Consider the following 115,343-nt stretch of genomic DNA (forward strand, 5'->3'; position numbering starts at 1 on the left):
CCCTCCATGGAGGAGATCTTCCAGGCCTGCGCCCAGGAGGATCTGAAGGTCACCATGGCCAAGACCTCTTTCTTCCTCTCCCACGAGAACCTGGTCAGCACCGATCTGCCCGGCATGGCGCGCTGGCGGGAGGGTCTGTTCGTCTGGATGAACCGCAACTCCCTCAAGGCGACCGACTTCTTTCATATTCCCGCCAACCGGGTGGTGGAGCTCGGGGTATTGCTGGAGCTGTAACCCGCAGCCATCACTCATTACCAGAAGCCGGCGTTGCAACCAGTGAGGTGGTAAAGGGGCCCAGTATCGATACTTATCTTCCTGTTTTTCATCCTGTTACGATTAAAACACGATTGATAATAGTTATTGTTTGACGGGCTATTCGTCGGGCAAGCTTGCGGCATCGGCGCCGGTTCGGGCGCCCTCACACCAGCCGTTTGAGTATTAATATGAAGACCAGGAAGGGAGCCCAGTGATGGACGCCTGCAGCCCGAGACCAACACTGCCCGCCAACGATCCCGACGCCGCCCGTCTCGTTTGCCTTGCCATCGCGATCGCCCTGCATCTTGCCGCCTTCTGGTGGCTCTATGCGCACCAGCCTGCGCCCATCACCCCGCCCTTGCCGCTGACCCTGTCGGCCCGCTGGGTCGGCGAAGCTGCAACCAATGAAGCGCCTGCCAAGGCGGCCCCCGCCCCTGCTACCACAGCGCAGCAAATACAAAAAGTGCAGCGAGAGCAGCAAGTACAAAAAGTGCAGCAAAAGGCCAGGCCGTTGCCACTACCCAAAAAACCGCCGCTCAAGCAAGTCAAAAAGAGCGTCAAGCCGGTGGTCAAATCGCTTAAACACAGTCCCCCGCCGGTGCAGCCCGCCAAGGTCATGCCGGTGAGCAGTCCGCAACCACCGGTCACCTCGCCCGCCCCTGCGACGGCGGCAACGGCCGCACAGGCGAGCGGCGAAAGTGCCAGTCAGCATCCTGCCCGCAAGGCTGGCGGCGGCGCCGGCAACAGCGCCCCCATAGCCCGTGATGCACGGCTCAACAACCCCGAGCCCCAATACCCCTATGAGTCGAGACGACGGGGAGAAGAGGGGCGGGTCATCCTCAATGTGCGGGTGACGGCCGAGGGCACCGCCGCCTCGGTGGAGGTGGCCAAGAGCAGCGGCTATCGGCGGCTGGACATGACGGCCCGCAAGACCGTCAGCCGCTGGAAATTCATTCCTGCCAGACAGAACAACGTGGCCGTCGAGGCCTCGGCAAGAGTCACCATCATTTTCAAATTAAGGGCTTGAACATGGATCCTGAAATCGCAAGCAACGGCATGGGCATCGCCCACCTGCTCAGCCAGAACAGCGGCGTAGGGCTGATCCCCTTCATCCTGCTGGTACTGATGTCCCTTGGCACCTGTTATTACGCCCTGCTCAAGGGCTATCTCGCACAGCGGGAACAACGCCTCAATGCCCGCTTCGTCGCCGATTTCTGGCAGCACGACAGCGTGCAGGAGATGGAGCGCCAGCTGGCACACCTGCCGCCGCAGGAGGCCTATGGCCGGCTGACCGGCGCCGCGTTGGCGGCCGTGGCCCAGCTGAAGCGGGCCGAGGAGCGTGCAGTCAGCTGCAAGCTGGGCTCGCCGGATGAATATCTGCTGCGCGCCATGCGCCGGGCCATCACCCAGGAGCGGGTGCTGCTGGAGCAGGGGCTGGCCTTCCTCGCCTCGGTGGGCTCGGCGGCCCCCTTCATCGGGCTGTTCGGCACCGTCTGGGGCATCTACCACGCCCTGCTGGCCATCGGCGCCGCCGGTCAGAGCAGTCTGGACAAGGTTGCCGGCCCCGTGGGCGAGGCGCTGATCATGACCGGCTTCGGCCTCGCGGTCGCCCTGCCGGCCGTGCTCATCTACAACTTCTTCGTGCGGCGCAATCGCCTCAGGCTCGCGGCGCTGGAGGAGTTTGGCCACGATCTGTTCACCCTGCTGGTGACCGGCTTCGAGCAGGTCGCCACCACCAAGGTCACTCCGCTGATGGAGCGGAAAACCAGAGAGGGGCGCGGCTGATGGCATTTGGCAAACTGTCGGACGAGGGGGCCGATCAACCCCTCTCCGAGATCAACATGATCCCGATGATCGACGTCATGCTGGTGCTGCTCATCGTCTTCATGATCACCGCCCCTCTGCTCACCAACGCGGTCAAGCTGGAGCTGCCAGAGGCCAGCAGCCAGCTCAACCAGCCAGACAAGCAGGACATCAACCTCGCCATCGATGAGGCCGGCAAGCTCTACTGGAACGATCAGGAGGTCGACGAGGCCGCCCTGCTCGCCAAGATGGAGAGCGCCGGCCAGGCCGAGGGGGAGCTGCCCGAGATCCAGCTGCGCATCGATCGCAAGGTGGAGTACGGCATCATCGCCAGGGTGATGGCCCAGGCCTCCCGGCACGGTCTGCACAAGATTGCCTTCGTGAGCCAGCCGGAGCCGTAACGCTCCCTTCGCCCACACACTGGTATGGCAGGGCATGGATGCCCTGCTACCATCCTGGCAGTTGCCAGCACAGGCACCTTGTCGGCATCATGCGGACGCAGCGCCAATATTGGCGACCATCACCGCAAGGACGACTCAATGAAACCTGCCGATTATGGGCGCCTGCTTCTGCTGGCCGCCATCTGGGGCGCCAGCTTCCTGTTCATGCGCATCGCCGCCCCGGCGTTTGGCGCCGTCAACACCACCTTCCTGCGGGTACTGTTCGCCCTTATCGGGCTTGCCGTCATGCTCCTGCTGCTGCGCGCCCCCATGGGGTTTCAGGGCAAGCTCAAGTCCGCCATGCTGCTTGGCGTCATCAACTCCGCCATCCCGTTTCTGATGTACGCCATCGCCGCCCTCTGGCTGCCGGCCGGCTACTCGGCCATCCTCAACGCCACCACGCCGCTGATGGGGGCCCTCATCGGCTTTTCCTGCTTCAACGAGCGCCTTGATAGGCGCAAATGGCTGGGGGTGGTATTGGGGGTGATCGGGATCAGCCTCATCACGACTACTGGCGAGGTGAGTGCCGATGGGCATCTGCTGCCCGGGGTGCTGGCCTGCCTGTTTGCCACCGCCTGCTACGGCCTTGCCGGCTTTCTCACCCGCAGCTGGATCACCCATCGCGGCGGGCTCGATGCCAAGCTGGTGGCCTTTGGCAGCCAGCTGGGTGCCAGCCTCTTCCTGCTGCCCTTTTTCGCTTACCAGCTGGCGGCCGGCCCCGTGGTCGACTGGGCCGTGCCCACCGCCTGGGCCAGCGTGCTGGCGGTCGGCGTGGTCTGCACCGCCCTCGCCTACCTGCTCTATTTTCGACTGATCGCCGATATCGGCCCGCTGCGCAGTCTCACCGTCACCTTCCTGATTCCCCCTTTTGGCATCTTGTGGGGCGCGCTGGTGCTGGGCGAGACCTTGAGCCAGGGCTTCGTGCTGGGGGGCCTGGTCGTCTGCCTCTCGGTCTGGCTGGTGACCAGCCAGGCCAGCACCCCGGCCGCTCGGGCCTGGGCGCAACCTCAGGATCCGGACGCACGCTGAACGGGCCAGCGCCGCTCGGCGTTCGCCCCGAACTGCGTTAAGATGGCGCCATTGTTTTATGCCCCCGCCCCCAAGGCGGGGCACACAGCGCAGGACCAGCCTTGAACTACCGCAACGAACCGAGTCAAAGCAGACAACAGCAGGTCTTTACCGTCACCCGCCTCAACAGCGCCGTGCGCATGATCCTGGAGCAGGATCTGGGGCTGGTGTGGTTGACCGGCGAGCTCTCCAACCTGGCGATGCCAAGCTCCGGCCACTGGTACTTCTCCCTCAAGGACATGTCGGCCCAGGTGCGCTGCGCCATGTTCAAGGGCAACAACCGGCGGGTGGCCTTTCGCCCACAGGATGGCATGCAGGTGCTGGTGCAGGCGCGGGTCTCGCTTTATGAGCCGCGCGGCGACTACCAGCTGATCATCGAATCGATGCAGCCGGCGGGCGATGGCGTGCTGGCGCTGCGCTTTGAGGAGCTCAAGCGCCGCCTCGGCGCCGAGGGACTGTTCGACGAGGGGCGCAAGCGACCGCTGCCGCGCGAACCGCGCGCGGTGGGCCTCATCACCTCCGCCACCGGTGCTGCCCTCCATGACATGCTGACGGTGCTCAAACGCCGCGCGCCGGATCTGCCGGTGTTTATCTACCCGACCCAGGTGCAGGGCAGCGCCGCCATCGGCCAGATCGTCTCTGCCATTGCCCTGGCCAACCGCCGCGCCGAGGTGGATGTGCTGATCGTAGGGCGTGGCGGCGGGTCGCTCGAAGATCTCTGGTGCTTCAACGAAGAGGCGGTGGCGCGCGCCATCGCCCACTCCGCCATCCCGGTGGTGAGCGCGGTAGGCCACGAGGTGGACGTCACCATCAGCGACTTTGCCGCCGACTTGCGCGCCCCGACCCCGTCGGCGGCGGCCGAGCTGGTGGCGCCGGATCAGAGCGCCCGTGCCCAGCGCCTCGCCCATCTCAAGCAGCAACTGCTGCAGGCCATGAACCGCCAGCAGACCGCTGCCCGCCACGATTTCATCCTGCTGCAAAAGCGGCTCGACCATCAGGATCCGAAGCGGCGGCTGGAGCAGCAATCCCAGCGCCTCGACGAGCTCTCCGCCCGCTTGCAGCAGCTGATGAACCACAAACTGCATCAGGGGGAGCGGCGCCTCGCCAACCTGGAGCTGCGCCTGCAGGGCAAGAGCCCGGAGCGCTTGCTGGCCGCCGGCAAGCGCCGCCACCAGCTGGCCGAGGAGCGCCTTCATGCCCTCATCGCCAAGCGCCGGGATCTGGCCGACCACCGCCTCGCCATGCTCAGCGCCCGCCTCGACGGGGTGAGCCCGCTCGCCACCCTGGGCCGTGGCTACTCCATCACCCGCACCCAAAGCGGTGAGGTGATCAGCCGCGCCGCCCAGGTCGATGCCGGCCAGACGCTGGTCACCCAGCTTGCAGAGGGACAGCTGCGGGTGCGGGTGGAAGAGGTCCACCAGCCATAACGCACAAGGGGGCACATCAGGTGCCCCCTTGTTTATCATCCTCTCTTTGTCAGGCCCGCTCGGCCAGCACACTCACACCAGCGAGTGGCGCACCGCCTGCGCCGGATCGGCTGGCGCCGTACCCGACCCCGCCAGCGGGTTGAGCTGCAAGTATTCAAACAGCCCGGCCTGCAGATTGACGTTCCAGAAGCGCCCCGCCAAGGTGAGCTCAAGCCGTGCCTCGCTCAGCGTCGCCAGCCCATGCAGCTGCCAGGCCTCGAACAAGGGTTGCAGATGTGCCCGCAGCGGCGTCGGCAAGCGGGCCAGCGCTAGCCAGCCGCTGTCGAGCGCACCGCGCAGCAGACCATCGAGGCGGCCATTGGGATTGCGCCCCATCACCATGCCGGGGGCCCGCAGATCCGCCGCCAGCGCCTCATGCCAGAGCGCCAGATCCCGGCCATACATGAGGCCGTGCCCATGCACGTTGCCGCCAGCCCCGGCCCCGAAGGGGAGGATCTCGGCGCCGCGCTTAGCCATCTGGTTGTAGCGGCTCTGCTCGGCCTCACCGCGCCGCCAGTGGCTGCAGGAGAGCCGCTGCCAGCCCCCCTGTTCCAGCATCTGGGCGCCATAGGCATACATGGTAGCCCGCTGCTGGCCGTCGGCGGCCCAACCGAGCTTGCCCTTCGCCTCGGCACGGGCCAGATGGGTGCCGGCCATGGCGATGAGCTGATAGAGATCCACCCCGTGCACCCCGCTCGCCATCACATCCGCGATGTCCTGACGCCACACGGCATCATCCTGGCCAGGCAGGCCGAAGATGAGATCGGCCACGATCACCGCGTCGTCGTGACGGGTCAGCGCCTCCAGCCGGGTCAGCAGGGTCTCCCGGTCGTCGAAGCGGGCCGCCGCCTGGCGCACCTCGGTATCAAAGCTCTGCACCCCGAACGAGAAGCGGTTGAAGCCGCCCGCCAGCGCACTGTGCCACTTGGCATCGTCAAAACCGTTGAGGCGCCCCTCCAGGGTCACCTCCACATCCGCAGTCAAAGGAAAGCGACGGATGGCGGTGGCCAGCATCGCCAGCTCCTCGGCGCTCATGTCCGTCGGCGTGCCGCCCCCCACATAGACGGCCGAGAAGGGGCGGCTCTGGGTGAAGGGTGTCTCGGCGGCCCGGGCAAGCGCGCCGCAGAGCGCGTTGACATAGCGGGTGATGCGGGCCGGGTTGGCACCATTTTCAAAGAAATTGCAGAAGCTGCAGCGCTTGCGGCAAAACGGGATGTGGATATAGAGCGCCCGCTCGTCCGCCTCGCTCTCGCGGCGCCACCAGGCTTGCCAGTCGGCATGGTCGAGGGTGAGCGGACGCATGCCGCCGCGACTGGCGTGGGCCGAGGTCTTGGCGCCAAAGGCGAACTTGAGGGGATCCGGGGTGGCAAGACCGGTCATGGTCGGGGTCAGCAGTGGTGTCATCGCAGGCAGGCTATCGAGTGAAATAATGCAAATGATAACCACTATCAATAAATGCCAAATTTGTGCTGGATCAACTCAACGACGAACAGCCCTCGTTTGCTACGCACCATTAACCTCTATCATGGATCCAGTTAACAGTTAATTTACTCAAGATGAGGTAGGGTGAGCCGATAGAGAACCATCTCCCCCGTTCTGATGAGCAAACGGGGGAGAGTCATCAACCATTGACGATCGCTCACCTGCGCATGGACCTGCCAACGATGCAAAATCTGTCTCTGAACTGGAAAATCTTTCTCCCCCTCGCCCTGGTCATCGGCTGCACCTTCGCCCTCAGCTTCGAGCTTTCCGCCTGGCTGCAACGGGATCTCGCCATCCGGCTGGCGGGTGAAAAGGTGGAGAGCGCCGCCAACACCTACATGGATCAGCTCAACGTGTTGATGATGACGGGGGCCATCGCCAATCGCCAGATCGTGCAGACCAAACTCAAGAGCGAGGCCGGCATCGTCGAGGCCCGCCTGATCCGCGCCCCGGCGGTCACCAGCCTGTTCGGCCCAGGCCACCCGGATCAGCAGATTGAAGACAAGCTGGACGAGCGCGCCATCAACCAAGGCGAGACCATTCTCGAGCAGCAGGGCAACCAGCTCACCCTGATCAAGCCCTTCAAGGCCTACAAGGAGTATCGCGGTACCCAGTGCACCACCTGCCACCAGGTGGCGGAAGGCACCGTCATGGGGGCGGTGCGCATCAGTTACGATCTCAGCCACACCTTTGGCGAGATCCATCGCAACAACCTGATCCTGAGCGGCAGCCTGGTGGCAGTGTTTGGGCTGGGCTTCGGCCTGCTGGGCTGGGTGCTGCAGCGCTACATCAAGCGGCCGGTACGCCACCTGCAGCTGGCCATGACCCGCATGGCCAAGGAGCGGGACCTCTCCCTCCCCCTGGAAAACCCCAACCGGGATGAGCTGGGCGAGATGACCCGCGCCGTCAGCGCCATGGTGCAGGGGTTTCGCCACAGTCTGCAGGAGGTGGAGAGCGCCACCCACCAGCTCTATCAGGAGTCCAACCAGATCCGCCAGGTGGCGACCCAGACCGAAGGCTCGGCCCGTCAGCAGGAGAGCATGACGGTACAGGTGGCCGCCGCCGTCAGCGAGCTGGCCGCCAGCTCCCACGAGGTGCGCGAACACGCCCGCAAGAGCGCCGAGCTCTCTGCCCTCACCAATCAGGATGCGGCCAACACCAGTCGCCTCGCCCAGCACTCCATCAACGACATGGGCGAGATGTCGGCGGAGATAGAGCGGGTCGACAAGGTGATCCAGCAGCTCGACAACCGCTGTCTGGCGGTCGACGGGGTGCTGGAGGTGATCAAGGGGATCGCGGATCAGACCAACCTGCTCGCCCTCAACGCCGCCATCGAGGCGGCCCGGGCCGGCGAGCAGGGCCGCGGCTTTGCGGTGGTGGCCGACGAGGTGCGCGCCCTCTCCAACCGCAGCCGCGCCGCCAGCGAGGAGATCTCCCAGATGATCGCCGCCCTGCAGAACGAGGCCCAGAGCGCGGTGTCGGTGATCGGGGATGCCAAGGCCAAGGCGGACGAGAGCATCCACAAGACGGAGGCGACCCTGGCCGCCATGCAGAACATCATCGGCCGCATCAGCAGCATCAACGATCTCAACGCCCAGATGGCGCAGTCCGCCGAGGAGCAGGACAGGGTCTGCAGCGAGGTGGACGGCTCGGTGAGCGACATTCGCAACACCTCCAACGACACCCTGGGCCAGGCCCACGCCGCCAATCTCGCCAGCGTCCAGCTGGTGGAGCAGTGCCGCAAGCTCGAGCAGCTGCTCAAGACCTACCGCTGGTGATCATGCCTGCCGCCCGCGGCGGCCAATAAAAAAGCGCGATTCAGGGTCGCGCTTTTGTTTTGCGTGTTGTTTCAGGCACGCCTGGCCGACATTAACCTGCGTTGCGGGTGGCCACCGCATCGGCCAGATTGCGCAGCAGGATCTCGGTGTCGGCCCAGCCGATGCAGGCATCTGTGATGCTCTGACCGAAGGTGAGTTCGCACCCTTCCACCAGATCCTGACGACCCTCCACCAGGTGGCTCTCCACCATGACGCCGAACACCGCCTTGCTGCCGGCACGCAGCTGACCAGCCACGTCCTCGGCCACCAGCATCTGGTTCTTGAACTGCTTGCTGCTGTTGGCGTGGCTGAAGTCGATCATCACCTTCTGCGGCAGACCGGCCTTGTCCAGCCCCTTCACCACCTCGTCCACGTGGGCGGCGCTGTAGTTCGGCTCACGGCCGCCGCGCAGAATGATGTGACAGTCCGGGTTGCCCCGGGTCGCGACGATGGCGGAGTGGCCATACTTGGTGACAGACAGGAAGTGGTGCGGCGCGCTGGCGGCGCCGATGGCATCGATGGCCACCTTGATGGTGCCGTCGGTGCCGTTCTTGAAACCCACCGGGCAGGAGAGACCGGAGGCCAACTCGCGGTGCACCTGGGATTCGGTGGTACGGGCACCGATGGCGCCCCAGCTCATCAGGTCCGCCACGTATTGCGGGGTGATCATGTCGAGGAACTCGGAGGCGGTCGGCAGCCCCATGTCGTTGAGATCCAGCAGCAGCTTGCGACCGATGCGCAGGCCATCGTTGATCTGGCAGCTGTTGTCGAGGTAAGGATCGTTGATCAGCCCCTTCCAGCCCACCGTGGTGCGCGGCTTCTCGAAATAGACCCGCATCACTATCTCCAGCTGGCCCTTGAGTTCGTCACGCAGCACCTTGAGGCGCTTGCCGTACTCCAGCGCGGCGGCGGGGTCGTGAATGGAACAGGGACCGATCACCACCAGCAAGCGCTGATCTTCACCGGCCAGGATCTGATGGATGGCCTGACGGGATTCAAAGACGGTACTTGATGCGGTCTCGGTGGCCGGAAACTTCTCAAGCACCGCAACCGGGGGCAATAACTCTTTGATTTCACTGATACGAACGTCGTCGGTTTGATGCTGCATGACAAGGCTTCCTGCTAGATGACTGCGATAAAGAAACTTCAATCTAGCCCGCACGGGCAGCGGTGTAAATAGAAAATTACATTATCTAGGAAGGAATTTTCCTATCCTGCCTTGCAAGTTTGAATAATGCTGCTAAGCGAGGATGAAAAGAGGGGAACAGCAAGCCGGGGCAGCCCAAAGAAACAGGCCCGCTGCGAGGCGGGCCTGGTTGACTCATGCACGCTGGCTGATACTGGCCAGCTTGTCGAAGTAGTCCGGGAAGGTCTTGGAGGTACAACCCGGATCATTGATGGTGACGGCGGTATCGGACAGCGCCACCAGCGAGAAGCACATGGCGATGCGGTGGTCGTTGTAGGTATCGATGGCCGCATGCTTGAGCTGCGCTGGCGGGGTGACGGTGATGAAGTCACGCCCCTCCTCCACCTCGACGCCCAGCTTGCGCAGCTCGGTCGCCATGGCGTGCAGACGGTCGGTCTCCTTCACCCGCCAGTTGTAGATGTTGCGAATCGAAGTGGGCCCCTCGGCGAACAGCGCGGCCACGGCGATGGTCATGGCCGCATCGGGGATGTGGTTCATGTCCATGTCGATGCCGTGCAGCGGCGCCTGCTCGGCCTCGATGAAGTCATCGCCCCAGGTGATGCGGGCGCCCATCTTCTCCAGCACGTCGGCGAAGTGGATGTCGCCCTGAATGCTGTGCTTGCCGATGCCGGTGACCCGCACCTTGCCCTTGATGGCGCCCGCCGCGAGGAAGTAGGAGGCGCTGGAGGCATCCCCTTCCACCAGGAAGTCGCCCGGGCTGACGTAGCTCTGGTTGCCCTTGATGTAGAACAGCTTGTAGTTGTCGTGCTCGATGACCACCCCGAACTGCTTCATGATGTGCAGGGTGATGTCGATGTAGGGCTTGGAGACCAGCTCCCCCTTGATGTGGATGCGGGTGTCGCCCGCCGCCATCGGCGCCGCCATCAGGAAGGCGGTCAGGAACTGGCTGGAGACGGAACCGTCGACATGGACATCACCGCCCCACAGCCCCTTGGCATCCACCACCAGCGGCGGATAGCCGTCTTTCTTCAGGTACTGGATATGGGCGCCCGCTTCGCGCAGGGCATCCACCAGATGGCCGATGGGGCGCTCTTCCATGCGCGGTTCCCCGCCCAGGGTGTATTCGCCGGAGCCCAGACACAGCGCGGCGCAGAGCGGTCGCATGGCGGTGCCGGCGTTGCCGAGGAACAGATTGACCGGCTCCTTCACTGCAAAGCTGCGACCCAGACCGTGCACTGTGCACTCGGTCTTGTCGGCGGAGAGCTTGTACTTGACCCCGAGCTGGGTCAGCGCCGCCAGCATGTGACGAATGTCATCGCTGTCGAGCAGGTTGGTGAGTCGGGTGGTGCCACGGGCCAGGGCTGCCAGCAGCAGGGCCCGGTTGGACACGCTCTTGGAGCCGGGTAGATTGACCTCACCGGCCACACGAGAAATGGGTTCCAAACGCAACGAATTCATAGACTTCCTGTACGATCTCAAAAAAATGACCTGACCGGACGTTAGCAGCCCGCGCCCTGCTCGGCAAGACTGCACGTGGCACAAAAGCGGGCCGCGGGGACGGCCGGTCCGGCATCAGGGAAAAAACAGACGCCGGGGAGTCCCCGGCGTCGGCAATCGGGGAAAAACGCCTCAGCCGTGGCGCTTGGCAAAACCGTCCATAAAGCTGACCAGCGCCTTCACCCCTTCCAGCGGCATGGCGTTGTAGAGGCTGGCGCGCATGCCGCCGACGATGCGGTGTCCCTTGAGCGCCAGCAGGCCGACGGCTTCCGATTCGGCCAGGAACAACTTGTCCAGCTCGGCATTTTTCAGCTGGAACGGGATGTTCATCCGCGAACGGCAGCTGGCATCCACCTGGTTGCCATAGAAGCTCGACTGATCGAGATAGCCGTAGAGGAAATCGGCCTTCTCCTTGTTGCGTGCTTCCATCGCCTCGAGGCCACCCTGTTCTTTCAGCCACTCGAACACCAGCCCGGCCAGATACCAAGCGTAGGTGGGCGGGGTGTTGAACATGGAGTCGTTCTTGGCGGTGAGCTGGTAGTCAAAAATCGAGGGCACATCGGCGCGGGCCTGGTTCAGCAGATCATCGCGCACGATGGCGATGGCCAGCCCAGAGGGGCCGATATTCTTCTGGGCGCCGGCATAGATGATGCCGAAGCGGCTCACGTCGATGGGGCGGGAGAGGATGGTGGAGGAGAGATCCGCCACCAGCGGCACCTCGCCGGTGGCCGGGATGTCGAACATCTCGATGCCGTCGATGGTTTCGTTCGGGCAGTAGTGCACATAAGCCGCATCGGCGCGAAACGCCGGGGTCGGCAGCAGGTGAGAGATCCCCTGCTCGTTCTTGGCAACACCCTGGAAGGTCTGGATATCGCCATACTTTTTGGCCTCATCCACCGCGCTCTGGGACCAGACCCCGGTCAGCAGGAAGTCGGCCTTTTTGTTGGCGCCCCCCAGCAGGTTCATGGGCACCGCGGAGAACTGGCCACGGCCGCCGCCGTGCATGAACAGCACCTTGTAGTTGTCCGGCACCGCCAACAGCTCGCGCAGATCGGCTTCGGCCTTCTCGGCGACCGCCATGTAGGGCTTGCCGCGGTGGGAGAGCTCCATGACCGAGGCTCCCAGCCCCTGGAAATTACAAAATTCGCGCTGGGCGCGCTCCATGACTTCGACCGGCAACATGGCGGGGCCGGCGCAGAAGTTGTAAATCTGTTTGCTCATGACGCTTTCCGTGAGTGGATGAGTGTGATCGGGGACTTGTCTGGTTTTACACAAGTGCAGCCCCCGGATCAAAGGCTTTTTGGGAGCTGGCTCAACCTTTTGCCGACCCGCTACCAGTGCTCTTGGCAGAAAAAAGCCCTGAACGGGTCAGGGCTTGCAGAGAACATGCGTGGAAATGGGCGTCTGCCGGGGCTCAATGCCCCAGGCCCCCTTTTTTCACCAGGTTACAGCTTGGCGGTGAGCTCCGGCAGCAAGGTGAAGAGATCCCCCACCAGCCCGTAGTCGGCCACCTGGAAGATGGGGGCCTCGCTGTCCTTGTTGATGGCGACGATCACCTTGGATTCCTTCATCCCCGCCAGATGCTGGATGGCGCCGGAAATGCCGACCGCGATGTAGAGCTCGGGGGCCACCACCTTGCCGGTCTGACCCACCTGCAGATCGTTGGCGACAAAGCCCGCATCCACCGCCGCCCGCGACGCGCCCACAGCGCCGCCCAGCTTGTCGGCCAGCGCTTCGACCAGAGCAAACTGCGCCTTGGAGCCCAGCGCCCGCCCGCCGGAGACCACCACCCGCGCCGCCGCGAGCTCGGGTCTGGCGGAGCGCACGGCGCGCCGTTCTATGAGGCGGGTACGGCAAGTCACCTCGCTCACCGGCAACCGCTCTACCTCTGCCTGGCCGCCGCTCGCCGCCTTGCCGAAGGCGGTAGGCCGGATGGTCAGCACCTTGATGGGAGCACTGCTCGCCACCCGGGCCACGGCGTTGCCCGCATAGATGGGACGCAGGAAGGTGTCGCCGCTCTCGATGCCGGTCACCTCGGAGAGCATCTCCACCCCGAGCCTGGCCGCCACCCGCGGCAGCAGATCCTTGCCCTGGGTGCTGGCGGCCATCAGACAGTGCTGATAATCCCGCGCGATATGGGCCAGCAGCGGATCGACCCCGTCGCTCAGCCCCTCCGCCAGCATGGGGTGCTCGGCCAGCAGCACACGATTCACCCCCTGCAGGGCGGCGGCCTGTTCGCCCGCCTCGGTCAGCCCCTGTCCCAGCAACAGCAGATGCACCTCGCCGCCCAGCTGGCCCCCTGCGGTGACCAGACGGGCCACGTTGTCGGCCAACTGGCCCTGATGATGTTCGGCAATGATCAATACGCTCATGACTACCCCTTGCTATCGTCCGTTGATGTCCCAGCCTGTGTACCCATCACGCCCTCGAGCCTGTCGCCGGCGGGCGGGGTTCTGTTGATTGCTGGCAGCATCAGAGTACCTTCGCTTCATGCTTGAGTTTGTCCAGCAGCTCGTCCACCGAGCTCACCATGATGCCGGCGCTGCGGGCAGCGGGGGCCATCACCCCGAGCAGCCGGGTCTGGCCGGCCGGCTCGACACCGAGGTCGGCGAAAGGCGCGCTCTCAAGCGGCTTGCGTTTGGCCTTCATGATGTTGGGGAGCGAGGCAAAACGCGGCTCGTTGAGGCGCAGATCCACGGTCACCACCGCCGGCAGCGCCATGCCGAGGGTCTCGAGGCCACCGTCAATCTCGCGGGTCACCTGCAATTCCCCCTCCACCAGCTTGATGGCGGAGGCGAAGGTGGCGAGCGGCCAGTCATTGAGGGCGGCGAGCATCTGGCCCACCTGGTTGTTGTCGGAATCGATGGACTGCTTGCCGAGCAGCACCAGATCGGGCTTTTCCAGCTCGCATACCTGTTGCAGGGCGCGCGCCACGGTGAGCGGGGTCAGGGTCTCGCCAGTCACATAATGACGGGCCCGATCCGCCCCCAGCGCCAGGGCGTGACGCAGTTGTTCGGCCGCCGCCTCGGGGCCGAAGGTCACCACCACCAGCTCGGATACCACGCCGGCTTCGCGCAGCCTGACCCCCTCCTCCACCGCAATTTCACAAAACGGGTTGATCCCCATCTTGACGTTGGCCAGCTCCACGTCCGAGCCATCGCTCTTGACCCGGACCTTGACGTTGTAATCCAGCACCCGCTTGACCGCGACCAGCAGCTTCATGACGTGCATCCCTCGCTTCTGTTGAGTGAATCCATGAAAACCCTCACATTTTTTGCTTACATTTACTTTACGTTTACGTAAACTACCAGCACTACCCTAGGCCAAGTCGAGCACAGAGGCAAGATGGAACGCGAAGCAATGGAATTTGATGTCGTCATCGTCGGTGGCGGCCCGGCGGGACTCAGTGCCGCCATCGCCCTCAAGCAGCACAATGCCGAGCTGTCGGTCTGCCTGCTGGAGAAGGGAGCGGAAATCGGCGCCCATCTGCTCTCCGGCGCCCTGCTGGATCCCGTCGCCCTCAAGGAGCTGCTGCCAGAGAGCTGGCAACAGGCCCCGCTCGGGGTCGAGGTCAACGACGATCAGGTGCACCTGCTGCAAAGCGACAGCCGCGCCCTGCAACTGCCCAACTGGGCGGTGCCGCCGCGCATGCACAACGAGGGCAGCCGCATCATCAGCCTCGGCAACCTCTGTCGCTGGCTCGGTCAGCAGGCCGAGCAGCTGGGAGTCGAAATATACCCGGGTTTTACCGCAAGCGAACTCATCATGGAAGCGGGACGGGTCAAGGGTGTGATCACCGGCGATCTCGGGCTGGATCGGGCGGGCAATCCGAAAGCGGATCACGTGCCCGGCATGGCGCTGCTCGGTCGCTACACCTTGTTTGCCGAAGGGGCGCGCGGCCATCTTGGCAAGCAGCTGATCGCCGATTTTCATCTGGAAAACGCCGCCCAGCCGCAACACTACGCCATCGGCTTCAAGGAGTTGTGGCAGCTCTCCCCTGGCCAGGGCAAAGCGGGCCAAGTGCTGCACGGCAGCGGCTGGCCACTCTCTGAGGGGAAGGAAGACAAGAGCCAGGGCGGCTTCTATCTCTACCATCTGGAGCAGGATCAGGTGGCGGTCGGGCTGATTGTCGATCTCAACTACCGCAACCCCTGGCTCAGCCCGTTTGACGAGTTTCAGCGCCTCAAGCATCACCCGCTCATCGCCGCGGCATTGCAGGGGGGCGAGCGCATCAGTTACGGCGCCCGCGCCATCGCCAAGGGGGGCTGGCACTCCCTGCCCCGCATGCACTTTCCCGGCGGCCTGCTCATCGGTTGCGATGCCGGCACCCTCGACTTCTCCCGCATCAAGGGGATCCACACCGCCATGAAGTCCGGCATGCTGGCGGCCAAGACAGTCGCCATGAGTCTGCGCGGCGGCGATGAAGGGGGCCGGGACCTGGCCGAATACGGCGATGCGCTGCAACAGAGCTGGCTGGCCCATGAACTCAAAACGGCGCGCAACTTCGGCGCCGCCCTGCACCGCTGGGGCCCCTGGCTCGGTGGCGCCTTCAACTGGCTGGAGCAACGGCTGTTCCCCCGCACCTCGCCGTTCACCCTGCTGGACAAGGAGCCGGACTACCGCCAGCTGCGCATGGCCAGCCGCTGCCAGCCCATCGACTATCCCAAGCCGGATGGCAAGCTCAGCTTCGACAAGCTCTCGTCTGTCTATCTGGCCAATACCAGCCACGACGAGGATCAGCCCTGCCATCTCAAGCTGCAGGATGAGACGATCCCGGTGGCGGTCAACCTGCCCACCTGGGCCGAACCGGCCCAGCGCTACTGCCCGGCCGGGGTGTTCGAGATCCTGGGTTCAGAGAGCCAGCCCCGCCTGCAGATCAACGCGGCCAACTGCATCCACTGCAAGACCTGCGACATCAAGGATCCGAGCCAGAACGTCGTCTGGACGCCGCCGCAAGGTGGTTCCGGCCCCAACTATCCCAATATGTAACCGGCTTACCTGCGCAGACAGCAAGGATGCACAGCCCAGAACATCGCCCCAACGCCGCCGCAGGGCGGTTGCGGCCCCAACTATTGCAATGTATGTGATGAAAGACGCGCGGCCGGGGCTGTCGCAGGGCGCTCGGGAACCCGCCATCTCGGCCAGTGAACCCAGACCCTCCCGCCTATCAGAGTGAATAAAGGAGGCGACGCCGGGATCGCCCGTTTCGAGGTCGGCGCGGCTGCTCCGACCTCGCTGTTTTTTTGAGCGAACAGGCTGAACCTCCGATGAATAGGCCCTGACAAGCGCGGCCCGCCCCTGTATAGTTCGCCGCATTCAGGTTTTCCATCGGCCCGTTCAGCTTGTCCACGGGATCGCTTTCTACGCGCTCTAAGGCCGCATGACCTGTGCAACCATCCCTGATTACCCATGACTTCTTAAGGGGGGACAGATGATCACCGCCTACATTCTCAATAACAAGGTACTGGACATAGTCACGCTCGGGCCTGACGACATAGTGCCTGACAACACCGTCTGGCTGGATGCCTACAAGCCGGACACGGCGGAACGAGAATGGTTGACGGGCCTGTTTCTGGAAGAGGTGCCCGACAAGGAGGAGCTGGATGACATCGAAGCATCCGCCCGCTTCTACTGGGATACCGACGGTCTGCACATTCACTCCCTGTTTCCCCAGCGGATCGGCCGTGACACCAAGGGTGTGCACGTCTCCTTTACCCTGCGCAACAACCTGCTGATCAGCATCCGTGAGGATGACATCGGCCTGGTGCGCCTGCTGCGCCACTACATGCGCCAGGACCGGCTGGAGGTGGAGGACGCCCTCGACATCCTGCTGGAGGTGCAGAACCTGAAAGTCGAATACCTCTCCGATCTCATCGAAGATGGCTACAAGACCCTGGAAAACACTGCCGATCAGATCTTCGAGCCGGATCAGATCAATCCCATGCTCAAGGAGTTGATGGCCCAGGAAGAGGCCAACGGCCAGATCCGTCTCTCCCTGCACGATACCCGTCGCGCCCTGCGCTTCTTGAAGCGCAGTTTGCGCCAGCGCATGACGGGCGAGCAGAACAAGTGGATCGACGAGATGCTGCACGACGTGGAGTCCCTGCTGCCCCACACCCAGTTCCTGTTCGACAAGATCAACTTCCAGCTGGAGGCCTCCATGGGGGTCACCAACCTGGAGCAGAACAAGGTGATCAAGATCTTCTCGGTGGCAGCTGTCATCTTCCTGCCGCCGACCCTTATCGCCAGCATCTACGGCATGAACTTCGGTCGCATGCCGGAGCTCGCCTGGGAGTACGGCTATCCCCTCTCCTTGGTGTTGATGGTGATGTCATCGCTCGGCACCGGTCTCTTCTTCAAGCGAAAAGGCTGGCTGTGACGCCGGCGACCCGGCACAAAAAGAGATAAGCGGATTGGGGGGCCTGGCCCCCCGATTAATTCCTGCCCCTCGCCCGCCTTGCAAAGGGTGCCCCATCGCCCCATATCCCCTTCATCCTTTGCACAGACGAATCCGGGCAACCATGACCCTCTACCCCGAACACAGATATGACGATCACGGCCAGCTGCGTCCCCCGCTCTGGTTCTGGCCCATCGCCCTCTTGCTGACCCGCTCGGTCTGGCTGTTTCTGATGGCCGGCGTCACCCGCGAGAGCGGCAGCGCCATCCTGACCCTCTTCTACCCGGACCGGCTCACCCTCTACATCAGCCTGCTGACCGACGTGCCCGCCATGCTGGCGCTGCTCGCCTGCGGCGGCACCTATCAGCAGACCCAGAGCATCCGGGCCTGGCTCAGGCGCCACAGCCCGCTGCTGCTGCTCTGCTCTGCCGTCAGCGGCCTGCTGATGCAACTGCACAGCCTCAATCTGCAGAAATGGTCGTTCAGCTGGCCCACCGCCCTGGTACTGGTCGCCACCCTCTGGTCACTCTGGTATCTGCTGCGCAGCCGCCAGCTGCGTGAATACGCGGTGGATCAACCCCATTGAGGGGCGAGTCGGCTCACTGGCGGGTGACCCGGATCTGCAGGGTCTGGCGATCGCTCTGAGTACCGCCGCCCCCCTGCAACTGGGTGCCCAGGCTGCTGCCCTGCTGCGCCGAGCTGGTGGAGAGCTCCCCCACCGTCAGCCACTGACCGGGGGCACCGCTCACCTCGGTGGCACTCTGCCCCCGGTTGATGGTGCCCTGCTCCAGCCTGGCCTGCTCGCTGCTGAGCGCTATCTGTACCCTGTCGCCGATCAGGGTGGCGGTGGCGTAGAGGCCGTTCACCAGCGGCATCAGCCCCACCACCTGGCCACCGCGCCACTGATAGAAGGTGACCGGCTGATAGGTGCCCATCTGCAATAGCACGGGCCGACCCGACAGACCGCGTACCTGCCAGCTGTCGTTCTGGCTGCGCTGATACTGCTGGGCATTGCCCTCCAGCAGCCACTGCCGCTTGGCGGCATCCCGGCCCAGCCCCACCCCGACCTGCTGGCTGCTGGAAGCGCCATCCACCCGCCACTCGATGAGCAGGCTCTGGGGCGGCTGGTTGAATTTGGCCAGCGCCGCTTCCGCCTCCTGCAGCTGGGCGGCGCTGCCGCTCAGCACCAGCTGGTTGCCCATGGCGCTCACCCCCAGCTCCGGATAGAGATCCTTGAGGGTCTGCACCGCCGCCTGGGTTTCGAATACCGGGATCACCTTCACCTCGGCCCGCAGCGGCAGGCAACAGAGCCCCCACAGCAGCCAGAGTCCGCACCAATTCCATCTTCTCATCTTCTCCTCCCGTCCCACTCGGCAGCCCTTCACGTCATCGGCCTGCTCATCACCTGGTCATCATGGGCCATCCCGCCCGCTTTTCAATGATTTTGCCCGTGAGCGGTGAACGCCGTGCAGGTCAGGTCCTTCATTTTTCGATGAAAAGAGCGGAGACAGATCAAATAACACAAATAAAAATGATTACCATTTGTTGTCACGAAAAAATCGCTCGGATACAATTCGGTCTCATTTTTTCGAGCTTGCCGTCGATGAAGCCAGTGACCACCACCCCCGCCGCCATCCACCTTGCCCTGCTGGTCAATATGCTCTCCATGGGCAGCATGATGATGGTGATGCCGCTTGGGCCGGATCTGGTCATCAGCCTCGGCATGCAGCCGGAGCAGACCGGCTACTTCAGCGGCGGCGCCACTCTGGGGGCCGCCCTGATGGGCCTCATCGCCGCCCCCTGGCTCGATCGGGTCAATCGCAAGCCCGCCCTGCTGGTGCTGCTCACCCTGCGTTTTCTGCTGCTGATGGCCTGCACCCTGGTGCAAGACAGCCAGCAACTGCTGGTGCTGTTTGTCCTGTCGGGCTGTGTGGCCGGGCCGCTCGCCGCCATCCTGATGGCGGCCGTGCTGGATCTGGTGCCGCCCGCCGAGCGGGGCCGCCGTCTCGCCTACGTGGGCATGGCCTTCTCGCTGGCCGCCATTCTGGTGGTGCCCATCGCCCTGGTGCTGGCCCAGTGGTTTGGCTGGCAGAGCCCCTTCCTGCTGTTTGGTGCGTGCGGCCTGCTGCTGGCGCTGCTGAGCAGCCGCCTGCTGCCCTCCTTGCCGGTCAGCCGTGCCCCTCACGGCAGCGGCCTGCGCCAGCTGCTGGGATCGCCGCTCTGCCAGGGGGCCCTGTTGATCCTCTGCTTGCAGATGTTCGGCCACTTCCTGCTGATCCCGCACTTTGCCAACTACTTCCAGTTCAACCTCGCCTTCCCGCGCGAGCAGATCGCCGCCCTCTACCTGTGCGGCGGCCTCGCCAGCATGGCCACCATGCGGCTATGCGGTGGCTGGATTGATCAGGGCCGGGCCCAGGTCGCCATCCTGATCACCAGCCTGCTGCTGGCGCTGATCACTTTGCTCGGTTTCGCCATGCCGGTCGGCGTGCCCGTCTACCTGCTGTTCACCCTCTTCATGGCGCTGAGCTCGGCCCGATCCAGTTCGACCCTCGCCATCACCGCATCCATCCCGGCCCCTCATCAGCGCGCCGCCTTCATGTCTTTTCAGGGCACGGTCACCAATGTGGCGGCCGGGCTTGGCAGCCTGCTCTCCGCCAGGTTGCTGGTGTCGGATCAGAGCGGCGCCCTGCACGGCTTTGCTGGGCTCGCCTGGATCAATATCGGCTGCGGTCTGCTGGCCTGCGGCGGTGTCTGGCTCCTGCTCAAGGGGCTGGCACAGACAAGGAACAACAATAACCCCGAGTCTGGCCCCGCCAGACAAGGAAGTCAGTGAGCCACCGGCCCCAGAGCCGGACCCCATAACCTCTGTTTTATTCATGGAGTTTTGACTATGCAGTTGCAGCCCGGCGTCTTTCGCCTGAACCCCATCCTGCTCTCCCTCGGCCTTATCGCCCTGCCGGGCCTGGCCCAGGCCGAGGCGCCCAAAGCCAACGAGACCCTGGTGGTCACCGCCACCCAGACCAAGCACACCGAACTCTCCGCGCCGGCCAGCGTCTCCGTGGTGACCCGCGCCGATCTGGACAAGATGAACGCCAACAACATCGGTGAAGCGCTCAAGCACGTGCCGGGCGTCAACGTCATCGGCACCAACCCCACCGGCCGCAACGAGATCAAGATCCGCGGCATGGGCGGCGACTACACCCTGCTGCTGATCAACGGCAAGCGGGTCAACGCTCGCGAGACCCTGGGCAGCTCGTTTGGCAATGACTTCGACTTGAGCTCCATCCCCATGGCTGCCATCGAGCGCATCGAGGTGATCCGCGGTCCCGTCTCCTCCCTCTATGGCGCCGACGCCCTCGGCGGCGTGGTCAACGTGATCCTGCGCCAGGCCAAGGAGCAGACCGAGGCGGCCTTCGGCTACACCCACACCATGCCCACCAAGGGTGATGGCGGTGATGCCAACCGTGGCAACGCCTTCGTCTCCGGCGCCCTGATCGACAACAAGCTGCTCGGCAGCCTGGTGGTGGAAGGCTATCAGCGCGACCGCTGGCACAGCGATCAGTCCAACAACAAGGACGCAGATGCGCTGGAGAAACGGGAAGTGGTCAACATGCTCTCCAGCCTGAAGTGGCTGGTCAGCGACAACCAGGACGTGGAGTTCGATCTGGGCTACAACCAGAACGACATGGACAGCTACTTCAACAACGTGCCGCGCGCCCCCACCGCCCCGGCCACTCCGCACAACGTGCAAAAACTCGATCGCCTGAGCCTGGGGGTCACCCACAACGGCCGTTGGGAGCACTTCGACAGCCGGGCTCGCTACTACTTCGAGCAGACCGATCTGATGGATGACTCCCAGCTCAACGGCGGCGCGGCCGACGTCACCCAGACCAACCACACGGTCGACGGCCAGCTGAGCGGCTACCTCGGGGATCATCTGCTGACTTCCGGCGCGGAGTTCCGCAAGACCGAGCTGGAACACAGCCGCAGCATCACCAACGGCAGCGTGGATGCGAGCCAGAGCGCTCTCTATCTGCAAGACGAGTTCGGCTTTGGCGATCTGGCGCTGACTCTCTCCGGTCGTCTGGATCACCACGAAACCTATGGCAACGAGTTCAGCCCGCGCGCCTATGCGCTTTACAAGCTGAGCGACGAGTGGGTGATCAAGGGCGGCGCCGGCAAGGCGTTCAAGGCCCCGACCCTGGCCCAGTCCAGCGAAGGCTTCGCCACCACCGCCTGCCGCGGCGCCTGCAAGGTCATCGGCAACCCGGATCTGAAACCGGAAACCGCCGTCAGCTACGAGCTGGGCACCGCCTATGAGGCAGAGCGCTTTGGCGCCGGCCTCACCGGCTTCCACAACGACATCGAGGATCTGATCCAGAGCGATCAGTGGGGCCCGGGCTATCGTCCGAGCGTGATGACCTACCTCAACGTCAAGAAGGCCCGGGTCAAGGGGCTGGAGCTGACCGGATGGGTCGATGTGATGGACGACGTCAAGCTGACCGGCAACTGGACCATGCTGGACTCCGAAGACAAGAGCACCGGCGACGATCTGGCCAAGACCCCGGATCACACCGGCAACCTGAGCCTGGATTGGCAAGCCACCGAGATCGTCAGCACCAACCTGGCCTGGCAGTACGTGGGCAGCCAGTTCATCAAGGTGCCGATGCACAACTCCCAGGCGCTCAAGTCCGACAGCTACCAGACCCTGGACGTCAACACCAAGTGGAAGGTAACCCCGGCGCTCGACTTCAAGCTGGGCATCACCAACCTCACCAACACCAAGCGTGACCAGGTCGCCACCGACGCCGACTTCATTCTGGAAGGTCGTACCGTCTACGCCGGCGTGGATTACAAGCTGTAAGCCCCGCAGGGGAGTCCGTCAGGGCTCCCCTCTTTCTGCTGTTATTGCCTCGACATGAAGGAGTAGCCGGGTGCAGAGACACCAAACACACCTGTTCTGGCTGGGAGTGATCCTCCTGTTCCTGCTGATCTGTCTGTCACTGGCCACTGGCGCTGGTGTCTATGGTGGCCGCGAGGTCGCCGGTTTTCTGCTGGGCGATCCCGCCCTCGTGGCCGATGAAAAACTCGCCATGATAGTTCACACCCTGCGTCTGCCCCGCACCCTGTGTGCCTTGGTGGTGGGCGTCTCCCTGGCGCTGGCGGCCTCCATGCTGCAAAGCGCCACCCGCAATCCGCTGGCCGAACCCGGCCTGCTCGGGGTCAACGCCGGCGCCGTGTTCGCCCTGGTGATCGGCCTCACCTATTTTGGCGTCGAATCCGCCTACGGTTATCTGCTCTGGTCCGGCATGGGGGCCCTGCTCGGCAACCTCATCGTGCTCGGTCTCGGCCTGATGGTGGGGCGCTCCAACCCCCTCAAGCTCATTCTGGTGGGGGTCGCTCTCTCCGCCACCTTCGGCGGCCTCTCCAACTTCCTGCTGCTCTCCAACCAGGTGGTGCTGGAGCAGTTCCGCTTCTGGAATCTGGGGTCGCTGGCCGCCTCGGATCTCGATGCGGTGCTCACCGTGATGCCCTTTGCCCTGCTCGGCCTGCTGCTGACCCTGGCACTCTGTCGCCAGCTCACCCTGATGCAGATGGGTGACAGCCAGGCGCTGGCGCTCGGCATCCGGCCGACCCGGGTGCGCATCGGCGTGCTCTTGGCCGCCACCCTGTTTACCGCCTGCGCCATCGCCATCGCCGGCCCCATCGGCTTCGTCGGTTTTCTCGCCGCCTACTGCGCCCGTCTGGTGGAGCCGGTGCGCCTCGCCATCCAGGTGCGCTTCTCCGCCCTGTTCGGGGTGCTCTTTCTGCTCGGCGCCGACATCCTGGCGCGCTGGCTGATCCAGCCGTTCGAGCTGCCCAACGGGGTGATCCTGGCGCTGATCGGTGCCCCTGTGCTCATCCTGGTGGTGCGCAGCGGCGGCTTCCGCGCCCTGCTGGCCGTCAAATAAGGTTGCCTGCCTCATGAACAATTCCATCCATCCCTCCCTCACCACGACGCTTCCCACCGGTACCGTCTGCCTGCGCGTTGGCAGCCGCACCCTGTTGCTGCACCGCCGCGCCTGGCTGATTACCCTAGGGCTCCTGGTGGCCCTGGTGCTGCTCTCCCTGCTGGCGCTGACCCTGGGCTCCGGCAAGCTCACCATGCTGGGGGTGATCCAGACCCTGCTTGGCGAGGGCAACCGGCTGAGCGAGGTGACCGTCTTCAAGATCCGCTTGCCGCGCATCGTCGCCGTGCTGGTGGCGGGAGCGGCCATGGGCCTCTCCGGCTGCCTGGTGCAGACCCTCATTCGCAACCGCCTCGCCACCCCGGACATGATCGGGGTCAACGAGGGGGCCTCCTTGGCCATCATCGCCTTCTCCCTCTACCTGACCCTCGGCAGCTGGCCCTGGTGGGCCGCGCCGCTGGGTGCCCTGTTTGCCGCCGCCGTGCTCTATGCCCTGTGCAACAAGCCGGGGGAGCAGGGCTACCTGTTCGTGGTGATCGGCATCGGCGTCTCCGAGCTGATGAACGCCATCGGCCAGTTCGTGATGTCCACCCAGTCGCTGGTGCACCTCACCAGCCTCTACCTGTGGAACATGGGCAACTTCGTCGGCCAGGGTTACAGCACCGTGCTGCCGGTGGGGATCCTGATCCTGCTGGTCTGCCCCTGGGTAGTTTATCTCTCCCGGGCTCTGGGCGTACTGCGTCTGGGCCCCGTCACCGCCCAGAGTCTGGGGGTGAACGTCAACCGGGTGCAGCTCGGCGTGCTGGCCCAGGCCATCGTGGTGGCGGCGCTCGGCACCGCCATCGGCGGCCCGGTGGTGTTCATCGCCATGGCGGCCCCGGTGCTCGCCTCCTGGCTCAGCCGGGATCGCATCGTGCCGCTGTGGATTGCCGCCCTGTGCGGCGCCCTGCTGCTGCTGGCCAGCGACACCCTGGTGCGGGTGCTGGCCAGCCCCCACGAGGTGGCCACCGGCATCATGACCCGTATTCTCGGCGGCCTGCTGCTGCTGTTCATCCTGCTCAAAGACCGCCAGAAGGCCGACTGACGATGCCATTCATCCATTTTCAAGACAGACCGAGGGCCGCCTGATGACGCTCACCATCAATCACCTGCAATTTGGCTATCAGCACAAGCCCGTCTTCAACGACATCTCCTTCACCATTCCCCAGGGCAAGCTGGTAGGGATCGTCGGCCCCAACGGCGGCGGCAAGTCCACCCTGCTCAAACTGCTGGCAGGCCAGGAGCAGCAGCAAGCCGGCGAGATCCTGCTCAAGGGCAAGCCGCTGGCAAGCTACGGCAAGAAGGCGCTGGCCCGCGAGCTCGCCTACCTGCCCCAGCGCCCGCTGGTGCCCGCCGGCATCCAGGTCGAGCAGCTGGTGCAGTACGGCCGCCACCCTCATCAGGGCTGGTTCAATCAGTGGAGCGAGGAGGATGCCCGCATGGTGCGCTGGGCCTGCGAGCGGATGCAGCTGGGCGACATTCTGCAGCAGAGCGCCAGCTCTCTCTCCGGCGGTCAGGCCCAGCGGGTGTGGCTCGCCATGGTGCTGGCCCAGGATGCGGACATCATACTGCTGGATGAACCCACCAGCGCCCTCGACATCGGCCACCAGACCGAGGTGATGGAGGCCATCCACCAGATCACCGCCGAGGGCAAGACGGTGCTCATCGTCATCCACGATCTCGCCACCGCCGCCCGCTACTGCGACGAGCTGATCGCGCTGGGGGATGGTGGCATCCAGGCCATGGGGCCGGCCCGCGAGGTGGTGACCAAGTCCCTCATCGACCGCCTCTACCAGACCGACGTGGACATACTGCACGCCCCCGGCGACGGCGCCCCCATCATAGTGCCGCGCCGCAGGCCACATGCCTTTGCCATGCGCCAACCGGCCTGAGCCCCATCAAAAAACCGCCCAGAGGCGGTTTTTTTATGCTTGTGTCTCGGCGCACCGCCACTCACAACAGCAGGCTGGTGAGCCCCCCGCCAGGCAGTGTCTGCCAGTAGAGCGTGCAGCGCCAACCGGCGGGCAACTCTGGAGTCAGCCCGCCCACCAGTTCGAGGGTGAGGGTCTGCTCCGTCATGGTCAGCCAGCGGGCATCGAGAAAGTCAAAATAGCGCCCCACCCTGGAGTAGAGTGCCTTGAACAGGCTCTCCTTGGCCGAAAAAATCAAGGTGAGCGCCTCACCCCTGCTCAGGCCGATGGCGCGGGCAGCGGCCGCCAGTCGGGCCCACTCCTCCGGACTTGCAATGCCGGGCCAGAGCTCGCTTGCCTGCCCCTCTGCCAGCCAGCCCTCCAGATCCAGCCCCATCCCCGCCCGGCCGGGGCGCACCGCACACAGGGCCATGCCGCGCCCCTGCAACAAGCTGTGGCTGATGCTGCCCTCAAACCCCGCAGGCCAGCAGGGTTCGCGGGCGTTGCCGATGGCCACGGGGTGCTCCGCGAGGTTGAAGGAGCGCAGGGCTTCGCGGGCCGCGAGACGCCCCGCCAAAAACTCCCCCAGCCGCTTGGGGGCCGCGCGCTGCAAGCTGGCGGGCAGCACCATGCCGGCCGCGTCGTAGCAGGCCGGGGTGAAGGCGGCGGGGTCAAAGCAGACCCGTTGCAGCGCCATGTGCGCCGCGCCGGGCAGCGGCAGGCTGTCGGCCTGCACGATAAAGTGGTCCAGTGAGCAGGCTGGCGCGGTGGCAATGAACATCACGAAGAGCCCTTGGTGGATGAGCCAACATGGTAGCAAATTGCTCCCTCCACACACCACAAACACAAATGACAATTCTTATCATTTGAATTTGTGGTAGCATGAGTTCGCCCGTTTGGGACCCAGTGTTCCACTGATTTCACCAAGAAGGATGTAACGATGAAGATCTCCTCTCCCCTGGCTGCCGTGCTGTTGCTGGCCAGCCTGGTCGGCTTTCAGGCACAGGCCGGCAGCGAGACCCGTCAGGTGACCGATGCCGACGGCAAGACCCAAGTCGTACCGGCCCAGCCCAAGCGGGTGGTGGTACTGAGCGAAATCGATCTGGACAGCGCCCTGACCCTGGGGCTGCAACCGGTCGGCACCGTCAATGGCCGTGGCCAGTCCACCCTGCCCCGCTACCTGCTGCAACAGGCGGGCAAGGAGATCGCCGTGGTCGGCGATCTGGACAACCCCAACCTGGAGAAGCTGATCGATCTGGAACCGGATCTCATCCTCACCGGCCAGACCAAGCCCGAGCTGCTGGCCCTGCTCAAGGAGATCGCCCCCACCGTGGTCACCGGCAACTGGGGTGACTCCTGGAAGGAGATCTTCAATCGCAGCGCCCACGTGCTGAACCGGGACGCCGAAGCCAAGACCTTCCTCGCCCAGTATGACGCCCGCCTGCAGGAAGCCCGCAGCAAGCTTGCCAAACATCAGGGCGAGCGCCTGAGCATAGTGCGCTGGAACCCCAAGGGCCCGAGCTACATGCACAGCGGCACCTTCGCCAGCAGCGTGGTGGAAGAGATGGGGCTGACCCGGCCGACCCACCAGATCGGTGACAAGACCCCCCACTCCCCGGCCCTGAGCCTCGAATCCCTCAACCTGCTGGACGGCGACTGGCTGGTGATCGGCACCCTGAGCGCCAGTGGCGATGCGGTGGATGCCATGAAGCAGGCCGAGCAGACCCCGGCCTTCCAGCAGCTCGGCGCCATCAAGAGCAAGCGCTTCGGCGCCGTGGACGGGTCGCTCTGGACCTCCACCGGCGGCCCCCAGGCGGCCCTCAAGGTGATCGACGATGTCGAGCAGCTGCTGGCCAAACCCGATGCGGCCCCCATCACCCAATAAGCCCGCATGATGAGCACCCACAAAGAAGCCCGCATTTGCGGGCTTCTTTTTTATCCATGGCTTTTAACGTCTACTCAGACAACCATTTATTGCGGCAAAGGCAGCGCCTTTCTGTCCAGTTTGCCGCTGCCGGTCTTGGGCAGGGCATCCAGCAGCATGAGCCGCGCCGGCACCATGTAGTGCGGCAGCGTCGCCTGCAGCCCCTTGCGCAGGGCGAGGCGATTGAGGGTCACCCCGCTTTTCGCCTCCACGTAGCCCACCAGCATGGCCTCGTCCCCCTCGCCCACCAGGCGCACCGCCGCCTCCTGCACCCCGGCCTGGCGGCGCAGCCCCGCCTCCACCTCGCCGAGCTCGATGCGAAAGCCGCGCAGCTTGACCTGATCGTCGCGCCGTCCCAGATAGAGGAAGCTGTCCGCCCCCAGCCGCCGCACCCGATCGCCGGTGCGATAGAGGCGATGGGTGGCAAGGCGCAGGAAGGCGGCGCGGGTCAAGGCCGGCTTGCGCCAGTATCCCTCGCACAGGGCCGGGCTCTCGATGCAGAGCTCGCCGCACTCCCCCTCTGCCACCGGCTGCCCCGCCTCGTCCAGCACCCAGTGCCGATAGCCGGGCAGGCTGTGGCTGATGGTGATCTGGCCATCAGTCGCTGGCCAGCGCACCTCGCTCACCAGGGACCAGACGGTGGCCTCGGTCGGCCCGTAGCAGTTCCACAGTCGCCGGGTGCGGGCACAGAGCTGCTCGGCCAGACCTGTATCCAGCGCCTCGCCACCGCACAGGGCGGTAAGGGTATTGCGCCCCTGCCAGCCCGCCTTGAGCAGCATGCGCCAGCAGGCCGGGGTCGCCTGCAGCCAGTTGATGGAGGGGTCGGCCTCCAGCAGCGCCAGCATCCCCAGCGGATCCTTGTTGTGCTCGCCGCCGGCCACCGTCAGCCGGCCACCACCCCAGAGCGGCCCCAGCATCTCCAGCAGGGAGATGTCGAAGGCCGGGGTGGTGATGAAGAGCCAGTGGCAGCTCGGTGAAAGCCCGAGCCGCTCGCGGATCCCGTCGAGGAAGCAGAGCAGGGCCCGCCGGCTGATGACCACCCCCTTGGGCTCGCCGGTGGAGCCCGAGGTGAACATCATGTAGGCAGCCAGGGCGTCATCCACCTGGGGCCAGGAGACGGCACCTGCCGCTGCGGGCCCGTCGAGGGTGCGCAGCGGACAACCGAAGGCGGGAGCCGGCCTGTCGCCATCGCAGATCACCGCCGACAGGCGCGCCTGACGGGCGATCCCCTGCAGCCGCTCCACCGGAAAGTCCGGCTCAAGGGGCACGAAGGTGAGGCCGAGCCGCAGGCAGGCCAGCAGGCTGGCCACCAGATCGGGGCCGCGGGAGAGATAGAGGCCGACCCGCTCCCCCACCGCCAGCCCCTGCAGGCGGGCGGCAATCTCGCCGACCCTGGCATTGAGCGCGCCGTAGCTGAGCCACAGCTCATCTGATCCCCCCTCACTGATGCCCTCCCCGCCCATACGGATGGCGGGAGCCAGCGGGGTGGCGGCCAGACATGCCGCCAGCCGCGCGCCCAGGTTGGCCGCCCCCTTGGGGGCGCCTCTCAGGGGTGACACGGCCGGGGCCTTATGCTTGATGGTCACCGTCATAGCGCGGCCTCCGTTTGGCGCACCAGCCAGTGCCGATAGAGCCGGCTGGGGGATGGATGGGCCTTGAGGGTCTGCAGGGTGAGCTGCGCCCGCTCCTGGCCAAACGCCTCGTTGAGGGCCGCCAGCAGGGCGAGCTGCTGCACCGAATCCACCCCGAGTTCACACAGGGTCTGCTGCCAGATACCGGGCACGCCGCACTGGCGCTCCCACAGGGCCACCAAAGAAGCGGCCTCCTTCGGGCAGGGATCCGCCATCGAGGCTGCCGGTCGCGCGACTACAGGGGACGGCTCCCCCACATCCGCAGGTCTGGCCGGCTGGCCCAGATCCGCGTGCGCCAGCCAGTCGAGCTCGGCCAGCCAGTCAGCCAGCACCGCCTCGGCCTGGGCCTCGGGGATCTGCTCGCCGTCGAACTCGAGGCGCAGCTGGAGCGTCTCACCCCGGCTGCTGACCACCAAGGAGAGCGGCAGCTCCACCTTCTCCACCACGGCGCCAAAGCGCGGCACCAGCTGGTGGGGTTCGGGGGCGGCAGGGGCCGCCGGCATGGGGTAGTTCTCGAACACGAACAGACTCTGAAACAGACGCGCCCGGCCTTTGGTCAGTGCCGCCAGCGACTGGGTGCCGTGCTCATTGAGTGCCATCAGGTCGGTCTGCAACTGGGCGATATGCTCGGCCAGGGTCAGCTCGGTGTGCCACGCCAGCGCCAGCGGCAGGCTGTTGATGTAGAGCCCGACGCTCGCGGTGATCCCCTCGATGGGATAGTCCCGGCCCGGGGTCACGTTGCCCACCAGGGTGACGGCATCGCCAGAGCGGCGTGCCAGCAGACGGTGCCAGGCATATTGGGCCAACAGGCCCGCGGTCACCCCAAGCTCGCGGGCACGGCTCGCGAGCAAGGTTGCCACCTCGGTCGGCAACGCCGTGGCGCACACCGCCGGTCGCTGCTGGGTATGGCGCCCGCTTGAGCTAGCGTCCAGCGTCACCCCGAACAGGCAGGCGAGATCGTTAGGCGTTGCCAAGAGCTCGCCCCGCCCCTGCCAGTAGGCATCGGCGCTGCGGGTTTGGCTGGCGATATGGCGGCCAAATTCGAGCCAGGCCGTATCCGGCTCGCCCTGCGGCAACAGGCCATTCATCAGCGCCTGATAGCCGCGATGCAAGGAACCCAGCAACACGGGGCCACTCCAGCCATCCAGCACGCCGTGATGGGCGCTGAAGATCACCTTGTGGTGATCGGGGGCCAATTTGAAGCAGGCAAGGCGCAGCAGGGGCGCCTGCTCGAGCGGGATCGGGCGGGCCAGATCCTGCTCGCGATAGGCCTGGACCCGTGCCTCTGCATTTCCCACTTCAGACAAATCCTCATAGTGGAATGGCAACTCGGCATGCTTGAGGATGCGCTGCAGCGCGACCCCATCCGCCAGCACCAGTTCGCTGCGAAGGGCCGGCCAGCGGGCGATCTGCCCCTGCCAGGCCTCACGGTAGACCGCCACGTCCAGCGGCTGGTGATAGTCCATCTCGGTCTGCAGGTGATAGGCGTGATCCCGGGGCAGCAGCGCCCTGTGATGGAACATGCTCTGCTGAAGCGAGGTCATGGGCAGCAGGGTCTCCACCTCGCGCCCGCTCAGCACCCGATCGAGCGCAGCTTGCGAGAGGCCAAGCCCCGGGAAGTCGCTCGGGGTGTGACGCGGAGCCTGCAGGTTGCAGCAGTGCTCCACCAGCGCCGTCAGGTTGTCCGCCAGCCGCGCCATCAGGGCGTCGCTCGCCTGCTGGTTGAGGGCGCCCACCTGGCGCAGGGTGAGGCGACCGTCGTAGACCCCCCCGTGCAGACTCACCAGCTCGCGCGGCAGGTTGTCAGGGGAAGTGGGGGCCCCCGGTGCCAGCGGCAGGGGTTGCCAGGGCTGAGCAGCCTCGCCCTGATGGCTGACCCCCAGGTAGTTGAAGACCACCAGGGCTTCGGGCAGTGCCCAGCCACGGGGGTGGTGCAGCCGCAGGGCGTTGAAGCCCACCCCCTTGTCCGGCACGGCGCGCAGCTGCTCCTTGGTGGCGCACACCAGCGCATCCCACGCCTTGGCATCCGCCAGCGCCAGCGGATAGGTGCTGGTGAACCAGCCGAGGGTACGGCTCACGTCCAGTTCCGCATCGATGGCCTCACGACCGTGTCCTTCCAGCATCACGCAGTGACGGCTACCGTAACCCTGCTCGCTCAGGGTTCGGGTCAGGGCCGCCAGCAACAGGTCGGGCACCCGGGTGAAGTAGGCCTGATTGGCGGTGTCGATGAGACGAGCCGTGGTCTCCTGACTCAGCTGCAGCAGGCTGGCGGCGGCGCGGCCATCGGTGGCGCGCGCCGCCTCCAGCAGCTGACCCTGGCTGCCCTCCCCCTGAGCCAGCCAGAAGCCAAGCTGATCCTCTTCCCGTTTGGCGTAGGCCGCCAGCCCCTCGCCCCACTGGCGATAGCTGCTGCCCTTGGCGGGCAGTGGCTCGCCCCTGCTCACCCGTGCCAGATCTTCGGCCAGGATGCGCCAGGAGACCGCATCGATCACCAGGTGATGGAAGGCGAGGAAGAGCCCTTCCACCGTCTCACGCTCGCCCTCTCGTTCACCTTCCAGAGAGAGATTGTGCAGGCGGGCCCAGGCCAGGGTGTGGCCGCTGGCGGGGTCGAAATCTCCCTGCAGCTCGGTCAGGCGGGCCTGCAGCTCGGCCTCATCGAGATTGGCGGCATCCAGGGTCGGCAGTGGCGGCAATAGCAGTTCGGCCAGATAGCGCTGGCCGGTCGGGGTCACCGCCAGGCGCAGGGCATCGTGATGCTGGCGCAGGGTATCCAGCCAGCCGCGCAGGGCCTCATCGTCCACCCCGGCCGGCAGGCGCAGGATCACCCCCTGGTTCCAGTGACCGGGCTTGGCAAAGCCCTGCTCGAAGAACCAGTGCTGAATGGGGTGGAGCGGGAACTTGCCAGTCAGGCTGCCCTGCTCGCTCCGGTGGCTGACCGCCTGCTGCTGGCCGAGCTGGCGGCAGAGGCGGCGCACCGTCTTGGCTTCGAACACGTCCTTCACGCTGCAGTGCAGTCCCGCATCCCGCAACCGGGTGGTGAGCTGGATGCTGAGGATGGAGTCACCCCCTAAGCGGAAGAAGTCATCCTCCACCCCGAGCGGCTGCTTGAGCACCCCTTGCCAGATGGCGAGCACGGTCTGCTCCAGTTCGTTTTGCGGCTCGCCCTTGCTCTGCTGCCAGACGATGGCGGGCAGGCGGCGCAGGTCCAGCTTGCCGTTGGGGGTGAGCGGCATCTCGGGCAGCCAGCAGAGGCCCGCCGGCACCATGTATTCGGGCAGGCAATCGCCGGCCCGCTGCAGCAGGGCATCGCCGTCGGGCTCCCTTGCCCCGGCCTGCAGACAGGCGTAAGCGAGCAGACGCCCCTCCTGCACCACCACCTTGATCTGACGAATGGCCGGGCACAATTCGGCGAGCCGGGTCTCTATCTCACCCGGCTCGATGCGATAGCCGCGCAGCTTGATCTGCTCGTCTATCCGGCCCAGATACTGGATGTTGCCGTCGCGGCGCAGCAGGGCCCGATCGCCGGTGCGATAGAGGCGATATGTGCGTTCCTCATTCGTTGCATCAAAGGCCAGCTCGATAAAGGCCTCCTGGGTGCGCTCCGGCAGATTGAGGTAGCCGCGAGCCAGCCCCAGCCCCGCCAGGCAGAGCTCGCCGGGGACCCCCACCGGGCAGAGGTTGCCCGCCTCGTCCAGGATCAGCGCCTTCAGGTTGTTGACGGGGCGACCTATGGTGATGGGCGCCCCCGGGGTGAGCCGCGCGCAGAGCGCGGTGACGGTGCATTCGGTTGGGCCGTACATGTTGAACAGCGCCACCCGCTCTCCCCAACGCTCCACCAGGCTGCTCGGGCACGCTTCGCCGCCAAAGCCGATGGCCCGCAGCGATCCGAGATCCGCCACTGGCAATAGATTCGCGAGCAGGGCGGTCGGCAAAATCATATGGCTGGCGCCCTTGCTGATGGCGGCAGCGATCACCCCTTCCCCCGGCTCGCCGAAGTGCAGGGGCGCGCCGCAGTAGAGCGGCAGCAGGGTGGTCATGTTGCCCGCATCAAACGAGAGGGACATGCAGTTGAACATGGCGCCATTCTGATCAAGGGCGATGCGCTCGCCGTGATCCGCCATCAGGTTGACCAGGCTGCCCTGCTCCACCATGACCCCCTTGGGCAGGCCGGTGCTGCCGGAGGTGTAGATGATCTGGGCCAGCATGGCGGCATCGCGGGGCACGGCAGGAGCGCTGCTGGGCATCTTGTCCAGCGCCAGCTGGTGCAGATCGTGATATTCGGCAGTCGTGCCCTTGATGGCCTCGGCAAGCCGGGCATCCGGCTCTCCCCCGAGCACCAGCGCAATACTGGCGTCGCTCAGGATATGGGCCAGCCGCTCGGCGGGATAGGCAGGATCCAGCGGCACATAAGCCGCCCCCGCCTTCCAGCAGGCGAGCAGGGCAACCACGAAGGCGACATCACGCCTGGCCTGGATGCCGATGGCGGCGCCCGGGGTGACCCCCTGAACCTGCAGCCAGTGGGCCAGCCGGTTGGCACGCACCTCCAGCTCGCCATAGCTCAACGATTGCGCGCCGTCGCTCACCGCCAGTGCGTCCGGCAACTGAATAGCCCGCCGCTCGATATGGCAGAGCAGAGTGTCACGGCTCGGGTAGTCCGGCGGCAGATCGGCAAGCTGTGCGGCCAGCGCAGCCTGGTCGGTGCCCGCCTCCAGCGGCAGTTGCCAGATGTCGGTCTCGGGAGCCGCCACCACGGCGCGCATCAGGTGCAGCAGGCGATCGGCAAGAGCCTGAATGGTCTCTCGCTCGAACAGGGCGGTGGCAAACAGCCAGTCCACCCTGACCGAATCCATCAGCTCGGTCACCTTGACCGAGATGTCGGTCTTGGCCGGCAGCACAGGCGAGGTCTCCTCCACCAGCTGGCAGCCGGGGATGAGATCGTTGAAGTCCACCTTGGCCTGATAGACCAGCATGATCTGGAAGATGGGGTTGATGGCGGTGGTGCGATCGGCGCCGATGGCCTCGGCCAGCGCCTCGAAGCGGTAGAGCTGGTGATCAAAGGCCGCCAGATCCTCCTCCCGGCACTGCTGCAGATAGTCGACAAAGCTGGGCTTGCCGCTGAGTTGAGTGCGCAGCACCAGTGTGTTGACGAAAAAGCCCACCAGCGACTCGATCTCGTGGCGCTCGCGATAGGCGAGCGGGGTGCCGATCACCACCTCCTTCTCGCCGCTCTGGCGCACCATCAGCAGGGCAAACAGGGCGTGCAGACCGATGAAGTTGGAGGTGCTGTGGCGCTGACAGAGGCGCTTGAAGCTCTCCCACAGCTCATTGTCGATGGTGGAGAAGACCAGCTCGCCGCCGCTGTCCTGATGGGCCGGGCGCGGCTTGTCGAGCGGCAGGCCGTGCACCTCCGGGCTGCCACCGAGCCGGTCGACCCAGAATGGTTTGAACTCGGCGTGATAATCGAGAAAACGCGGTGAGTTGAACCAGCGGGCATAGTCGATGTAGGTGAGCGGCAGCTCGCTCACCTGCAGGGGTTCGCGGTTCTGATGGGCAAGGAAGGCGCGCTTGAGATCCGCGAACATGTTCTTGACCGACCAGCCGTCGGAGATGATGTGGTGCTGGGTGATCAGCAACACGTGCTCGCGGCTGCCGAGCCGAATAAGATGCACTCGGCTGAGATCCCCCTGGGTCAGGGAGAAGGGGCGGCCGATCTCCTCGCGCACCCGGCGGGCCACATAGGCTTCGCGCTCGGCAGCGGGCTCTGCGCTCACGTCCTCAATCTGCAGCTTGAAGGGCGTGTGGGGCAAGATCTCCTGCGCCCCCCTGCCCGCCTCGTCCTTGATGAAGCGGGTGCGCATGCTGGGGTGGCGGGCAAACAGGTGATCGAAAGCAAACTCCAGCGCCGCCGTGTCCAGCTCTCCCTTGACGCGAAAATAGACCGGCATGTTGTAGAGGTGGGAGGACTCCTCGTACTGCTCGATAAACCAGAGTCCGCTCTGGGAGGACGAGAGCGGCCCGCTCTTCGCGCCCTCGGCGGCGATGGGCGCCTCGAAGGCGGCGCGGGCCACCAGGCAGCGCACCAGCTCATCCTTGTGGGCCTTGATGGTGGCGCCGATGGCCGGCGTCACCGCCTCCTTGCTCGACTGGGAGATAAGCTGGCCCTTGTCGTTCAGCCCAAGCTTCACTCCCTGCCGTTCAAGCTGTTTCAACAGCAAAATCATATTGTTCATCTGTTTCTCAAGCCTCAGGCACTCAGGGTGGCGCCGCCGTCGACGACCAGATCCTGCAGCGTGATGTGGCTGGCCAGATCCGAGGCCAGGAAGAGGACGGTATGGGCGATCTCCGCCGGGGTGGCTACCTTGCGCAGGGGGATGCCGAGCTTGAACTGCTCCGGCAGCCCGGCAATGGTGCGGGCCATGGCCTCCTCGCTTGGCAGCATGCCGCGCAGCATGGGGGTATCCGTTGAGCCCGGCGACACCAGGTTGGCGCGCACGCCGAAGGGGGCCAGCTCCAGTCCCACCGTCTGGGTCAGGCTGGTGACCGCCGCCTTGGAGGCGCAGTAGGCCGCCATCTGCATGCGCGGCACATGGGCGGCGTTGGAGCCGATGGTGACGATGGCACCGTGCTGCTGCCCCTTGAAGTGGGGCACCAGGGCCCGCAGCAGATAGAAGACGCCGCTGGCGTTAACCGTCATGCAGTCGTGCCAGTCGTCATCGCTTAAGGTTTCGGTGGGGCCGAGGCGCAGTACCCCGGCCCCGTTGACCAGCACATCGAGCCCGCCGTCCGCCAGCAGCGCTGCGCAGCAGGCGTTGACCGCCTTCGAGTCGCCAATATCGAGCAGCCGGGTGGCATAGGGGTAGTCGGCTTCGGGAAACGCCAGATCCAGCCCCACCACACAGGCGCGGGCCGCCACGAACTGCGTCGCCACCTCGCGGCCGATGCCGCGCCCGGCCCCAGTCACCCAGACCCGCTTGCCAGTGAAATCAAAGGCCATTGCTTGTTGCTCCTTATCCATCACCACACCATCTCCACGCTCTCTTCATCCTCGGCAAGCAGGCCGTCGAGGAAACGGCAGAAATCATCCAGCCGAGGGTGATCGAACACGTCGGAAACCTTGACCTGCACCCCGAACTCGGCGCCGAGCCGGTTGACGATCTGGATGGTCTGCAGGGACTGGCCCCCCAGTTCGAAGAAGTTGTCCATGGGCGCCATGGTGGCTAGCCCCAGGATCTGCTGCCAGATGGCGCCGACCCGGTTCTCGGTCTCGCTGCCCAGGGTCAGGGCCTCTCCGCCCGCCTGGTAGGCGGCCAGCAGGGCCTTGCGATCCAGCTTGTTGGAGCCGGTGCGGGGCAGCTGGTCATAGTGGCGATAGTCGGTGGGGATCATGGCGGCAGGCAGCACTTTGGCCAACTGCGCCTTGATGACCCGGCTGTCGCGCTCCGCCCCCGCCACAAAGGCCACCAGCCGGCGCACGCTGCCGATGCTCACCCCCTGCACGCAGGCCTCGTCCACCCCCGGCAGGGCCAGCAGCTGGGCCTCCACCTCGCCGGGCTGGATGCGATAGCCGCTTATCTTGAATTCGTTGTCACGCCGGCCGAGGTAGACCAGCCGGCCAGCCACCAGGCGCACCCGATCGCCGGTGCGATAGACGGGCATCTGCTCTGCGCCAACCCGCAGGGTGCCAAAGCTCCCTTGCACGCCCCCCACATAGCCGTTGGCCAGCTGCGGGCCGAGCAGCACCAGCTCTCCTTCCTCGGCAGGTTGCTCCCCCGCCCCCAGGATGAGCGCCTGCATGCCGGGCAGCGGCAGGCCGATGGGCAACTGGGCCTGGCTCGGGTCCTCCTGCTGCAGCTCCTGGGTGGTCACCACCACTGTGGTCTCGGTGGGGCCGTAGGTGTTGAACAGGCGCACATCGGAGCGGCCCTGACGCTGCCACTGGGCCAGCTGCTCGGGATAGACCGCCTCGCCGCCGATGATGACGGTGGTAAGCCCGGCAGGAATGTGGGCCTGACCCGCCGTCAGCGCCACCACCCACTCGTTCCAGAACGCGGTGGGCAGGTCGAGGTGGGTGATCCCCATCTGCTCCACCCCGGCCGCAAAGGCGGGCATGGATTCGAGCAGGGCGTCGGTGCGCAGCACCAGGGTGGCACCGGCGCTCAGGGTGGCGAATACCTCCTCGATGCTGGCGTCGAAGTTGAAGGGGGCGAATTGCAGCATCCGCGCCTCTTCATCCAGGTGATAGCGGCAGCGGGCGGCGGCGGCAAAGTGATCCAGCGCGCCGTGGCTGACCGCCACCCCTTTAGGCAGGCCGGTCGAGCCCGAGGTGAACATCAGGTAGGCGACGGCGCGGCCGGCGGCCGGCTGGTTGAGCCGATCGTCGCTTACCAGATCCCCCGCCAGCAGGGTGCGCCCCTCAAACAGGCTGGCCAGCTTGTGGCGGTACTCGGCCTGGGTGATCTGGGTCTTGACCTCCCCCAGCCGCAGGATATGGCCCTGGCGCTCCAGCGGCTGCTCGGGATCGAGCGGCACGTAGACGGCGCCCGCCAGCAGTACCGCCAGCTGGGCGAAGATGGCCTGGGGGGTGCGGGCCAGCATGACCCCCACCTTGTCGCCGGGGGCAACGCCTTCGGCCTGCAGGGCGGCCGCCATCTGTTCGGCTCTGGCCAGCAGCGCCTCGTAGCTGAAGCGGGCCTCTCCCTGCGCCGTGCGCTGAATCAAGGCAATCTTGTGCGGGGTCTGGGCGGCGAAATGGCAGAGCGCCTCCAGCACAGGCCGAGCCTTGATCACTTCATGGGTGGGGCCGGCGATCAGGGCGCTGGCCCGCTGCTCGGCCAGCCAGTCGGCCTTGAGGGTCCCCAGGGTCTGGGCGGGCTCGGCCAGCCAGCGCCCCAGCAGGGCAAACAGGGTATCGGCGATGGCTGCCAGATCTTCTTGCCGGTAGCAGCCGGGGTTGGCGTCCAGATCCAGTCTGGGCTGGCCATCGGCGCCGACCTGCACCTCGATGGTGAGATCCTCCACCGGGCCGGCGCTGATGTTGAGAATATGGGCAGATAGCGGCCCGAAGCGACGAGCGTGATCGAACGGCATGATGTTGACCAGGGGGCCGAACAGGCGCTTGTCGCCCCCCACCAGGCCAAGGTCGCGGCGCAGCAGCTCGTAGCGGTAGTGCTGGTGCTTGCGCACCCCGCGCTTGGCCTTGGCCACGGCGCCGGCGGCGCCTGCCAGATCCAGTTCTTCACCCAGTGTCAGCGCCAGCGGGGTAATGTTCATCTGCATGCAGGGCACGGTCAACGATGCCGAGCCGATGCGGTTCATCATCATCAGGCCGAGCAGGGTCTTATCCTGGCCGCTCGAAAGCGACAGTTGGGCAGAGAGACCGGCCAGCAGCAGATCGGGCCAGCCCAGCTTGTGCTCGTCGGCAAAGCCGGTCAGAGATTGCCAGAGCGCCGCTGGCAGCGGGCGGCTCTCGCGGATAAATTCGGCGGCAATCGGCGCGCGGGTCTCGCCAAAGGACTTCACCTCGGGCCAGCCTTGCAGCTGCTCCTGCCAGAAGGCGCGGGCGGCGGCGTTCTTGCCGCTTAGCTCGCGGCTCGCCTCTTCCGCCAGCACCTCAGCCAACGAGCCGAAGGGGGATGGGGAGTGCATCTCACCGGCCAGCCCCTCTGCATAGAGCTCGGCGATGCGCTGGAACAGCAGGGTGGTGCCAAAGCCGTCGAGGGCGATGTGGTGCACACAGCTGTAGAGATAATCACGGCCGGGGCCGCGCAGCAGGGCGAAGCGGCAGGGCGCCTCTTGGGTCAACTCGAACGGGCGGCGCAGATCGGCCCAGGCCCAGGCGCGGGCCAGCGTCTCGTCGTCGCGCTCGAGGGAGATTTCTTCATAGGCCAGGGGCAGCTCATGCGAGACGAAGCAGACCGCCTCCTTATCGTCTTCGAAGTGGCCCTTGAGCGCCTCGCACTCTCCCACCGCCTTGGCAAGGGCCGCGACCAGCACTGCCGCCTCCACCTTGCCGTCGAAGGCGATGCACTCGGCGGTGTTGAACATCGCCTTGTCGTCGTTGAGCAGATGTCCGGACCAGAGCCCCTGCTGGGGGATGGTCAAGGGGAAGCGGTTCATGGGGTCACCTCCAGCACCTGGGCTGCCAGCTTGGCCTCGATGAGGCGCCACCAGCCGTTGAGGGTCGGCAGCTTGGCGAGATCCACGAAGCCGAGCTCCACCCCGGCGGCGCGCCACTCGGTGAGCAGGGCCATGATCCGCACCGAATCCAGACCGTAGTCGATGAGGTTCTCGTCGGGGTCAAACTCCCCTTCGTCCTCGTCGATGTGACTCAGCAGCCGTGCCTTGAGCCCCTCATACGTCAGCAAGGGATTGGTGGGTTGGGCGGCAGACGCGGAAGCCGGCGCAAGGGCCAGCACCTCCTCGCAGCGGATCACCTTGCCGCAGCGGGTTGCCACGTAGTCGAGCGCCATCTGGTGGTCGGCCAGGGAGAAGTCCGCCACCCCGTCCGCCAGGAAGAAGGGCTGGATGTCGCGCATGAAGGCGTCACAGGCGGTCATCATGCAGCCGATATGGCCGTAGATGCCGCCGATGATCAGCTGATCCCGCCCCAGCGCTTTGAGCATCTGCTCCAGCTCGGAGCGCTGGAAGGCGCTGTAGCGCCACTTGACCAGCACGGTGTCGTCACGCTCTGGGCAGAGTGCTGCCACCACCTGCTGCTGCTCGGGCCGTTTGTTGAGCCCCGGGCCCCACATGTCGTTGAGCAGGGCGCGATCTTCAGGGGATTGATCCTTGGGCTGGGCGGTGTAGAAGACCGGGATGCCGAGGGCCTTGCACTGCTTGCGCACGGCGGCCAGGTGCTCGGTGAGCGCCGCGATCAGCGGGCTGTTTTCGCCATAGAAGGCGGTGAAGTACTCCTGCATGTCGTGGATCAGCAGGGCGGCGCGCTTGGGATCCAGAGACCAGTCGACCTTGTTGGCCTTCCACTGGCTGGGCATGGCGTAATTGTTCAGGGTTGGGATAGCCATAACGTCATGATTCCTTTTTAGTTTTATGCTGTTGTCAGGGACTGGTTGGCGGCGATGGCGTGCGCAATGCGCGCCCGCAGCCCCTGCTTGTCAATCTTGCCCACCGCCGTCATGGGCAGGGCGTCCAGGGTTTCGAAGCGGTCGGGCAGCTTGAAGTCCGCCACCCCGCGCTCACGCAGAAACTTGCGCAAGGCCAGCGGCTTCAAGGCGGGATCCGTGCTGACGATAAAGGCGCAGCTCTTCTCCCCCATGGCGCTGTCGGGCATGGAGACCAGGGCCGCATGGGTGATGGCCGGGTGGTGCAGCAGCTGGTTTTCCACCTCTTCCGCCGCGATCTTCTCGCCGCCCCGGTTGATCTGATCCTTCTGCCGCCCGACCACGGTGAGGTAACCATCGGTATCCTGTACCACCAGGTCACCGGAGCAGTAGAAGCCCTCGGCATCGAACACCCGGGCGTTGTGGGCCGGACTCTGGTAGTAACCGCGGAAGGTGTAGGGACCGCGGGTGTGCAGGGCGCCAGGCTCGCCGGGGGCAACCGGGTTGCCCGCCTCATCGAGGATGCGCACCTCGTCATCCGGGCTCATGGGGCGGCCCTGGGTATGGATCACCTTCTCGTCGGGGTCGTCCAGCCGGGTGTAGTTGACCAACCCCTCCGCCATGCCAAACACCTGCTGCAGCCGGCAGCCGAGCAGCGGCCCTATCTTGCTGGCCACTGCCTCTCCCAGCTTGGCGCCACCCACTTGCAGCAAGTCGAGGCTCTCGAGCTGGGTGCGTGCAGTGGGGTCCGCTTCCGCGGCCTGCAACCAGAGCGAGACCGCCGGCGGCACCAGCGAGGTGAGGTTGACCCGGTGGCGGGCGATGAGCGGGAAACAGCTGATGGGGCTGGGATCCGGCGCCAGCACCACGGTACCGCCCGCCTCGAACACCCCGAGCGCCCCGGGGGAGCTCAGGGGGAAGTTGTGGGGCGCCGGTAGGGCGCACAGATAGCGGGTATGAGGGCCGAGGCCACAGATCTCATTGCTACGGCGCACGCTGTAGTAATAGTCGTCATGGGTGCGCGGGATAAGCTTGGGAGTGCCGGTGCTGCCACCGGAGAGCTGGAAGAAGGCCACCTCGTTCGCCGGGGTCGGGGCAAAGGAGACGGATGGGGAGATCCCCTCATCCCCCTCGCCAAGCCAGCGGGTCAGCCCCAGCGCCCCTGTGTCGCCATCGAGCAGCGCCAGCTCGGCGCCGATGCTTGTCAGCAGCTCGCTCTCGCGCCCCTTGCTCGCAAACAGCGGATGAGCCAGCGAGCCGATAAAGAGGCGCGGTGTGATCTGCTCGGCATAAGAGAGGAGCTCCAGCCGGTTGTGGCTAAAGAGCGCATTGACCGGCGCAATGCCGGCCTTGAGCAGGGCAAAGAACACCAGATAGAACTCGGCCACGTTGGGGAGCTGCACCAGTGCGGTATCCCCTGCCCCCAGGCCGCGGCGGGCCAGATTTGCGGCCAGCCGGCTCGAGGCGGCGTCCAGCTCGCCATAGTTGAAGCGGCGCTCGCCGCAGAGAATGGCCTCGGCGTCGGGGGCCTGCTCGCACTGACGCACCAGCATGGCTGTCAGCGGCTCACCGCGCCAATAGCCCTTGGCGCGGTAGCGCTGGGCCAATTCGTCGGGCCAGCGGGTATAGGGCAGGAAGCGGTTGGTATCGCTCATTGCGCGACCTCCGGACTCAGGTCCAGGGCTTTCAGATTTGGCTGCCCACTCGGCCAGCCCAGATATTGAAGCTGCGTCATTGCGCCACCTCCAAATCCAGGCCCAGGGCCTTGAGCATGGTCCCCAGCTTGGTGCCGGTCTCGGCCCACTCCATGGCGGGATCCGAGCCCGCGACGATGCCGGCGCCGGCAAACAGCTCCACCTGATGGCCATCGAGCACGCCGCAGCGGATCACCACGGCCCACTCGCCGTTGCCCTGACTGTCGCACCAGCCGACGATGCCGCTGAACAGGGCGCGCCGGAAGGGCTCCTGCTCACGGATAAACTGGCGGGCGAGTTCGGTAGGATAGCCGCACAGGGCCGGGGTGGGATGAAGCTGGCAGGCAAGTGACAGTACCGACGCCTCGCCGCCGAGCAGCCGGCCGGCGATGGGGGTGCCCAGATGCCAGAGGGTATCCGTGCTCATCAGAGAGGGGCTGGACGGGATCGCCAGCTCGCGGCAGTGGGGGGTCAGCACCCGGCGGATCTCGTCGATCACCAACTTGTGTTCATGCTGATCCTTGCGAGAGGCCAGCAGATCCCGGGCCACCATTTCGTCTTGCGCCGGCTCGCTCGCCCGTCTGGCGGAGCCCGCCAGCGGATGGGTGAACACCTCTCCCCCGCTGACCCGCAGCAGCAGCTCCGGGCTGGCACCGAGCAGACGGCGGCCCTGGCCAAGCGGCAGGGAGAAGTGGAAGGCGTGGGGGTTCTGGGCCATCAGACGGGTCATCACCCGCTTCGGATCGGCGGGCTGGTGCAGGGTGAGTGTCAGCTTGCGCGACAACACCACCTTGGATAGCCGGCCTTGTGCAAACGCATCCAGCGCCGCGCTGACCGAGGCCTGGAATTCGCTGGCCGGCGGGGTGCTCTGTACCGAGATGACCCGGTTGGCCTCGGCGGCCTGCTCGGCCGCTGTCACCGATGACGGCTCTGTCGGGGCCAGTTTATCGCCCCGCTTATAGCGGCCGGGCACATAGAGGCAGGAGGCCTCCGCCGGGTCGAACGCAAAGGCACCGATCAGCAGGGGGTTGCTCTGGCCGGCGGCGCTGGCCGCGGCCAGCGCGTCGGCAATCTGTTGTTCCAGCAAAGGCCATTCACAGGCGGGGGTGGTGATAGGCTGGCCCAGGTCAGTGGCACTGATCGTGCCCTGCCCCGAGGTAAACAAGAAATCGGGCGGTGACGCAGCCTGGGCAGGCGCGCTATTTTCCATCACAAGAGTATCCACGTTACACCCTCAAATATGATTCAAAATGATAATGATTATCAATTTGTATTTGTGCGGCGGTAAAATACTCGCTTTGAAATCCCCCGGTCAATGGGATTTTTATGCCGATAAAACTGGAACTTATCTGTGGATATTGCCCGTCTTGGCCCGCCGTGCAGGGCCGACCCCTCTTTCCCGTATGAGCACCGCTGCCAACACCCCATATGAGGCTGCGACAAAAACCGCGGACTCACCGCCCGCGCTGGCAGCGAACGCCATTTACCCCTAAGATGGCGCCATCTTCATGACCATTGTTTCAACCCACGGGATCCTCGATGTTAAAGCACCTGCTTCTGCTCCCCCTCAGCCTGCTGCTGGCGGCCTGTTCACTCACCCAGTACAACGTCAGCGAAGGGGAGATCAACCAATACCTCAAAGAGAGGGTCGCCTTCGAAAAACAGCTGGGGATCCCCGGCATCATGTCGAGCAAGATCCGCCTCGATGAGATGCAGAGCCGCATCGGTCGCCGCCAGGCTGACCGGGTCGAGCTGGATGCCGCCGGCGACCTGCAGGTGATGAGCCCGCTCGGCAGCCAGCAGATGAAGATCCGCTTCTCCCTGAGCGCCCGCCCCGACTACGTGGCCGAGCAGGGGGCCATCTATCTGCGCGATCTCGAGCTGCTCTCGGTCAAGACCGAGCCGGCCGACGTGGGCACCGCCCTCACCCCGCTGCTGCCCACCTTCAACCAGTCCCTCTCCCTGTTCCTCTCCCAGACCCCCGTCTATCGGCTCGACGGCAGCCGCCAGAACGAGGCGCGGATCAAGGAGAAGGTCGAAGCACTCAAGGTAGAGCCGGGTCGACTGGTGATCCCCTTCAAGCTGCTCTGACCCCCAACCGCGCCCCTCTTCTCTTCAACTCCAGGGGCGCGGTTTTTTCTTCTCAAGCTCCCCCCTTTGCCTCATAATGCACACCATTCTCATTTAGATTCATGAGAAGCGTCATAATAAAATCAAACATATGGTGAGAAGGGACATGAGAAAAACCGTACTGGTCCAGGCGATCGCCTGCGCGATCCTGAGCGGCGCCGCACACGCCGCCGTCAAGGTAGAAGACAAGACATTCAACACCGCCGCCAACATGCTGGCCTACACCGAATTCGAGCTCTCCGGCGAGCCGCTGGCCGAGGCCCTCGGTCTGGATCTGGATGTGCTGGACGCCAACCGCGCCGACGAGCCGACTCCGTTCGACTTCGCCGCCGGCATCGAATCCTATGAATACTCCGAAGAGGCGATGTACGCCCTCAACTATCAATCCGGCATGGGCCCGCACCTGGTGAACGGGCCGCAAAACCTGGCTCGTGGCGGCACCATGGCCACCCTCGGCCAGCGAGTGCTGGCCATGGCCGATGCGGTCGGTTTCCCGACCGATGAAGTGCCGCAGGGCATGTATCCCCTCTCCCTGCCCTACGCCTCCGCCAACCCGGAGTTCGCACAAGCCGTCAACGCCACCCCGGTCAACGGCGACCAGATCACCATCAAGACCGCCAAGGGCAACGAGAAGAGCGTCAAGACCCAGGTGCCGGCCTACTTCCGCGACTACGCCACCCTGCGCTGGAGCGGCAGTGACAACCTGCTGGTACCGGCGGCCGTGGGCGGCATCCTGCTCAAGGAAGTGATGTGGTCCCAGGACTTCCTCGGCGGCATGCACGTGGCCGAGACCGATGAAGAGGTGGAAGCCGCGTCCGCCACCATGGATCAGGACGGCAAGCACAAACTGGGCGTCTCTGCCGCCGACGGCTTCAACGGCATGATGCTGACCGAGCAGTCCATCGACAAGCTGGCCATCCTGCAGGGTCAGCTCGGCTTTGACGGCAAGCAGCTGGGCGCCAAAATCACTCCGCAATACGATCCGGCCAAGGGCATCGTCTACTTCCCTCATCAGGTGAAAGTGACCGAGACTGCCAAGAACGAGGTCGGCGCCATCGGCAAGCTGGAGGTGGTTGATGGCTCCGCCCAGCTGCGCGACGCCTGGATGATGCTGTGGCCGCTCTCCGAGTTCTACGCCTTCACCGATCAGCGCAGCGCCAACACCAACCAGAACCCGGCCTTCCACGCCGTGTTCGACGGTGCCCCGTTTGCTGTCGCACCGGCCGCCAACAAGGGCAGCGATGCCGCCAAGCTGGTAGCGGGTGACGATGCCTTCTCCCTGGCGCTGAACCTCTCCGGCATGGTGTTCAAGAACCTCAATGCCCTCCACTTCGAGCCCAAGGCCGGCACCTTGGTGGACAGCTGGCAAGCAGGCAAACAGGGCAAGCACGTCACCACCTTTGACGCCGCCTACAGCCTGGTCGCCCTGCAGATCTTCCAGCGCGCCCAGGATGCGCTGCCAGTCGGTTACGCCGCCGGTGACAATGGCGAGCTGAACCTGAAAACCGCTCAGGGCCAGCAGGCGCTGGTGCTGATCCGTCAGCAGGCCGACTTCATCCTGGCCAATCTCAAGGGCAAAAATGGGCTGGTGCACGATGGGATCACCCTGGGTGGCAAGCTCGATGCCGGCCAGTCCATCGACGCCCAGTTTGCCGCCATCCGCGGCCTGACCGCCGCCTTCCTGGCCACCTCGGATGCCAAGTACCGCACCGCGGCGCGCGAACTGTTCATCGCCGCCGACAAGGCCTACTTCAACCAGAAGGCCGGTACCTGGCTCGCTGGCAAACAGGGTGAATACACCCCCTGGACCCAGGCCGCCATCTCCGGCGCCCTGCGCTCTGCCATGCTGAACCTGCGCAACGAAGGTAGCGAGAAGGCCCCGGCGCTGGAGCTGGCCCAGCTGACCCAGCGCTACGTGAGCTGGTTCCGCGGCACCGTCAACGGCGGCATGCAGATGGCCGAGTGGATCGGCGACTCCGGCGAGAACGTCATCGAAGGGGCCGGTGGTGACACCGACGAAGATGGCGTCCCGCAAGTGACTGCCGCCGGTGGCAAGCACGGCACCGCCATGGTGATGGCCGCCAAGGCGCTGATCACCGAGAAATAATCAGCCACCGGCTGAACAGCAAAAGGGAGCCTTATCGGCTCCCTTTTTAGTTGTGGCGTCTGGCGTTGGCAGCGACATCACCCCAGCTTGGCCAGCATCTCCTTGGTCACCAGCACTATGCCCTGCTCGGAGCGATAGAAGCGGCGGCTATCCTCGTCCGCGTTCTCCCCCACCACCAGGCCATCGGGCAGCTTGCAGCCCTTGTCCACCACCACCCGGCGCAAGCGGCAGCCGGAGCCTATCTCTACCCCGGGGAAGATCACCGCCTGATCCAGGGTGCAGAAGGAGTGCACCCGCACATGGGTGAACAGCACCGAGTTGAGCACGAAGGAGCCGCTGACAATCGACCCCCCCGCAAACATGGAGTTGATGGTCATGCCGTGCTGGCCGTTGCGGTCCTGCACGAACTTGGCTGGCGGCGTCATGGTCTGGCTGGTCCAGATGGGCCAGTTTTCGTCATAGATGTCCAGCTCAGGCACCACGGAGGCGAGATCCATGTTGGCCTCCCAGAACGAATCCAGGGTACCCACGTCCCGCCAGTAGGGTTTCAGCCCCTCCTTGGCTCCCACGCAGGACATGGTGAACGGGTGAGCAAAGGCCTTGCCCTCTCCCACGATGCGCGGGATCACGTCCATGCCGAAGTCATGCTTGGACTCCTGGTTGTGGATGTCCTCCTCCAGCAGCTGATAGAGATACTCCGCCTCGAAGATGTAGATGCCCATGGAGGCCAGGGAGACGTGCTCGTTACCCGGCATGGCGGGCGGATTGGCCGGCTTCTCCACGAAGGCGCGGATCTTGCGCTGCTCGTCGATGTCCATCACCCCGAAGGCGGAAGCCTCCGCCCGCGGCACCTCGATGCAGGCCACCGTCACCTTGGCGCCAAGGCGCACGTGATCGAGCAGCATGGCGGCATAGTCCATCTTGTAGATGTGATCCCCCGCCAGCACCACTATGTATTTGGGGCCGTAGTCACGGATGATGTCGACGTTCTGGTAGATGGCGTCGGCGGTGCCGCGATACCAGTGCACCTCGTCCACCCTCTGCTGGGCGGGCAGCAGGTCGATGAACTCGTTCATCTGATAGCGCAGGAAAGACCAGCCCGATTGCAGGTGACGCAGCAGGCTGTGGGACTTGTACTGGGTCACCACCCCGACCCGGCGAATGCCTGAGTTGATGCAGTTGGAGAGCACGAAATCGATGATGCGGAACTTGCCGCCAAAATGGACGGCAGGCTTGGCGCGGTTGTCGGTCAACTGCTTCAGGCGACTCCCCCGTCCCCCCGCGAGCACCAAGGCCATACTCTGGTTCAATAGTTGCCGTGCTTTGGCAGTATTTACGGGTTCTAACAACATAATTACCTCTGCCTTGTTTTGATCCATTCTCGATTCATCTTCGCCTGTTTCCGGCGTCATGAAAGTGGTTTCACTCACATTTAACTGATTTCAATTGGCCCTTTTCCAGGAGTTGAGCGGGATCGCATGCTTTGCGATGCGAGCTTGGTTAGAATTTCAGCATCAACGACATCATCAAGGATGACACCATGTTGAACAAGCTCGGGAGCAACCAGCTGATGGTGATGGCTCTCATCTGTGCTCCCCTGCTGATACTGCAGGGGCTCTGGCTCGCCTTCGTGAGCACGCCGCTCACCCTGCTGCTCATCCTCGCCACCAGCCTGCTCGGCTTTGGCCTGCTGATCCGGCTGGTGATGAGGCTGCAACAGGCGGATCGGGAGAGGCAGGAGCAGGTGTGGTGCCGGGCGCTGCAACTGCGCGACCCCACCTGCCTGGAAACCCCGACAGCCCAGGCCGCCCTGCAGCAACTGCTCGCCCACTTCAACGAAGCCGAGCTCGATGCCCACCGCCAGATCAGCGAACTGCACAATCAGGCGACCCAGGACGAGCTGACCCAACTGCAAAACCGCCACGCCTTTCGGCGCGACATGACCGAGCTGCTGCAGCGGGATCAGGATACCCAGACCGCCACCCTGGTGCTGGTCCGCGCCACCGAGCTTGGCAAGCTCAACGCCCAGCGCGGCTTTCAGTCGGGGGATGCCTACATCAAGGATATTGCCAATCTCATCAACAAGGTGGTGAGCCGCTTTCCTGGCCATCAGGTCTACCGCATCTCGGGGGCCGACTTCGCCGTGCTGGTTCGGCCGGAGGCCAACATACCGCCTCCCCTGCTCGGGCGGGATCTGAAGATCGCCTTCGACCACTATCAGCAGCAGCACGAGCTGGAGAGCGCCGCCTACTCCGGGCTGACCCGGCTCAGCAGCGGCCAGAAGATAGAGGCCATTCTGGCCCGGGCTGATCTGGCGCTGGCCCGCGCCCAGACCGAGACGGTCAACGGCTGGGCCATCCAGCAGGATGACAACGTGGTGGAACTGCAGGGGCAGCATCACTGGAAGCTGGTGCTGACCGAGCTGCTGGAGCAGGAGCGGATCGACTTTACCTATCAGCCAATCCAGCCCATGCACCGCAGCATGCTGGCCTACAACGAGATCTACACCCGTTTCAGCGGTGCCGATGGTACCGTGCTGCCCACCGACACCCTGTTTGCCATGGCCCAGCGGCTGGACATGGTGATGCGGCTGGAACAGATGCTGGTGATCCACGTCATGCGCCAGTACCGGGCCTTTGGCTCGAATCAGAGTCGCTGGGGCATCAACCTCTCCAGCAATCTGCTGCAAAACAGCGCCTTTCTGATCTGGCTGGACCGACAACTGCTCAACGACCCCAACACCAGCGCCAACCTGGTGTTCGAGCTGGATGAGGAGCACCTGGAGCGCAACCTGACCGGGGCCAAGCGGGTGTTCGAGCTGCTCAGACGCAACGGCAGCCGCTCCGCCATCTGCAACTTCGGCAAGGGGATCGGCTCGTTCAATCTGTTTCGCGAGCTCAAGCCCGACTACATCAAGCTGGATCCTGCCCTCATCACCGGGCTGGAGCAGGATCTCACCAATCAGCAGTTCGTGCGGATGATCGTCGACGTGTCACACCGGATGGGGTGCCAGGTGATTGCAGAAGGGGTCGAGCAACTGGGCCAGAAGCAGCTGCTGCAGGGCATGTATGTGGACGGGTTGCAGGGCTATCTCATCGCCAGGCCCCAGCCGCTTCGGCCGGACATCAGCCAGCTCGGGCTCTTTACTGAGGATGCTTCAACTTCAACAGAGTCAGAATGATGTCGTTGAGCTGGCGATAGCGCTCCAGCTCCTTCTGATCGTAGCGGGTCGCCAGGGCGGTGGGATTGTGGCGATTCTTGAGGTAACGGTTGATCTGCAGCCGGTTGAAGCCCGCCACCTGATAGACCTGCCCCAGCAGGGCATTGAGCTCCTCATGTTCAAGACCGGCCTTGGCAAGGTAATCCTCCTGGGCCGGGCTCTCCAGCTGGCAGCTCTGCTTGGCGATGCGGCCGGTCTCCTGCAGATAGCTGAGCCACTGCTCCAGATAGAGCGGCTTGCAGCCCGCCAGCAGATTGAAGAAGCCCACCGCATCGCAGCGGCAGTCGGTCAGCAGCAGTACCGCCAGTCGATCGTCATCACAGTGAAAAGTGACAGGGCCGCTCTGTCCCCAGTCCAGCGCCTGGACCCGGATCTCGGCCCGCTCCCCCGCAGCGCCGGTGACGTCGAATACAAACATGGCTCCTCCCGCTCGGCAAAAGGTTGATGATGGACCATCCCTTTGGCGGGTGCAAAGGCAAATCGCCTTTTCATTCAGTGTTCTGCAAGCCGGCCATAAAAAAACCGACATCCATTACGGATATCGGTTCTCGTCACGCAGGCCAAGGCCCGGTTCAATGCAGTCTGGTTCAGGCGTCCAGTTCCACCAGCGCCTTGGCCAGCTCGATGGGTTCGAGCTCCTGCCCTTCCAGATCGGCGTTCCAGTTCGGGCCGACCAGCACGTCGTCTTCGTCCAGATCGTTGATCCAGATGTCGAGGAACTCTTCCAGCTCGATCACTTCCGGCTCGTAGTCGGCCCACTCGTCCACGCAGTGCAGACGGGCGTCCTCTTCGGCGGACCAGAGCGGCATCACGTCCGCATCTTCGAACTCGGCAGAGCGGCAGACCACCCAGTCTTCACCGTAGCGCAGACCCCACACCTGACCCGACTCGCGGACTTCTTCGATGAACAGTTGGAAATTGGCGTCAAGATTGTCAGTTAACTTACTCATGGGGCTCTCTCTTTAATCGGGTGCTGCGGCCACGGCAGTGCCGAGTGGCAATGCGGTGGCCAAATGGTGTCGCAAAAGCGACATGGACTCAAGCATCTTGGGGGTTATCACACAAAAAACTGCCCGATGGCGGGTTTTACCTGACAAAACGCCTCCCGAAGGAGGCGTTTTCAGCGCAGAGGGCGGGATCAACGCTCCCAGTACACCTCTTCCAGGCTGTCTTCCTTCTCCGGCAGACCGCGCGACAGGCGCGGGCTGCTCTGGGCCAGCACCTCGTAGCTCACCCGGTTGGCGTACTTGCACACCTGGGAGAGGGAGGAGTAGGTGAGGAACTCGGCCACGTGCTTGGCGGAGTTGGGCACGGCACTGCGGTGATAGGCGTTGGCCACCATGTCGTGCAGCACGGCGGAGAGCGCCCCGTCCCCTGCCCCGTTGGTGTTCTTGATCTTCTCCGGCCCGCCCATGTAGGGGGAGATGTGGGAGTAGATGCGCTTGGGCACGCGGCAGCCACTGCGGGTCATGGGGCGGCTGAACTCGTACATGTTGAACTCGGGGATGACGCCGGGCAGCAGCGGCAGCGTGGTTTCGCGCTTGAAGTCATCTTCGGTGTAGGCGGCCATGTAGAGCCCCACCGGACCTGCGGTGCAGAGCACCATGTCGGCCCAGTCCAGCGCCTTGTCGGCGGCGGCCAGCGGATCGGAGAAACCGGTCAGGGCCTCGCCCTCTTCCTCGTTCATGGCGAGCACGGTGACGTTCTCGCTGATGAAATCGCGCCACCACTGGGGGTCGGACTCGATGACGAAGCGGGTACCCAGGGTCAGCACCACTGGCACGCCGGCCTCGCGGGCATAGCGCACCGCGGCCATGGCCGCGTCCTTCATCGGAGTGCCATCTTCACCGCGCACCAGGTAGGCGGTGATGACCAGGGCGGAGGACTCCTTGATGATCTCCTCGGGGATGTGGGCCACATCCAGATGGTCCATCTTGCCGGCGTTGATGCCAAAGCTGCGTTCGCCCCCTTCGGTGATGAAGGTGAAGCAGCGGCCGACCGGGCCGTCTACCGGTTGCAGGTAGTCCAGGTTGACCCGCGACGAGGTGTTGCACAGATAGCGGTAGGCGTAGCTGCCGATGCGGATGTCCTGGCTCATGACGCCGAGCAGGATGGAGTGGGAGTCCGCCAGTACCGAGTAGTTGTGCATGGTGTTGCCGATGGTGCCACCGGCAAATTCGCTCACCACCATGTTGTTGCTCTTGAGCTCGTCGTAGATCTGCTCCGCCACCTCGTCGGATATGAGCATGGAGTGGCCGCGGCTCAGGCCGTAACGCTCGAGAAACGCCAGGTCAACGTGCGCTTCAATGTCGACCAGCGTCTGGTCAATCCCGACCACATAGGCCTTGCCCCGCTCCGAGAGCTCCGCACTCTGGGAGATGAGGGGATCACGACGATCCACTGGAAAGTAGTGTTTGGACTTGCGCTGACCGGGAAATTTCATGGCAATGTTCTTGTGCTCTGGGGGAAAGAGGGGCGGGATTTTAACACAATCCGCCGCGCCGAAAAGTCGCCTGATTAAAATATGAAGTCAGTATAGACAAGGGTTGCAGAGGAAAACGTTTACCAAAACCCATCAAAAAAACCACCTCGCGAGGAGGTGGTTTTGGGGTCGGAGAAGACTCAGCCGGCGGCGAGCCCGCTGGCCAGTGCCAGCACCGAGAAGAGCCCGAGCGAGAGCCAGAAGAAGAGGGTGCCGAAGAGGCGCGGCATGTTCGGCGCCTTGGGGATCTGGATGCCGATGGCGTGCAGGATGCGCCCCACCAGCAACAGCACGCCGCCAAGGTGCAGCCAGAAGGCACCGACCCCCGCCAGCTCGCACAGCGCCATCAGCAGCAGGGTGAGCGGCACGTACTCGGCGAAGTTGCCGTGGGCCCGGATGGCGGCGCGCATCTCGGGTGCCTCCCCTTCCCCAATCATCACCTTGAACTGGGCGCGGCGCTTGACCACCCAGAAGGAGAGCAGCAGAAACAGCAGCCCCAAGAGGCCGGCGTAAATCAGGGTGATATGCATCATGGTGACACTCCTTCTCCTTGGATAACGAACAAATCACGGCCCGCTCCGGGGTACGGCACGGGCGGCGTGTCGATCAGGCCAGCTCGCGGCAGATCAGCGACACCATCATGCGGATGTGGGCCTGATCGCTGTTGAGGGCCGGAATGTATTCAAACTGCTCGCCACCGGCGGCCATGAAGATCTCCCGGTTCTGCACCTGGATCTCCTCCAGGGTCTCGAGGCAGTCGGCGGCAAAGGCGGGGCAGATCACATCGAGCCGCTTGATCCCGGTTGCCGGCAGGCCGCCGATCGTCACATCGGTGTAGGGCTTGAGCCACTCCTCCTTGCCAAAACGGGACTGGAAGCTGGCGGTCCACTGGCTGGCCTCCAGCCCGAGCGCCTCGGCCAGCAGGGCCGCGGTGCGCCGGCACTGCTGACCATAGGGATCCCCTTCCCGCTCATAGCGCTCGGGAATGCCGTGGAACGACATCAGCAGGTGCTCGCCCTGGCCGTGCTGCTCCCAGTGGCGGCGCACGCTCATGGCCAGCGCCTGGATATATTCGGGGTGAGCATGGTAATCACGAATGAGCCGCACCACCGGCAGGTTGCGCTCTTTTTTCATCGCCCGGCTCCAGCCATCGAACACCGAGGCGGTGGTGCTGACCGAATACTGGGGATAGAGCGGCAACAGGATCACCCGGTTGACCCCCTTGGCCTTGAGCGCCTGCCAGCCCTCCTCCAGCGAGGGGGAGCCGTAGGTCATGGCCAGCTCCACCGGCACCTCGACCCCTTCGCGCCTGAGCTCCTGCTCCAGCGCCGCGCGCTGCTGCTGGCTTATCACCATCAGCGGCGAGCCCTGCTCGGTCCACACCTGCTGATAGAGCTTGGCCACCTTGGGGGAGCGGGTCGGCAGGATGATGAAGTGGAGCAGCGGGCACCAGAGGTAGCGCGGCAGGTCGACGACCCGCTGATCGTGCAGAAACTGGCTGAGAAACGCCTTGACGGCGGCCGTGGTGGGCGCGGCTGGGGTACCCAGATTGACCAGCAAGATCCCGGTTTTCGTGGTCACGTTTGCTTCCTGTCTTTCTGTTGTTATGTCTTATATGCAAGAAAGGGCCCTGTCGGGCCCTTGTCTCAATGGCACATTGCCGCTGGCCCCTGAGGGACGATGGCAATGGCGGGCTTAGCCCAGGATGGTCGCCAGCTGCTTGCTGACCAGTTCCACCGGCTGGGTGCCATCAATCTTGACGTAACGGGTGTTGCCCGCTTCCGCTTCCTTGCCGTAGAAACCGATGAGCGGTGCGGTCTGCTGATGGTACACATCCAGACGCTTGCGCACTGTGGTCTCTTCGTCGTCGGCACGGATCACCAGATCTTCACCGGTCACGTCGTCCTTGCCTTCCACTTTCGGCGGGTTGAACACCACGTGGTAGGTACGGCCGGAGCCGGAGTGAACGCGACGACCGCTCATGCGCTTGACGATCTCTTCGTCCGGCACGTCGAACTCCAATACGAAATCCACGGCAACACCGGCATCCTTCATGGCTTGCGCCTGGGGAATGGTGCGCGGGAAACCGTCCAGCAGGAAGCCGTTGGCGCAATCCGGTTGGGCAATACGCTCTTTGACCAGGCCGATGATGATGTCGTCAGAGACGAGCTGACCTGCGTCCATCACGGCTTTGGCCTTGAGGCCCAGCTCGGTGCCCGCCTTGATCGCGGCACGCAGCATGTCGCCGGTGGAGATCTGCGGAATACCGTGTTTTTCCATGATGAACTGAGCCTGAGTACCCTTGCCGGCACCCGGAGCCCCCAACAGAACAATGCGCATACACGCTCCTATTGATTGGTTATTCAATTCTTGAGAAGGCAAAAAACTACACGGTTTCGCTCATTTCCACAAGCTTGCCCCGTGTGAGTGACTTATTTTTCACCATTTTCCCGTCACGGCAATACGACCATTGGCGCAGATCCGTGTACGAAAAATGAGTGAAAATGCAGCAATGCTGCACGCAACTGGCGCCCGCCCCAAACGGGGCAGGCGCCAGAAAAGAAAGAGCCCACTGCACGCAGTGGGCCCAAACATCATGCCTGGAGTAACAGACGGTTGATACGGGAGACGAAGCTCGCCGGATCATTGAGCCCGCCCTGCTCGGCCAGCTGGGCCTGTTCGTGCAGCAGGGTGACCCACTCGCCGAACAGCGCCTCGTCCTGGATGGTATCGAGCTTCTTCACCAGGGCGTGGTCGGGGTTCAGTTCCAGAATGTACTTCTGCTCCGGCACCGGCTGACCGGCGGCGCGCATCAGCTTGATCATCTGGGTGCTCATGCCGTGGGCATCGGTGACGATACAGGACGGCGAGTCGGTCAGACGGTGGGTGACGCGCACCTCTTTTACCGCCTCGCCCAGGCTCTGCTTGACTCGCTCCACCAGACCGGCGTTGGCCTTCTCGGCCTCTTCCTGTGCCTGTTTGGAGGCTTCGTCTTCCAGATCGCCGAGATCCAGCTCGCCACGGGTGACGGAGACCAGCTGCTTGCCGTCGAACTCGGTCAGGTGGCTCATCAGCCACTCGTCGACCCGCTCCCACATCAGCAGCACTTCGACGCCCTTCTTGCGGAAGATCTCGAGGTGCGGGCTGTTTTTGGCGGCAGCGTAGGAGTCGGCGGTGATGTAGTAAATCTTCTGCTGGCCTTCCTTCATGCGGCCAACGTAATCCTCCAGCGACACGGTCTGGGCTTCGCCCTCGCCGGCGGTGCTGGCAAAGCGCAACAGCTTGGCGATCTCTTCGCGGTTGGCGTAATCCTCGGCCGGGCCTTCTTTCAGCACATTGCCAAACTCGCTCCAGAACTTGGCATACTTCTCGGCATCGTCCTTGGCCAGCTTGGCCAGCATGGTCAAGACGCGCTTGGAGCAGGCCTTGCGCAGGGAGACGGTCACCTTGTTGTCTTGCAGAATTTCACGGCTGACGTTCAGCGGCAGATCGTTGGAGTCCAGCACCCCTTTCACGAAGCGCAGGTAGGTCGGCATAAACTGCTCGGCGTCGTCCATGATGAAGACGCGCTGCACGTAGAGTTTCAGGCCGTGCTTCTGCTCGCGGTTGTAGAGGTCAAACGGCGCGCGGGCGGGGATGTAGAGCAGGCTGGTGTATTCCTGGGCCCCTTCCACCCGGTTGTGACCCCACAGCAGCGGATCCTCGAAGTCGTGGGCGACGTGCTTGTAGAACTCCTGATACTCCTCGTCCTTGATGTCTTTCGGGTTGCGGGTCCAGAGCGCGGTGGCGCGGTTGACCTGCTCCCACTCGCCCGGGGTGCCGACGATGGTTTCACCGTCTTCTTCGCCCTCTCCAACACTATCCGGGGTGCCCTCTTTGAACATCTCCACCGGCACGCTGATGTGATCGGAATATTTGCTCACCACGGAGCGCAGACGCCAGTCGTCGAGGAACTCGTCCTCTTCGGCACGCAGGTGCAGGATGACGTCAGTACCGCGACCCTCTTTGGTCACGTCAGCCACGGTGAAGGAGCCTTCCCCTTCCGATTCCCACTGCACGCCCTGGCCCGGTTCGGTACCGGCGGCGCGGGAGACCACGGTCACCTTGTCGGCGACGATGAAGGCGGAGTAGAAGCCCACCCCGAACTGACCGATCAGCTGGGAGTCGCGGCCCTGATCACCGGAGAGGTTCTTGAAGAACTCGGCGGTGCCGGATTTGGCGATGGTGCCCAGGTGCTCGATCACCTGATCCCGGGTCATACCGATCCCGTTATCGGAGATGGTCAGGGTCCGTTTTTCTTTATCAACCACCAGGCGAACGCGCAACTGGCCGTCGTTTTCGAACAAAGAGGCATCGGAAAGCGCCTTGAAGCGCAGCTTGTCCGCCGCATCGGAGGCGTTGGAGATCAGCTCGCGCAGGAATACTTCTTTGTTGGAATAGAGGCTGTGGGCCATCAGGCTCAGCAGTTGTTTGACTTCAGTCTGAAACCCGTGGGTTTCGGCATGAACGCTTTGGGTCATCGACACTATCCTCAGGCGATTCGGGTTGAACATATTCCCGATCCAAGATGGGGCCGGTGATCGCCATTTCAAGGGGACAAATGCAACGAACGGTGCGAATGGCGATTTTTGCGCCAATCGAGGCCGTGACCCCATCCTGCGCAAACAAAAAACCCGCCGGGGCGGGTTCTGGTATCGCAGGCTGAGTTGCTACGCAGGTGCAGCTCAGTAACTGACGCTGACTCAATTCAGGGGCTGGCGCCCCATCAGGGAGTGGGAGAGCGTGGTGCCATCTACCAGCTCCAGCTCGCCGCCCACCGGCACCCCGTGGGCAATCCGGCTCACCTTGACGCCGGCGGCGCGGGCCATGTCGGCGATGTACCAGGCGGTGGCGTCCCCTTCGATGGTGGGGTTGGTGGCCAGGATCAGCTCGCTGATCGCCTCGTCTTTCAACCGTCGCTCCAGGATCTCCAGCCCCAGCTCTTCCGGACCAATGCCGTCCAGCGGCGAGAGGTGGCCCATCAGCACGAAGTAGCGGCCGGAGAACTGGCCGGTCTGCTCGATGGCGGCCACGTCCGCCGGACTCTCCACCACGCACAGCAGGCCGTTCTCTTCGCGCTTGGGATTGGCGCAGATCTCGCAGCGCTCGTTTTCGGTGAAGGTGCGGCAGTGGCTGCAGTGGCCAATCTCGGTGAGGGCGCGAGAGAGCAGCTGGGCCAGCCGCAGGCCGCCGCTGCGCTCACGCTCGAGCAGGGTAAACGCCATGCGCTGGGCCGACTTGGGGCCGACACCCGGCAGCACCTGCAGGGCTTTCATCATCTCATCCAGCAGCGGGCTGAATTTCATGGGCTTGGTATCCTTTGACGCTGTGTCGGCCACGGCGCCCTGACGGGCAAGGAGCGCGACCGAACCTATCTTGTTGGCGCAGGACTATACCCGAGCCAACCCCGAGCGCCAATGGCCTTGTGCCCTCAGCCCTCTGCCGAAGCGGGGGATGACGCCGCACTCGCCAGCAGGATGCGCTGGCGACCGCTGTAGATCTCCGCCCGCCCCGGGCGGCAAAAGCCCACCAGGGTAAGCCCGGTCTGCTCGGCCCGCTCGACCGCGAGCTCGGTGGCGGCCGAGATGGCGAGCAGGATCTCCACCCCGGCGCTGGCGCACTTTTGCACCATCTCGAAGCTGGCGCGGCTGGTCACCAGGATGGCGCCGTCGCGCCGGCCAGTGCGTTGCAGGTGCCCCACCAGCTTGTCCAGCGCGATATGACGCCCCACGTCCTCGCGAATGGCGAGGATATTGCCCTCGCCGTCCACGTGCACGGCGGCATGGGTCGCCCCCGTGCTCTGCCCCAGCAGCTGGAGCGGGCGCAGCGCCGCCAGCACCTTGTCGATATGACCCACCGCAAAACGCTGGCTGTCGGGCAGCCTTGGCTGGGCGCGCACCACCTGCTCCAGGCTCTCGCTGCCGCAGATGCCGCACCCGGTGCGCCCTGCCAGGGTGCGCCGTTTCTCTTTCAGGCGATGGACGCAGCGATTGGCCAGGGTGATGTGCAGCTCGATGCCGCGGCAGGCGCTCTGCTGCTCGATGTCGTGGATATCGAGCAGGCTGTCGATGATCCCCTCGGAGAGCGAGAAGCCGATGGCGAAATCCTCGAGATCGGCGGCCGAGCACATCATCACGCTGTGGGCGATGCCGTTGTAGACCAGCGCCACCGGAGTTTCGCAGGGCAGCTGCATGGCACTGTCGGTGGTGACGCCGCGCTGATGGTAATGGACCACCTCGCGATGGGCGCTGAGCGCCTGCGGGGTATCGGGGTCGAGTTCAAGCAACATCTGGGGGCCCCTTAGTTGAGGGTGCGGGGATCTTTGGCCGAGATCCCGAGCCGTTTCATTTTCGACAGCAAGGTGGTGCGCTTCATGCCCAGGCGCTGAGCCGCGCCCCGCTCGCCAGCGACGATGCCGTTGCACGCCTTCAGCGCCCGGATGATGCTGACCCGCTCATCCTCACCCTGTGCCTCGTCACCCTGCGGCAAGGCGGGCTGCGGCTCGCGAAACAGCTCCCGGGCCGGCTCGTCATAGACCAGGGTCTCTATCTTGTGAAAGCCCTTGAGGGGCAGCAGCTCGTCCGGCGAGAGGTTGAGCACGTGGCCGCGGGTCATCACCACCGCCCGCTCGATGATGTTTTCGAGCTCACGGATGTTGCCGTACCAGGGGAGCGACACCAGCATCTTCATGGCGTCGGCCGGGATGGAGGTGATGGTGCGGCGCATCCGCTTGGCGATCTTCTTGATGAAGAAATTGACCAAGAGCGGTATGTCCTCGCGCCGCTCGCGCAGGGGCGGCAGCTCGATGGGAAAGACGTTGAGCCGGTAATAGAGATCGCTTCTAAAGCGCTTGTTCTTGACCATGGAGAGCAGATCGCAGTTGGTGGCCGCCACCAGCCGCACATCGATGGCAATGGGGTTGCTGTTGCCCACCCGCTCCAGCTCGTGCTCCTGCAAGACCCGCAACAGTTTGGGCTGCAGATCGAGCGGCATGTCCCCCACCTCGTCGAGGAACAGGGTGCCCTTGTGGGCCCGCTCGAAGCGGCCGATGCGCTGGGTCAGTGCCCCGGTGAAGGCCCCCTTCTCGTGGCCGAACAGATCGCTCTCTATAAGGCCGGTGGGAATGGCGGCGCAGTTCACCTTGACCATCTCGTGATCGTGGCGGGTACTCAGGGCGTGAATGGCCTGGGCGATCAGCTCCTTGCCGGTGCCGGTCTCCCCCAGAATGAGCACGGTGCAGTCGCTCTGGGCCACCAGCTTCACCTTCTCCAGCACCTTCTCCATCACGGCGCTCTGGTAGATGATGTGGGCAAAGTCCCCCTGCGGCGCGGGCCCGTCAACCCGAAGCGTCTTCTCCCTGGCGCCGGTGGTGTTGGAGATCTCCTGCTGCGCCTGCACGTTGTTCATGGCAATGGCCGTGCGCGCCGCCACTTGTTCGAGCAGCGAGATATCGAGGTCGGCGAAAAAATCCGCCTCGGGATGAGAGAGGATCAACACCCCCAGCAGGTTGCCCCGATAGCGCAGCGGCAGGATACAGGAGCTGTCGGCGTCGGGGGGCAGGATCTGGGAGGTGAAGCGGCAGCTCGACTGGCAACCGTGACCCTGCTCGCGATAGAGGAAGAAGGGCTCGCTGTGGCCGAGCGCCCCCTGCAGGCAGTTCTTCTCAAAACACGAATGGTTGATGATACCCGGCTGTTCGCGCTGCTGCTGATTGACCAGATAGCTCTTGAAGCTGTCGGAGGTGGCGTTGTACTCGGCCAGGCACAGGCTGCTGATGCCAAAGTGGTGGTGCAGGATGGTGAACAGGCTCTGGGGCAGCTCGGCAATGCGCACCAGTTTGATCACAGCGTTGGTCACGTCCACCAGGATCTTGCAGCTGTCGCGCTCAAGGCGCAGGGAGTTGGCCTGCTCCAGGGTGCGCTCCTTGTCCAGCACGTTCTCCAGCGCAATGGCGACGATGGCCGCCAGCTGGGTCAGCTTGGCCAGGGTCTCCATCGAGAAGGCATTGGCCTCGCGGCTGATGAACTCCACCCCGCCCAGGTGGCTGCGGGCAGTGGTGATGGGCAGCTGGCAGTAGGAGTGCAAACCGTCATAAACCGGGGTGCTCGCCAGCTGTTTGCAGCGGTGGCGAAAGCGGCTCGCTGGCAGCACGATGGCCTGCTCGCGGGAAAAATGGAGATCGGCCTTGCGGCAGATGAGGTGCGCCGGCCCCTGCTCCCCCAGGTAGTAGAAGACCGCCTCCTCCCCCGTCCCCAGGTTGAGAATGAGGTTGACCCGGTCCACCTGGCGAAAGCAGGGCTGGATCCGGTTCAGCTTGTGGATGAAGTCATCCAGAGTGACGGCGGAGAGCAGGTTCTTGGAGAGGGAGAGAAAGCCGTCATCCCAGATGGGTGAGATGTCGGTCAACGGAATGGCACTCACATTCAGCATTCAGGCCTCGCATTACATCTAGATGGGTACCCTTGCCGGCCAATTGCAGCACGGCAACAACGGTAAACAATGCATCAGCCATCGCAGTCAGATGTTATAATTAATTTTTAAAAACTTAACGCTTAATTATAAAAACTAACATGCAGCGAAATAGCATCGCGCAGATTATCGCAGGATGGCTGGCATAATAAGTTAGCCCAATCCCCATTACAACCAAGCCGGCCCTGGCACATATTACAGCTCCGTCAGCGGATATTTCCCGCCACGCCCAAATATGGCGTCACTATCGCCGTCATTCGCCGCATATCGCTGCCAACTGGCCCCTCCTCTGCCCCTGTTGCCGCTGTCGCAGGCTCATGAGGAGAGCAGCCGGTAGTTGTGCAGCTTCAGTCCGCCGAAGATGAAGGCGGCCGAAAAGAGCTGAAGCCCCAGCAATAACCCACTGATATTGTCAGCTATTTCCACCGACACCACCCGATGGGTGAGGTAGACCCCGAGCCCCAGCACGCCCGCCAGCAGGCAGTTGACCAGGGTGGTGGAGAGAAAGGCGATGAGCCAGGCCGCCTGCACGCTCAATGCCGCCAGCACGGCACTCATGGCGATGCGCGCGGCGATAAAACAGCCGAAGAAGGCAAACCCCAGCAGAAATATCAATTCGTCGTGCCAGAGAAAACACCCTATCCCTAACAACATCACCAGCAAATAAGCGGAGACATAAAAGATCCCGAACGAAAGATTTAATTCATTTTTCACGATGGACACCTGCCAGCTGAAAAAAGGATGAGCGGATCCGGGCCCTGTATACAGAGCCTGGATCCACTTTATTAACGACGATTACCCTTTGGCGGCGCTGCGCAATTTTGCCTTGAGCGCGCTGTATTCAGTCTGGACGTACACTTCCGCCCCCGGCTGATCCTCGATACGCTCAATTTTCACTGCGCAGTACTTGTACTCCGGCGTGTAGGAGACGGGGTCCACGTGCTCGATGGTGAGCTCGTTGCAGGCCCCGATCCACCACTGGTAGGTCATGTAGACCACCCCGGCGTTGACCCGCTCGTTGTAGTTGGCCCGGGTGATCACCTTGCCACGGCGCGACGAGATCCAGACCAGCGCCTGATCCTTCACCCCGAGCTTCTTGGCATCGCTCGGGTGGATCTGCACATAGCCCGGCTCATCGGCCAGGGTCTGCAGGGCCGAGCAGTTGCCGGTCATGGAGCGGCAGGAGTAGTGGCCCACTTCGCGCACGGTGGAGAGCACCAGCGGGTACTCGGCACAGGGTTGCTCCAGCGGCGGCCGCCACTCGGAGGCAATCAGCTGGCCCTTGCCGCTCGGGGTGGTGAACACATTCCCCTCGAACAGGGTGCTGGTGCCCGGGTGATCCTCGGTCGGACAGGGCCACTGCACGCTCTTGAGATCGGCCATCTTGTCATAGCTGACCCCGGCGTAGAGCGGGCAGAGTCCGCGCAGCTCGTCCCAGATCTGCTCGGTGTCGCGATACTCCATGGGATACCCCATGGCGGTCGCCATCAGCGAGAAGATGGCCCAGTCCGGCTTCACGTTGTCCGGCGGCGTCACCGCCTTGTAGAAGCGCTGGAAGCCGCGATCCGCCGAGCTGTAGACCCCCTCGTGCTCGCCCCAGCTGGTGGCGGGCAGAATGACGTCGGCCATCTCGGCAGTCTGGGTCATGAAGATATCCTGCACGATCACCAGCTCCATCCCCGCCAAGGTACGGCGGAACTGACCGAGATCTGCCTCGGTCTGGGCCGGATCTTCCCCAAAGATGTAGAAGGCCTTGCACTTGCCCTCCTCCACCTTGTGACCAAGCTCGGTCAGGCGATAACCGGGCTTCTGGGAGAGTGACTCCACCCCCCACGCCTTGGCAAACTTGGCGCTGATGGCAGGATCGCTCACCGACTGATAACCCGGGAACTGGTGCGGCAGCATCCCCATGTCGCAGGTGCCCTGCACGTTGTTCTGACCGCGCACCGGCCCGCAACCGGTGCCACGGCGACCGAAGTTGCCGGTCAGCAGCGCAATACCCGCGAGCCCCTTGACCACGTCCACCGCCTGACCGTACTGAGTCACCCCCATGCCCCACAGGATCATGGAAGCAGGCGACGCGGCATAGGTGCGAATGGCGGCGCGGATATCGGCGGCTTTGAGGCCGGTGATCCCCTCCACGTATTCCGGGGTGTACTTGGCCACTGTGGCCTTGAAGGTGTCGAACCCTTCGGTGTAGTTGGCGACAAACGCCTTGTTGTAGAGCCCTTCATTGATCAAGACGTTGGCGAAGGCGTTGACCAGGGCCATATTGGAACCGTTTTTGAGCGGCAGCCACTGATCGGCTATGCGGGCGGTCTCCACCATGCGGGGATCACACACAATTACCTTGGCCCCGTTGGCCTTCGCCTTGAGGATATGGCGAGCGACGATGGGGTGAGAGTCAGCAGCGTTGTAACCAAACACCAGCAGGCACTTGGTCTCTTGAATTTCGGGAATGGCGTTGCTCATGGCGCCGTTGCCTACTGTTGTCTCCAGACCGGAGACTGAGGGTGCGTGTCACACCCTCGCGCAGTGATCGACGTTGTTCGTCCCCAGCACAGCGCGGGCAAACTTCTGCATCACATAGTTGGCTTCATTGCCGGGGCCACGGGCAGAGCCGGTGGTCATGATGGCGTCCGGGCCATATTTCGCCTTGATGGCAGAGAGGCGACTGCTGGCGAACTCGATGGCTTCGTCCCAGGAGACGGCTTCGAGCTTGCCACCGCGCTCGCGGCGGATCATCGGGCTCTTGAGACGGGGGGTCAGCAGGTTGGTGTCGTTCAAGAAATCCCAACCGTAATAGCCCTTGAGGCAGAGCTGCCCCTCGTTGGTCCGGCCGTTGGCGCCTTCGGCCCCCACCACCTTGTCGTTTTCAACCAGCAGGTTGATCTTGCAACCGGTGCCGCAATAGGGGCACACGGTAATGACTTTTTTCATGACTCACACTCTTGTTTGTTAACGAAAAACGGCTCGGCAAGCCCGCTCACACCCGCGCCGGCATCGCCAGCAGTGCCTCGGCACTGGCCAGCTGTTTCTGCCGGTTCAGGTTTTCAAGATGCGCCGGCGTGACCAGCCGTAGCGCCTGGGTCGGGCACACCTCGACACAGGCCGGGCCTGCCTCACGGTGCTGGCAGAGATCGCACTTGAGCGCCTGCGCCTTGGTCTGCGGCCGCTTGAAGAGCGAATCGGCCGTGGGGGCCACCTCTTTCACCACCACCGCCATGGCGCCGTAAGGACAGGCCACCACGCAGGACTTGCAGCCGATGCAGCGCGCCTGCAACACCTTGACGCAGCCATCCTCGGTCACGATGGCGTTGTTGGGGCAGGCCATGGCGCACGGCTTGTCTTCACACTGGCGGCAGAGCACCGGCGTGGTCACCTTGCTGCCCACGATCACCTTCAGGCGCGGCTGAAAATGGCTGTCCTTGGAGACCAGATGTCCATCCTCGATGGCAAGATGCAGACCGCCCTCCCGCTCAAGGGTCCCAGTGCAGGACCCTGACTGGTGTGAAACGGCGCAGGCCACCTCACAGGTACGACACCCAATACAGAGACTGGGATCTGCAATCACGAAGCTGTTCATAGAGAGGGATCCTAAATGGTTCGTTACACCCGACCGCCCTCACCCACCTGGCAGGTGACAACACGGTCTGTCCCCACAATGCATTTATCAGACCAACACGGGTAGATAGCCCGTTACAAAATCACAAGCCTATGAAAATAAAGAGGTAATCTAGAAAATAAAGGCAGCATTAGCCGTAACTGACGAGGGTGACGAAGGGGCCAGCCTTCTGATCGACATGACAAAAGTGACGAGGTCGACACTGGCTGATAAAGAGGTACCACCCGGCGCTTTTTCAGCTAATGCGCACAAAAACGCGCCCATAAATAACAGATTTGTTGATCTTGGCCAGATTTCGCGCAGATCGCCCTTTTTACCCCTTACCCGATTGGATAGCATGCTTCAGTTGGCAACCAGCTCATTTCCATGCAGATAAGCGATCCGATTGAGCAGGTTAAAACAGCAGGTTGGAAGCTGGAACTTAGGGACCGAACTAAAGACGACTTTTCTATGTATGACATGTGCTACCAGTTATGTACTAGATTCACCAACTACATAATTTGTTTCCTTAAAAAGGATATAAATGTTCTCCCATTTAAAATCTAATCCCCCTCTATGTAGGATCAAAAACACAATGAGGTAGAAATGGAAAACCCAGGTAAATTAATTTGGAATATTGCATGTGATGAATCTGGTGTTGATGGTGCTAGATATTATGGTTTTGGTAGTATTTGGATGAAATGGCAACGTCGAGGTGACTTTTCAAAGTTAGTTTCAGATTTAAGAGAAAAACACAACTACCATGATGAAATAAAATGGCAGAAGGCACATAGTAAACAATTTAGAAGCTTTTACCTAGAGTTAATAGAACTGTTTTTTAAAAGAGAATGGCTTGCTTTTCATTGTATAATTATTAAAAAGTCAGATGTAAAGAAAGAATATCACCAAGGTGACTACGATTTAGCACGGCGCAAACACTTTAATTTATTACTAAACTCAAAAATTAAATCTGTATTAAAAGCGCATCCTAATCGAGAGTGCCAGTTTCGCGTAGTTGTAGATCCTATTGCATCAAGATATAAAAAAGCAGATGAAGCCTCCCACATTATTGTAAATAATCAGATAAACCAAGTAACCAGACTCTCCGATGTCATAGATAGCTATGTAACTAAAGACTCCAAAACGTCTGTTCAAATACAGTTGTGTGATTTACTACTTGGTGCTGTCATGGCTGCATGGCAAAAGAAAGCCACCTCTGAAGGTAAAATTTTAATTCAAAGAGAAATTTCAGATTATCTTGGATGGATAGATCTTGAGGCAGATACGAATCCATCCGAGCGTAAATTCAACATTTGGTATTTCTACGATAAGAACTTAGGGCCTAAAGAAGTTAAAACTAGAACCGTCAGATTGAAGTATCCACTACCACAGCGAGATACAAAGAATAAAATTCTGATAGATAATATCTGACACAGATACAACTCAACCTTCAAAATTATGGAGAACAGAATTTTATGGCAGTTACCTATTTAGAAATTTTAGATACCACCATCAAAATTGGACTTGGCGCACTAATTAGTGGCATAACAACTTGGCGAATCACTAAGCTTCAGCATAGAAATGATGATGAGAAGCAAAGAAAAATTAGAAGATTTGAGAACCTTGAACATGTAGCTGAACAGGTAGAATATTTTTCACATCATTCCATGATTTATTGGACAAAAATAGTAGATTTCACTCGTCGCCAAGAAAATAATGCTGAACACAGCGATGAACAACTAAAAGAGTTACGTGATGCTCGAACAAACGTGTATGGTTCATATAAAAATCTGAATAGTGCGGAGTCAAAGCTTCTACTACTTGGCCTATCCGAGTGCCAACAAACATTGCGGTCATTTGGCCAGTCTGTATCCAATTTTTATGCTGAAGTATATATTGGTGAGCATGGCAAGTCCCTAAATGAGGTAAAGCTCTGGCGTGAAGATATTCTAGAAAACCGCAGGATATTTTTTAAATATTTAAGCCTCGCTTACACTCACTCATGAAATCTCTTAAATATAAATTTATGTGATGCTAATAGACATTAAATTATGAATATCGTAGTAGCCGTAGGGTGCAATAAGCGCAGCGCATTGCACCTCTTGCATTTTTTAATTAGTGGTGCAATTCACTTCGTTCATTGCACCCTACTTGCTGTCTCTTGATAAATAAAGACTCCATCGCAGCCTTACTCCCTCTCTTTTACTGCCAGAGCCCCTCTTTATTGGCCAGCATTTTATCTTTTATTTCTTAGCCAGCTTGATGCAAAACGCTGGCAAAAATGGATAGCCAGCTAAAACAATCACTTGCCAGGGTCTGGACGGGGTATTTCAATCAGTGGCCAATTAATAATTTCGTTAGCCACCCCTTTTTGATTATTTATACCTGAGCATAAACCTACGACGGGTGTGTCATTATACCCTTAACGGCAGATGAACAGACTGTGTCCCATGATAAGCCTCTTTATATCCAGTTAGCTCCCTTTCCCATCGCAATCCATTAATGCGTTCCTGCGGCACCTGCCGCACGCCCGATAGACGGGGGCGGCCCGTGCTGGCCAATCGTCACCATCAAACTGACAGACAACTTCATGAACGGTAATCACAAACAAGCCCTGTCCGGCGTTACGCTGGCGGCGATCGGCGTGGTCTATGGCGACATCGGCACCAGCCCGCTCTATACCCTGCGCGAGTGCCTCTCCGGCCAGTTCGGTTTCGGGGTGGAGCCCGCCTCCATCCTGGGCTTTCTTTCACTGATCTTCTGGCTGCTGATCCTGGTGGTCTCGGTCAAGTACCTCTCCTTCGTGATGCGGGCCGACAACGCCGGCGAAGGGGGCATCCTCACCCTGATGTCGCTGGCCACCCGCAACACCCCGGCCAAGTGGACCCCCTTGCTGATCATCCTGGGGCTGATTGGCGGCAGCTTCTTCTATGGCGAGGTGGTGATCACCCCGGCTATGTCGGTGATGTCGGCCATCGAGGGCTTGAACATCGCCGCCCCCTCCCTCGATCCCTATATAGTGCCGCTCTCGGTGCTGGTGCTGACCCTGCTGTTCGCCATCCAGAAACACGGCACCGCCACCGTGGGCAAGCTGTTCGCCCCCATCATGCTTACCTGGTTCATCACCCTGGCGGTGCTGGGCCTGAACAGCATCTTCCAGCACCCCGAGGTGCTGGGGGCGCTCAACCCTGTCTGGGCGCTGCGCTTCTTTGCCAAGTACCAGACCGCCTCCTTCTTTGCTCTCGGCGCCGTGGTGCTGGCCATCACAGGGGTAGAGGCGCTCTACGCCGACATGGGCCATTTTGGCAAGAGCCCGATCCGGCGCGCCTGGTTTATGGTGGTGTTGCCCTCTCTGGTACTCAACTACTTCGGCCAGGGGGCGCTGCTGCTGGCCCATCCCGAGGCCATCACCAACCCCTTCTTCCTACTCGCACCTAAATGGGCGCTGCTGCCATTGCTGCTGCTGGCAACCCTGGCGACGGTGATCGCCTCGCAGGCGGTGATCTCCGGGGTCTTTTCACTGACCCGGCAGGCAGTGCGGCTCGGTTATCTCTCACCCATCCGCATCGTGCACACCTCCGAACAGGAGTCCGGCCAGATCTATATTCCAGTCATCAACTGGATGCTCTATATCTCGGTCGTGATCGTCATCATGAGCTTCGAGCACTCCAGCAATCTGGCGGCGGCCTACGGCATCGCCGTCACCGGCACCATGGTGCTCACCTCCATCCTCTCCTGTTCGGTGGCCCGCCACAGCTGGCACTGGAACAAGTACCTGGTGGCCGCCCTGTTTATCGCGCTGCTGGCAATCGACGTGCCGCTGTTTGCCGCCAACCTCGCCAAGATCTTCTCCGGCGGCTGGCTGCCGCTCACCCTGGGCGCGGTGATGTTCACCGTGATGACCAGCTGGAAGAGCGAGCGCTTTCGGCTTATTCGCCGCCTCAACGAGCACGGCAACTCGCTGGAGCCGATGATCGCCTCGCTGGAAAAATCCCCGCCGACCCGGGTGGCCGGCACGGCGGTCTATATGTCGCGGGTGGTCAACGTGATCCCCCACGCGCTCTTGCACAACCTCAAGCACAACAAGGTGCTGCACGAGCGGCTCATCCTGCTCACCCTGCGGGTGGAGGATGTGCCCTACGTCCACAATGTGCGCCGGGTCTGCATCGAGCAGCTCTCCCCCACCTTCTGGCGGGTAGTGGCAAGCTACGGCTGGCGCGAGACCCCGAACGTGGAGGAGATCTTCCACCGCTGCAACGCCGAGGGGCTGAGCTGCCGGATGATGGAGACCTCGTTTTTCATGGCCCACGAGTCGCTGATCATGAAGGAGCGCCCCTGGTATCTCTACCTGCGCGGCAAGCTCTTTATGCTGCTGCAGCGCAACGCCCTGCGCGCGCCGGATCAGTTCGAGATCCCGCCCAACCGGGTTATCGAGCTGGGATCCCAGGTGGATATCTGATGGTGTGAGTTGCGCTAAAGAGAGAGGGAGGTATTGGCCTCCCTCTCTTGTTTCCGTTAACCACAATTACCGCCCCTCATCCCCGGCCCTTCTCCCGCAAGGGGAGAAGGGAGCACACCACCGCGAACATATTTGCAGAGCGGTGCAATTCACTTCGTTCTTTGCACCCTACTCCCGGCATGCTGCCGATATGTTTCCGTTCTCGTGCGTCCGATTACGCTTCGCTAATCGAACCTACGGTTTCAAAACAGACGGGCTCTATGCGAACAGACTCGCCGCCGTAGGGTGCAACAAGCGCAGCGCCGTGCACCGCAGCCATATGTAGGGGATCGGTGCAATTCACTTCGTTCTTGGCCCCCTGCTCCCCCCGATGCCCTACCGCAGACCCGTAACCCTTTCGCCCCTTGTCACGACCCCGCATTCAGCCATGCCGATACCGTTTTGCGGGGGTGACGAACCCTCTCCTACCCTTCGTCACAAGTGACGAACGTCACCCTTCGACAGTGGGACAAGCCCTCGACGCCCGTCGACGCTATTTTTAACATCATTTAAAAACAAACACTTACACACATCCAGCCAGGCAAAACCAAGCTGGCCCGTATCTTGCCAACCTGCCCCTATTCACTCCGTTCGCGACACGACAAGGTAGGCTATGAACCGCTTCGTTATCGCTGACCCCAAGCTTTGTATCGGCTGTGGCACCTGTATGGCGGCCTGCAGCGAGGTACACAAGGCGCAAGGTTTGCAACAAGCCCCCCGTTTAACCGTTATGCGACACGAGCAGGCGACCATGCCGGTTCAGTGCCGTCACTGTGACGATGCCCCCTGCAGCAAGGTGTGCCCGGTCGAGGCAATTCGCCAGACCGGCGATAGCGTGCAGCTCAACGAGTCGCTCTGCATCGGCTGCAACCTCTGCGCCGTGGCCTGCCCGTTTGGCGCCATCCAGAGCGGCGGCAGCCGTCCGGTGGCAGTGGCCACCAGTTACGACACCTATATCCCCTGCTCCATCCGCTCCAGCAACCCCTCCACCTCCGCCGGCCTGCGCTGCTTTGGCGAGGATCTGCTGAGCTGGGAGCCAGGCGTGCGCAGCATCGCGGTCAAGTGCGACCTGTGCGAATTTCGTGCCGAAGGGCCGGCCTGTGTCGATGCCTGCCCCTCCCAGGCACTGAAGCTGGTCAATGACGGCGACACCGAACGCGCCGCCCGTATCCGTCGCCAGCAAGCGGCCGACACCAACCCGCAAGGGGCCTCTGCCTTCTCGGCGCCCGCCACGGCGATCCCTGCATCCGATTTATCCACCACAGAGGGAGCGTGCTGATGTTGTCCCCCCTTGTAATGGCCACGCTCCTGCTCTTTTTGCTGGGCGCTGCCGCCGGTTTGCTGCTGCAAAAGCTGCCCGCACTGGCCAACCGTCTCAATAGCGGCTTTGCCCTGCTGGGCTCGCTCGCGGGTCTGGTCGCCGCCATCCAGGTCTTTGCTCAAGGCACCCCCGTCGACGGCCAGCTCTGGCTGCTGGGCTCGGTTCACCTCGATATGCTGGCCGCGCTGATGCTGCTGGTGATTAGCACCGTCGGCGTCGCCGTCGCCCTCTACTCCTTTGCCTATATCCGCGAATATCAGGGCAAGGGGGATGTGGCCATCGGCGCGCTGATGAACCTCTTCCTCTTTGCCATGGTTGGCATGGTGCTGGCCGACAACGCGCTCGGTTTCTTGCTCTGCTACGAGCTGGTGACCCTCACCACCTACTGGCTGGTCAAGACCAATCCGGATGCTGCCAAACAGAGCCGTCTCTACCTGGTGATGAACCATATCGGCATGGCGCTGGTGCTGATCGCCTTCTGGCTGCTCTGCCGCGAAAGCGGTTCGCTGGAGTTCGCCGCGCTGCGCGAGCACCATCTGGCGGGCGGATTGGCCTCCCTGGTGTTCCTGCTCAGCTTCTGCGGCTTTGGCCTGCGCGCCGGTTTCGTGCCGCTGCACGGCTGGCTGCCGGTGGCCGAGCCCGTTGCGCCGTCCCATATCTCGGCGCTGATGTCTGGCGTCATGGTGAAGCTGGGTCTCTTTGGCATTTTGCGGGTCAGCATCGATTTTCTCGGCGCCAGCCAGCTCTGGTGGGGCTATGTAGTGCTGATCTTCGGCGCCTGCTCGGCAGTGCTCGGGGTGCTGTTTGCGCTGGCCGAGCACGATCTCAAGCGGCTGCTCGCCTACCACACGGTGGAGAACATCGGCATCATCCTGATGGGGATGGGGATCGGCATGATCGGCATCGCCAACCAGCAACCGGCGCTGGTGGTGCTGGGGCTGCTCGGTGCGCTTTATCACCTGCTCAACCACGCCATCTTCAAGAGCCTGCTCTTTATGGGCACCGGCTCTGTGATGTTCCGCCTGCACACCCGTGACATGGACAAGATGGGGGGGCTGGCCAAGCTGATGCCCTGGACCGCGCTGGCGTTCCTCATCGGTGCCATGGCCATCTCGGCGCTGCCGCCGCTGAACGGCTTTGTCAGCGAGTGGTTTATCTACCAGTCCCTGCTCTCCATGACCAAACTCGGCACCTCTGTCGTTGCGCCGCTCGCGGTAGTGATGCTGGCGGTGACCGGCGCCATGGCGGTGATGTGTTTCGTCAAGGTGTACGGCATCTGCTTCTGCGGCGCCCCGCGCAGCGAACACGCGAGCCACGCCCGCGAAGTGCCGGGGGCCATGGTGGCTGGCACCCTGCTGCTGGCCGCCGTCTGTCTGGTGCTGGGTCTGGGCGCCCCCTGGATTGCCCCCCATATCGCCAGCTATGGCCAAGCCTTGGTAAGCGGCCAGATGAACGTCGCCACCGGCGCGACCCTGCTGCCGCTCGATAGCAGCCAGGCGATCCTCTCCCCGCCCGTTATCGCCATCACCTTGCTGGGGCTGTTCCTCATCCCGCTGCTGGTACTGGCCATCTTCAAGGGGCCCAAGCTGGGTCGTCGTCACGCTGGCACCCCGTGGGCTTGTGGTTATGCCTACGAGGAGCGCATGAGCCTCACCTCGGGCGGTGTCACCCACACCTTGCGCCAACTCTGCGCGCCGCTCTATCGCAAGCAGCCGCAGCTCGATCTGGCCAGCGCCCTGCACGGGGTGAGCGATACCAGCGGGACAACCGGCTGGTTGCTGCACGGCATAGTGCTGGCGCTCTTTATCCTGATGGCTGTAGGAGTCTGATATGCCTGTTCTTGAAATGCCGAGCTGGGGCATGGTTGCCCTCGCCCTGACCCAGGCCATCGCCATGCTGGCGCTGGCGCCGCTCGCCACCGGTTTCAACCGGGTGCTGCGGGCCAAGATGCACTCCCGTCAGGGGCCGGGCCTGCTGCAGGATTACCGGGATATCGCCAAACTCCTGCGCCGTCAGGAGGTAACCCCCGAGCCTGCCGGCATCCTCTTCAACCTGATGCCTGCGCTGCTGATCGCCGCCTTGCTGCTGGTGGGGATGGCGCTGCCGACCCTGACTCACGAGTCCCCCTTCCCCATCGCCGGGGATCTCATCACCGACATCTATCTGTTCGCCATCTTCCGTTTCTTCTTTTCGCTGGCGGGGCTCGACAGCGGCAGCATGTTTGCAGGGATCGGTGCCCGCCGCGAGTTGACCCTCGGCATTCTGGTGGAGCCCATTCTGGTGCTCGCCTGCTTCATCATGGCGATGATGGTGGGCAGCTCGGATCTGGGCAACATCAGCAGCTATGTCGCGACCCAGCCACTGGCCGCGCCCATCGCCACCCTGCTGGCGGGCGCCGCCTGCGCCTTCGCGGTGTTTGTCGAGATGGGCAAGCTGCCCTTTGACTGCGCCGAAGCCGAACAGGAGTTGCAGGAGGGGCCGCTCACCGAGTATTCCGGTGCGGGCCTGGCCCTGCTCAAGCTCTCCATTGGCCTCAAGCAGCTGGTGGTGGTGCAGCTCTTTCTGGTGATTTTCCTGCCCTTTGGCAAGGCGGCCAACTGGAGTCTGCCTGCGCTCATCGGCGCGGCGCTGATCCTCGCCTGCAAGCTGCTGGTGGCCTTTTTGCTGGCTGGCATCATCGAAAACGCCATGGCCCGTACCCAGTTCGAGCGCACCCACAAGCTCACCCGCTACGGCTTGGGGCTGGCCCTGCTGGCGCTGCTCGCCTATCTGGTCGGGATCTGAGCCATGCCCGCCAGCACAGCCATTTTTTTCGATTTCACCTTTTGTGAATGCTCATTCCCGAACATTAAAGTGAGAACTGCATGACCATCGCCATTTCGGATCGCATCGGCTGTGACTACATCCAGCAGGTGCGAGCACAACTGCCCCACGCCATCGTCGACGAGGAGTGGCAAACCGCCGATCAGGCCACCATCACCGTCAAGCCCACCAGCCTGGTCGAGACCGCCAGCCTGATCTTCCACCAGCTGGGGGGCTGGCTTCCCCTCTCCTTTGCCAATGACGAGCGCAGCCTCAACGGCCACTTCGCCGTCTACCACGTCTTCTCCATGGAGGGCGACACCAAGTGCTGGATCACAGTCCGGGTGCTGGTGGATGCCGATACCCAGGAGTACCCCTCCATCACCCCGACCATTCCGGCGGCGGTGTGGGGCGAGCGGGAGATCCGCGACATGTACGGCCTGCGCGCCATCGGTCTGCCGGACGAACGACGTCTGGTACTGCCGGATGACTGGCCGGAGGATATCCATCCCCTTCGCAAGGACGCCATGGATTATCGCCAGCGCCCGATGCCCACCACCGACACCGAGACCTACCCCTTCGTCAACGAACTCGGCAGTGATGCCAACCGCATCGTGCCGGTCGGCCCGCTGCACATCACCTCGGATGAACCGGGCCACTTTCGCCTGTTCGTCGATGGCGAAGACATCATCGATGCCGACTACCGCCTCTTCTATGTCCATCGCGGCATGGAGAAGCTGGCGGAGACCCGCATGGGCTACAACGAAGTGGCGTTTCTGACCGACCGGGTCTGCGGCATCTGCGGCTTTACCCACAGCGTCGCCTACACTACCTCGGTGGAGAACGCCATGGGCATTGTGGTACCCGAGCGGGCCAAGATGATCCGCGCCGTGCTGCTGGAGGTGGAGCGCCTGCACAGCCATATCCTCAACATCGGCCTGTCGAGCCACTTCACCGGTTTCGACACCGGCTTTATGCAGTTCTTCCGGGTGCGGGAGAAATCCATGACCCTGGCCGAACTGCTGACCGGCGCGCGCAAGACCTACGGCCTCAACCTGATTGGCGGGATACGCCGCGACATCTTCAAGGAAGATCGCATCAAGGGTGCCCAGCTGGTGCGGGAGCTCCGTGATGAGCTCAAACCCCTGGTGGCCATGCTGCTGGATACCGCCAACATCTCCTCCCGCCTCATCGGTATCGGCAAGCTCGACCCGCAGATTGCCCGCGATTTCAGCTGCGTCGGCCCCATGGTGCGGGCAAGCGGCTTCAAGCGCGACGTGCGTCGGGTCCACGACTTTGCCGGTTACCGCGAGCTGCCGATGGAGATCCAGACCAAGGCGGGTTGCGACGTGCAATCCCGGGTGCTGGTGCGCATCCACGAGCTCTACGACTCCCTCGACATGATTGAGTTTGGTCTTGAGCACCTGCCGGAAGGGCCACTGCTCACCGAAGGGTTCACCTACCAGCCGGGCAAGTTTGCGCTGGGCTTTACCGAAGCGCCCCGCGGCGAGAACGTCCACTGGAGCATGACCGGCGACAACCAGAAGCTGTTTCGCTGGCGCTGCCGCGCCGCCACCTACGCCAACTGGCCCGCCCTTCGCTACATGCTGCGCGGCAATACCGTGGCGGATGCACCGCTCATCATCGGCAGTCTGGATCCCTGCTACTCCTGTACCGACCGGGTCACTCTGGTCGACCCGAAGAAGGGCAAATCCACCGTGGTCTCCTACAAGGAGATCGAGCGCTACGGCATCGATCGCAAAAACTCTCCGCTGAAATAAGGGGTCATCATGATCAAGCTGTTCAAGACCATCCTCAAGGCTGGCACCCCGACCGCCAAGTACCCCTTCGCTCCTATTGATGTGAACCAGGATTTTCGCGGCAAACCGAAATATCAGGCGGATCAGTGCATCGCCTGCGCCGCCTGCACCAAGGCCTGCCCGGCCAACGCGCTGGTGATGGAAGTGGACATGGAGACCGGCGAACGGCGTTGGGAGATCTCCATGGCGCGCTGCATCTTCTGCGGCCGCTGCGAGGAGGTCTGCCCGACCCGCGCCATCGCGCTCTCATCCGAGTTCGAGCTGGCGGTGACCAACAAGGCGGATCTCTATGAGGAGGCCCGCTTTGCGCTGGCCCCCTGCACCCTGTGCGGCACCTACTTTGCCCCGAGCAAACTGGTGGCGCTGGTGGAGGACACCCTCAAGCAGGCGGGCACGCCGCTCGCGACCCCGGAAAGGCTGCACCACTGCCCCGACTGCAAACGAAAACAGAGCATGCTGAGCCAGCCTGACTCGGCCCTGATCACACCGATAGCCACACCGATAGCTGCACAAAAGGAGTTGATGTGATGAGCAAGATCAAAGGCATAGAACCGGTTGTCGGCCATGCCCATACCCGCGCCGTGCCGCTGGCACAGGATCCCGAGATCACCAAACTCAAGAAGACCCTGCTCAAGGACATTCGCCGCTCGGCCTATGTCTACCGGGTCGATTGCGGCGGCTGCAACGCCTGCGAGATCGAGATCTTCGCCACCATCACCCCGCTGTTCGATGCCGAGCGCTTCGGCATCAAGGTGGTCGCCTCCCCCCGCCACGCCGACATCCTGCTCTTTACCGGCGCGGTGACCCGGGCGATGCGGGTGCCAGCCCTGCGCGCCTACGAGGCGGCGCCCGATCCCAAGATCTGCATCGCCTACGGCGCCTGTGGCTGTGACGGTGGCATCTTCCACGACCTCTACTGCGTCTGGGGCGGCACCGACAAGATCGTGCCGGTGGACGTCTATATCCCGGGCTGCCCCCCCACACCGGCGGCCACCATCTACGGCTTTGCCGTGGCGCTCGGTCTGCTTGAGCAGAAACTCAAAGCCACCAGCCACGAGGTGCAACCAGGTGAGCGGGTCGAGCTGCGTCACACCGGCATCCCCAACGAAATCCGGGTGATGATCGAGCGCGAAGCGCGCCGCATGGCCGGTTACCGGCAGGGACGGATCATCGCCGACGAATTCATGGCCCTGCTCGAAGGGGCAACCCAGCAGGATGTGGATCTGCGCATCCAGAGCTACCTCGATCAGCACGACGATCCGCGCCTGGCGGAGATCGTCAACAACCTCGCAAACGCCTGCCTCAACCGGGCGGCCGGCAAGGGAGAGGCGGTGCATGGCTGACCAGGTTTCCTTCTATCGCCTCTCGCGCAAGTTCGTCGACGAGCAGTTCGACGTGCCGGAAGAAGCCAGGGAGGTGATCTACTACAGCCTCGCCATCGGCCACCACCTCGGCATCGTCGATTGCCTGCGAGCAGACCTGGTCTGCTCGCTGACCGGTTATCGCGACTGGGTAGCCAAGCTGCCAGAGGGGAGCGAGGCGCGCCGCAAGATGGAGGGGTTTCTCACCTTTGGCGAGATCACCATCTATCGCGAGCACTGCCATATGCTGGCCTGCGCCTTCGATCGACTGCGCAAAGCCGAAGGCGTGCTCGATGAGCAGGAGCTGGGCTGGACCAATACCTTTATGGATCAGCTCACCGCCCTCTTTAACGATCCCCATATGTACCTGATGGTAAGGAGCCGCTGATGGGCTGCAATCTCGTGTTGACCGTGGGCAATGCCATGATGGGGGACGACGGTGCCGGCCCCTATCTCGCCGACAAGCTGCGGGCCGCCCCCCTGCCCGGCTGGACTCATATCGACGGCGGCATCGCGCCGGAAAATGTGGTCTACAAGGTGCGGGAGCTGCAACCGGAGCGGGTGGTGCTGGTGGATGCCGCCGAGATCGGCGAGAAGGCGGGCACCCTGCAGGTGATCCCCCCCGATACCATCGCCGAGATGTTTATCTTCTCGACCCACAATATGCCGCTCAATTTCCTGATCGACGAGCTCAAGACCTTTGTGTCCGAGGTGATCTTTGTCGGGGTGCAACCGGCCATAGTGGCGTTCTCCTTCCCGATGACCGAGATGGTGAGTGAGGCGATGGATTATCTTTATCAGCACCTTGATACTGCCAAGGATACCAGCTTGTTAATAGAGAGACTGGACCATTGGAATATCACCAACGCGGAGTCAGATTATTTGCCAGCTTGTTAACAGCAGCGTTGAATTATCCAGAAAAGGCATATGGAAACGCCCGATGTTAAATTAAAAACATCGGGCTAATTGCCATGAAATTGATATAAATCAACGCGTGGACATTTTTCATAAAGTCGGCCAACTTGCTATTTTCAAACATAAAAAAGCGTTGCCAGTCACGAAAAATTGCCACAAAATGGTGGCCATTGCGGAAGCTGATGGGGTCTGGTGGCCTCCTCGGTCTTCAAAACCGATGAGAGCCGAGAAGGCTTTGGCAGGTTCGATTCCTGCCTCTTCCGCCAAATTTCATATATTGGAGAGAAACCGTCAATTATGTTTCAGGCTGGTTGACGACTGTTTCACATATTGTTCTAACAAGGCGCCTGTCGCATTGCCAATATAATCTGAATGCGCTCCAACACGCTTATTACTCTGCTCAACAATTAATTTATCCATTCGCCTTTTTTATTAATTAATGAATGGCGAAAAGCAGCAATAAGCAGCGTTGAAGCGGCCTTCCTCCGGCAAGGCGGCGTGCATGTCACTCCCACGCACAGCCCGGGTCATCCCATGCCAACTCCGTCTGACGTATCCTCCCTCGCCCCCAGCGCCTCTTATGCCGCGACTCAAGCAAACCAGCGCCGCTTGCCACAAGTGGAACAGCTGCTGCAGCAACCCTTTCTCGCAGGGTTTATCGAGGCGCTGAGCCGCCCGCTGGTGACCCAGGCGGTGCGCGACACCCTGAGTGAACTGCGCCAGAGCGAGGATTTTCGCCAGCACGGCGTCGCCCCCGAACGCCTGGAAGCGCTGATAGCCAAACGCTGCCGGCAGCAGTTGCGCCAGCGCCAGACCCGGGTGATCAACGCCACCGGCACCCTGGTGCATACCAATCTGGGGCGCTCGCCATTAAGTCACGAGCTGTGGGACGAGGTGCGTGACCTCAACACCGGCTACAACAATCTGGAGCTGGATCTCGCCACTGGCAAGCGCGGCGGGCGCAAGGGGCTGATCGCTCCCCTGCTCGGTTGCCTCACCCAGGCCGAGGATTCACTGGTGGTCAACAACAACGCAGCTTCCCTCTTCCTTTTGTTGCAGGAGGTGGCCAAGGGGCGCGAGGTGATCGTCTCGCGCGGTGAGCAGATCCAGATTGGCGGCGGCTTTCGCATCCCCGATATTCTGGCCCTCTCCGGCGCCAAACTGGTGGAGGTGGGCACCACCAATATTACGACCGCCAAAGACTACCTCGATGCCATCAACGATCAGACCGCGCTGGTGCTGATGGTGCACAGATCCAATTTTGCCATTCGCGGCTTTACCGAATCCCCCGATATCGGCGAGCTGGCCCGCGCCCTGCCCGAACAGGTGGTGCTGGCGGTGGATCAGGGCTCGGGCTTGACCACCGAAGAGTTTGCGCCGGATGAAACCTCGGTACGCCAGTACATCAAGGCGGGGGCGGACCTGGTCTGCTACTCCGGCGACAAGCTGCTGGGCGGGCCCCAGTGCGGCATCATCAGCGGCCGCGCGGACCTTATCAAGCGGCTGGAAAAACACCCCATGATGCGCACCTTCCGCTCGAGCCGCATCATCCACTCCCTGCTCGAACGCCTGCTCATCCACAAGCTCAACAAGTCCCCCATCGGCGAGGGTATCGCCCAGCGCACCTTGAGCAATCCTGCCGCCATACAGGCGAAAGCCTCCCAGCTGATGACCGCCCTGCCAGGCTGCTTTGTGCCCGTTCCCGCCCAGCTGGTGGTGGGCGGCGGCACCTTGCCGGACGAGTTTTATCCAGCCCCTGCGCTCGAATGCACCGACCCTCGCCCTGCCCAGCAGTTGCTGGATACCCTGCGCGAGCTCCCCGTCCCGGTCATCGCCACCGTGCGCCAGCAGAAGGTGCTGCTCAATATGGCCACCCTGCTCGACGAGGACATGGAGCTGCTGATCGCCCAGCTTAAGCAACTGCTGCTACCCACCCCGATCACTGCGAGCCAGGAGCCTTGATCCCATGACTTCCTATCGCACCGTTATCGGCCTTGCCGGTCACGTGGATCACGGCAAGACCTTGCTTATCAAGACTCTCACCGGCATCACCACCGCCCGCGCCCATGAGCAGGCCATCGGCATGACCCAGGATCTCGGCTTTGCCCACTTCGACGACGGTCAGGGCAACACCATAGGCGTCATCGACGTGCCCGGCCACGAGCGCTATATCCGCAATATGGTGGCGGGGCTCTGGAGTCTGGATCTGGTGCTGCTGGTGATCGCCGCCGACGAGGGGTGGATGCCGATGACCGGCGATCACCTGCGCCTGCTCAAGGCGATGGGGGTGCCGCGCCTCTTGGTCTGCATCAACAAGTGCGATCTGGTAACACCCGACGAGCTGGAACTCCTTGAAGAGAGCCTGCTGGAGCGGGTAATGGACGAGAGCGGCATGGTGCCCGACATCGTCAGCGTCAGCGCCAAGACCGGCGAGAACATGGCCGCCCTGCACGCCGCCATCGTACGCCAGTTGGAGGATATGGCCGAGCATCATGCCCCCCGCGAACAGGCCGCCCCGCGCCTCTATGTAGACCGCGTCTTTACCGCCAACGGCACCGGCACCGTGCTCACCGGCACATTGCAGCAGGGCAGCCTCAAGGTGGGGGACAAGCTGCGCCTCTACCCCGCCGATCGGGAGGTGCAGGTGCGCTCCCTGCAGGCCTATCACCAGAGTGTCGACGAGATTGGCGCCGTCTGCCGGGTGGCGGTGGGCCTTAAAAAGGTGCCCCACAAGGAGGTGGCCCGCGGCCACTGCCTCACCAGCACTGCCGGCCAGTGCGAGGCGGCAACCCACCTTATCGTGCGCCTCTGCGAGGTCGGTGGCAGCATCCGGGAACAGCGCAACCGCGAAGTTGAAATCGCCCTCGGCAGCTGGCATGGCCGGGCCCGTTTCGTGCCCATCAAGGATACCCGGCTGGCGCGGCTGATCTTTGCCAGCCCCATCCCCTGCTTCTTTGGCCAGCCGCTCGCCATCATTCGCCACGGCAGCAGCGAACTGCTGCACGGCGCCCGCATCGTCTGGTGCGGCGACATCCACCCCGCCAGACGCAAGGCGCTGCACGCCCTGCTGGGCGAGCTGCCAGATGAGCTCGAGCACTACAACCCGGCCACCCTGCAACTGGGGCTCAATGGCTATGTACTGGCCAGCCGCTTTGCGCAGCAGCCCGAGCAGGTCATCCCCCTCGGTGAGTGGCTGCTGGATAGCTGCTGGCTGGCCCAGAGTCGCGACCAGCTGCTCGCTACCCTGGCCAGCGAACCGCTCAGCGCTGCGGAGCTCACGACCCGCTTTGGCATCGCCCTGCCGGTCACTCACGCCCTGCTCCAGCAGCTCAAGAGCGAGCAGCTGGTTCGCCTGCACCATGACAAGTGGCAACCGGGCAGCGGCGAGTCGGAAGATGATTTGGGGGAAGAGGCACAGCTGGTGCTCAAGGTGGTGCGAGATCAAGGCAAGGAGGGTTATGAACCCGGTAAACTGGGCCCCGGCGGCGTGGCGCTGGATCCCTTTATCACCCAGAAACTGCCCACCGCCCTGCAGCAAGGCTTGCAACAAAAAGGCGCGTTGCAAAAGCAGCTGCGCAATCTGGCGCGACTCAAGTATCTGGTGCAGCTCGATGGCCCCATCTACTACGACGCCGAGCTTTACAACCAGATGGTCGCCGCCATGCTGGCGGGCCAGCAGGTGGGAGATCTGATCGACATGACATCCTTAAAGGAGATCACCGGTTTGTCGCGCAAATACGCCATTCCGTTCTGCCTGCGCATGGAGATGGATGGCTGGGTGCGGCGCGAGGAGAACGAGCGCCGGGTGCTGCGTTTGCCGCAGACTCAAGATGAGATGGGGCCGGCATGAGCGCTGCCATCGCCCCCGCTGGCTCTTCCCATCCTGTGGCCAACCGGCTGCGCCGCGAATTTCATATCGATGGCATAGTTCAGGGGGTCGGCTTTCGCCCCTTCGTCTATGGGCTGGCGCTGCGCCACGGCCTTGCCGGTTATGTGTTGAACGATGCCAATGGCGTCACTATCGGCGCCGAAGGATCGCCTGAGCAGCTCGCCGCCTTTGCCCGCGAACTGCGGGAACTGGCGCCGCCACTTAGCCGCATCGATCATTTCAGCGAGCGGGAACTGCCCCAAGAAGATAATCCCGACTACGACGGAGCCTTTCATATCAAGGCCAGCCAGCAGCAGAGCGCCGCCACAGTCGCCATCTCGCCGGATCAGGGGATGTGCGAGGCGTGCGCCCGGGATGTGGCCAACCCCAACGATCGCCACCATCGCTACCCCTTCACCAACTGCACCCACTGCGGCCCGCGCTACACCATCATCCGCCGCCTCCCTTACGACCGCCCCCACACCGCCATGGCCGACTTTGCCATGTGCCCGCGCTGTGCGGCGGCCTATGAAAACCCGCTGGACAGACGCTACCACGCCCAGCCAGTGAGCTGCCCCGAGTGCGGGCCCCATCTCAGCTGGCGAAATGGCCGTGGCGATGCCTTGGCCGAGCACGAGGATGCGCTGCAAGCAGCAGCAAGCGCTCTGCAAGCGGGAGCTCTGATTACGGTCAAGGGAATGGGGGGGTATCACCTGATATGTGATGCCCGCAGTGAGTCTGCTGTGGCGCGGCTTCGCCAGCTCAAGCGGCGCGTGCGCAAGCCGCTGGCGGTGATGATGGGCTCCCTTGCCGAGGCCAAATTGCATGTCACCGGCTGCGAAGACGAGTGGCAACTGCTCGCCTCTCAGGCCAGACCCATCACCTTGCTGCGCAAGCGCATTAACGATGATCGGCTCTCAGAATCCCTACTGACAACCACGCCGCTGGCCGAGGGGATCGCCCCCGGCATCCCCTACCTCGGCATCATGCTCCCCTACACACCGCTCCATCAGCTGCTGCTAGACGCCTGCGCCATGCCGCTGGTGGCCACCAGCGCCAATGGGCGCGGCAGTCCCATCCTTGTCGAGTGCGAGGCAGTGGTCAGGGAACTCGGGGGCGAGATTGACGGCATCCTGGATCACAACCGCCCCATCCTGAACCCGTGCGACGACAGTCTGGTGCATTGGGCGGGCGGGCGGTGCCAGACGTTGCGCCTCGCCCGAGGCTATGCTCCCTGCACTCCCAGCTTGCAAGAGGCGATCAAGGCGCCGCTGCTGGCGGTCGGGGCGCAGCAGAAGAACCAGCTGGCGCTCGCCTTCGGCCGCCAGCGCATCTACAGCCCCTATATCGGCGATCTGCACAGCCTGCCGATGCAGGAGCACTTCGAGCAAACCCTGGCGACCTTTCGCGATCTCTACGATCTCAAACCCGAAGTTCTGGTCTCGGACTGCCACCCCGGCTACCTCAGCCACCAGTGGGCCAAACGCTATTGCCAGGATCAGGGGGCAACCCACCTCGAGGTGCAGCACCATCACGCCCACCTGCTGGGGGTGATGGCCGAGCACAACATCACGGGCCCTGTGCTGGGGGTTGCCTTCGATGGCACCGGCCTTGGCGATGACGGCACCCTCTGGGGTGGCGAGCTGCTGCTGGCAGACGTTCAGGGATTTGAGCGGGTTGCCCACCTTGCCCCCTTCAAGCTGATCGGCGGCGAGGCGGCGATTCGCGAGCCAGTACGCCAGCTGCTGGGGCTGCTGTTTGAATCCTATGGAGTGGAGCAAATCAGCGCCCTCGATATTCCGGCGATCAAGCAACTGCCCGCTGAGCGGATCCGCAACCTGCACCAGCTCTGGCAGTTGGGTCGCAACGCCCCTTACACCAGCTCCATCGGCCGCTTGTTCGATGCCATGGCGGCGCTCTTGGGGGTGATCGATACCCCGGATTACGAGGGCGAAGCGGGGCTCTTGTTGGAGGCGGCCGCCTTGCAGCTTGCTCCCGATGAACAGCCCTTCCCCCTCGCCTTTGATCTCAGCCAATCAGCGGAGGGGCCACTGCAGATCCAGTGGGCCGAGCTGATCCATACCCTTGTCAACGAGTGGCGCCAAGGCACCTCTATCGCCAGCCTGGCCGCCGGTTTTATCCGCGCCATCAGCAATCTGGTCATCGCCCTGGCCGAGCGTTTCCCCGGCTATCCGGTGGCGCTCGGGGGGGGCGTGTTTCAAAACCGGGTGCTGATGGATCAGCTGGTGCCTGCTCTCGAAGCCGCCGGCCGGCAGGTATTGACCAGCGAAACCCTGCCGCTCAATGACGGTGGCATCGCCGCCGGTCAGCTCTGGTTTGCCATCCACCATCTTGCCACGCACCAGCCTGTCACAACCGGTTGTGCCACCTTGTCGGAGTCCTGAAATCCATGTGTCTATCCATCCCTTCTCAGGTGGTGCAACTGCACCCCGAAGATAACTGCGTCACCGTCGACACCCTGGGGGTGCAGCGGCGCGTCAGCTGCATGCTGCTCGAAGAGTCTCTCCAGGTGGGCGACTATGTGCTGCTCCATATCGGCTTTGTGATGAGCAAGATTGACCAGGAGGAGGCGCAGGCCAGCCTAGAGAGCTTCCGCCAGATGGTGGCCCTGATGCCAGAGCAGGATATCTTGCCATGCTGACCTTGAATGACCTCTTTCAGGGCTTTCGCCAGCCCCAGGTGATCCGCGCCCTCGCCGCCCAGATCACCGAACTGGCCAACGATCTGCCCGAGCCGCTGCGGGTGATGGAGGTGTGCGGCGGCCATACCCACACCATCATGAAGTACGGCCTGCACCAGCTGCTGCCCGCCAGCATCGAGTTCGTCCACGGCCCCGGCTGCCCGGTCTGCATCATGCCAAAAGAGCGCATCGATCAGGCCATCGAGCTGGCGAGCCAGCCCAGCGTCATTCTGGTCACCCTGGGGGATATGATCCGGGTGCCGGGCTCCAAAGGTACGCTGGCCCAGCAGCGCGCCAAGGGGAGCGATATCCGCCCCGTTTATGACCCCCTCGATGCCCTGCGCATCGCCCGTGAGAACCCGGACAACACCGTAGTTTTCTTCGCCATCGGTTTCGAGACTTCCACCCCGATGACAGCGGCGCTGCTGGCTGCCGCTGAAGAACAAGGGGTCGAGAACCTGCTGTTTCATATCAACCATGTGCTGGTGCCCCCTGCCATTCATGCGGTGATGGCCGACGGGGTGGCCAAGGTGAACGCCTTTATCGGCCCCTCCCACGTCAGCGTCATCACAGGTGCCGATATCTACCTGCCCATCGTCGATCGCTATCAGGTGCCGGTGGTGGTGAGCGGCTTCGAGCCGGTGGATGTGATGGAGGCGCTCTTGATGATGGTGCGCCAGAAGGTGGAGGGTCGCTACGCGCTGGAGGTGCAGTACAGCCGCGCCGTCACTGCCAGCGGCAATAAAGCTGCCCAGCGGCTGGTGGAGCGCTTTTTCGAGACCCGCGAGCACTTTCGCTGGCGAGGCCTTGGGGATATCAACGCCTCGGCCCTGCGCCTGCGCGATGCCTTTGCCAAGCGCGATGCGGAGCGCCACTTCCAGCTTGATCAGACTCCCATCGATGACCACAAGGCGTGCCAGTGCGCCGATATCCTGCGAGGGCTGGCCAAGCCAAACCAGTGCAAAGTCTTTGGCCGGGGCTGCACCCCGACCCAGCCCATGGGCAGCTGCATGGTCAGCTCCGAAGGGGCCTGCAATGCCTACTACCGATATATGGGGATCCAGGAACGATGAGAGAAATCCAACTTAGCCACGGCGGCGGCGGTGTAGAAATGAACCAGCTGATCAACCAGCTCTTCTTTCGCCACTTTGGCAACGAGATCCTGCTGCGCTGTGAGGATGCCGCCCTGCTGCCGGTAAGCGGCCCCGTCGCCTTCACCACCGACAGCTTTACCGTCTCGCCGATCTTCTTCGAGGGGGGCGATATCGGCAAGCTGGCCATCGCCGGCACGGTCAACGATCTCGCCATGATGGGGGCCAAGCCGGAATACCTCAGCTGCAGCTTTATCATCGAGGAGGGTTTCCCCTACGCCGACCTCGCCCGCATCGTCGAATCGATGGCGGCTGAACTTGCCAACAGCGGTGCCCGCATCGTCTGCGGCGACACCAAGGTGGTGCCCAAGGGGGCGGCCGACAAGATCTTTATCAACACCAGCGGGGTCGGCACTTTCCCGCTGCCCGAGCAGAGCCGGGGCATCTCGGTACGCAACCTCAAAGCCGGTGACGCCATTCTGGTGTCGCGGGATATCGGCAGCCACGGCGCCTGCATCCTGATGGCCCGCGACGCCCTGCAACTGGGATCTGATCTCAAGAGCGACTGCACCACCCTCTGGCCGCAGGTCGAAGCGCTGCTGCAGGCAGGCATTACCCCTCACGCCCTGCGCGATGCCACTCGCGGTGGCCTTGCCGCCGTGCTCAACGAGTGGAGCAGCGCCTCCCAGGTGGCCATCGAACTGGAGGAGTCCGCCATTCCGGTCTGCGATCCGGTGCGAGGCCTGTGCGAGCTCTACGGTTTCGAGCCCCATGATCTCGCCAACGAGGGAACCATGGTGCTGGCCCTGCCTGCCGAACAGGCGCAGGACGCGCTGGGCATCTTGCGGCAATTCAACCCCGCCGCCAGCCAGATCGGCGTGGTGCAGGCGAGCGATCGCCACAAGGTGATCCTGAGCAACCCCTGGGGCAGCCGCCGCTATCTGGAGCTGCCGCAAGGGGAGCTGCTGCCGCGGATCTGTTGAGCAGCCATGCCGTTCCGTCAATTACAGGGAGGAGTCACTGCTCCTCCCCATATCGGTTAAGGAGCCACCATGCACGAAATGTCTCTGGCCATGGCCGCCATCGATCTGGCGGCCGAACAGGCCACCCAGCGGGGCTTTACTAGGGTGACCGCCCTCTGGCTCGAGGTCGGCAGCTTCTCCTGCGTCGACCCGGACACCATTGCCTTCTGTTTCGAGGCCGCCGCCAAGGGCACCGCCGTCGAAGGGGCCCAGCTGCACTTTCAACACCAGGCGGCAGAGGCCTGGTGTTACGACTGCAACCAGACGGTCACCCTCACCGAGCGCGGGCAGGCCTGCCCCGAGTGTGGCGGATACAAATTACGAGTCGCGCAAGGGAACAGCCTGCGCATCACCGACATCGAGGTAAGTTGATATGTGTAGCGTATGCGGATGCGGCCAGGCGCGGATCGCCGGCCATGAGCACGATCATGAGCATCATCACGAACATGAACATGAACATGAACATCACCATGGTCATGAGCACGACCATCATCATGCTCATGACGCCCATCACCATCATGACCACGAGCAGAGTGCGCCGCGCACCCTGATCATTCACCACCACTATCACCATCAGGGGGATGTCCATCACCACTACCACGGGGTGCGGGCTCCCATAAGCCATGAGGGTCATGATCACCCCCATGATCACCCCCACGACCATCATCATGATCACGCCCACTCTCATGACCACGGCCATTCCCACGCGCATCCCCATGAACACAGCCATGACCATGACCATGACCATGACCATGACCATCAGCAGGGTGATCTGCACTACGGCAAAGGGGAAGCGGGATTGTCGGTTCCGGGCATGGGGCAGCGTCAGCTGATCGCCATCGAGATGGATGTGCTGGCCAAGAACAACGCCTTGGCCGCCCACAACCGCGAGCACTTCGACGAGGCGGCCCAGCTGGTGCTCAATCTGGTGTCGAGCCCGGGTTCAGGCAAGACCACCTTGCTGTGCGAAACCTTGCGCCAGCTGGCTAACAAGCGCCCCTGCGCGGTGATCGAAGGGGATCAGCAGACCAGCGCTGATGCGGATCGCATCCGCGCCACCGGTGTGCCTGCCGTGCAGATCAACACCGGCAAGGGCTGCCATCTGGACGCCAAGATGGTGCACGACGCCTGCCACCAGCTGCCCGCCAATGAAGGGGGCATCCTCTTTATCGAGAACGTGGGCAATCTGGTCTGCCCCGCCAGCTTCGATCTCGGCGAGAAGTACAAGGTGGCGATCCTCTCCGTCACCGAGGGGGAAGAGAAGCCGCTGAAATACCCGGACATGTTTGCCGCCGCCCAGCTGATGGTGATCAACAAGATTGATCTGCTGCCCTACGTCAGCTTTGACGTGGCCCGCTGCATCGAGAACGCCAAGCGGGTCAACCCCTATATCCAGGTGATCCAGGTCAGCGCCACCACAGGCGAAGGGATGGATGCCTGGCTCAACTGGCTGGCCAGTGCCTGAACCGGTTAAACGCCGCTGATAACGGTAGAAAACAAGAGAGGGAGGCTGATGCCTCCCTCTCTTTATCTGCGAAATCTGCGAACCTTGTCAGGCGCTCTCTCTATACCGAATAGCCAGCGTTTTATACTCGCCCCCCTCACCCTGGCCCTCTCCCCAGGGAGAGGGAACCGGTTTGTGGGTGCCGCGACTATACGACTCCCTCAACCCCCTCAGGGGGCTTCAAGCATAACAACCAGCCATATTTTCAAACCCCGAAGTTTTCCAAACCCTAAACCCTGAGCGTGGTGAGATGGCACCTTCCACTCCCTTCTCCCCTTGCGGGAGAAGGGCTGGGGATGAGGGGGGAACTAACCCTCAGGCCGCATTTTCAGCCAATACACCAGTCACGGGCTGCATCTCCCCAAAGCGCAGCACCCGATGACAGACCTGGCGCAGCAGCGCCTGCTGGTGACTGAATATCACCATGGCGAGACCGCGCTGCTCGCACTCCATCATCAACTCCCGCCAGATATGACGCTGGATTTGCGGATCCAGCTGGGCGGTCACCTCATCGGCAATCAGCAGACGGGTGCGAGGATCGAGGGCGCGCAGCAGCGCGATGCGGGCCAGCTCACCGCCGGAGAGCTGACCGGGTTTACGACCAAGCCACGCAGGCTTGACCATAAAGCGGGCCAGCATGGCCTCATCGGGGCGCCATACATCCCACAGCGCCTGCCCGGTGGTGCGATAGGGATTGAAAGTGAGTTCCGGGTGCTGGGGCACCAGCTGGATGGGGTGATAACCTTTTACCTGTTCAGGCACAGGCTGCCCATCCAGCAGGATCTGCCCTCCAGCCCCAACCGGTTGCCAACCCGCCAATACCCGCCCCAGGGTGGTCTTGCCATGACCGCTCGGCGCAGAGATGCCGACCCGCTCGCCCGCTTTCACCGTCAGCGATAACCCCTGCCAGAGGGGGCGCTCCCCCTGGGCGATAGTGAGATTTCGTAGTTCCAGCATCAGGAAACCTCCGGCGCAGAGAAGAACACGTTGAATTCCGGCAGCGCCTGCCAGTGGGCTCGGAGCATCTCGCTCCCCTGCCCCTGGCGCAGATGGTGGCAGCTCAGGGTATCGCTAACCTGGCCCTGATGCAGCGCGACGATGCGATCGGCAAAACGGGCCGCCAACGCCAGATCGTGGGTCACCCAGAGGATACCGCTGCCCTGATTGGCCAATTCACGCAACTGGGTGAGCAGCTGGCAGGCCAGCCCCTCGTCGAGCCAGGCGGTGATCTCGTCCGCCAGAATGTAGCGGGCGCCGCCAAGGGCCGCGGTGCAGGCCAGAATGCGCTTGGCCATGCCGCCGGAGAGCTGGCGCGGATAGCTGTCCAGGGTGGCGGCGGGCAGCTGGTAGCGCAGCAATTGCTGGCCGAGCCGCTCGCGAGAACCGCTCTGGCCGCAGAGGCGTGCCGCACGTCCCAGCTGACGCTCCACCGTCAGCAATGGATTGAGGGCGCTCACCCCCTGTGGCACATAGCAGAGGGTGTGGCCGCGCAGACGGGCGCGGCTGGCATCGCACAGGGGCACGCCATCGAGGGAGATGCTGCCGCGCATCCGCAGATTGTCCGGCAGCAGGGTCAGGGCGCTTTGCAGCAACAGGCTCTTGCCCTCGCCGCTCCCCCCCACCAGCGCCACGATTTCGCCGGGCGCCAGTTGCAGGCTGATATCGGTCAACAGCGGTCGCCAGCTGCGCCGCCCCAGCCAGGAGTAGTGGGCCGCCTCTATGGTCACCTGGTCAAAACTCAGCATGTATCTCCCCCAAACCCAAACCAGAGTTGTTGCAGTGCTCGGGTAGCCTGATCAAACAGCAGGACCAACGTCAGCAGCATCAGCCCAGGGAAGAGGGCCAGCCACCAGCCACCGCCGGCCAGATAACGCAGGGCATCAGCCAGCAGCAGACCAAGCGAGGCCTCGTGGGCCGCCAGGCCAAAACCGAGGAAGCTCAGCGCCGCGCTGTGCAGCACCGCGTGGGGGAACATCAGCAGGGTGCCGATAAACCACTGTGGCAACAGCCCCGGCAGCAGGTGGGTACGCCAGCGGCGCAGCGCCCCCATCCCCTGACAGCGCGCCAGCACCACGTAGTCGCTGCTGGCGATCCGCCGCGCCTCGGCACAGAGAATGAGCGCCAGCTTGGGCCAGTGGGTGAGCGCCACCGCCAGGATCACCCCGCGCATGCCGCCCCCTGCGGTAAAGCAGATCAGGATCAACAGCAGCATATGGGGCAGCGCCAGCATGGCATCGATCACCAGCCGCACCGCCGCATCGCACCTGGGGTGGATGAGCGAGAGGCTGGCCGCCACCATGGCCAGCAGCCCACTGCACAGGGCCGTGCTGATCCCCAGCTCCAGACTGGTGAGGGTACCCTGAAAGGCCCGCAACCAGAGATCCCGTCCCATCTGATCGGTGCCGAACCAGTGGGTCAGCGAGGGGGGCTGCTGGCGCGCCAGCAGATCCATCGGCACATCCTGATGAGAGAGGCTCCAGCCGTAGCTGGCCAGCAACAGCAGGCAGATCAGCGCAAAGCCAAGACGCAGCAAGGAGGGGAGCGGATTAAACAGCATGCACACCCTCCCAGCCGCGGTTGATGCGAGCCAGCAGCACCCGCGCCGCCGTGTTGCCCAAAAAAACCAGCAGGGTGCAGAAGAGCACGATTCCCATCAGCAGGGGGATATCCCCCCTGAGCCCCGCATCCACGGTGGCCTGACCGAGCCCCGGGTAGGAGAAGACCTTCTCGGCTAACAGCGATCCGCCAATCAGCTCACCGAGGGAGGCAAACTGCAGACAGATGGCCGGGGTCAGGGCGTGGCGCAGCACGTGAAAGCGCAGCATGGGCCAGCCGCCATCCCCCTGGGCGCGGGCGTAGCGAATAAAATCGCTCGCCAGCACCTCGGCCACCCGCCCCCGGGTATGCAGGGCTATATTGCCCACACCGAGCAGCGCCAGGGTCGTCACCGGCAGCAATAGATGACGCAACCGCATGGCCCAATCAACCTCATCGGCAGCGAGCCCCGGCGTCCAGGCGCAGCAAACCGGCAACAGCGGCCAATGCACCGCAAACAGGGCGAGCAGCAACAGGCCCACCCAGAAGGTGGGCAAGGAGGCGAGCAGGTAGGCAAAGCGGCAGATAAGGCGATCGGGCCAGCGATTGAGATAGCGACCGGCGCAGAGGCCCAGCAAAATCCCGAAAAAACCGGAGAGCAGCCAGGCACCCGCCAGCAGCAGGAAGGAGGCGGCAAAGCGCTGGCCTATTACCTCACCCACAGGTGCGTTGTAGAGCATGGAGTAGCCGAGATCTCCCTGCAGCACCTGGGTAAACCAGTGCCAGTAGCGCAGCCAGAGCGGCTGATCCAACCCCCAGCGAGCGGCGATGCGGGCGTATTGCTCCGGCGGCACATGGAGCAGATCGTTGCCGATATAGGCCTTGATGGGGTCGATGGGGGAGTAGCTCAGCAGCACAAAGGTGGCGACCGAAACCAGACAGAGCAACCCTGCCAGACGCAGCAGGGCTTTCAGAGTGGCAGTCATCATAGTGGACGAACTTAACGGCACGTCCACCGCCAATCCTGCAGGTTGTTGAGGAGTGACCAGCTACCGTGGATTTCCGGCGCCCCCTTGCCAAGGTCGATGCAACGGTTGGCGAGATAAGTGTGCTGCACATTGAGCAGCCAGGCCCAGGCGGCATCCCCCTGCACTCCGGCACCACGCTTGCCATCCCACTCCACCTGCTGCCAGAACGGCACGGCCGCCTGCCAGTCGGGGGCATCCAGCGCCTGCTTGAGGAGCGCATCCACCACCGGATTCTGGTAATAACCCGGGTTGTAGAACTCCACGCCGGCGGAACCGCTCTGGTAGTGATGATAGAGCTCCATGGGATCCAGGCTCCCCCACCCCATCAGCACCGGGTTGGCGTGCATCTCGCGCTCCACCTGCTCCCAGCTGCCGGACTTGAGGCTCACTTCGAGGCCGATCGGCCCCAGCATGGCCCGCACCGCTTCCGCCAGATCCCGGCGGGTGCTGTCGCCACTGGTGTACCAGAGGGTAAAGGCGGCGCGCAGGGAGCCCTTGTGGCGAACGCCGTCGCTGCCCATCTTCCAGCCTGCCTCATCGAGCAGGGCATTGGCGTGGGCTGCATCCCCATCCTTGAAGGCGGTGGCTTTGTTCAGCCAGGGCAAGCCTTCTACCGCGCTGTAGGCCGGGATGGCATGCCCTTCCAGCAGTTGATCGGCCAGCAGCTTGCGGTCGATGGCATAGTTGATGGCGCGGCGCACCGCCACATCCGAGGTCACGTCGTTGCCGATGGGATAACCCTTGGCATCTTTTTTACCAGCAGCAGGAATGGGGAAGACGATACCGCGGTTCTCCACGCTCGGCCGCACCCACAGCTTGAGGGAGGCAGGGACTGTGGGCGCCAGCGACGGGGCGATGCGCACCAGGTCGAGCTGGCTGCTCTGGGCGGCGGCATAGGCGCTCTCTTCATCGATAAAGACAAAGACCAGCCGTTTGAAGTCGTTGTTGCCACCGGCGTAATGGGGGTTCGCCTCCACCACCAGCTGCTGGCCGGGCAGGAAGCTCACCAGCCGGTAAGGGCCGGCACCGACCGGATGGCGGGCGTAAGCTTTTGCGTCGTAATCCCGCTTCGACACGATGCCGAGCGATCCCAGCACGTTGACGAAGGTGCTCTGGGGGGCGCTTAAAGATATGGCAACCTCGGTGGGCGAGAGCACCTTGGCCGAGACAAAGTTGCCCATGTCGATCTTGCCGCCGCCCTGGGCTGCGCTGTTGTAGGTAAAGGCGACGTCTTCGGCGGTGAGCGGCGCGCCGTTGGAGAATGTCAGATCCGGCTTGAGGCGGATAAGCCACCCCTTGCCGTCCTGGTTCGGGGTCACCGCTTGGGTGAGCAGGTTCTGCCAGCTGAGGTCGGCGTTTTGCTTGAGCAGCGGGCTGTGCAGCAGCAGGTAGCTGCCGTGACTCCAGCCAAGCAGCGGGTCAAACCCTTCGGTGGGCTCACTGCCGATGGCGAGCTTGAGCTCGGCGGGGACGGGCTGGGCTGCCAGCGCCATGGAAGAGAAACCGCCCGAAAGCAGGGCCAGCAAGGCGGCCGCAGTGACAGAGAGGCCTTTGCGGCTGGCGTTGCTGCCAAAGTGGCAGCCAAAGTGGCAGCCAAAGCATTGAATGGTCATAAGATCCCTTGTTCGTTTTACCACTCACTATCGAAAAAACAGGGGCACGACAGAAGCGAGTGAGGGGCCAAAACGGCCCCTATTCTAAACCTGATTGCAGATGAGACCTAGCGCTGGGTGTCGCCCACAGCGTCGCCACGCCGGCCGCTGAACAGGCGGCGCCGGCTCAAGTTCACGCCGCCCTCCCCCTGCTGCACCGGAAGCGAAAGCAACATCTTGAGGGTGCTGCTCACCAGCGCCCGCCCCTCGTCGGCCCCCAGATGTGGGTCGATGGGAGACATGAGCGAGCAGGCCAGCAACTGCCCCGTCTCGGGCAATGCCCCCACCATAAAGGTCAGGTTGCCGCAGGGGAGTTGCAGGGCCAGCCGATCGCTGCTGCTGCGCACCGGCCAGAGCTGATCCGGCCCCGGCAGCACCACCACGCTCAGCATCCAGGGGGTGAGCACGCAGCCGAGCCACTGCCCTTCAAACAGGGTGCACTCGGCCACGATGGGCATGGCCGGGTGGTAGAACGGCAGAGTCTGCATCTCTTGCTGCGCGATCCGCTCGTACTGGGCTACCAGCAGCGGCGCGGGATTGGTGGCAAAACCGGCAAACTCCTGCGCCGGCTCTTTCGCGGCTTCGTTCACTGTCTTGTTCACTACCTCATTCACAATGGATTGCGCCATACGCCCTCCCGCGCTCGCTCGGCCTTCTCCTGCTCGGAGAGCGGGATGGCCGGTGCCCCCAGACTGGCCAGCAGAGTCAGGATCCGATCCGTCGCCTCCCCCATGGCAGCCGCCACCACGGGGGTGAGGCCGATGCGGGGCTCGAGGGATTCAGGCTCGACCCCGATCAGGGTGAGCCGCCTGGGGGATTCCCCTGTCATGTGCAGCGCCGAGAGCACGTCCGCCAGCCCCAGCTGATGGGGGGAGATCTTGCGACCGAACAGGGTCGGGATCTCCTCATCCTTCAGGGTCACCACGGTACCTGGCGGGTTGCCGCTGCGCACCGCATCAGCCAGTATGATGTGGTCGCGACGGGCCATCGCTTCGAGCAGCTCCATGCCGGCGGTGCCGCCATCGAGCAGCTCGATGCCGGGGGCGAAGCGGTAGTCGCGCTCCAGCCCCTCGACGATGCGCACGCCGACGGCCTCATCGCTCAACAGCAGGTTGCCCACGCCCAGGATCAGGGTGTTCATCACAGCACCTTCACCTGAGTCACGTCGCCGCTCTGGGTATCCACCACGTGCACTGCGCAGGACATGCAGGGGTCGAACGAGTGGACTGTGCGCACTACTTCCAGCGGCTTGGCGGGGTCAGCCACCGGGGTGCCCACCAGGGATTGCTCGTAGGGGCCGGGTTCGTCGTTGAAGTTGCGCGGACCCGAGTTCCAGGTCGACGGTACCACCGCCTGATAGTTGGCGATCTTGCCGCCCTTGATGACGATCCAGTGGGAGAGCATGCCGCGCGGCGCCTCTTCAAAGCCCACCCCGCGAAACTCCTTGTCCGCCGGGATCTCGGTCTTGATGTAGGCGCTGAAATCCCCCTTGCCGATGTTGTCCACCAGCGCCTTCCACTGATGAGACAAGGTGTCTTTGAGCACACAGCAGCGCACCGCCCGGCCGATGATGCGGCCCAGGGTGGAGTGCAGCTGTTCAGTCTTGATGGCTGAACCGGTTAGCGTGTTGTAGAGGCCGTTCAGCTGATCGAAATGCGCCACCGTCTCCGGGTGCTTGGCCGCCAGCTTCACCAGGAGGTCTGCGAGCGGCCCCACCTCCACCACCTTGCCGTAGAAGGTGGGGGATTTGACCCAGGAGTACTTGCCGTCATCCTGCCAGCCGGTGTAGTTGGGCTCGGTCTTGCCCTCCCAGGGTTTGAGGGGGGCGTCATCCTTGTACCAGGCGTGCTTGTTGCTCTCGGCGATGCCATCCATCAGCCAGGCATCCTGATGGCTCTCGATGGGACGATAGCCGGCCAGATCGCCGTTTTCGATGTAGCCACCGGGCATCAGGAAGCTGCCGCCGTCACCGTCGGTGGGCAGCTCAGGCACGCTCAGGTAGTGCCTGGCCCCCTGCCCCAGGTTCAGCCACTCGGGGTAGTGCGCGGCGATGATGGCGGCATCCACCTTGTAGACCTGCTCGATAAACTCGCCGAGCCGGTCGATAAAACTCTTCACATACATGAGTCGCTCGAGGTTGAGCACGCTCGGCGCATCCAGGTTGATGGGGTTGGCCACCCCGCCCACCGCCAGGTTCTGGATGTGGGGGGTCTTGCCGCCGAGGATGGCGACGATGCGGTTGGCATCGCGCTGGCACTCCAGCGCCTGCAGGTAGTGGGCCACGGCGATGAGGTTCACCTCCGGGCTCAGTTTCATCGCCTTGTGGCCCCAATAGCCGTTGGCAAAGATGCCGAGCTGGCCGCTCGCCACCAGGGCGCGGATCTTCTCCTGTACCTTGGCGAGCTCCTCGGCGCTGTTGAGGGACCAGGTCGATACCCCCTTGAGCATGTCCGCCGCTTTTTGCGGATTGGCCTGCAGTGCCGCGGTGATGTCCACCCAGTCCAGCGCGGAGAGCTGATAGAAATGGACGATGTGATCGTGGATGTTGTGGGCCGCAATGATCAGGTTGCGGATGTACTGGGCGTTGACCGGCACCTTGGCGCCGATGGCGTTCTCCACCGCCCGCACCGAGGCGATGGCGTGAATGGAGGTGCACACCCCGCAGATGCGCTGCACTATCATCCAGGCATCGCGCGGGTCGTTGCCCTTGACGATCTCCTCCATCCCGCGCCACATGGTGCCGGATGACCAGGCCTTGGTGACGACGCCGCCTTCGATTTCACAGTCGATACGCAGGTGACCCTCGATGCGGGTGATGGGGTCTATGGTGATACGTTGGCTCATACGTTGGCTTTCCCTCGGGCCTGATAATCTTGGTGAACACGTTCAAGTGATGGCAGTACCGGCAAGAGCCGGATCAGCAGCAAATAGGCACATACCTCGATGGCGACGAAGCCCAGGGAGATCAGCACTTCCGCCGCGGAGGGGAAGTAGTGGTAGCCATTGCCGGGGTTGAAGGCGAGCAGGGAGTAGTCCAGTCGCCAGAGGGCGGCGCCCAGCAGCATGCTGAGGGCCCCCAGGAACAACATGCGCGAATCGCGGCGGCTCTTGTCCCAGTGGAACACCAGCAGCGGGAAGATCATCAGCGCGATCTCGCACCAGAACATCAAGGCGTAGCGATTCCACTGGGAGAGGTACTCCGACTTGTCGTTGATGACGATCTCGGCAAAGCGCAGCGCCACGAACAGGATCAGGAAGATGTCGATCACCTGGGTCAGTTTGTAGAAGAGCGACTTCTCGTTGGGGCCGCGCCCCGCCAGCCCCGCCTGCACCAAAGATCCTTCAAACACCACAATGGAGAAGCCCATGATGAAGGCGGTCAGAAGCGAGAAGACCGGCAGCAGTTCATAGCTTTGCCAGAGCGGATGGATCTTCTCACCCGCCACTATCATCAGGGAGCCCATGGAGGATTGGTGCATGGTGGGCAGCAGGGCCCCCAGCGCCAGGATGAAGAACATGATCTTGTTGAGCCGCGCCATGGAGGCCTTCCAGCCGAACTTCTCCAGCAGCACAGGGGCAAACTCCAGCGCCATCACCCCGATGTAGATGGTCATGCAGACCGCCGTCTCGAACAGCACCGAGGAGGTGTTGAAGAAACCCGGAATGTAGAAGTAGGGCAGGTTCCAGTAACGGCCTACGTCGATGGTGATGGAGAGACCGCCCAGGGAATAGCCGAACAGGCTCGCCAGCAGGGCCGGTCGCACCAGGGGGTGATACTCGCCCCGGTTGAACACATAGACCGCCCAGGCCAGCGCCCAGCCGCCGCAGGCGAAACCGGTGCCGATCAGCAGATCGAACGAGATCCAGAGCCCCCAGGGGTAGCCACCGTTCAGATCGGTAACCGAGCCCAGCCCGAAGATGAGGCGTTTGAGGATCAGCATGCCGCACAGGATGACGAACGGCGCCAGCACCATGACCGGCCAGCTGACCAGCCTGCCTCCCAGCGGATGTGCCTTGTGATTACTCATGATTTTTGCCTCCCGATTGCTTGTCATGGCCCGCGTGCGAGTCATGATCGTCGCCATCCTGATGGTCCTTGGTGTTGCGGCGAATGAGCACCGAGAGCCCGGTCAGCACCACCAGCGGCAGCACCATCCCCTTGTAGAGGGTGTGCTGGATATGCTCGGAGCGGGCCCCGGAGGAGAGCTCCGGCAAATCAGGCATGTCGAGCTTGCTGTAGGGCACCCCGGCCAGCACCAGCACCTGGGTGCCGCCCCCCTCCTTCTCGCCATAAACGTAAGGCTGGTAGTTGGGCACTTCATGCAGGTAGGGGTCGTTGGCGCTGAAGGTCTGGCGCGGGTAGGCGTATTCGCTGCCCGGGGTGGCCAGCAGCCGGCGCTTGGCCTCGGCCATCAGCGCCTCCCGGGTGCCGAAGATGACGGCGCCGGTGGGGCACACCTCGACGCAGCCGGGCAACTTGCCCTGATCGATGCGCTCAAGCCCCTTCTGGTTGCAGAGCTCGCACTTGTGGATCGCCCCGAACGGATTGTCGTAGTCATATTTGGGCACGTCGAACGGGCAGCCCACCATGCAGTAGCGGCAGCCGGTGCAGACGTCCGGGTCGTAGTGGACGATGCCGGTCTTGGGATCCTTGGTCAGCGCCTGCACCGGGCAGACGGAGACGCAGTTGGGATCGACACAGTGCATGCACTGCTTCTTGATGTAGGCATAGCCATCCACCAGCTGATCCTTGTGCTCACCCGTGCCGCTCTTCCACACCTGAATGATGTTGTTGGTGTAGGGGCTCAGCTTGTCGTTGTTGGACCAGGTCGCTTCCCCGGCCGGATTGGCCGGGTTGCCGTTGAGGCGCTGGCACTCCGCCACGCAGGCCTGGCAGCCGATGCAGAGGGTGGAGTCGTAGAGCATGCCGAGCGCGCCGGGAATGGGCGGCTTGTTCTCGGCCGCCGCCAGGGCAGTGCCGGAGACGGTGGTGCCCGCCGCCAGCGCACCGACAGAGGCGAATTTGAGGAAGTTGCGTCTGTTCACGGTCACTCCTCCCGTGAGGTGTGCTGCCCGGCTTCATGGCGCTTCTGCTGGCGGCCGAGCTCGCGCACCGTCATCAGACTCACCCCGACCAGCACCCCGAGCGCCCCTCCGATAAGGCCGGTGGCAGTGGGCGACATGTGCCCTCCCTCCTGGATGGCCACGTCGGGCTTGTTCACCCGCGGGGTGGGATTCTCCACCTTGGCGAGCTGGAAGATCCCCTTGCTGAAGCCCACTCCCTGCTCGTTGCAGCCGTAGCAGGGGTGGCCGATGCCCACCGGCCAGATGCCGCCGCCCACGTCGCAGAACTCCAGGGTCGAGCAGTTGCCGTAGGTCTCCGGCCCCTTGCAGCCCAGGTGATAGAGACACCAGCCCTGACGGTGGCCCTCGTCGCCGAACTCCTTGGCGAAGCGACCGGCGTCGAAGTGCGGACGACGCTCGCAGTTTTCGTGGATGAGCCGCTCATAGGCAAACAGCGGCCGCTTCTTGGCATCGAGCGCCGGCAGCTTGCCGTAGGTGATGTAGTAGGCGACCGTGGTGAGGAAGTTGTGGGGATTGGGCGGGCAGCCCGGGATATTGATGATGGGAGTACCGATATTGCCGAGCGCCTCTTCCAAGCTGACAGCGCCGGTCGGATTACCGCCACTGGCGGGGACGCCGCCCCAGGCGGCACAGGAGCCGATGGCAATGACGGCAGCCGCATCGGCAGCCGCGCGGCGAATATGGTCGACGATGGGCTCACCGGCCACCATGCAGTAGATGCCGCCATCTTTAAGCGGGATGGAGCCGTCCACCACCAGCACATACTTGCCCTTGTAGCGTTCGATGGCATTGTGCTTGTTCTCTTCGGCCTGATGGCCGAAGGCCGCCGAGAGCACCTCGTGATACTCCAGCGAAATGGTGTTGAGGATCAGGTTCTCGATGGTGGGGTGGGTGGCGCGCAGCAGCGACTCGGTGCAACCGGTACACTCCTGCGCCCCTATCCAGATCACCGGTGGCCGCTCGGGGCTGGTGAGCGCGGTGGCCATCTTGGCGACGGCGTGCTGGCTTAATCCAAGGGTTGCGGCCATCCCGGCGCACAATTTCATAAAGTCACGGCGATTAATTCCATGAGCCGATAAAAAAGTATCCTCGACCATTCTTTTTATTCCCGTAGTGAGCACTTGTTTGATAAATGCTTAATAGCGGAAATGCTAAGTACTCCCCCCCGGCATTGTGTTGATCTCCATCAAGTGACGGGGCATTACTCAAATAGAAACTCATCACAGTTAATTTAAAAACTTTATATGTAGCATATACTTACAAAACCCTTGCGAAGGGATAAAAATACCCACTAGGGGGTATTTTTGAATTTTAAAGAATTAACACCATTTAAATTGCCCGTTAATTCGTGATGTTAAATAATCAGAATGAAAGCGTTGTCACACTATTTGACAGGGTCTTTATGTTACCAGCCATAGGCTATTTCACCTCGCCAAAAGTGGTTGATAATATATATCTTTATATTTGTATTAGTATATGTAAACAAGTGGAATGGACGCGCGAACGATATTTATTATCAGCTTTTAAGAAATAACTCCCCCTGCTGTTCAAGGCTGACCTTCGCCGCTTGATTAATTAACCGACCCACATCATGCCTCACCATCCCTGGCCACGGATGATCTGCCTCCCCCGGCCACGTGCGCCACCAAACCGGCCACCAGCCTTCTTGCTGGCGTACACCACTCACCGGCTCGACGGGATGCCCTCTTCATCCGGCAGTGCCACCTTACACCTCCCATGGATCTGGCAGCCTGCTTTTCTCCTCTGCCATGCGCCTGCCCGCACCTTTGCCAGGGGTTGGCAACCCAGCCTTCGCGCAGCCGGTGCAAAAAACCGCCAGCAATGTGCGAAAAAGGCGCGATTCCCCTCCCGTTTGAAGGGGCAAAACCAGTGATAAATATTGCCCGATAGGGAGCCAGAGAAAGCGTCGGCAGGCGAATTTATACAGAGGAATATCCCGTATTTTGCCCATTTTCACATTCCCATTCGCCACATAATTTACCAACCAAAAAACAACTGATAACATCTTTTCACAATTTAGAGCATATAAAACAACATGGTTCGGTGACCCCCCGTTTGCCCGTCGCAGCCACCGGGATCACAGGATCAGGATTGAGACCAGCAGCCAACTTCTCATCGAGCAGACACCCGACCCCATGATGAACACAGTTACGGCCAGCATCGATCTGGATGCACTCCAGCACAATTTCGCCGTGGCACGCCGCCACGCCCCCCACAGCAAGATCATCGCGGTACTCAAGGCCAATGCCTATGGTCACGGGTTGCTGCCGGTGGCCCATGCCCTCGCCCAGGCCGATGCCTATGCCGTGGCCAGGGTCGAGGAGGCGCTGGTGCTGCGTGCCAACGCCATCACCAAGCCCATTCTGGTGCTGGGGGGCTTCTTCAGTGCCGAGGCGCTGCCGCTGCTGGCCAAACACGATCTGCAGACCACCCTGCATACCTGGGAGCAGTTGGCGCTGCTCGAACAGGCCACTCTGCCCGCCCCCATCAAGGTGTGGCTCAAGCTCGATACCGGGATGAACCGGCTCGGCCTGCGCGCCGAGGAGCTGCCCGCCTTTATCGAACGGTTGAGTCATTGCCACAACGTAGTACAACCGTTCCAGCTGATGACCCACTTCAGCCAGTCCGATGAGCAGGATACCCAGGCCACTCTGCTGCAGATCGAGGAGTTCAACCGCCTCTCTGCCCATCTGCCGGGCGAGCGGGCCATGGCCAACTCCGCCGGCATCCTCGCCTGGCCGGCCTCGCGCAGTGACTGGATCCGGCCCGGCCTCATGCTCTACGGCGCCTCCCCCTTTACCGGCCAGCTCGCCGCCGACCACGGCCTGCGTCCGGTCATGACCCTCAAGAGCCAGCTCATCGCCACCCGGGCCTGCCAGCAGGGTGAGGCGGTCGGTTATGGAGGTCACTGGGTGGCGAATCGGGACACCACCCTCGGCGTGGTGGCCGCGGGATATGGCGATGGCTACCCGCGCATGGCTCCCGAAGGGACCCCAATGCTGATCAATGGCCGTCGGGTTCCCATCGTGGGTCGGGTCTCCATGGACATGATCACCGTCGATCTGGGCCCGGCGGCCAGCGACAAGGTAGGAGACGAGGTGACGCTGTGGGGGGAAGGGCTGCCGGTGGAGCAGGTAGCCGAGAAGATAGGCACCATCCCCTACGAGCTGCTCACCCGCCTGACCAGCCGGGTGCATCTCGCGCATTGCGACAGCCGCGAACAGATGCCGATGTTGAAGCTGGCCTGAGCAATCAGGCTGAGGATGGCCGCAGCGAGGCGACAAACCGGCCCCCGATAAGCAAAAGGCCCTGTCTTGCGACGGGGCCTTTGCCTGATGGGGAATTCAGGAGCAAGGTGCCACGACCTTATCCGCATGGACTCAGCGAATCCCCTCCAATGACTTGAACCAGGCGAGGCTGGCCTGCCACAGGGGCGTGGCAGACTTGCGAAAATAGCCCATATGGCCGATTGCTCCATCCAAAGTATGAGGAAAGAGATCAACACGCGTCACGGGAGCATTACTGTAGTGCTTCATGAAGGCGTCGCGTGATGCGGGCATCGCCCAGCGATCGTCCAGCGCATTGGCCGCCACAATGGGAGTCTGGACGCTTTGGTAAGCACGCTCGATGCCACGCATCGCCGGGTCGTCAAAGAAATAGTGACGAAAACGGCACCAGTACCGCCATTGTACAAAGGCGCCTTTTGGCAAATCTTCTCCCATGCCCAGCAGGCTCCACGCGCAATAGCCTTTCCACCAGGTCAGCAGCGGCAGCACTGTGTTCCACATGGTGAGCACCTTGAGCTGCTCGCTGAAGGGCATATAGCCGTGCCACCCGGCCCCGGTGCCGAAGACATAGAGCCCGGAGACTTTCCGATGATTGGGGAGCAGGCCGAAGGCGTGCCCACCATAGGAATGGCCGATGACGAACAGGGGGAGATCGTCCCCGCTCATGGTTTCCACTGCGGCGGCCAGATCGCGCCTTCCCCAATCGAGCAAATCCATCTCGAAGCCTTTGAGTGACGCGGGTTTTGACGCGCCTATGCCCCGGTAGTCAAAAGTCAGGGTGGTAAACCCTTGCTCACTGGCGAACTCGGCAAAGCGACGATAGAAGCCCTGCGGCACGCCAGTAGCCCCCGCGACGATGATCTTGCCCTGCACCTGCCCTGTTGCCGGGTACAGTTGCCCCTGGATCAGATAGTCATCGTCGGTGTGAAACGAGATAGCAGCCATATTCCTCCCTGAAGTATGACGATTGTCATAGTCATGCTCCGAACGCTATACTATGACACTCGTCATAGCAAGAGGGTGCAGCGTGAAAGAGTGCACATCGACCGGGCGTCAACGGGTGATTGAGGCCGCTGCCGCCATGCTGGCACGGCATGGTTTGAGAGGGATCAGCATCCGTGAAGTGAGCAAGTTCGCCGATGCACCCCTGGGTTCCACGTATCATCATTTTCCCAGCGGCAAGAATCAGATAGTGACGGAGGCAATACACTGGGCCGGCGCCCAGGCATCCGAGCAACTGCAGCGCTGCCTGCAGGCCGATGCCTGGCAGGGTCTCGGTCTGTTTGTATCCCACTGGCGTGAGCGGTTGACGCAATCTCACTTTCGCGCGGGGTGCCCGATCGTGGCAGCGGCCATCGAAGCGCAGCATGAAGAGGATGGGGAGCCAATCAAGGAGGCGGTGGCCCAGGTCTTTGGCCACTGGCAACAGCTGATTGCCGATCACCTGATGGCACAGGGGCAGGCCGACGCCTCTGCCAGAGCCTGTGCGCTGGGGATCATCGCCAGCATAGAGGGCGCCATCGTGTTGTGCCGTGCCCATCAAAGCAGCGAGCCCCTGGATGCGGTATTGGCATGCTTACCCAGATTGATGGGCACCGCCGAGTGATGGCACGCCTTGGCACCCAATAACGGGGCTATAGAGCACGGAGCAGCCCGGATACATGTCCGGCGGGGAAATCACTGCCCCTCGTTCCCAGGGGGATGATGCCGAGAGATTCATGACTAAATAAAACAAAAGGCCCCGTCTTGCGACGGGGCCTTTTGTTTTATTTGGCGGTGAGGGAGGGATTCGAACCCTCGATACGTTGCCGTATACACACTTTCCAGGCGTGCTCCTTCAGCCACTCGGACACCTCACCAAATTTTTACTTCTTGAAGTGGTTTTCGGAGCACGCTGCGCGTGCATCTTGCCGACTTCGTCGGTGGGCAGCCTCTCGGTCACCTCACCAAATTTTGGTCTGTTGTTTAATGTGCTCAGCCAACACGTCGTTCGTTGCGCCGTTGCGCTGGAACGGGGCGTAATGTACGGGATACGACGGCATGCGGTCAATGCAATTTTTCACTTTTTGCGTTCGTTTGCTCATTATCCGAACCAAGTGACTAAAAACATGCCGTTTCGTATCCCTTTCAATCAATTTCCAGCCGCTTCGTGCAAATGCTCGCCTTTGAGTGCCTCTTCCAGCGAGCCGTAAAACTCCAGCTGACCGGGCACCGGACGCACCTTGGCGCGCGCCAGGGTCTTGAGCGGCTGGAACTGCAGCTCGGCCACCCGCAACTGCACCCCTGCCTTGGCCATCTGCTTTTCAAACTGCAGGAAGGCGGAGAGGCCACCTGCGTCCAGGATGGAGACCGCCTCCATCTGCAACACCAGCAGCTTGTGCCCCTTGACCTGGGCCACCAGCTCGCCGAACACCCGCTCGGCGGCTGCGAAGAACAGCGGGCCGTTGACCTTGTAGAGCAGCGCCTGCTCCGGCACTTCCTGGGCGTAGCGCTTGTGATCCGCCAGGTTGTGCAGCTTGGTCATCTTGGCAATCTCGCGCATGAACAGCAGGGAGGCGAGGATCACCCCGAAAGTGATGGCGATAACCATGTCGAAGATGACGGTCAGCGACAGGCAGACCAGCAGCACCAACACGTCGGATCTGGGGGCGCGGCGAATGAGCTCCACCACCTTGTGCGCCTCGCTCATGTTCCAGGCGACGATGAGCAGCAGGGCAGCCATGGCCGAGAGCGGCAGCCAGGAGAGCCAGGGCGCCAGCACCAGGATGGCCGCCAGCACCACCAGCGCATGCACGATGCCGGAGATGGGAGAGGTAGCCCCGGCCCGTACGTTGGCGGCGGAGCGGGCAATGGCAGCGGTGGCGGTGATGCCGCCAAAGAAGGGGGCGACGATGTTGCCAAGCCCCTGCCCCACCAACTCGGCGTTGGAGCTGTGTTTGCGACCTGTCATGCCATCCAGCACCACGGCGCAGAGCAGGGATTCGATGGCCCCCAGCATCGCCATGGAGAAAGCCGCGGGCAGCAGGCGCTCGATGGCGGCCAGGTTCCACTCCACCGGCGAGCCATCCGGCCCCGGCAGGGCCCAGGGCATCACCAGAGTCGGCGCGATGGGCGGGATCCCCATGCCCTGGCTACCGTCGGCCAGGGTATAGCTGAACTTGCTGCCGATGGTGGCCACGTCCACCCCGAACTGATGCAGGCCAAAGCCAAGGCCCACCCCCACCAGCACGGCGGGAAGGTGGCCTGGCACCGGCAGGCGCAGGCGCGGCCAGAGCAGCAGCACCGCCAGGGTCGCAACCCCCACCAGCGTATCCCCCCACTGCCAGCTGGGCAGGGCATGGGCCAGTGCCTCGACTTTGCCAATATAGGTCTCCGGCATCTCGGGCACCTGCAGACCGAAGAAGTCCTTGATCTGCAAGGTGGCGATCACGATAGCGATACCACCGGTAAAGCCCAGGGTCACCGAAGGCGGAATGTACTCGATGAGGCGTCCGAGCCGGGCCACCCCCATGGCCACCAGGAAAAAGCCCGAGATCAGGGTCGCCATCAACAGGCCACCCACACCGAACTGCTGGGCCACCGGATAGAGGATCACCACGAAGGCGGCGGTCGGCCCCGAGATGGAGAAGCGGGAGCCACCGGTCACGGCGATGACGATGCCGGCGATGATGGCGGTATAGAGACCGTGCTGGGGCGGCACACCACTGGCAATGGCCAGCGCCATGGCCAGCGGAATGGCGATGATGCCGACCGTGATGCCGGCGATCAGGTCGCGGCCGAAGCGGGGAACGCTGTAGGGTTCGTCAATACAGGATTGGCGTAAAGCAATGGCCAGCTTCACGCTTTGCAAAGGTGCTTGGTTGTGCATGTATTCGTAATACCAGAAGAGGGAGATAAAGGCCGGATTGAACCGGCGCCCGATCATCATCAAGGGCCGGCAGAGCTGTCGACACGGCGATGGTATCCTGGCCAACCATACCCCAGCCGATGAAATATTTCGATGGTCGGGATCAATGAATGGCCGTTACCACGCAATATTGCCGGTGATAGTCAGCATATCGACCACTTTTCTCACCATTACGCAGCACACTCACTTCGCCTGCTAACCAATTTTCCCCTTCCTTATCCTGGTCGCGCGCCCTCCCCCTCTATATCTGCCCGTCGGATACTGTGCCGACGCTCGCCCCTCCCTCATCCTGTCCCGGCAGCCAATGCATTTCATCTACCTCCTTACTCGGCTGCTTCCCCCTTGGCGAGCCTGCGAGGCTCACTCCAAGCTGCTGATTGTGCTGAAAATAGTCCGCGGCGGCCAAGTTTTGGGCAAACGGTCCAAAATCCCCTTTTTGCAGCGGAGCGCGGGTTGACACCCGGCGGACGGGCCATTAATATCCGCACCGTCTCGACGAGACAGGCAATTCCTCCTTAGTTCAGTCGGTAGAACGGCGGACTGTTAATCCGTATGTCACTGGTTCAAGTCCAGTAGGAGGAGCCAATTCCCTCGTAGTTCAGTCGGTAGAACGGCGGACTGTTAATCCGTATGTCACAGGTTCAAGTCCTGTCGAGGGAGCCACATTCGAAAGCCCAGCCTTTGGCTGGGCTTTTTCGTATCCAACCTTCGAAGCTACCATACAGGCTACCGTGGCTTGTACTTTCACCGAACGGCCTCAGCCCAGGTGTCGGCATCCCCTTCTTCCGTGCCCTTTCACGACACCACCCTTGCTTTTTTGCTTGCCTCTGCCGGATATTCGTTATCACAATTACCGCCCCTGTTCCCACCGTCAAAAGGACCCCTTGGCATGTCTGAGGATGCGATGCAAAAAGAAGCAGTGCCTGCTCAAGCCACCAAGCAGCCCAAAGATCCCGTCCGGCGTCTTACGCTGCAATTGGTCATGCTTGCCTTGATCGTCTTGGTCTATGTGCTGTTTGCTCAACGCCTGACCCCGATGAGCAGTCAGGGTACGGTGCAGGCCTTTTTGATCCGCCTGGCCCCCGAGGTGGCCGGACGGGTGACTGCGGTGGAAGTCAGTGACAATCAGCAGGTTTCCGCCGGCATGCCTCTGTTTCAAATCAACCAGGAGCCCTATCTGATTGCCGTCACCCAGGCAGAAGCCCATGTGGCTGCAGTTGGGCAATCGATCGGGGCTGACACTGCCGCGGTGCAAACCGCCCAGGCCAAGGTGGTACAGGCCAAATCGGCCAAGGATAACGCTGCCGACAATGCCGCCAGAGTGGTCGAGCTGGCCAAACGAGGGGTCATGTCGATCGCGCAGCGGGATCAGGCGACGGCAACCTTGCAGCAAGCCATAGCCTCCCTGGCGGCTGCACAGGCAGAGTTGCGCCGTGCAGAACAGAGCCTCGGGCCTGCCGGCAATGAAAATCCCAAGCTGAAAGAAGCGATGGCCGCCCTGGCCAAAGCCAGACTCGATCTCATTCGCACCACGGTCAAAGCGCCCAACAAGGGGGCCATTACCAACATACAGCTGGCGCCAGGCCAGTATGCCGCCGTGGGAAGTCCAGCAATGACCTTCATCGACACCTCGGCGGTCTGGATCAGCTGTATGCTGCCCGAGAACTCGTTGGAATACCTGCGACCGGGCATCAAGGCCGAAGTGGTTTTCGATGTACTCCCCGGCCGTGTCTTCAAAGCTCACCTCGATACCCTGGGTTGGGGCAGTGCTGGCAATACCACCACAGACCAGACCACCGGCCTGCTCACGGCACCACAAAACAGCACCAGTGCGCGCCAGTTTCCAGTGAGCCTGGTACTGGATGAGGCACTCCCCCGCGGGTTGCGCTATGGCTCCCAGGCCACCGTCATTTTCTATCCCAACAAGGTGGGCATGATGGATACGATTGCCGCCGGCTGGATCCGTGTTGTCAGCCTGCTGACCTATATTGCCTGATGATGAACAAAGCGTGGTGGCAATGCAGCCTGCGTCTTGGCGTCATTCCCATGGCGGCACTGGCGGTTACCCTGGCCACGGGTCAGGCCTTGCCCTTTCTGATCCCCATGTTCATCGTCATCATGCTGATGCTGAGTCCGACGCGCCTGCCGCTGATGATGGTAGTGAGAATGCTGACACTGATCGTCGGTTGTACCGCGCTCATCTGTTTTCTTGCACATGTGGTCGGCACCAATCCCGTCGCTTTCTGGCTCGCCATGGCTGCGGTTGTGGTTCTGGCCTTTGCCCGCCTTGGCAAGAACCCTGACGATCTGCCCGGATTGCTGGTGCTGATCGTGTCGTCGATGACGATGGTGCTGGTACAAAGCCAGCCATCGCTGGTCCTGGCACTCCCCGTGTTGATGGGAAAAGCCTTTCTGATCGCCTATTTATGGTGTCTGCTGGCCTTTGCCATCTGGCCCCGGTCTTCGCCTCCGCTAACGCCTCTGACCGCCATGCGCGGTGATGAAAGGGTGATGCTGATCCTGGGAAAGAGCGCCGCTCTGTTGCTGGCCATCGGTATCGCCATCTGGCTGCAAGACAGCAGTGCCATCTTGATCGGGGCCACGATTGCCAACCTGCTGCGCGCCAGCGACCCCCATCTGACACGAATGAACAGCAAACCACTGCTGCAGGCCAACTTGCTGGCGGCGGCCTTGGCCACCCCGGTGATCCTGCTGGCCTACATCAGCCAGTCTCCCCTGATCCTGTCACTGCTGGCGCTCGCCGGCAGCATCTGGCTGGCGGGACGATTGGCGGCAGCCTGGCCCAAAGTGGTGGTACAAACTGCAATGACGGTTTACATCACTTTGCTGGGAACCGCCTTGCCCCAGTATCAGCAAGGGCTGCACCTGGTATGGGATCGACTCGCGACGCTGTTGCTGGTCGTCCTCTATTGCACTCTGGTTGTGCATCTCTTGACCACATCAACCGATAAGTCATGTCCTGCTTGAACGACATCATCTTGTCCAGACCGTTTATTGTCAGAGGGTAGAGACATGCTTTGCCCTTTGCGACCCCCACTCGATTCAGGAGTTTCTATGCGCCGTTTCAACTTAATGCTCAATGGCAGCCGGTTGATGATGTTTCCCTTCTATGTCTGCATCCTTGTCTGTGTCGCCCTCTTGATGGTGAAGTTCGCCATGCAGCTCTATGAGCTGTGTCGCGACATCATCGACATCCCCTATCTGGATCTCATCACAGGGGTGCTGACCCTGGTGGACTTCGTGCTGGTGGCCCAGATGCTGATCCTGGTGGCCATCTGCGGCTACGTGCAGTTCATCAAGACCCCGGAGCAGCGGGCAGCCCTTGGCGACAACTGGCTCAGCAAGATCAACTTCGCCTCCCTCAAACTCATCGTCATCAACTCCCTGGTCACCATCGCCGGGATCGAGGTGCTCAAGGCCTTCCTGACCGACGGTACTGGCAACGAGATCGAGATGAAGTGGTCGGTCATCGTCTTCCTCGCCTTCTCCACCGCAGCGCTCATCTATGCAGTCACCGAGCGGCTGGCGGACCACAAGTAGCGCCGGTTTTCATTCAGCCTTTATTCATCAAAGGCCGAATTGATAACTCTTTTCATTACCTTTACTGCATTGTAAACTTGCTCCCCCCGGGCTTTACTGCCCGGGCGTTGGAGCACCTATGACAAGCCTTTCCCTCTCACCACGACACTGCTGGCAGTGGCTGGCCTATCACCATCAGGCCGCCGAGGGCTCCCTCTATCTGATGTTCTTCTCCGGCCTGCTGCTGTGGGAACCGCTGACCCCGCTCTGGTCGCTGGCACGCTGGAACCTGTTCCTGCACGTCGCCCTCTCGCTCACCCTGTTTCCCCTGCTGTTTGGCGCGTTCTGGCTCTCCCATCGCAGCCTGCTGCGCAAAAGCCGCAAACCTTTCCTGCGCACCACGGGGCGCATCATCGAAGCCTTGCTGCTGGTCTGTCTGGCCAGCGGACTGCTGCTGGTATTGCACGGCACCCCGGGCGATAGCCTCGGCAACCTTGCCAGCTGGGCTCACTGGCTGAGCGCCCTCGCGTTGACTCCCCTGGTGCTGCGCCACGCCTGGCGCTGGACCATCTTGAAATGGCGCACCTGATCTTATGTTGAAGTTGTTGTTATCCCTGATGTTGGCCGCCCTGCTGCTGGGGACCGCCTCGGCCCAGGAGATGGGCACCGCCATGATTGCCTATGACGAGGGGAGTGCCCCGCGCCTCGTCACCGCCAACCAGAGCGCAGGCTCGGTCACCCTGCTTGAGCGCGATAGCGGCAAGCGACTCAAAGAGGCACAACTGGGGGGCGATCTGCGCCAGCTGGCCCGCGCCGATGACGGCACCCTGCTGGTCACCGACTACCGCGGCGATCGGTTGCTGCTGCTGGATGATGATCTCGACCTGGCAAAGGCGATCCCCACCGGCCATAGGCCCTACGGCGTCATCTTCGATCCCAAGCGGCAATGGTTCTGGGTCACGCTGTTCGAATCAGCTCGCCTGCAGGCTTATGACACCACGGGCAAGCTGCAGCTGAATGCAGAAACCGCCGAGACACCCCGCGGGCTGGCCCTGACCGACGACGATCGCCTGCTGCTCACCCACGCCATGACCGGCCAGCTCGCCATCTATGATCTCGCCAAGCTTGAGAAGGACGCTAAGGGGGCTACTCTGCCCAAGCCCAAGCTCATCACCCTGGCCGAGACCCACAGCGACACCCCAAGCGACTCCCAGGGATTGCCGCGCCTGCTGGACGGCATCACCCTCTCCCCCGATGGCAGCGAAGCCTGGCTGCCCCACGTGCTGTGGAGCTTCGATCACCCCTTCCAGTTTCAGAGCACCGTCTTCCCGGCGGTCTCCATCATCGATCTGGATGAAGAGAAAGAGCGGGTCGATGAAAGAAAACAGCTCTTCCTGCAGATCAACCTGCCGAGCGTCGGCAACCGCAGCCAGATCGTCTCCAACCCGTTCGCGGCGCGCTTCGCCGCCGATGGCAAGCGGGTCTACCTGACCCTGGCGGGCTCGGAGGATCTGCTGGTGTTCGACCTGTCGCGCAGCGGCAAACAGAACAGCAACCGCCACCGCCGCAAGAAGTTTCAGGGGGGCGCCAAGGCGACCCAGCTCCTTCGCCACCTGCCGGGCCAGAATCCGCGGGACTTGTTTGTAGAGGGCGACCACATCCTGGTCCACAACGTCATGGGGCAGGATCTCACCCGCCTCAACACCGGCGGCAGCGGCCCGTTTGCCCGGGTCACAGTCGATGTGCCCCACTTCGCCAAGCTGGTAGAGACGGATCAGCGCCCCGAACCGCTCAAGCGCGGCGAGCGGCTGTTCAACCTTGGCAACACCGTGGCCAACAGCCGCTTCCCCATGGCGGGGGACAACTGGATGAGCTGCAACTCCTGCCATCTGGACGGGTTCAACTTCACCAACCGCTATCTGATGGCGGCCCATCGCCAGCAGAGCGGCGACAATGCCATCAACGGCCACGCCAACCTGGCCAACATGGTGGCGGGTGACTTTATCGGCGAATACCTGCGCATGACCCAGCAGACCCAGGGCGGCATGGGCCATGACACCCGCGATGGCGCCGAAGCGGTCGACCCCGCCAGGCCCCAGCCGGAAGTGAAAGCGATGATGGAGGATCTGCACGCCTTCGTGACCGCCGATGGCAACCTCCCCTATCTTGCCAACTGGCTCAGGCTCGATGCCCCGCGCACGGATCCCGCCAAGGCGCCGACCACCCATCCCAGGGAGTGGCTCAACTCCGCCTCCTGCCAGAACTGCCACCAACAGGCGTTTGCGGACTGGAGCGAGAGCAACCACCGGCTGATGGGCAACTCCCACCCCTACTACAAGGTGGTGCAAGCGCTGGCCCGCGAAACCGAAGGGGAGGCGTTCGGCCAGTGGTGCCAGGGCTGCCACATGCCCCAGCAGGTGCTGACCGGCCAGCAGGATCTTCCCAAGGGCTCCCACATGTTCGAGCAAGGCGGCGCCTCGCTCATTGCCGCCCACCAGAAAGGCGAACCTGTGGTGGAGGAAGGGACCGGCTGCGTGCTCTGCCATCGCATCACCAAAGTGGAAGATGCCGGCGGCAACAGTGCCTTTACCGTGAATCTGAAAGACCGCGAGAGCTATGTGTTCGAGGATGCCGCCGGCGGCAGCCTCAAGCACTGGCTGGCGGAGCGGCAGATCAACGCCCGCCCCGCCATGCACAAGGCCTCCTACCAGAAGGATTTCTACCGCGACGCGGCCCTGTGCAAGTCCTGTCACAACGAGTTTGCCCCCGGTACCGGCGCCAATATCGTCAACACCTGGGACGAGTGGGAGAGCTCCAGCTTCGCCAAGGCGGAGGATCCCGCCAAGCGGCGCACCTGCATCGACTGTCACATGAACCCAACACCGGGCAACGGCGGCGCGCCGGTGGCCGGCCAGTCCACCGAAAACGGCACAGTGAAAGAAAGGCTCTATCGCCACAACTTTACCGGCGCCCAGCACCAGCTGGTGGGGCTGCGCAATCCCGCGCTCGAGCAGGAGAGCCTGGCGCTGCTGCGCTCAAGCGCCACCCTCTCTGCCCGCATTGAAAACCAGAGCGGCCAGCCCGCGCTGGTGGTGCGGGTCGCCAATACCGGCGCCGGCCACGCCCTGCCCACCGGGGTCGCCGATTTCCGCGAACTCTGGCTGGAGCTGACCGTCACCGACGCCAACGGCAAGCTGCTGCTTGCCAGCGGCCAGCCGGTGGATGGCGCCGTCCCTGAAGATGCGCGGCTATTTAGAAAAGTGTTCGGCGATGCCGAAGGCAAGCCGGTGGGGCTCAAGTTCTGGCGCTACGCCAAGCTCCTTGAAGATACCCGCATTCCGGCCGATGGCTGGCGCGATGAAGCCTGGTCGCTGCCGGCGGATGCCCAGGGGCCCTTCAAGGCCGATATCAAACTCAATTTCCGCACCTACCCCAAGTGGGTCAATGATGCGGTGCGCGCCGCCGAGCCGAGCTTGCCGGAGCCACCCATAGTGCTACTCAATCGGCTGCAACTCACCCTGCAGCCTCTCCCCGTCACGCCCGCTACGGAGCCTCAAACCTGATGTTTGCAAGTTTTCTCATTACCCTGCGCGAGGGGCTGGAAGCCTTCCTGCTGGTCGGCATCTGCCTCTCCTACCTCGCCAAGCTGGGGGCGAGCCGCTACAACAAATTCGTCTATCTGGGGGTGGGGCTGGGCCTGCTTGCCTCTCTCGTGGTCGCCTTCCTGTTCCAGGTGGTGGTGAGCCAGTTCGAGAGCGAGCGCTACAACCATTTGCTGATGGCGGGGATCCTGATTTTTGCCACCCTGGTGCTCACCTACATGGCGGTCTGGATGCAGAAGCAGGCCAAATCCCAGGTGGGAGCCATGACGGCGCGCATCGATGCCGCCATCGACGGCGGCAACCTGTTCGGTCTGGTGCTGCTCGCCTTCCTGGCGGTGATGCGCGAGGGCTTTGAAACCGTGCTCTTCTTCTCGGCCCTGGTCTACTCCGGGCAAGGGGTGGATCTGCACGAGGGGCTGATGGGGGCGCTGGGCGGCCTGCTGCTGTCGGTGGTGCTGGTGTGGGGGCTGCTGCGCTCCACCCGCAAGGTGGCGCTGGCCCCCTTCTTCCGCTGGACAGGTCTTCTCATCATCATCATCGCTGCCGGGCTGCTGTCGTCCGCCGTCAACATGCTGCAGGCAGCCGGGCTCATCACCTTCTGGACCGAGCCGGTCTTCAACATCAGTCACATTCTCGACGATCAGGGGGTATTTGGTACCTTCCTGCGCGCCCTGTTTGGCTACAATGCCTCACCAGCCGGCCTGCAGTTGCTGACCTGGGCCAGCTACCTGGTGATCTTCGTCACCGTCTGGCATCGCAACTATCGTCCCCAGCGCTGATCGCCCAGCGCGGCGCGGCAGCGGATGACAAGGCGGCTCAACGGGGCCGCCTTTTCCACTTTTTCTCTTTTGGTCAGCATTTCGGATAAAGAGTCATGAGCGACAACAACACACAACACATTGCGGTACTGGGCGCCGGCCCTGCCGGTCTGATGGCCGCCTGGCGCCTGTGCCAGGCCGGTTTTGCGGTCACCCTGTTCGAGCAGGAGAGCGTGGTGGGCGGCATGTGCGCCACCCAGACCTTCAAGGGGCGCGACGGTGAGTATCGCTTCGACTACGGCGGCCACCGCTTCATCACCAAGAACCCCGAGCTGCTCGGCTTTATCGACGAGCTGATGGGGGACGATCTGCTCCACGCCGAGCGCAAGAGCGTGATCCGCTTTGGCGGGCGCACCTATGACTACCCCCTGAACCTGCCCAATTTGCTCAAGACGGCGCCGCTCGCCCTGATGGCCGGTGCGGTGAAGGATCTGCTGCTGTTGCCCTTTGCCAGGAAGCCCACCGATTTTGCCAAGGCGAGCTTTGCCGAGTGGATCCAGAGCCACTTTGGCCGCACCCTCTATCGCCAGTTCTTCGAGGGTTACACCGGCAAACTGTGGGGCATCAACCCGGACCAGCTCTCCGCCGACTGGGCCGGTCAGCGCATCAGCCTGATCGATTTGAAAGACGTGGCGCGCCGTCTGCTGCCAAGACGCAACGGCAGCATCTCGGTGCGCACCTATGCCCGCAAGTACCGCTACCCCAAATACGGTTTCGGCCAGATCTTCACCACCTTGGGGGAGCGGCTGGTGGCCGAGGGGGTTGAGCTGAAAACCGGCGCCACCATCACCCGCCTCGAGCAGAGCGATGGCCGTATCGAACGGGTCTATTGGCAACAGCAGGGGATTGAGCAGAGCGAGCGATTTGATCAGGTCATCTCCACCCTGCCGCTGCCGCTCACTTGCCAGCATCTGGGCTTGCCGTGCGATCTCCACTACCGGTCGCTGCGCTTCGTCAATATGCCCCTCAAACAGGAGAACCTGTCGGACAACACCTGGCAGTACCTCTCCGACCCCCATATTCTGGCCACCCGTCTGCAGGAGCCGCGCCGCCGCAGCCCCTTTATGGCGCCCAAGGGCCAGACCTCGGTGATGCTGGAGATCCCCTGCAACCCGGGAGATGCCACCTGGCAGGCACCGCTCTCTGATCTGCGCGGCCGGGTCACTGCTGATCTCGCCAGTCTCGGCGTCGATACCGCCAAACTTGGCGATGAAGCATTTGAGGCTCGCAGCGAATACGCCTATCCACTGATGGATCTGGGCTACCAGACCCGCCGCAACGAGGCAATCAAGGCGCTGATGCCCATCACCAACCTCATCATGACCGGCCGCCAGGGGACATTCCGCTACATCTTCACCGACACCGCCATGGAGATGGGGATGATGGCCGCCGACATGGTGATCGACGGGGTAGACAGACGTCACGCCATCTTCAACCATCGCAATGAAAATACCGTGATCGAGACCCAGAGCGTGGCCTAAGAGCGATGGCAGGTGCTTAACCGGCAAACAGACGCCGCAACACCTTCAACCATCGCAACGAAAATACCGTGATTGAGACCCAGAGCGTGGCCTGATGGCCGCGCCATAAACAAACAAGGAGAAGAGGATGACCATCCGCCCGGGTTTACTTGCCCTCACCCTGCTGCTGGCCCTGAGCGGGCAGGCGCAGGCATACTCCTACGCCGCCGCCGGCAAGGAGCCGCTGATCGATGCCCGCGAGGCACTGCTGGGCGCCGCCACTGACGGCAAGGATGCCAGCGCCACCTTGAGCGAGATCGCCGAGGAGCTGACCTATCTGGAGGAGCACCACAAGGTCGAGCTGCAAGCGCCGCTCGCGGCCGCCATCAAGGTCAAAGACGCCGCGGCTACCGCGGCCCTGCTCAACCGGGCATACAAGGCGGAGATCGAGCGCCGCCTCGAGGGGACCAGCCAGAACCTTGGCGACTACCAGACCGCCAAGGTGCTGGTGGTCAAGAGCAAGCGCTTCCTGGATCTCATCCTCCCCTCCCTGAGCGAAGGGGATCGCAAGGCCGCAGAGCAGGCGCTGGCCAAGGTGCTCGATGCCATCGGCAACCCGGGGGTATTCGGGGTGGGCGCCAAGCCCGCCGATGCGGCTGCCTTCACCGAGGCGGAAAAAGCACTGATGGCCTTGCTGGCACCGCTCTAATGGCTACCTGCCCATCATTGCGCCACCTCGCCGTGACAAGCGGTGTGTTTCGCTGCGCGCTACCCACCCTACGCACTTTGATGACCTCTCATTGATGACGACGGCCCTCCTCATCCCCGGCCCTTCTCCCGCAAGGGGAGAAGGGGGGCGTCACCACGGCCGATTACGCTTCGCTAATCGACCCTACTTGCTGATCCTTCTACAACTGGCCTGGCTTGGCTGGCTGCTGGCCTTCCCGGTGGCCCTCGATTCCGACGATGCCCTCAATTTCGCCCACGGGGTGGTGCGCTTCAGCGTGCTGGAGTTCTCCCCCCACTTTCCGGGCTACCCCGCCTTTATCTGGCTGGCGCGGCTGATCAATCTGGCGGTGGACGATCCGGCCCGCGCGGTGCAGTGGGCCAGCCTCTTGGGTAGCAGTTTGCTGGCGCCGCTCGCCGCCTCCCTCGCGGTCAGATTGTGGCAGCGGCCAAGCCTGCTGGCGCCGGTCTGGCTGCTGGTGCTGGCCCTGCCGCTCACCCCGACGCTCGCTCTTTCCGGACTCTCGGACGGGCCGGCGCTGGCCGCCTGGCTCGGAGCTCTCCTGGCCTTGCAGCAGCGCAAAATCGCGCTGGCGGGTCTGCTGCTGGGCCTGATGCTGGCGCTGCGCCCCTCCTATTTTGTGCTGGCGCTGCTGCCCCTTTGGCTAGGGGTGGCGCAAAAGGGAACGCGCGTCAGGTTTGTGCTCCCCATCGTACTGGTGGGACTAGCCTGCCTGCTGTTTGTCTGGCAGGCCGATGGCTGGGCCTATTTTGCCGAGGGGCGGCGCTTTACCGACGGTCACTTTACCCTGTGGGGCAACACGGCGGCGGCTCACGGCGATCGGCTGCTGAGCTGGGCGAATACCTTCAACGAGCAGCTCACCCCGCTCTGGCCTTTGGCTGTCGGGGGACTGCTGGCGCAGCCGTTGTGGCAACGGTGCAAGGGCCACGCTGCCGCCCTCTCCCCGACCTGGTCCCTCTACTGGCTTGCCCTGCTGCTCTGGACCCTGTTTGGCCAGAACCCGGACAATCCCCGCCATCTGGCCCCCATCACCCTGCTTGGCATCATCTTTCTGGCGGGCTGGTTGCCACGCCGGGGCGAGCTGGCGGCCATGCTGGGGGCCCTGTTGCTGCTGCTCTGCACCCTCAC

At 62.9% G+C, this 115,343-nt stretch carries 92 protein-coding genes, 4 tRNA genes and 1 pseudogene (2 of these 97 only partly in view); 53 read left to right on the forward strand and 44 right to left on the reverse strand.

What is annotated here, in order from left to right; translation table 11 throughout:
* The 6 genes from ACB031_RS03195 to xseA all read left to right on the forward strand — a co-directional run.
* On the forward strand, positions 1–234 hold the 3' portion of the coding sequence (locus tag ACB031_RS03195; RefSeq protein WP_041203052.1) for a potassium transporter Kup. 1,635 nt of this gene lie to the left of the window's left edge; only the last 234 of its 1,869 coding nucleotides appear in the window; its start codon lies beyond the left edge, outside the window; the stop codon is at positions 232–234.
* A gap of 235 nt (positions 235–469) precedes the next feature.
* A complete protein-coding gene (locus ACB031_RS03200; protein WP_216989462.1) occupies positions 470–1,282 on the forward strand; it encodes an energy transducer TonB in 813 nt (270 codons plus the stop codon).
* A 2-nt stretch (positions 1,283–1,284) separates the two neighbouring features.
* Complete coding sequence (locus tag ACB031_RS03205) at positions 1,285–2,040, forward strand: MotA/TolQ/ExbB proton channel family protein (protein ID WP_216989463.1); 756 nt, start codon at positions 1,285–1,287, stop codon at positions 2,038–2,040.
* On the forward strand, positions 2,040–2,459 hold the full coding sequence (locus ACB031_RS03210) for an ExbD/TolR family protein (protein WP_368206487.1): 420 nt from the start codon (positions 2,040–2,042) through the stop codon (positions 2,457–2,459). The genes ACB031_RS03205 and ACB031_RS03210 overlap by 1 nt, the downstream gene beginning before the upstream one ends.
* Positions 2,460–2,597: 138 nt before the next feature.
* Positions 2,598–3,527, forward strand: coding sequence for a DMT family transporter (locus ACB031_RS03215; protein WP_216989465.1), 930 nt, complete (start codon positions 2,598–2,600; stop codon positions 3,525–3,527).
* Between the two features lie 101 nt (positions 3,528–3,628).
* Positions 3,629–4,993, forward strand: a complete 1,365-nt coding sequence (xseA, locus tag ACB031_RS03220) for an exodeoxyribonuclease VII large subunit (protein WP_017779637.1) — start codon at positions 3,629–3,631, stop codon at positions 4,991–4,993.
* A 72-nt stretch (positions 4,994–5,065) separates the two neighbouring features.
* Here xseA and hutW read toward each other — a convergent pair whose 3' ends face one another.
* Entirely contained in the window at positions 5,066–6,436 is a 1,371-nt protein-coding gene (hutW, locus tag ACB031_RS03225; protein ID WP_371138983.1) for a heme anaerobic degradation radical SAM methyltransferase ChuW/HutW, read from the reverse strand.
* A gap of 260 nt (positions 6,437–6,696) precedes the next feature.
* On the opposite strand from hutW, the gene ACB031_RS03230 reads away from it, so the two are divergent.
* Positions 6,697–8,292: a methyl-accepting chemotaxis protein gene (locus tag ACB031_RS03230; RefSeq protein ID WP_005301603.1), complete on the forward strand. Its 1,596-nt coding sequence runs from the start codon at positions 6,697–6,699 to the stop codon at positions 8,290–8,292.
* A 91-nt stretch (positions 8,293–8,383) separates the two neighbouring features.
* On the opposite strand, the gene aroG is transcribed toward ACB031_RS03230, so the two are convergent.
* From aroG to ACB031_RS03255, 5 genes are all read right to left on the reverse strand, one after another.
* Complete coding sequence (gene aroG, locus ACB031_RS03235) at positions 8,384–9,439, reverse strand: 3-deoxy-7-phosphoheptulonate synthase AroG (protein ID WP_371138984.1); 1,056 nt, start codon at positions 9,437–9,439, stop codon at positions 8,384–8,386.
* A gap of 213 nt (positions 9,440–9,652) precedes the next feature.
* Positions 9,653–10,936, reverse strand: coding sequence for a 3-phosphoshikimate 1-carboxyvinyltransferase (gene aroA, locus ACB031_RS03240; RefSeq protein WP_010633771.1), 1,284 nt, complete (start codon positions 10,934–10,936; stop codon positions 9,653–9,655).
* 171 nt (positions 10,937–11,107) lie between these two features.
* Complete coding sequence (serC, locus tag ACB031_RS03245) at positions 11,108–12,196, reverse strand: 3-phosphoserine/phosphohydroxythreonine transaminase (protein WP_371138985.1); 1,089 nt, start codon at positions 12,194–12,196, stop codon at positions 11,108–11,110.
* Between the two features lie 224 nt (positions 12,197–12,420).
* On the reverse strand, positions 12,421–13,347 hold the full coding sequence (locus tag ACB031_RS03250) for an electron transfer flavoprotein subunit alpha/FixB family protein (protein ID WP_017765812.1): 927 nt from the start codon (positions 13,345–13,347) through the stop codon (positions 12,421–12,423).
* Between the two features lie 100 nt (positions 13,348–13,447).
* Positions 13,448–14,197, reverse strand: coding sequence for an electron transfer flavoprotein subunit beta/FixA family protein (locus tag ACB031_RS03255; protein WP_371138986.1), 750 nt, complete (start codon positions 14,195–14,197; stop codon positions 13,448–13,450).
* Positions 14,198–14,320: 123 nt separating this feature from the next.
* On the opposite strand from ACB031_RS03255, the gene ACB031_RS03260 reads away from it, so the two are divergent.
* From ACB031_RS03260 to ACB031_RS03270, 3 genes are all read left to right on the forward strand, one after another.
* Positions 14,321–15,964, forward strand: a complete 1,644-nt coding sequence (locus tag ACB031_RS03260) for an electron transfer flavoprotein-ubiquinone oxidoreductase (protein WP_371138987.1) — start codon at positions 14,321–14,323, stop codon at positions 15,962–15,964.
* Between the two features lie 442 nt (positions 15,965–16,406).
* On the forward strand, positions 16,407–17,354 hold the full coding sequence (gene corA / locus ACB031_RS03265; RefSeq protein ID WP_005301617.1) for a magnesium/cobalt transporter CorA: 948 nt from the start codon (positions 16,407–16,409) through the stop codon (positions 17,352–17,354).
* 142 nt (positions 17,355–17,496) lie between these two features.
* Complete coding sequence (locus ACB031_RS03270; RefSeq protein WP_024941953.1) at positions 17,497–17,958, forward strand: DUF2919 domain-containing protein; 462 nt, start codon at positions 17,497–17,499, stop codon at positions 17,956–17,958.
* Between the two features lie 13 nt (positions 17,959–17,971).
* Here the strand turns inward: ACB031_RS03270 and ACB031_RS03275 are convergent, their stop codons facing one another.
* Entirely contained in the window at positions 17,972–18,724 is a 753-nt protein-coding gene (locus tag ACB031_RS03275; protein ID WP_017786867.1) for a hypothetical protein, read from the reverse strand.
* 251 nt (positions 18,725–18,975) lie between these two features.
* Between ACB031_RS03275 and ACB031_RS03280 the strand changes: the two genes are divergently transcribed.
* The 5 genes from ACB031_RS03280 (at position 18,976) to ACB031_RS03300 (ending at position 25,251) form a co-directional block, all read left to right on the forward strand.
* Positions 18,976–20,205: a siderophore amonabactin export MFS transporter gene (locus tag ACB031_RS03280; protein ID WP_371138988.1), complete on the forward strand. Its 1,230-nt coding sequence runs from the start codon at positions 18,976–18,978 to the stop codon at positions 20,203–20,205.
* 57 nt (positions 20,206–20,262) lie between these two features.
* The gene (locus ACB031_RS03285; RefSeq protein ID WP_010633764.1) at positions 20,263–22,236 is read left to right on the forward strand and encodes a siderophore amonabactin TonB-dependent receptor; all 1,974 of its coding nucleotides are present in this window, start codon (positions 20,263–20,265) and stop codon (positions 22,234–22,236) included.
* A 70-nt stretch (positions 22,237–22,306) separates the two neighbouring features.
* Entirely contained in the window at positions 22,307–23,323 is a 1,017-nt protein-coding gene (locus ACB031_RS03290; protein WP_005301628.1) for an amonabactin ABC transporter permease subunit 2, read from the forward strand.
* A 13-nt stretch (positions 23,324–23,336) separates the two neighbouring features.
* Entirely contained in the window at positions 23,337–24,404 is a 1,068-nt protein-coding gene (locus tag ACB031_RS03295; protein WP_181969382.1) for an amonabactin ABC transporter permease subunit 1, read from the forward strand.
* 43 nt (positions 24,405–24,447) lie between these two features.
* A complete protein-coding gene (locus ACB031_RS03300; protein WP_016350955.1) occupies positions 24,448–25,251 on the forward strand; it encodes an amonabactin ABC transporter ATP-binding protein in 804 nt (267 codons plus the stop codon).
* 61 nt (positions 25,252–25,312) lie between these two features.
* Here the strand turns inward: ACB031_RS03300 and amoD are convergent, their stop codons facing one another.
* A complete protein-coding gene (gene amoD, locus ACB031_RS03305; RefSeq protein WP_371138989.1) occupies positions 25,313–26,053 on the reverse strand; it encodes an amonabactin biosynthesis phosphopantetheinyl transferase AmoD in 741 nt (246 codons plus the stop codon).
* A gap of 156 nt (positions 26,054–26,209) precedes the next feature.
* Between amoD and ACB031_RS03310 the strand changes: the two genes are divergently transcribed.
* On the forward strand, positions 26,210–27,154 hold the full coding sequence (locus tag ACB031_RS03310) for an amonabactin ABC transporter substrate-binding protein (RefSeq protein WP_371138990.1): 945 nt from the start codon (positions 26,210–26,212) through the stop codon (positions 27,152–27,154).
* A gap of 86 nt (positions 27,155–27,240) precedes the next feature.
* On the opposite strand, the gene amoH is transcribed toward ACB031_RS03310, so the two are convergent.
* The 7 genes from amoH to ACB031_RS03345 form a co-directional block, all read right to left on the reverse strand.
* On the reverse strand, positions 27,241–28,785 hold the full coding sequence (amoH, locus tag ACB031_RS03315) for an amonabactin biosynthesis glycine adenylation protein AmoH (RefSeq protein ID WP_371138991.1): 1,545 nt from the start codon (positions 28,783–28,785) through the stop codon (positions 27,241–27,243).
* The gene (amoG, locus tag ACB031_RS03320; protein ID WP_371138992.1) at positions 28,782–35,054 is read right to left on the reverse strand and encodes an amonabactin biosynthesis non-ribosomal peptide synthetase AmoG; all 6,273 of its coding nucleotides are present in this window, start codon (positions 35,052–35,054) and stop codon (positions 28,782–28,784) included. Before amoG ends, amoH begins: the two co-directional genes overlap by 4 nt.
* A gap of 14 nt (positions 35,055–35,068) precedes the next feature.
* Positions 35,069–35,818: an amonabactin biosynthesis protein AmoA gene (gene amoA, locus ACB031_RS03325; RefSeq protein ID WP_371138993.1), complete on the reverse strand. Its 750-nt coding sequence runs from the start codon at positions 35,816–35,818 to the stop codon at positions 35,069–35,071.
* 20 nt (positions 35,819–35,838) lie between these two features.
* Complete coding sequence (gene amoF / locus ACB031_RS03330) at positions 35,839–38,940, reverse strand: amonabactin biosynthesis non-ribosomal peptide synthetase AmoF (protein ID WP_371138994.1); 3,102 nt, start codon at positions 38,938–38,940, stop codon at positions 35,839–35,841.
* The gene (gene amoB, locus ACB031_RS03335) at positions 38,937–39,848 is read right to left on the reverse strand and encodes an amonabactin biosynthesis bifunctional protein AmoB (RefSeq protein ID WP_371138995.1); all 912 of its coding nucleotides are present in this window, start codon (positions 39,846–39,848) and stop codon (positions 38,937–38,939) included. Before amoB ends, amoF begins: the two co-directional genes overlap by 4 nt.
* Positions 39,849–39,871: 23 nt before the next feature.
* Complete coding sequence (locus ACB031_RS03340; protein ID WP_371138996.1) at positions 39,872–41,539, reverse strand: (2,3-dihydroxybenzoyl)adenylate synthase; 1,668 nt, start codon at positions 41,537–41,539, stop codon at positions 39,872–39,874.
* A gap of 76 nt (positions 41,540–41,615) precedes the next feature.
* On the reverse strand, positions 41,616–42,803 hold the full coding sequence (locus ACB031_RS03345; RefSeq protein WP_371138997.1) for an isochorismate synthase MenF: 1,188 nt from the start codon (positions 42,801–42,803) through the stop codon (positions 41,616–41,618).
* A 314-nt stretch (positions 42,804–43,117) separates the two neighbouring features.
* Between ACB031_RS03345 and ACB031_RS03350 the strand changes: the two genes are divergently transcribed.
* Together ACB031_RS03350 and ACB031_RS03355 are read left to right on the forward strand one after the other, a co-directional pair.
* A complete protein-coding gene (locus ACB031_RS03350; protein WP_005301806.1) occupies positions 43,118–43,669 on the forward strand; it encodes a lipoprotein in 552 nt (183 codons plus the stop codon).
* 145 nt (positions 43,670–43,814) lie between these two features.
* Positions 43,815–45,815, forward strand: a complete 2,001-nt coding sequence (locus ACB031_RS03355) for a hypothetical protein (protein ID WP_371138998.1) — start codon at positions 43,815–43,817, stop codon at positions 45,813–45,815.
* Positions 45,816–45,892: 77 nt separating this feature from the next.
* Here the strand turns inward: ACB031_RS03355 and glgC are convergent, their stop codons facing one another.
* Positions 45,893–47,167 carry a glucose-1-phosphate adenylyltransferase gene (gene glgC / locus ACB031_RS03360; protein ID WP_005301813.1) on the reverse strand — a complete coding sequence of 425 codons (1,275 nt, stop codon included), beginning with the start codon at positions 47,165–47,167 and terminating at the stop codon, positions 45,893–45,895.
* Positions 47,168–47,355: 188 nt separating this feature from the next.
* On the opposite strand from glgC, the gene ACB031_RS03365 reads away from it, so the two are divergent.
* Positions 47,356–48,996 carry an EAL domain-containing protein gene (locus ACB031_RS03365; protein ID WP_371138999.1) on the forward strand — a complete coding sequence of 547 codons (1,641 nt, stop codon included), beginning with the start codon at positions 47,356–47,358 and terminating at the stop codon, positions 48,994–48,996.
* Here ACB031_RS03365 and ACB031_RS03370 read toward each other — a convergent pair.
* The 13 genes from ACB031_RS03370 to ACB031_RS03430 form a co-directional block, all read right to left on the reverse strand.
* Complete coding sequence (locus ACB031_RS03370; RefSeq protein WP_010633746.1) at positions 48,959–49,453, reverse strand: hypothetical protein; 495 nt, start codon at positions 49,451–49,453, stop codon at positions 48,959–48,961. The two genes, ACB031_RS03365 and ACB031_RS03370, sit on opposite strands and share 38 nt — an antisense overlap.
* A gap of 169 nt (positions 49,454–49,622) precedes the next feature.
* Positions 49,623–49,985: a DUF2750 domain-containing protein gene (locus tag ACB031_RS03375; RefSeq protein WP_005301823.1), complete on the reverse strand. Its 363-nt coding sequence runs from the start codon at positions 49,983–49,985 to the stop codon at positions 49,623–49,625.
* A 188-nt stretch (positions 49,986–50,173) separates the two neighbouring features.
* Positions 50,174–51,478 (reverse strand): inosine/guanosine kinase, encoded by a 1,305-nt coding sequence (locus ACB031_RS03380; RefSeq protein WP_005301825.1) that lies wholly within the window; start codon positions 51,476–51,478, stop codon positions 50,174–50,176.
* A gap of 179 nt (positions 51,479–51,657) precedes the next feature.
* Positions 51,658–52,050: an MAPEG family protein gene (locus ACB031_RS03385; RefSeq protein WP_005301828.1), complete on the reverse strand. Its 393-nt coding sequence runs from the start codon at positions 52,048–52,050 to the stop codon at positions 51,658–51,660.
* 73 nt (positions 52,051–52,123) lie between these two features.
* Positions 52,124–53,098, reverse strand: coding sequence for a ferrochelatase (hemH, locus tag ACB031_RS03390; protein ID WP_005301832.1), 975 nt, complete (start codon positions 53,096–53,098; stop codon positions 52,124–52,126).
* 114 nt (positions 53,099–53,212) lie between these two features.
* Positions 53,213–53,857: an adenylate kinase gene (adk, locus tag ACB031_RS03395; RefSeq protein ID WP_005301834.1), complete on the reverse strand. Its 645-nt coding sequence runs from the start codon at positions 53,855–53,857 to the stop codon at positions 53,213–53,215.
* 254 nt (positions 53,858–54,111) lie between these two features.
* Positions 54,112–56,037, reverse strand: coding sequence for a molecular chaperone HtpG (htpG, locus tag ACB031_RS03400; RefSeq protein WP_371139000.1), 1,926 nt, complete (start codon positions 56,035–56,037; stop codon positions 54,112–54,114).
* A 222-nt stretch (positions 56,038–56,259) separates the two neighbouring features.
* On the reverse strand, positions 56,260–56,862 hold the full coding sequence (recR, locus tag ACB031_RS03405) for a recombination mediator RecR (RefSeq protein ID WP_010633741.1): 603 nt from the start codon (positions 56,860–56,862) through the stop codon (positions 56,260–56,262).
* Between the two features lie 125 nt (positions 56,863–56,987).
* Positions 56,988–57,845 carry a formate dehydrogenase accessory sulfurtransferase FdhD gene (gene fdhD / locus ACB031_RS03410; protein ID WP_371139001.1) on the reverse strand — a complete coding sequence of 286 codons (858 nt, stop codon included), beginning with the start codon at positions 57,843–57,845 and terminating at the stop codon, positions 56,988–56,990.
* A gap of 11 nt (positions 57,846–57,856) precedes the next feature.
* A complete protein-coding gene (locus ACB031_RS03415) occupies positions 57,857–59,986 on the reverse strand; it encodes a sigma 54-interacting transcriptional regulator (protein ID WP_371139002.1) in 2,130 nt (709 codons plus the stop codon).
* A gap of 354 nt (positions 59,987–60,340) precedes the next feature.
* On the reverse strand, positions 60,341–60,739 hold the full coding sequence (locus tag ACB031_RS03420; protein ID WP_005301849.1) for a hypothetical protein: 399 nt from the start codon (positions 60,737–60,739) through the stop codon (positions 60,341–60,343).
* 81 nt (positions 60,740–60,820) lie between these two features.
* On the reverse strand, positions 60,821–62,965 hold the full coding sequence (gene fdhF / locus ACB031_RS03425) for a formate dehydrogenase subunit alpha (protein ID WP_080630573.1): 2,145 nt from the start codon (positions 62,963–62,965) through the stop codon (positions 60,821–60,823).
* Between the two features lie 46 nt (positions 62,966–63,011).
* Positions 63,012–63,611: a 4Fe-4S dicluster domain-containing protein gene (locus tag ACB031_RS03430; RefSeq protein ID WP_371139003.1), complete on the reverse strand. Its 600-nt coding sequence runs from the start codon at positions 63,609–63,611 to the stop codon at positions 63,012–63,014.
* A gap of 624 nt (positions 63,612–64,235) precedes the next feature.
* Between ACB031_RS03430 and ACB031_RS03435 the strand changes: the two genes are divergently transcribed.
* The 19 genes from ACB031_RS03435 to hypA all read left to right on the forward strand — a co-directional run bounded on the left by ACB031_RS03435 (position 64,236) and on the right by hypA (position 85,400).
* Positions 64,236–65,060, forward strand: coding sequence for a DUF3800 domain-containing protein (locus ACB031_RS03435; protein WP_371139004.1), 825 nt, complete (start codon positions 64,236–64,238; stop codon positions 65,058–65,060).
* A 44-nt stretch (positions 65,061–65,104) separates the two neighbouring features.
* Positions 65,105–65,635 (forward strand): hypothetical protein, encoded by a 531-nt coding sequence (locus tag ACB031_RS03440; protein WP_155270288.1) that lies wholly within the window; start codon positions 65,105–65,107, stop codon positions 65,633–65,635.
* A 584-nt stretch (positions 65,636–66,219) separates the two neighbouring features.
* Positions 66,220–68,088, forward strand: coding sequence for a low affinity potassium transporter Kup (kup, locus tag ACB031_RS03445; protein ID WP_371139005.1), 1,869 nt, complete (start codon positions 66,220–66,222; stop codon positions 68,086–68,088).
* 652 nt (positions 68,089–68,740) lie between these two features.
* Entirely contained in the window at positions 68,741–69,406 is a 666-nt protein-coding gene (locus tag ACB031_RS03450) for a 4Fe-4S dicluster domain-containing protein (protein WP_371139006.1), read from the forward strand.
* Positions 69,406–71,277 (forward strand): hydrogenase 4 subunit B, encoded by a 1,872-nt coding sequence (hyfB, locus tag ACB031_RS03455; protein ID WP_371139007.1) that lies wholly within the window; start codon positions 69,406–69,408, stop codon positions 71,275–71,277. Before ACB031_RS03450 ends, hyfB begins: the two co-directional genes overlap by 1 nt.
* A gap of 1 nt (position 71,278) precedes the next feature.
* Positions 71,279–72,232 carry a respiratory chain complex I subunit 1 family protein gene (locus ACB031_RS03460; protein ID WP_371139008.1) on the forward strand — a complete coding sequence of 318 codons (954 nt, stop codon included), beginning with the start codon at positions 71,279–71,281 and terminating at the stop codon, positions 72,230–72,232.
* 80 nt (positions 72,233–72,312) lie between these two features.
* Positions 72,313–74,031: an NADH-quinone oxidoreductase subunit C gene (locus ACB031_RS03465; protein ID WP_139752774.1), complete on the forward strand. Its 1,719-nt coding sequence runs from the start codon at positions 72,313–72,315 to the stop codon at positions 74,029–74,031.
* Positions 74,032–74,040: 9 nt separating this feature from the next.
* Positions 74,041–74,598 carry a formate hydrogenlyase complex iron-sulfur subunit gene (locus ACB031_RS03470; RefSeq protein WP_371139009.1) on the forward strand — a complete coding sequence of 186 codons (558 nt, stop codon included), beginning with the start codon at positions 74,041–74,043 and terminating at the stop codon, positions 74,596–74,598.
* Positions 74,598–75,413 carry an NADH-quinone oxidoreductase subunit B family protein gene (locus ACB031_RS03475; protein WP_005301886.1) on the forward strand — a complete coding sequence of 272 codons (816 nt, stop codon included), beginning with the start codon at positions 74,598–74,600 and terminating at the stop codon, positions 75,411–75,413. Before ACB031_RS03470 ends, ACB031_RS03475 begins: the two co-directional genes overlap by 1 nt.
* Entirely contained in the window at positions 75,406–75,819 is a 414-nt protein-coding gene (locus tag ACB031_RS03480) for a formate hydrogenlyase maturation HycH family protein (protein ID WP_139752772.1), read from the forward strand. The genes ACB031_RS03475 and ACB031_RS03480 overlap by 8 nt, the downstream gene beginning before the upstream one ends.
* Complete coding sequence (gene hycI, locus ACB031_RS03485; RefSeq protein ID WP_139752771.1) at positions 75,819–76,328, forward strand: hydrogenase maturation peptidase HycI; 510 nt, start codon at positions 75,819–75,821, stop codon at positions 76,326–76,328. The genes ACB031_RS03480 and hycI overlap by 1 nt, the downstream gene beginning before the upstream one ends.
* 192 nt (positions 76,329–76,520) lie before the next feature.
* Positions 76,521–76,612 (forward strand) — tRNA-Sec (locus ACB031_RS03490).
* Positions 76,613–76,880: 268 nt separating this feature from the next.
* Complete coding sequence (gene selA, locus ACB031_RS03495) at positions 76,881–78,308, forward strand: L-seryl-tRNA(Sec) selenium transferase (protein WP_371139010.1); 1,428 nt, start codon at positions 76,881–76,883, stop codon at positions 78,306–78,308.
* Positions 78,309–78,312: 4 nt separating this feature from the next.
* Positions 78,313–80,196 (forward strand): selenocysteine-specific translation elongation factor, encoded by a 1,884-nt coding sequence (gene selB, locus ACB031_RS03500; protein ID WP_371139011.1) that lies wholly within the window; start codon positions 78,313–78,315, stop codon positions 80,194–80,196.
* Positions 80,193–82,619, forward strand: coding sequence for a carbamoyltransferase HypF (gene hypF, locus ACB031_RS03505; protein ID WP_371139012.1), 2,427 nt, complete (start codon positions 80,193–80,195; stop codon positions 82,617–82,619). Before selB ends, hypF begins: the two co-directional genes overlap by 4 nt.
* 5 nt (positions 82,620–82,624) lie before the next feature.
* Positions 82,625–82,876, forward strand: coding sequence for a HypC/HybG/HupF family hydrogenase formation chaperone (locus tag ACB031_RS03510; RefSeq protein ID WP_371139013.1), 252 nt, complete (start codon positions 82,625–82,627; stop codon positions 82,874–82,876).
* Positions 82,870–83,988, forward strand: a complete 1,119-nt coding sequence (hypD, locus tag ACB031_RS03515; RefSeq protein WP_371139014.1) for a hydrogenase formation protein HypD — start codon at positions 82,870–82,872, stop codon at positions 83,986–83,988. Before ACB031_RS03510 ends, hypD begins: the two co-directional genes overlap by 7 nt.
* The gene (gene hypE / locus ACB031_RS03520; protein WP_371139015.1) at positions 83,985–84,989 is read left to right on the forward strand and encodes a hydrogenase expression/formation protein HypE; all 1,005 of its coding nucleotides are present in this window, start codon (positions 83,985–83,987) and stop codon (positions 84,987–84,989) included. The genes hypD and hypE overlap by 4 nt, the downstream gene beginning before the upstream one ends.
* Before the next feature lie 69 nt (positions 84,990–85,058).
* Positions 85,059–85,400 carry a hydrogenase maturation nickel metallochaperone HypA gene (gene hypA, locus ACB031_RS03525; protein ID WP_043170815.1) on the forward strand — a complete coding sequence of 114 codons (342 nt, stop codon included), beginning with the start codon at positions 85,059–85,061 and terminating at the stop codon, positions 85,398–85,400.
* On the opposite strand, the gene ACB031_RS03530 is transcribed toward hypA, so the two are convergent.
* The gene (locus ACB031_RS03530) at positions 85,378–85,764 is read right to left on the reverse strand and encodes a hypothetical protein (RefSeq protein ID WP_371139016.1); all 387 of its coding nucleotides are present in this window, start codon (positions 85,762–85,764) and stop codon (positions 85,378–85,380) included. The genes hypA and ACB031_RS03530 overlap by 23 nt on opposite strands.
* On the opposite strand from ACB031_RS03530, the gene hypB reads away from it, so the two are divergent.
* Positions 85,645–86,493, forward strand: coding sequence for a hydrogenase nickel incorporation protein HypB (gene hypB / locus ACB031_RS03535; protein WP_371139118.1), 849 nt, complete (start codon positions 85,645–85,647; stop codon positions 86,491–86,493). The genes ACB031_RS03530 and hypB overlap by 120 nt on opposite strands.
* Before the next feature lie 354 nt (positions 86,494–86,847).
* Here hypB and ACB031_RS03540 read toward each other — a convergent pair whose 3' ends face one another.
* The 11 genes from ACB031_RS03540 to hybO all read right to left on the reverse strand — a co-directional run bounded on the left by ACB031_RS03540 (position 86,848) and on the right by hybO (position 97,929).
* Positions 86,848–87,489, reverse strand: coding sequence for an ATP-binding cassette domain-containing protein (locus tag ACB031_RS03540; RefSeq protein WP_371139017.1), 642 nt, complete (start codon positions 87,487–87,489; stop codon positions 86,848–86,850).
* Positions 87,489–88,277 carry an ATP-binding cassette domain-containing protein gene (locus ACB031_RS03545; RefSeq protein WP_371139018.1) on the reverse strand — a complete coding sequence of 263 codons (789 nt, stop codon included), beginning with the start codon at positions 88,275–88,277 and terminating at the stop codon, positions 87,489–87,491. Before ACB031_RS03545 ends, ACB031_RS03540 begins: the two co-directional genes overlap by 1 nt.
* Positions 88,271–89,089, reverse strand: a complete 819-nt coding sequence (locus ACB031_RS03550; protein WP_371139019.1) for an ABC transporter permease — start codon at positions 89,087–89,089, stop codon at positions 88,271–88,273. Before ACB031_RS03550 ends, ACB031_RS03545 begins: the two co-directional genes overlap by 7 nt.
* On the reverse strand, positions 89,079–90,083 hold the full coding sequence (locus ACB031_RS03555; protein WP_371139020.1) for an ABC transporter permease: 1,005 nt from the start codon (positions 90,081–90,083) through the stop codon (positions 89,079–89,081). Before ACB031_RS03555 ends, ACB031_RS03550 begins: the two co-directional genes overlap by 11 nt.
* Positions 90,068–91,708 carry an ABC transporter substrate-binding protein gene (locus tag ACB031_RS03560; protein ID WP_371139021.1) on the reverse strand — a complete coding sequence of 547 codons (1,641 nt, stop codon included), beginning with the start codon at positions 91,706–91,708 and terminating at the stop codon, positions 90,068–90,070. Before ACB031_RS03560 ends, ACB031_RS03555 begins: the two co-directional genes overlap by 16 nt.
* A gap of 107 nt (positions 91,709–91,815) precedes the next feature.
* On the reverse strand, positions 91,816–92,376 hold the full coding sequence (gene hybE, locus ACB031_RS03565; protein WP_371139022.1) for a hydrogenase-2 assembly chaperone: 561 nt from the start codon (positions 92,374–92,376) through the stop codon (positions 91,816–91,818).
* A complete protein-coding gene (locus tag ACB031_RS03570) occupies positions 92,358–92,888 on the reverse strand; it encodes a HyaD/HybD family hydrogenase maturation endopeptidase (RefSeq protein WP_371139023.1) in 531 nt (176 codons plus the stop codon). The genes hybE and ACB031_RS03570 overlap by 19 nt, the downstream gene beginning before the upstream one ends.
* The gene (gene hybC, locus ACB031_RS03575; RefSeq protein WP_371139024.1) at positions 92,888–94,591 is read right to left on the reverse strand and encodes a hydrogenase 2 large subunit; all 1,704 of its coding nucleotides are present in this window, start codon (positions 94,589–94,591) and stop codon (positions 92,888–92,890) included. The genes ACB031_RS03570 and hybC overlap by 1 nt, the downstream gene beginning before the upstream one ends.
* A complete protein-coding gene (gene hybB / locus ACB031_RS03580; RefSeq protein ID WP_054544724.1) occupies positions 94,588–95,775 on the reverse strand; it encodes a Ni/Fe-hydrogenase cytochrome b subunit in 1,188 nt (395 codons plus the stop codon). Before hybB ends, hybC begins: the two co-directional genes overlap by 4 nt.
* Positions 95,768–96,793 carry a hydrogenase 2 operon protein HybA gene (gene hybA, locus ACB031_RS03585; RefSeq protein ID WP_216972714.1) on the reverse strand — a complete coding sequence of 342 codons (1,026 nt, stop codon included), beginning with the start codon at positions 96,791–96,793 and terminating at the stop codon, positions 95,768–95,770. Before hybA ends, hybB begins: the two co-directional genes overlap by 8 nt.
* Before the next feature lie 2 nt (positions 96,794–96,795).
* Entirely contained in the window at positions 96,796–97,929 is a 1,134-nt protein-coding gene (gene hybO / locus ACB031_RS03590; protein WP_207136513.1) for a hydrogenase 2 small subunit, read from the reverse strand.
* 1,059 nt (positions 97,930–98,988) lie between these two features.
* Here hybO and alr point away from each other — a divergent pair.
* Positions 98,989–100,101, forward strand: a complete 1,113-nt coding sequence (gene alr / locus ACB031_RS03595; protein ID WP_371139025.1) for an alanine racemase — start codon at positions 98,989–98,991, stop codon at positions 100,099–100,101.
* Between the two features lie 132 nt (positions 100,102–100,233).
* On the opposite strand, the gene ACB031_RS03600 is transcribed toward alr, so the two are convergent.
* A complete protein-coding gene (locus ACB031_RS03600) occupies positions 100,234–101,085 on the reverse strand; it encodes an alpha/beta fold hydrolase (protein ID WP_010633704.1) in 852 nt (283 codons plus the stop codon).
* 52 nt (positions 101,086–101,137) lie between these two features.
* On the opposite strand from ACB031_RS03600, the pseudogene ACB031_RS03605 reads away from it, so the two are divergent.
* A pseudogene (locus ACB031_RS03605) lies at positions 101,138–101,329 on the forward strand (TetR family transcriptional regulator); the annotation flags it as partial.
* A gap of 3 nt (positions 101,330–101,332) precedes the next feature.
* The gene (locus ACB031_RS03610) at positions 101,333–101,746 is read left to right on the forward strand and encodes a TetR family transcriptional regulator C-terminal domain-containing protein (protein WP_230599211.1); all 414 of its coding nucleotides are present in this window, start codon (positions 101,333–101,335) and stop codon (positions 101,744–101,746) included.
* Positions 101,747–101,911: 165 nt separating this feature from the next.
* Here ACB031_RS03610 and ACB031_RS03615 read toward each other — a convergent pair.
* Positions 101,912–101,999 (reverse strand) — tRNA-Ser (locus ACB031_RS03615).
* A gap of 272 nt (positions 102,000–102,271) precedes the next feature.
* Positions 102,272–104,068, reverse strand: coding sequence for a C4-dicarboxylic acid transporter DauA (dauA, locus tag ACB031_RS03620; RefSeq protein WP_193556027.1), 1,797 nt, complete (start codon positions 104,066–104,068; stop codon positions 102,272–102,274).
* A gap of 488 nt (positions 104,069–104,556) precedes the next feature.
* Between dauA and ACB031_RS03625 the strand changes: the two genes are divergently transcribed.
* The 11 genes from ACB031_RS03625 to ACB031_RS03675 form a co-directional block, all read left to right on the forward strand.
* Positions 104,557–104,632: transfer RNA gene (locus ACB031_RS03625), tRNA-Asn, on the forward strand.
* Between the two features lie 2 nt (positions 104,633–104,634).
* Positions 104,635–104,710, forward strand: a tRNA-Asn gene (locus ACB031_RS03630).
* A gap of 226 nt (positions 104,711–104,936) precedes the next feature.
* Positions 104,937–106,043, forward strand: coding sequence for an HlyD family secretion protein (locus tag ACB031_RS03635; protein ID WP_211029888.1), 1,107 nt, complete (start codon positions 104,937–104,939; stop codon positions 106,041–106,043).
* Positions 106,043–107,035, forward strand: a complete 993-nt coding sequence (locus tag ACB031_RS03640) for a DUF2955 domain-containing protein (RefSeq protein WP_017786809.1) — start codon at positions 106,043–106,045, stop codon at positions 107,033–107,035. The genes ACB031_RS03635 and ACB031_RS03640 overlap by 1 nt, the downstream gene beginning before the upstream one ends.
* Positions 107,036–107,122: 87 nt before the next feature.
* On the forward strand, positions 107,123–107,608 hold the full coding sequence (locus ACB031_RS03645) for a YqhA family protein (RefSeq protein WP_005301997.1): 486 nt from the start codon (positions 107,123–107,125) through the stop codon (positions 107,606–107,608).
* Positions 107,609–107,726: 118 nt separating this feature from the next.
* Positions 107,727–108,176 (forward strand): hypothetical protein, encoded by a 450-nt coding sequence (locus ACB031_RS03650; protein WP_005302000.1) that lies wholly within the window; start codon positions 107,727–107,729, stop codon positions 108,174–108,176.
* Between the two features lie 4 nt (positions 108,177–108,180).
* Entirely contained in the window at positions 108,181–111,150 is a 2,970-nt protein-coding gene (locus ACB031_RS03655; protein WP_371139026.1) for a YncE family protein, read from the forward strand.
* The gene (locus ACB031_RS03660) at positions 111,150–111,968 is read left to right on the forward strand and encodes an FTR1 family protein (protein ID WP_005302005.1); all 819 of its coding nucleotides are present in this window, start codon (positions 111,150–111,152) and stop codon (positions 111,966–111,968) included. The genes ACB031_RS03655 and ACB031_RS03660 overlap by 1 nt, the downstream gene beginning before the upstream one ends.
* 95 nt (positions 111,969–112,063) lie before the next feature.
* On the forward strand, positions 112,064–113,488 hold the full coding sequence (locus tag ACB031_RS03665; RefSeq protein WP_371139027.1) for an FAD-dependent oxidoreductase: 1,425 nt from the start codon (positions 112,064–112,066) through the stop codon (positions 113,486–113,488).
* A gap of 127 nt (positions 113,489–113,615) precedes the next feature.
* Positions 113,616–114,176 (forward strand): hypothetical protein, encoded by a 561-nt coding sequence (locus ACB031_RS03670; RefSeq protein WP_371139028.1) that lies wholly within the window; start codon positions 113,616–113,618, stop codon positions 114,174–114,176.
* Between the two features lie 187 nt (positions 114,177–114,363).
* Positions 114,364–115,343 carry the 5' portion of a hypothetical protein gene (locus tag ACB031_RS03675; protein WP_371139029.1) on the forward strand. It continues 304 nt past the right edge of the window, so 980 of the gene's 1,284 nt are visible here — the first part of the coding sequence; its start codon is at positions 114,364–114,366; its stop codon lies beyond the right edge, outside the window.

The sequence above is a fragment of the Aeromonas sp. S8(2024) genome (genome assembly GCF_041403085.1).
In the GTDB taxonomy this organism is placed as follows: Bacteria; Pseudomonadota; Gammaproteobacteria; order Enterobacterales; family Aeromonadaceae; genus Aeromonas; species Aeromonas dhakensis.

Excerpts from the sequence above, each read along its gene's own strand:
- ACB031_RS03300 (WP_016350955.1), top strand. The coding sequence starts at position 24,448 with ATGACGCTCACCATCAATCACCTGCAATTTGGCTATCAGCACAAGCCC.
- adk (WP_005301834.1), bottom strand. The coding sequence starts at position 53,857 with ATGCGCATTGTTCTGTTGGGGGCTCCGGGTGCCGGCAAGGGTACTCAG.
- ACB031_RS03270 (WP_024941953.1), top strand. The coding sequence starts at position 17,497 with ATGACCCTCTACCCCGAACACAGATATGACGATCACGGCCAGCTGCGT.
- ACB031_RS03470 (WP_371139009.1), top strand. The coding sequence starts at position 74,041 with ATGATCAAGCTGTTCAAGACCATCCTCAAGGCTGGCACCCCGACCGCC.
- ACB031_RS03480 (WP_139752772.1), top strand. The coding sequence starts at position 75,406 with ATGGCTGACCAGGTTTCCTTCTATCGCCTCTCGCGCAAGTTCGTCGAC.
- serC (WP_371138985.1), bottom strand. The coding sequence starts at position 12,196 with ATGAGCAAACAGATTTACAACTTCTGCGCCGGCCCCGCCATGTTGCCG.
- amoB (WP_371138995.1), bottom strand. The coding sequence starts at position 39,848 with ATGGCTATCCCAACCCTGAACAATTACGCCATGCCCAGCCAGTGGAAG.
- hybC (WP_371139024.1), bottom strand. The coding sequence starts at position 94,591 with ATGAGCCAACGTATCACCATAGACCCCATCACCCGCATCGAGGGTCAC.
- ACB031_RS03260 (WP_371138987.1), top strand. The coding sequence starts at position 14,321 with ATGGAACGCGAAGCAATGGAATTTGATGTCGTCATCGTCGGTGGCGGC.
- ACB031_RS03465 (WP_139752774.1), top strand. The coding sequence starts at position 72,313 with ATGACCATCGCCATTTCGGATCGCATCGGCTGTGACTACATCCAGCAG.
- fdhD (WP_371139001.1), bottom strand. The coding sequence starts at position 57,845 with ATGTTGCTTGAACTCGACCCCGATACCCCGCAGGCGCTCAGCGCCCAT.
- ACB031_RS03430 (WP_371139003.1), bottom strand. The coding sequence starts at position 63,611 with ATGAACAGCTTCGTGATTGCAGATCCCAGTCTCTGTATTGGGTGTCGT.
- ACB031_RS03210 (WP_368206487.1), top strand. The coding sequence starts at position 2,040 with ATGGCATTTGGCAAACTGTCGGACGAGGGGGCCGATCAACCCCTCTCC.
- hypD (WP_371139014.1), top strand. The coding sequence starts at position 82,870 with ATGCTGACCTTGAATGACCTCTTTCAGGGCTTTCGCCAGCCCCAGGTG.
- ACB031_RS03295 (WP_181969382.1), top strand. The coding sequence starts at position 23,337 with ATGAACAATTCCATCCATCCCTCCCTCACCACGACGCTTCCCACCGGT.
- ACB031_RS03375 (WP_005301823.1), bottom strand. The coding sequence starts at position 49,985 with ATGAGTAAGTTAACTGACAATCTTGACGCCAATTTCCAACTGTTCATC.
- amoG (WP_371138992.1), bottom strand. The coding sequence starts at position 35,054 with ATGAACAATATGATTTTGCTGTTGAAACAGCTTGAACGGCAGGGAGTG.
- aroA (WP_010633771.1), bottom strand. The coding sequence starts at position 10,936 with ATGAATTCGTTGCGTTTGGAACCCATTTCTCGTGTGGCCGGTGAGGTC.
- hypF (WP_371139012.1), top strand. The coding sequence starts at position 80,193 with ATGAGCGCTGCCATCGCCCCCGCTGGCTCTTCCCATCCTGTGGCCAAC.
- kup (WP_371139005.1), top strand. The coding sequence starts at position 66,220 with ATGAACGGTAATCACAAACAAGCCCTGTCCGGCGTTACGCTGGCGGCG.
- ACB031_RS03560 (WP_371139021.1), bottom strand. The coding sequence starts at position 91,708 with ATGACCATTCAATGCTTTGGCTGCCACTTTGGCTGCCACTTTGGCAGC.
- ACB031_RS03275 (WP_017786867.1), bottom strand. The coding sequence starts at position 18,724 with ATGAGAAGATGGAATTGGTGCGGACTCTGGCTGCTGTGGGGGCTCTGT.
- dauA (WP_193556027.1), bottom strand. The coding sequence starts at position 104,068 with ATGATGATCGGGCGCCGGTTCAATCCGGCCTTTATCTCCCTCTTCTGG.
- ACB031_RS03665 (WP_371139027.1), top strand. The coding sequence starts at position 112,064 with ATGAGCGACAACAACACACAACACATTGCGGTACTGGGCGCCGGCCCT.
- ACB031_RS03310 (WP_371138990.1), top strand. The coding sequence starts at position 26,210 with ATGAAGATCTCCTCTCCCCTGGCTGCCGTGCTGTTGCTGGCCAGCCTG.
- ACB031_RS03645 (WP_005301997.1), top strand. The coding sequence starts at position 107,123 with ATGCGCCGTTTCAACTTAATGCTCAATGGCAGCCGGTTGATGATGTTT.
- ACB031_RS03650 (WP_005302000.1), top strand. The coding sequence starts at position 107,727 with ATGACAAGCCTTTCCCTCTCACCACGACACTGCTGGCAGTGGCTGGCC.
- ACB031_RS03635 (WP_211029888.1), top strand. The coding sequence starts at position 104,937 with ATGTCTGAGGATGCGATGCAAAAAGAAGCAGTGCCTGCTCAAGCCACC.
- hypE (WP_371139015.1), top strand. The coding sequence starts at position 83,985 with ATGAGAGAAATCCAACTTAGCCACGGCGGCGGCGGTGTAGAAATGAAC.
- ACB031_RS03255 (WP_371138986.1), bottom strand. The coding sequence starts at position 14,197 with ATGAAGCTGCTGGTCGCGGTCAAGCGGGTGCTGGATTACAACGTCAAG.
- ACB031_RS03285 (WP_010633764.1), top strand. The coding sequence starts at position 20,263 with ATGCAGTTGCAGCCCGGCGTCTTTCGCCTGAACCCCATCCTGCTCTCC.
- ACB031_RS03385 (WP_005301828.1), bottom strand. The coding sequence starts at position 52,050 with ATGATGCATATCACCCTGATTTACGCCGGCCTCTTGGGGCTGCTGTTT.
- ACB031_RS03640 (WP_017786809.1), top strand. The coding sequence starts at position 106,043 with ATGATGAACAAAGCGTGGTGGCAATGCAGCCTGCGTCTTGGCGTCATT.
- hutW (WP_371138983.1), bottom strand. The coding sequence starts at position 6,436 with ATGACACCACTGCTGACCCCGACCATGACCGGTCTTGCCACCCCGGAT.
- ACB031_RS03350 (WP_005301806.1), top strand. The coding sequence starts at position 43,118 with ATGTTAAAGCACCTGCTTCTGCTCCCCCTCAGCCTGCTGCTGGCGGCC.
- ACB031_RS03550 (WP_371139019.1), bottom strand. The coding sequence starts at position 89,089 with ATGCTGTTTAATCCGCTCCCCTCCTTGCTGCGTCTTGGCTTTGCGCTG.
- ACB031_RS03545 (WP_371139018.1), bottom strand. The coding sequence starts at position 88,277 with ATGCTGAGTTTTGACCAGGTGACCATAGAGGCGGCCCACTACTCCTGG.
- hycI (WP_139752771.1), top strand. The coding sequence starts at position 75,819 with ATGGGCTGCAATCTCGTGTTGACCGTGGGCAATGCCATGATGGGGGAC.
- ACB031_RS03670 (WP_371139028.1), top strand. The coding sequence starts at position 113,616 with ATGACCATCCGCCCGGGTTTACTTGCCCTCACCCTGCTGCTGGCCCTG.
- ACB031_RS03280 (WP_371138988.1), top strand. The coding sequence starts at position 18,976 with ATGAAGCCAGTGACCACCACCCCCGCCGCCATCCACCTTGCCCTGCTG.
- ACB031_RS03365 (WP_371138999.1), top strand. The coding sequence starts at position 47,356 with ATGTTGAACAAGCTCGGGAGCAACCAGCTGATGGTGATGGCTCTCATC.
- ACB031_RS03415 (WP_371139002.1), bottom strand. The coding sequence starts at position 59,986 with ATGCTGAATGTGAGTGCCATTCCGTTGACCGACATCTCACCCATCTGG.
- ACB031_RS03570 (WP_371139023.1), bottom strand. The coding sequence starts at position 92,888 with ATGAACACCCTGATCCTGGGCGTGGGCAACCTGCTGTTGAGCGATGAG.
- hybO (WP_207136513.1), bottom strand. The coding sequence starts at position 97,929 with ATGGTCGAGGATACTTTTTTATCGGCTCATGGAATTAATCGCCGTGAC.
- ACB031_RS03340 (WP_371138996.1), bottom strand. The coding sequence starts at position 41,539 with ATGAGCGATACCAACCGCTTCCTGCCCTATACCCGCTGGCCCGACGAA.
- ACB031_RS03435 (WP_371139004.1), top strand. The coding sequence starts at position 64,236 with ATGGAAAACCCAGGTAAATTAATTTGGAATATTGCATGTGATGAATCT.
- ACB031_RS03355 (WP_371138998.1), top strand. The coding sequence starts at position 43,815 with ATGAGAAAAACCGTACTGGTCCAGGCGATCGCCTGCGCGATCCTGAGC.
- hypA (WP_043170815.1), top strand. The coding sequence starts at position 85,059 with ATGCACGAAATGTCTCTGGCCATGGCCGCCATCGATCTGGCGGCCGAA.
- ACB031_RS03380 (WP_005301825.1), bottom strand. The coding sequence starts at position 51,478 with ATGAAATTTCCCGGTCAGCGCAAGTCCAAACACTACTTTCCAGTGGAT.
- ACB031_RS03475 (WP_005301886.1), top strand. The coding sequence starts at position 74,598 with ATGAGCAAGATCAAAGGCATAGAACCGGTTGTCGGCCATGCCCATACC.
- ACB031_RS03205 (WP_216989463.1), top strand. The coding sequence starts at position 1,285 with ATGGATCCTGAAATCGCAAGCAACGGCATGGGCATCGCCCACCTGCTC.
- ACB031_RS03660 (WP_005302005.1), top strand. The coding sequence starts at position 111,150 with ATGTTTGCAAGTTTTCTCATTACCCTGCGCGAGGGGCTGGAAGCCTTC.
- selA (WP_371139010.1), top strand. The coding sequence starts at position 76,881 with ATGCCAACTCCGTCTGACGTATCCTCCCTCGCCCCCAGCGCCTCTTAT.
- ACB031_RS03510 (WP_371139013.1), top strand. The coding sequence starts at position 82,625 with ATGTGTCTATCCATCCCTTCTCAGGTGGTGCAACTGCACCCCGAAGAT.
- hybB (WP_054544724.1), bottom strand. The coding sequence starts at position 95,775 with ATGAGTAATCACAAGGCACATCCGCTGGGAGGCAGGCTGGTCAGCTGG.
- selB (WP_371139011.1), top strand. The coding sequence starts at position 78,313 with ATGACTTCCTATCGCACCGTTATCGGCCTTGCCGGTCACGTGGATCAC.
- alr (WP_371139025.1), top strand. The coding sequence starts at position 98,989 with ATGATGAACACAGTTACGGCCAGCATCGATCTGGATGCACTCCAGCAC.
- amoH (WP_371138991.1), bottom strand. The coding sequence starts at position 28,785 with ATGACGGTGACCATCAAGCATAAGGCCCCGGCCGTGTCACCCCTGAGA.
- ACB031_RS03530 (WP_371139016.1), bottom strand. The coding sequence starts at position 85,764 with ATGGTCATGGCTGTGTTCATGGGGATGCGCGTGGGAATGGCCGTGGTC.
- amoF (WP_371138994.1), bottom strand. The coding sequence starts at position 38,940 with ATGAACCGCTTCCCCTTGACCATCCCCCAGCAGGGGCTCTGGTCCGGA.
- ACB031_RS03450 (WP_371139006.1), top strand. The coding sequence starts at position 68,741 with ATGAACCGCTTCGTTATCGCTGACCCCAAGCTTTGTATCGGCTGTGGC.
- aroG (WP_371138984.1), bottom strand. The coding sequence starts at position 9,439 with ATGCAGCATCAAACCGACGACGTTCGTATCAGTGAAATCAAAGAGTTA.
- ACB031_RS03230 (WP_005301603.1), top strand. The coding sequence starts at position 6,697 with ATGCAAAATCTGTCTCTGAACTGGAAAATCTTTCTCCCCCTCGCCCTG.
- htpG (WP_371139000.1), bottom strand. The coding sequence starts at position 56,037 with ATGACCCAAAGCGTTCATGCCGAAACCCACGGGTTTCAGACTGAAGTC.
- ACB031_RS03215 (WP_216989465.1), top strand. The coding sequence starts at position 2,598 with ATGAAACCTGCCGATTATGGGCGCCTGCTTCTGCTGGCCGCCATCTGG.
- ACB031_RS03460 (WP_371139008.1), top strand. The coding sequence starts at position 71,279 with ATGCCTGTTCTTGAAATGCCGAGCTGGGGCATGGTTGCCCTCGCCCTG.
- ACB031_RS03655 (WP_371139026.1), top strand. The coding sequence starts at position 108,181 with ATGTTGAAGTTGTTGTTATCCCTGATGTTGGCCGCCCTGCTGCTGGGG.
- ACB031_RS03600 (WP_010633704.1), bottom strand. The coding sequence starts at position 101,085 with ATGGCTGCTATCTCGTTTCACACCGACGATGACTATCTGATCCAGGGG.
- ACB031_RS03370 (WP_010633746.1), bottom strand. The coding sequence starts at position 49,453 with ATGTTTGTATTCGACGTCACCGGCGCTGCGGGGGAGCGGGCCGAGATC.
- ACB031_RS03440 (WP_155270288.1), top strand. The coding sequence starts at position 65,105 with ATGGCAGTTACCTATTTAGAAATTTTAGATACCACCATCAAAATTGGA.
- ACB031_RS03200 (WP_216989462.1), top strand. The coding sequence starts at position 470 with ATGGACGCCTGCAGCCCGAGACCAACACTGCCCGCCAACGATCCCGAC.
- ACB031_RS03540 (WP_371139017.1), bottom strand. The coding sequence starts at position 87,489 with ATGCTGGAACTACGAAATCTCACTATCGCCCAGGGGGAGCGCCCCCTC.
- corA (WP_005301617.1), top strand. The coding sequence starts at position 16,407 with ATGATCACCGCCTACATTCTCAATAACAAGGTACTGGACATAGTCACG.
- recR (WP_010633741.1), bottom strand. The coding sequence starts at position 56,862 with ATGAAATTCAGCCCGCTGCTGGATGAGATGATGAAAGCCCTGCAGGTG.
- amoA (WP_371138993.1), bottom strand. The coding sequence starts at position 35,818 with ATGGCCTTTGATTTCACTGGCAAGCGGGTCTGGGTGACTGGGGCCGGG.
- glgC (WP_005301813.1), bottom strand. The coding sequence starts at position 47,167 with ATGTTGTTAGAACCCGTAAATACTGCCAAAGCACGGCAACTATTGAAC.
- hybE (WP_371139022.1), bottom strand. The coding sequence starts at position 92,376 with ATGGCGCAATCCATTGTGAATGAGGTAGTGAACAAGACAGTGAACGAA.
- ACB031_RS03250 (WP_017765812.1), bottom strand. The coding sequence starts at position 13,347 with ATGAGCGTATTGATCATTGCCGAACATCATCAGGGCCAGTTGGCCGAC.
- hyfB (WP_371139007.1), top strand. The coding sequence starts at position 69,406 with ATGTTGTCCCCCCTTGTAATGGCCACGCTCCTGCTCTTTTTGCTGGGC.